Source organism: Halorubellus salinus (assembly GCF_020567525.1).
Lineage (GTDB): Archaea > Halobacteriota > Halobacteria > Halobacteriales > Natrialbaceae > Halorubellus > Halorubellus salinus.
The window spans coordinates 390,248-503,682 of record NZ_JAJCVI010000001.1 but is presented as its reverse complement, the minus strand read 5'-3'; the positions used below and the strand labels follow the sequence as shown (position 1 = coordinate 503,682).

General features: G+C 62.9%; 114 protein-coding genes and 1 tRNA gene (2 of these 115 running past the window's edge). 60 read left to right on the top strand and 55 right to left on the bottom strand.

The annotated features are described in order from the left end of the window. On the bottom strand, positions 1-1,157 hold the 5' portion of the coding sequence (gene purL / locus LI336_RS02545; RefSeq protein WP_227131047.1) for a phosphoribosylformylglycinamidine synthase subunit PurL. 1,024 nt of this gene lie to the left of the window's left edge; the window shows 1,157 of its 2,181 coding nt (coding positions 1-1,157); the start codon lies at positions 1,155-1,157; the stop codon falls past the left edge of the window. Positions 1,158-1,323: 166 nt separating this feature from the next. On the opposite strand from purL, the gene LI336_RS02540 reads away from it, so the two are divergent. The 3 genes from LI336_RS02540 to LI336_RS02530 all read left to right on the top strand — a co-directional run bounded on the left by LI336_RS02540 (position 1,324) and on the right by LI336_RS02530 (position 3,861). Beyond that, complete coding sequence (locus LI336_RS02540; protein WP_227131046.1) at positions 1,324-2,010, top strand: PHP domain-containing protein; 687 nt, start codon at positions 1,324-1,326, stop codon at positions 2,008-2,010. Between the two features lie 44 nt (positions 2,011-2,054). Then, positions 2,055-2,921 (top strand): asparagine synthase C-terminal domain-containing protein, encoded by an 867-nt coding sequence (locus LI336_RS02535; protein WP_227131431.1) that lies wholly within the window; start codon positions 2,055-2,057, stop codon positions 2,919-2,921. Between the two features lie 88 nt (positions 2,922-3,009). Then, positions 3,010-3,861, top strand: a complete 852-nt coding sequence (locus LI336_RS02530) for a hypothetical protein (RefSeq protein WP_227131045.1) — start codon at positions 3,010-3,012, stop codon at positions 3,859-3,861. Positions 3,862-4,123: 262 nt separating this feature from the next. Here the strand turns inward: LI336_RS02530 and LI336_RS02525 are convergent, their stop codons facing one another. Then, the gene (locus tag LI336_RS02525; protein ID WP_227131044.1) at positions 4,124-5,095 is read right to left on the bottom strand and encodes a transcription initiation factor IIB; all 972 of its coding nucleotides are present in this window, start codon (positions 5,093-5,095) and stop codon (positions 4,124-4,126) included. A 344-nt stretch (positions 5,096-5,439) separates the two neighbouring features. Between LI336_RS02525 and gatC the strand changes: the two genes are divergently transcribed. The 5 genes from gatC (at position 5,440) to LI336_RS02500 (ending at position 11,084) form a co-directional block, all read left to right on the top strand. Next, a complete protein-coding gene (gene gatC, locus LI336_RS02520; RefSeq protein WP_227131043.1) occupies positions 5,440-5,718 on the top strand; it encodes an Asp-tRNA(Asn)/Glu-tRNA(Gln) amidotransferase subunit GatC in 279 nt (92 codons plus the stop codon). Then, positions 5,715-6,983, top strand: a complete 1,269-nt coding sequence (gatA, locus tag LI336_RS02515) for an Asp-tRNA(Asn)/Glu-tRNA(Gln) amidotransferase subunit GatA (RefSeq protein ID WP_227131042.1) — start codon at positions 5,715-5,717, stop codon at positions 6,981-6,983. The genes gatC and gatA overlap by 4 nt, the downstream gene beginning before the upstream one ends. Before the next feature lie 272 nt (positions 6,984-7,255). Beyond that, positions 7,256-7,669, top strand: a complete 414-nt coding sequence (locus LI336_RS02510) for a DUF8048 family protein (RefSeq protein WP_227131041.1) — start codon at positions 7,256-7,258, stop codon at positions 7,667-7,669. Between the two features lie 67 nt (positions 7,670-7,736). Next, entirely contained in the window at positions 7,737-9,254 is a 1,518-nt protein-coding gene (locus LI336_RS02505) for an outer membrane protein assembly factor BamB family protein (RefSeq protein WP_227131040.1), read from the top strand. A gap of 63 nt (positions 9,255-9,317) precedes the next feature. After that, positions 9,318-11,084, top strand: a complete 1,767-nt coding sequence (locus tag LI336_RS02500) for a spermidine synthase (protein WP_227131039.1) — start codon at positions 9,318-9,320, stop codon at positions 11,082-11,084. 2 nt (positions 11,085-11,086) lie between these two features. Here LI336_RS02500 and LI336_RS02495 read toward each other — a convergent pair whose 3' ends face one another. Next, entirely contained in the window at positions 11,087-11,434 is a 348-nt protein-coding gene (locus tag LI336_RS02495) for a helix-turn-helix transcriptional regulator (RefSeq protein WP_227131038.1), read from the bottom strand. A 194-nt stretch (positions 11,435-11,628) separates the two neighbouring features. Here LI336_RS02495 and LI336_RS02490 point away from each other — a divergent pair, with 194 nt between their 5' ends. Next, positions 11,629-12,129: an ester cyclase gene (locus LI336_RS02490; RefSeq protein WP_227131037.1), complete on the top strand. Its 501-nt coding sequence runs from the start codon at positions 11,629-11,631 to the stop codon at positions 12,127-12,129. Between the two features lie 79 nt (positions 12,130-12,208). On the opposite strand, the gene LI336_RS02485 is transcribed toward LI336_RS02490, so the two are convergent. The 5 genes from LI336_RS02485 to LI336_RS02465 form a co-directional block, all read right to left on the bottom strand. After that, a complete protein-coding gene (locus LI336_RS02485) occupies positions 12,209-12,955 on the bottom strand; it encodes an NRDE family protein (RefSeq protein ID WP_227131036.1) in 747 nt (248 codons plus the stop codon). Between the two features lie 57 nt (positions 12,956-13,012). Further along, positions 13,013-14,650, bottom strand: coding sequence for a class I adenylate-forming enzyme family protein (locus LI336_RS02480; RefSeq protein WP_227131035.1), 1,638 nt, complete (start codon positions 14,648-14,650; stop codon positions 13,013-13,015). After that, positions 14,643-15,686 carry a mandelate racemase/muconate lactonizing enzyme family protein gene (locus LI336_RS02475; protein WP_227131034.1) on the bottom strand — a complete coding sequence of 348 codons (1,044 nt, stop codon included), beginning with the start codon at positions 15,684-15,686 and terminating at the stop codon, positions 14,643-14,645. The genes LI336_RS02480 and LI336_RS02475 overlap by 8 nt, the downstream gene beginning before the upstream one ends. Next, positions 15,687-16,673 (bottom strand): 1,4-dihydroxy-2-naphthoate polyprenyltransferase, encoded by a 987-nt coding sequence (locus tag LI336_RS02470; RefSeq protein WP_227131033.1) that lies wholly within the window; start codon positions 16,671-16,673, stop codon positions 15,687-15,689. It abuts the gene before it with no gap. A 78-nt stretch (positions 16,674-16,751) separates the two neighbouring features. Continuing rightward, entirely contained in the window at positions 16,752-17,384 is a 633-nt protein-coding gene (locus LI336_RS02465; protein WP_227131032.1) for a DUF2141 domain-containing protein, read from the bottom strand. Between the two features lie 117 nt (positions 17,385-17,501). On the opposite strand from LI336_RS02465, the gene LI336_RS02460 reads away from it, so the two are divergent. Beyond that, positions 17,502-18,116: a helix-turn-helix transcriptional regulator gene (locus LI336_RS02460; RefSeq protein WP_227131031.1), complete on the top strand. Its 615-nt coding sequence runs from the start codon at positions 17,502-17,504 to the stop codon at positions 18,114-18,116. A 105-nt stretch (positions 18,117-18,221) separates the two neighbouring features. Here the strand turns inward: LI336_RS02460 and LI336_RS02455 are convergent, their stop codons facing one another. Both LI336_RS02455 and LI336_RS02450 read right to left on the bottom strand, forming a co-directional pair. After that, positions 18,222-19,547: a PQQ-binding-like beta-propeller repeat protein gene (locus LI336_RS02455; protein WP_227131030.1), complete on the bottom strand. Its 1,326-nt coding sequence runs from the start codon at positions 19,545-19,547 to the stop codon at positions 18,222-18,224. Positions 19,548-19,845: 298 nt separating this feature from the next. After that, complete coding sequence (locus LI336_RS02450; protein ID WP_227131029.1) at positions 19,846-20,745, bottom strand: 1,4-dihydroxy-2-naphthoyl-CoA synthase; 900 nt, start codon at positions 20,743-20,745, stop codon at positions 19,846-19,848. Between the two features lie 165 nt (positions 20,746-20,910). Here LI336_RS02450 and LI336_RS02445 point away from each other — a divergent pair, with 165 nt between their 5' ends. Continuing rightward, entirely contained in the window at positions 20,911-21,993 is a 1,083-nt protein-coding gene (locus LI336_RS02445) for a J domain-containing protein (RefSeq protein ID WP_227131028.1), read from the top strand. A 17-nt stretch (positions 21,994-22,010) separates the two neighbouring features. Here the strand turns inward: LI336_RS02445 and menD are convergent, their stop codons facing one another. Together menD and LI336_RS02435 are read right to left on the bottom strand one after the other, a co-directional pair. Continuing rightward, positions 22,011-23,912: a 2-succinyl-5-enolpyruvyl-6-hydroxy-3-cyclohexene-1-carboxylic-acid synthase gene (gene menD, locus LI336_RS02440; RefSeq protein ID WP_227131027.1), complete on the bottom strand. Its 1,902-nt coding sequence runs from the start codon at positions 23,910-23,912 to the stop codon at positions 22,011-22,013. Next, positions 23,909-25,258: an isochorismate synthase gene (locus tag LI336_RS02435; protein WP_227131026.1), complete on the bottom strand. Its 1,350-nt coding sequence runs from the start codon at positions 25,256-25,258 to the stop codon at positions 23,909-23,911. Before LI336_RS02435 ends, menD begins: the two co-directional genes overlap by 4 nt. Before the next feature lie 92 nt (positions 25,259-25,350). Here LI336_RS02435 and LI336_RS02430 point away from each other — a divergent pair, with 92 nt between their 5' ends. Beyond that, on the top strand, positions 25,351-25,851 hold the full coding sequence (locus tag LI336_RS02430; protein ID WP_227131025.1) for a hypothetical protein: 501 nt from the start codon (positions 25,351-25,353) through the stop codon (positions 25,849-25,851). Between the two features lie 7 nt (positions 25,852-25,858). Here LI336_RS02430 and LI336_RS02425 read toward each other — a convergent pair whose 3' ends face one another. After that, positions 25,859-26,455 (bottom strand): sulfite oxidase-like oxidoreductase, encoded by a 597-nt coding sequence (locus LI336_RS02425; RefSeq protein ID WP_227131024.1) that lies wholly within the window; start codon positions 26,453-26,455, stop codon positions 25,859-25,861. 242 nt (positions 26,456-26,697) lie between these two features. On the opposite strand from LI336_RS02425, the gene LI336_RS02420 reads away from it, so the two are divergent. Beyond that, the gene (locus LI336_RS02420; protein WP_227131023.1) at positions 26,698-26,922 is read left to right on the top strand and encodes a ribbon-helix-helix domain-containing protein; all 225 of its coding nucleotides are present in this window, start codon (positions 26,698-26,700) and stop codon (positions 26,920-26,922) included. Positions 26,923-26,930: 8 nt separating this feature from the next. Here LI336_RS02420 and LI336_RS02415 read toward each other — a convergent pair whose 3' ends face one another. Continuing rightward, positions 26,931-27,737 carry a DUF3179 domain-containing (seleno)protein gene (locus tag LI336_RS02415; protein WP_227131022.1) on the bottom strand — a complete coding sequence of 269 codons (807 nt, stop codon included), beginning with the start codon at positions 27,735-27,737 and terminating at the stop codon, positions 26,931-26,933. Between the two features lie 100 nt (positions 27,738-27,837). Here LI336_RS02415 and LI336_RS02410 point away from each other — a divergent pair, with 100 nt between their 5' ends. The 4 genes from LI336_RS02410 (at position 27,838) to LI336_RS02395 (ending at position 30,049) form a co-directional block, all read left to right on the top strand. After that, complete coding sequence (locus LI336_RS02410; RefSeq protein WP_227131021.1) at positions 27,838-28,380, top strand: TlpA family protein disulfide reductase; 543 nt, start codon at positions 27,838-27,840, stop codon at positions 28,378-28,380. After that, a complete protein-coding gene (locus LI336_RS02405) occupies positions 28,377-29,177 on the top strand; it encodes a cytochrome c biogenesis protein CcdA (RefSeq protein WP_227131020.1) in 801 nt (266 codons plus the stop codon). The genes LI336_RS02410 and LI336_RS02405 overlap by 4 nt, the downstream gene beginning before the upstream one ends. Positions 29,178-29,300: 123 nt before the next feature. Further along, entirely contained in the window at positions 29,301-29,690 is a 390-nt protein-coding gene (locus LI336_RS02400) for a CrcB family protein (RefSeq protein WP_227131019.1), read from the top strand. Then, positions 29,687-30,049: a fluoride efflux transporter FluC gene (locus LI336_RS02395; RefSeq protein ID WP_227131018.1), complete on the top strand. Its 363-nt coding sequence runs from the start codon at positions 29,687-29,689 to the stop codon at positions 30,047-30,049. The genes LI336_RS02400 and LI336_RS02395 overlap by 4 nt, the downstream gene beginning before the upstream one ends. A gap of 54 nt (positions 30,050-30,103) precedes the next feature. On the opposite strand, the gene LI336_RS02390 is transcribed toward LI336_RS02395, so the two are convergent. The 3 genes from LI336_RS02390 to LI336_RS02380 form a co-directional block, all read right to left on the bottom strand. Continuing rightward, positions 30,104-30,262: a DUF7550 family protein gene (locus LI336_RS02390; protein WP_227131017.1), complete on the bottom strand. Its 159-nt coding sequence runs from the start codon at positions 30,260-30,262 to the stop codon at positions 30,104-30,106. 96 nt (positions 30,263-30,358) lie between these two features. Beyond that, positions 30,359-31,417 carry a sodium:calcium antiporter gene (locus LI336_RS02385; RefSeq protein ID WP_438267259.1) on the bottom strand — a complete coding sequence of 353 codons (1,059 nt, stop codon included), beginning with the start codon at positions 31,415-31,417 and terminating at the stop codon, positions 30,359-30,361. A gap of 91 nt (positions 31,418-31,508) precedes the next feature. Then, positions 31,509-32,390 carry a hypothetical protein gene (locus LI336_RS02380; protein ID WP_227131016.1) on the bottom strand — a complete coding sequence of 294 codons (882 nt, stop codon included), beginning with the start codon at positions 32,388-32,390 and terminating at the stop codon, positions 31,509-31,511. A 150-nt stretch (positions 32,391-32,540) separates the two neighbouring features. Between LI336_RS02380 and hisF the strand changes: the two genes are divergently transcribed. After that, the gene (gene hisF / locus LI336_RS02375; RefSeq protein WP_227131015.1) at positions 32,541-33,356 is read left to right on the top strand and encodes an imidazole glycerol phosphate synthase subunit HisF; all 816 of its coding nucleotides are present in this window, start codon (positions 32,541-32,543) and stop codon (positions 33,354-33,356) included. 40 nt (positions 33,357-33,396) lie between these two features. Here the strand turns inward: hisF and LI336_RS02370 are convergent, their stop codons facing one another. After that, entirely contained in the window at positions 33,397-33,684 is a 288-nt protein-coding gene (locus LI336_RS02370) for a DNA-directed RNA polymerase subunit L (protein ID WP_227131014.1), read from the bottom strand. 275 nt (positions 33,685-33,959) lie between these two features. Here LI336_RS02370 and LI336_RS02365 point away from each other — a divergent pair, with 275 nt between their 5' ends. Continuing rightward, positions 33,960-34,766: a helix-turn-helix transcriptional regulator gene (locus tag LI336_RS02365; protein ID WP_227131013.1), complete on the top strand. Its 807-nt coding sequence runs from the start codon at positions 33,960-33,962 to the stop codon at positions 34,764-34,766. A 199-nt stretch (positions 34,767-34,965) separates the two neighbouring features. On the opposite strand, the gene dph2 is transcribed toward LI336_RS02365, so the two are convergent. Together dph2 and LI336_RS02355 are read right to left on the bottom strand one after the other, a co-directional pair. Beyond that, the gene (dph2, locus tag LI336_RS02360) at positions 34,966-36,012 is read right to left on the bottom strand and encodes a diphthamide biosynthesis enzyme Dph2 (protein ID WP_227131012.1); all 1,047 of its coding nucleotides are present in this window, start codon (positions 36,010-36,012) and stop codon (positions 34,966-34,968) included. Between the two features lie 26 nt (positions 36,013-36,038). Further along, positions 36,039-36,605 carry an ANTAR domain-containing protein gene (locus tag LI336_RS02355; protein WP_227131011.1) on the bottom strand — a complete coding sequence of 189 codons (567 nt, stop codon included), beginning with the start codon at positions 36,603-36,605 and terminating at the stop codon, positions 36,039-36,041. Between the two features lie 218 nt (positions 36,606-36,823). On the opposite strand from LI336_RS02355, the gene LI336_RS02350 reads away from it, so the two are divergent. The 4 genes from LI336_RS02350 (at position 36,824) to LI336_RS02335 (ending at position 39,321) form a co-directional block, all read left to right on the top strand. Next, positions 36,824-37,219 carry a YlbF/YmcA family competence regulator gene (locus LI336_RS02350; RefSeq protein ID WP_227131010.1) on the top strand — a complete coding sequence of 132 codons (396 nt, stop codon included), beginning with the start codon at positions 36,824-36,826 and terminating at the stop codon, positions 37,217-37,219. Positions 37,220-37,379: 160 nt separating this feature from the next. Beyond that, positions 37,380-38,027: a triose-phosphate isomerase gene (tpiA, locus tag LI336_RS02345; protein ID WP_227131009.1), complete on the top strand. Its 648-nt coding sequence runs from the start codon at positions 37,380-37,382 to the stop codon at positions 38,025-38,027. A 60-nt stretch (positions 38,028-38,087) separates the two neighbouring features. After that, a complete protein-coding gene (locus LI336_RS02340; RefSeq protein ID WP_227131008.1) occupies positions 38,088-38,603 on the top strand; it encodes an HNH endonuclease in 516 nt (171 codons plus the stop codon). A 94-nt stretch (positions 38,604-38,697) separates the two neighbouring features. Then, positions 38,698-39,321 carry a toll/interleukin-1 receptor domain-containing protein gene (locus LI336_RS02335; protein WP_227131007.1) on the top strand — a complete coding sequence of 208 codons (624 nt, stop codon included), beginning with the start codon at positions 38,698-38,700 and terminating at the stop codon, positions 39,319-39,321. A 15-nt stretch (positions 39,322-39,336) separates the two neighbouring features. On the opposite strand, the gene LI336_RS02330 is transcribed toward LI336_RS02335, so the two are convergent. The 4 genes from LI336_RS02330 to dgoD form a co-directional block, all read right to left on the bottom strand. Next, entirely contained in the window at positions 39,337-40,290 is a 954-nt protein-coding gene (locus LI336_RS02330) for a J domain-containing protein (RefSeq protein WP_227131006.1), read from the bottom strand. A 236-nt stretch (positions 40,291-40,526) separates the two neighbouring features. Then, complete coding sequence (gene corA, locus LI336_RS02325; protein ID WP_227131005.1) at positions 40,527-41,507, bottom strand: magnesium/cobalt transporter CorA; 981 nt, start codon at positions 41,505-41,507, stop codon at positions 40,527-40,529. After that, positions 41,504-41,662, bottom strand: a complete 159-nt coding sequence (locus LI336_RS02320; protein ID WP_227131004.1) for a hypothetical protein — start codon at positions 41,660-41,662, stop codon at positions 41,504-41,506. Before LI336_RS02320 ends, corA begins: the two co-directional genes overlap by 4 nt. An 87-nt stretch (positions 41,663-41,749) precedes the next feature. Continuing rightward, positions 41,750-42,898, bottom strand: coding sequence for a galactonate dehydratase (gene dgoD / locus LI336_RS02315; protein WP_227131003.1), 1,149 nt, complete (start codon positions 42,896-42,898; stop codon positions 41,750-41,752). Between the two features lie 100 nt (positions 42,899-42,998). On the opposite strand from dgoD, the gene LI336_RS02310 reads away from it, so the two are divergent. From LI336_RS02310 to LI336_RS02270, 9 genes are all read left to right on the top strand, one after another. Next, positions 42,999-43,433 (top strand): DUF7988 family protein, encoded by a 435-nt coding sequence (locus tag LI336_RS02310; RefSeq protein WP_227131002.1) that lies wholly within the window; start codon positions 42,999-43,001, stop codon positions 43,431-43,433. A gap of 103 nt (positions 43,434-43,536) precedes the next feature. Continuing rightward, entirely contained in the window at positions 43,537-44,022 is a 486-nt protein-coding gene (locus tag LI336_RS02305) for a YbaK/EbsC family protein (protein ID WP_227131001.1), read from the top strand. A gap of 103 nt (positions 44,023-44,125) precedes the next feature. Further along, entirely contained in the window at positions 44,126-46,222 is a 2,097-nt protein-coding gene (locus tag LI336_RS02300) for an acetate--CoA ligase family protein (RefSeq protein ID WP_227131000.1), read from the top strand. Then, positions 46,219-47,277: a phosphotransacetylase family protein gene (locus tag LI336_RS02295; protein WP_227130999.1), complete on the top strand. Its 1,059-nt coding sequence runs from the start codon at positions 46,219-46,221 to the stop codon at positions 47,275-47,277. Before LI336_RS02300 ends, LI336_RS02295 begins: the two co-directional genes overlap by 4 nt. Positions 47,278-47,448: 171 nt before the next feature. After that, complete coding sequence (locus tag LI336_RS02290; RefSeq protein WP_227130998.1) at positions 47,449-47,766, top strand: hypothetical protein; 318 nt, start codon at positions 47,449-47,451, stop codon at positions 47,764-47,766. After that, entirely contained in the window at positions 47,766-48,155 is a 390-nt protein-coding gene (locus LI336_RS02285) for a hypothetical protein (protein ID WP_227130997.1), read from the top strand. The genes LI336_RS02290 and LI336_RS02285 overlap by 1 nt, the downstream gene beginning before the upstream one ends. Continuing rightward, the gene (locus tag LI336_RS02280) at positions 48,142-48,705 is read left to right on the top strand and encodes a DUF7504 family protein (protein WP_227130996.1); all 564 of its coding nucleotides are present in this window, start codon (positions 48,142-48,144) and stop codon (positions 48,703-48,705) included. Before LI336_RS02285 ends, LI336_RS02280 begins: the two co-directional genes overlap by 14 nt. Before the next feature lie 255 nt (positions 48,706-48,960). After that, complete coding sequence (locus LI336_RS02275; protein ID WP_227130995.1) at positions 48,961-50,379, top strand: S8 family serine peptidase; 1,419 nt, start codon at positions 48,961-48,963, stop codon at positions 50,377-50,379. A gap of 333 nt (positions 50,380-50,712) precedes the next feature. Beyond that, positions 50,713-52,044, top strand: coding sequence for a S8 family peptidase (locus LI336_RS02270; protein WP_227130994.1), 1,332 nt, complete (start codon positions 50,713-50,715; stop codon positions 52,042-52,044). 95 nt (positions 52,045-52,139) lie between these two features. Here the strand turns inward: LI336_RS02270 and LI336_RS02265 are convergent, their stop codons facing one another. Then, a complete protein-coding gene (locus tag LI336_RS02265) occupies positions 52,140-53,417 on the bottom strand; it encodes an MFS transporter (protein WP_227130993.1) in 1,278 nt (425 codons plus the stop codon). A gap of 339 nt (positions 53,418-53,756) precedes the next feature. Here LI336_RS02265 and LI336_RS02260 point away from each other — a divergent pair, with 339 nt between their 5' ends. Both LI336_RS02260 and LI336_RS02255 read left to right on the top strand, forming a co-directional pair. Beyond that, a complete protein-coding gene (locus LI336_RS02260) occupies positions 53,757-54,881 on the top strand; it encodes a pyridoxal phosphate-dependent aminotransferase (RefSeq protein ID WP_227130992.1) in 1,125 nt (374 codons plus the stop codon). 126 nt (positions 54,882-55,007) lie between these two features. Further along, entirely contained in the window at positions 55,008-55,298 is a 291-nt protein-coding gene (locus LI336_RS02255) for a PRC-barrel domain-containing protein (RefSeq protein ID WP_227130991.1), read from the top strand. An 83-nt stretch (positions 55,299-55,381) separates the two neighbouring features. On the opposite strand, the gene LI336_RS02250 is transcribed toward LI336_RS02255, so the two are convergent. Beyond that, positions 55,382-56,833, bottom strand: a complete 1,452-nt coding sequence (locus LI336_RS02250) for a DHH family phosphoesterase (protein WP_227130990.1) — start codon at positions 56,831-56,833, stop codon at positions 55,382-55,384. A gap of 160 nt (positions 56,834-56,993) precedes the next feature. On the opposite strand from LI336_RS02250, the gene LI336_RS02245 reads away from it, so the two are divergent. Then, positions 56,994-57,067, top strand: a tRNA-Lys gene (locus LI336_RS02245). A 172-nt stretch (positions 57,068-57,239) separates the two neighbouring features. Here LI336_RS02245 and LI336_RS02240 read toward each other — a convergent pair. From LI336_RS02240 to LI336_RS02220, 6 genes are all read right to left on the bottom strand, one after another. Further along, positions 57,240-58,070 (bottom strand): hypothetical protein, encoded by an 831-nt coding sequence (locus tag LI336_RS02240; RefSeq protein WP_227130989.1) that lies wholly within the window; start codon positions 58,068-58,070, stop codon positions 57,240-57,242. A 273-nt stretch (positions 58,071-58,343) separates the two neighbouring features. Further along, the gene (locus tag LI336_RS02235) at positions 58,344-58,517 is read right to left on the bottom strand and encodes a hypothetical protein (protein WP_227130988.1); all 174 of its coding nucleotides are present in this window, start codon (positions 58,515-58,517) and stop codon (positions 58,344-58,346) included. Positions 58,518-59,445: 928 nt separating this feature from the next. Beyond that, on the bottom strand, positions 59,446-59,763 hold the full coding sequence (locus LI336_RS02230) for a hypothetical protein (RefSeq protein ID WP_227130987.1): 318 nt from the start codon (positions 59,761-59,763) through the stop codon (positions 59,446-59,448). After that, on the bottom strand, positions 59,760-59,882 hold the full coding sequence (locus tag LI336_RS20070; RefSeq protein ID WP_264475225.1) for a hypothetical protein: 123 nt from the start codon (positions 59,880-59,882) through the stop codon (positions 59,760-59,762). Before LI336_RS20070 ends, LI336_RS02230 begins: the two co-directional genes overlap by 4 nt. Continuing rightward, entirely contained in the window at positions 59,879-60,160 is a 282-nt protein-coding gene (locus LI336_RS02225; protein ID WP_227130986.1) for a hypothetical protein, read from the bottom strand. The genes LI336_RS20070 and LI336_RS02225 overlap by 4 nt, the downstream gene beginning before the upstream one ends. Positions 60,161-60,265: 105 nt before the next feature. Then, positions 60,266-60,463, bottom strand: a complete 198-nt coding sequence (locus tag LI336_RS02220) for a hypothetical protein (protein WP_227130985.1) — start codon at positions 60,461-60,463, stop codon at positions 60,266-60,268. Positions 60,464-60,903: 440 nt separating this feature from the next. On the opposite strand from LI336_RS02220, the gene LI336_RS02215 reads away from it, so the two are divergent. Next, a complete protein-coding gene (locus LI336_RS02215) occupies positions 60,904-61,278 on the top strand; it encodes a hypothetical protein (RefSeq protein ID WP_227130984.1) in 375 nt (124 codons plus the stop codon). Positions 61,279-61,340: 62 nt separating this feature from the next. Here the strand turns inward: LI336_RS02215 and LI336_RS02210 are convergent, their stop codons facing one another. The 4 genes from LI336_RS02210 to LI336_RS02195 form a co-directional block, all read right to left on the bottom strand. Next, positions 61,341-61,877: a hypothetical protein gene (locus tag LI336_RS02210; RefSeq protein ID WP_227130983.1), complete on the bottom strand. Its 537-nt coding sequence runs from the start codon at positions 61,875-61,877 to the stop codon at positions 61,341-61,343. A gap of 471 nt (positions 61,878-62,348) precedes the next feature. Further along, positions 62,349-63,134, bottom strand: a complete 786-nt coding sequence (locus tag LI336_RS02205; RefSeq protein WP_227130982.1) for a hypothetical protein — start codon at positions 63,132-63,134, stop codon at positions 62,349-62,351. A gap of 246 nt (positions 63,135-63,380) precedes the next feature. After that, the gene (locus tag LI336_RS02200) at positions 63,381-64,469 is read right to left on the bottom strand and encodes a DNA-methyltransferase (RefSeq protein ID WP_227130981.1); all 1,089 of its coding nucleotides are present in this window, start codon (positions 64,467-64,469) and stop codon (positions 63,381-63,383) included. A 141-nt stretch (positions 64,470-64,610) separates the two neighbouring features. Then, positions 64,611-65,135, bottom strand: coding sequence for a hypothetical protein (locus LI336_RS02195; protein WP_227130980.1), 525 nt, complete (start codon positions 65,133-65,135; stop codon positions 64,611-64,613). 201 nt (positions 65,136-65,336) lie between these two features. On the opposite strand from LI336_RS02195, the gene LI336_RS02190 reads away from it, so the two are divergent. Both LI336_RS02190 and LI336_RS02185 read left to right on the top strand, forming a co-directional pair. Continuing rightward, a complete protein-coding gene (locus tag LI336_RS02190; protein ID WP_227130979.1) occupies positions 65,337-65,924 on the top strand; it encodes a hypothetical protein in 588 nt (195 codons plus the stop codon). A 635-nt stretch (positions 65,925-66,559) separates the two neighbouring features. Continuing rightward, positions 66,560-67,261 carry a hypothetical protein gene (locus LI336_RS02185; RefSeq protein ID WP_227130978.1) on the top strand — a complete coding sequence of 234 codons (702 nt, stop codon included), beginning with the start codon at positions 66,560-66,562 and terminating at the stop codon, positions 67,259-67,261. A gap of 5 nt (positions 67,262-67,266) precedes the next feature. Here LI336_RS02185 and LI336_RS02180 read toward each other — a convergent pair whose 3' ends face one another. Continuing rightward, on the bottom strand, positions 67,267-68,427 hold the full coding sequence (locus LI336_RS02180; protein WP_227130977.1) for a hypothetical protein: 1,161 nt from the start codon (positions 68,425-68,427) through the stop codon (positions 67,267-67,269). Continuing rightward, complete coding sequence (locus tag LI336_RS02175; RefSeq protein WP_227130976.1) at positions 68,420-70,180, bottom strand: DEAD/DEAH box helicase; 1,761 nt, start codon at positions 70,178-70,180, stop codon at positions 68,420-68,422. The genes LI336_RS02180 and LI336_RS02175 overlap by 8 nt, the downstream gene beginning before the upstream one ends. A gap of 134 nt (positions 70,181-70,314) precedes the next feature. Here LI336_RS02175 and LI336_RS02170 point away from each other — a divergent pair, with 134 nt between their 5' ends. The 6 genes from LI336_RS02170 (at position 70,315) to LI336_RS02145 (ending at position 75,600) form a co-directional block, all read left to right on the top strand. Continuing rightward, positions 70,315-70,740 (top strand): hypothetical protein, encoded by a 426-nt coding sequence (locus LI336_RS02170; protein ID WP_227130975.1) that lies wholly within the window; start codon positions 70,315-70,317, stop codon positions 70,738-70,740. 138 nt (positions 70,741-70,878) lie between these two features. Beyond that, positions 70,879-71,250, top strand: coding sequence for a hypothetical protein (locus LI336_RS02165; protein ID WP_227130974.1), 372 nt, complete (start codon positions 70,879-70,881; stop codon positions 71,248-71,250). 4 nt (positions 71,251-71,254) lie between these two features. Further along, positions 71,255-71,917: a hypothetical protein gene (locus LI336_RS02160; RefSeq protein WP_227130973.1), complete on the top strand. Its 663-nt coding sequence runs from the start codon at positions 71,255-71,257 to the stop codon at positions 71,915-71,917. Positions 71,918-72,037: 120 nt separating this feature from the next. Continuing rightward, positions 72,038-73,069, top strand: coding sequence for a nucleoid-associated protein (locus LI336_RS02155; protein ID WP_227130972.1), 1,032 nt, complete (start codon positions 72,038-72,040; stop codon positions 73,067-73,069). Positions 73,070-73,080: 11 nt separating this feature from the next. Beyond that, a complete protein-coding gene (locus tag LI336_RS02150) occupies positions 73,081-74,766 on the top strand; it encodes a hypothetical protein (protein ID WP_227130971.1) in 1,686 nt (561 codons plus the stop codon). A gap of 111 nt (positions 74,767-74,877) precedes the next feature. Continuing rightward, positions 74,878-75,600: a hypothetical protein gene (locus LI336_RS02145; RefSeq protein ID WP_227130970.1), complete on the top strand. Its 723-nt coding sequence runs from the start codon at positions 74,878-74,880 to the stop codon at positions 75,598-75,600. On the opposite strand, the gene LI336_RS02140 is transcribed toward LI336_RS02145, so the two are convergent. Further along, positions 75,594-78,254, bottom strand: coding sequence for a DUF1156 domain-containing protein (locus tag LI336_RS02140; protein ID WP_227130969.1), 2,661 nt, complete (start codon positions 78,252-78,254; stop codon positions 75,594-75,596). The genes LI336_RS02145 and LI336_RS02140 overlap by 7 nt on opposite strands. A gap of 102 nt (positions 78,255-78,356) precedes the next feature. Between LI336_RS02140 and LI336_RS02135 the strand changes: the two genes are divergently transcribed. Continuing rightward, positions 78,357-78,872 carry a hypothetical protein gene (locus LI336_RS02135; RefSeq protein ID WP_227130968.1) on the top strand — a complete coding sequence of 172 codons (516 nt, stop codon included), beginning with the start codon at positions 78,357-78,359 and terminating at the stop codon, positions 78,870-78,872. Between the two features lie 89 nt (positions 78,873-78,961). Here the strand turns inward: LI336_RS02135 and LI336_RS02130 are convergent, their stop codons facing one another. Next, positions 78,962-81,004, bottom strand: a complete 2,043-nt coding sequence (locus LI336_RS02130; protein ID WP_227130967.1) for a DUF262 domain-containing protein — start codon at positions 81,002-81,004, stop codon at positions 78,962-78,964. A gap of 98 nt (positions 81,005-81,102) precedes the next feature. Further along, positions 81,103-81,681: a hypothetical protein gene (locus tag LI336_RS02125; RefSeq protein ID WP_227130966.1), complete on the bottom strand. Its 579-nt coding sequence runs from the start codon at positions 81,679-81,681 to the stop codon at positions 81,103-81,105. Positions 81,682-81,869: 188 nt separating this feature from the next. Between LI336_RS02125 and LI336_RS02115 the strand changes: the two genes are divergently transcribed. The 4 genes from LI336_RS02115 (at position 81,870) to LI336_RS02100 (ending at position 86,989) form a co-directional block, all read left to right on the top strand. Then, complete coding sequence (locus LI336_RS02115; RefSeq protein ID WP_368408343.1) at positions 81,870-82,535, top strand: helix-turn-helix domain-containing protein; 666 nt, start codon at positions 81,870-81,872, stop codon at positions 82,533-82,535. A 13-nt stretch (positions 82,536-82,548) separates the two neighbouring features. Continuing rightward, on the top strand, positions 82,549-83,238 hold the full coding sequence (locus LI336_RS02110; protein WP_227130965.1) for a hypothetical protein: 690 nt from the start codon (positions 82,549-82,551) through the stop codon (positions 83,236-83,238). A gap of 92 nt (positions 83,239-83,330) precedes the next feature. After that, a complete protein-coding gene (locus LI336_RS02105) occupies positions 83,331-86,600 on the top strand; it encodes a DUF499 family protein (protein ID WP_227130964.1) in 3,270 nt (1,089 codons plus the stop codon). 2 nt (positions 86,601-86,602) lie between these two features. Next, positions 86,603-86,989: a DUF8076 family protein gene (locus LI336_RS02100; RefSeq protein ID WP_227130963.1), complete on the top strand. Its 387-nt coding sequence runs from the start codon at positions 86,603-86,605 to the stop codon at positions 86,987-86,989. An 8-nt stretch (positions 86,990-86,997) separates the two neighbouring features. Here LI336_RS02100 and LI336_RS02095 read toward each other — a convergent pair whose 3' ends face one another. Then, positions 86,998-88,767, bottom strand: a complete 1,770-nt coding sequence (locus tag LI336_RS02095) for an McrC family protein (RefSeq protein WP_438267266.1) — start codon at positions 88,765-88,767, stop codon at positions 86,998-87,000. A gap of 2 nt (positions 88,768-88,769) precedes the next feature. Continuing rightward, positions 88,770-90,017 (bottom strand): AAA family ATPase, encoded by a 1,248-nt coding sequence (locus LI336_RS02090; RefSeq protein WP_227130961.1) that lies wholly within the window; start codon positions 90,015-90,017, stop codon positions 88,770-88,772. Between the two features lie 270 nt (positions 90,018-90,287). On the opposite strand from LI336_RS02090, the gene LI336_RS02085 reads away from it, so the two are divergent. Both LI336_RS02085 and LI336_RS02080 read left to right on the top strand, forming a co-directional pair. After that, entirely contained in the window at positions 90,288-91,715 is a 1,428-nt protein-coding gene (locus LI336_RS02085) for a ParB N-terminal domain-containing protein (RefSeq protein ID WP_227130960.1), read from the top strand. 361 nt (positions 91,716-92,076) lie between these two features. Further along, on the top strand, positions 92,077-93,477 hold the full coding sequence (locus LI336_RS02080; protein ID WP_227130959.1) for a DNA methyltransferase: 1,401 nt from the start codon (positions 92,077-92,079) through the stop codon (positions 93,475-93,477). 61 nt (positions 93,478-93,538) lie between these two features. Here LI336_RS02080 and LI336_RS02075 read toward each other — a convergent pair whose 3' ends face one another. Together LI336_RS02075 and LI336_RS02070 are read right to left on the bottom strand one after the other, a co-directional pair. Further along, positions 93,539-93,979, bottom strand: coding sequence for a hypothetical protein (locus tag LI336_RS02075; RefSeq protein WP_227130958.1), 441 nt, complete (start codon positions 93,977-93,979; stop codon positions 93,539-93,541). Between the two features lie 35 nt (positions 93,980-94,014). After that, entirely contained in the window at positions 94,015-94,977 is a 963-nt protein-coding gene (locus LI336_RS02070) for a DUF6735 family protein (protein WP_227130957.1), read from the bottom strand. Between the two features lie 275 nt (positions 94,978-95,252). Between LI336_RS02070 and rdfA the strand changes: the two genes are divergently transcribed. Both rdfA and LI336_RS02060 read left to right on the top strand, forming a co-directional pair. After that, positions 95,253-95,873: a rod-determining factor RdfA gene (gene rdfA, locus LI336_RS02065; protein WP_227130956.1), complete on the top strand. Its 621-nt coding sequence runs from the start codon at positions 95,253-95,255 to the stop codon at positions 95,871-95,873. A gap of 144 nt (positions 95,874-96,017) precedes the next feature. Continuing rightward, a complete protein-coding gene (locus LI336_RS02060; protein ID WP_227130955.1) occupies positions 96,018-97,979 on the top strand; it encodes an archaea-specific SMC-related protein in 1,962 nt (653 codons plus the stop codon). A gap of 160 nt (positions 97,980-98,139) precedes the next feature. On the opposite strand, the gene LI336_RS02055 is transcribed toward LI336_RS02060, so the two are convergent. Next, positions 98,140-98,544, bottom strand: a complete 405-nt coding sequence (locus LI336_RS02055) for a DUF7979 domain-containing protein (RefSeq protein ID WP_227130954.1) — start codon at positions 98,542-98,544, stop codon at positions 98,140-98,142. Positions 98,545-98,851: 307 nt separating this feature from the next. After that, positions 98,852-99,385 carry a hypothetical protein gene (locus LI336_RS02050; protein WP_227130953.1) on the bottom strand — a complete coding sequence of 178 codons (534 nt, stop codon included), beginning with the start codon at positions 99,383-99,385 and terminating at the stop codon, positions 98,852-98,854. Between the two features lie 560 nt (positions 99,386-99,945). On the opposite strand from LI336_RS02050, the gene LI336_RS02045 reads away from it, so the two are divergent. After that, complete coding sequence (locus LI336_RS02045) at positions 99,946-100,848, top strand: hypothetical protein (RefSeq protein WP_227130952.1); 903 nt, start codon at positions 99,946-99,948, stop codon at positions 100,846-100,848. A gap of 108 nt (positions 100,849-100,956) precedes the next feature. Here LI336_RS02045 and LI336_RS02040 read toward each other — a convergent pair whose 3' ends face one another. Then, entirely contained in the window at positions 100,957-101,136 is a 180-nt protein-coding gene (locus tag LI336_RS02040; protein ID WP_227130951.1) for a hypothetical protein, read from the bottom strand. Between the two features lie 424 nt (positions 101,137-101,560). After that, positions 101,561-102,961, bottom strand: a complete 1,401-nt coding sequence (locus tag LI336_RS02035; RefSeq protein WP_227130950.1) for a J domain-containing protein — start codon at positions 102,959-102,961, stop codon at positions 101,561-101,563. Positions 102,962-103,954: 993 nt separating this feature from the next. Between LI336_RS02035 and LI336_RS02030 the strand changes: the two genes are divergently transcribed. Next, on the top strand, positions 103,955-104,482 hold the full coding sequence (locus LI336_RS02030) for a hypothetical protein (protein ID WP_227130949.1): 528 nt from the start codon (positions 103,955-103,957) through the stop codon (positions 104,480-104,482). Between the two features lie 153 nt (positions 104,483-104,635). On the opposite strand, the gene LI336_RS02025 is transcribed toward LI336_RS02030, so the two are convergent. Together LI336_RS02025 and LI336_RS02020 are read right to left on the bottom strand one after the other, a co-directional pair. After that, positions 104,636-105,532 (bottom strand): hypothetical protein, encoded by an 897-nt coding sequence (locus tag LI336_RS02025; protein ID WP_227130948.1) that lies wholly within the window; start codon positions 105,530-105,532, stop codon positions 104,636-104,638. Continuing rightward, complete coding sequence (locus tag LI336_RS02020) at positions 105,529-106,623, bottom strand: hypothetical protein (RefSeq protein ID WP_227130947.1); 1,095 nt, start codon at positions 106,621-106,623, stop codon at positions 105,529-105,531. Before LI336_RS02020 ends, LI336_RS02025 begins: the two co-directional genes overlap by 4 nt. Positions 106,624-106,990: 367 nt before the next feature. On the opposite strand from LI336_RS02020, the gene LI336_RS02015 reads away from it, so the two are divergent. Further along, positions 106,991-107,401 (top strand): hypothetical protein, encoded by a 411-nt coding sequence (locus LI336_RS02015; protein WP_227130946.1) that lies wholly within the window; start codon positions 106,991-106,993, stop codon positions 107,399-107,401. Between the two features lie 87 nt (positions 107,402-107,488). Here LI336_RS02015 and LI336_RS02010 read toward each other — a convergent pair whose 3' ends face one another. Further along, positions 107,489-108,121: a hypothetical protein gene (locus tag LI336_RS02010; RefSeq protein WP_227130945.1), complete on the bottom strand. Its 633-nt coding sequence runs from the start codon at positions 108,119-108,121 to the stop codon at positions 107,489-107,491. Between the two features lie 158 nt (positions 108,122-108,279). After that, positions 108,280-109,062 carry a recombinase family protein gene (locus LI336_RS02005; protein ID WP_227130944.1) on the bottom strand — a complete coding sequence of 261 codons (783 nt, stop codon included), beginning with the start codon at positions 109,060-109,062 and terminating at the stop codon, positions 108,280-108,282. A gap of 494 nt (positions 109,063-109,556) precedes the next feature. On the opposite strand from LI336_RS02005, the gene LI336_RS02000 reads away from it, so the two are divergent. The 4 genes from LI336_RS02000 to LI336_RS01985 all read left to right on the top strand — a co-directional run bounded on the left by LI336_RS02000 (position 109,557) and on the right by LI336_RS01985 (position 111,837). Next, a complete protein-coding gene (locus tag LI336_RS02000; RefSeq protein ID WP_227130943.1) occupies positions 109,557-110,036 on the top strand; it encodes a hypothetical protein in 480 nt (159 codons plus the stop codon). Then, on the top strand, positions 110,036-110,344 hold the full coding sequence (locus LI336_RS01995) for a hypothetical protein (RefSeq protein WP_227130942.1): 309 nt from the start codon (positions 110,036-110,038) through the stop codon (positions 110,342-110,344). Before LI336_RS02000 ends, LI336_RS01995 begins: the two co-directional genes overlap by 1 nt. Beyond that, positions 110,344-110,676 carry a hypothetical protein gene (locus LI336_RS01990; RefSeq protein WP_227130941.1) on the top strand — a complete coding sequence of 111 codons (333 nt, stop codon included), beginning with the start codon at positions 110,344-110,346 and terminating at the stop codon, positions 110,674-110,676. Before LI336_RS01995 ends, LI336_RS01990 begins: the two co-directional genes overlap by 1 nt. A gap of 807 nt (positions 110,677-111,483) precedes the next feature. Next, a complete protein-coding gene (locus LI336_RS01985) occupies positions 111,484-111,837 on the top strand; it encodes a DUF8216 family protein (RefSeq protein ID WP_227130940.1) in 354 nt (117 codons plus the stop codon). Positions 111,838-112,114: 277 nt separating this feature from the next. Here the strand turns inward: LI336_RS01985 and LI336_RS01980 are convergent, their stop codons facing one another. Together LI336_RS01980 and LI336_RS01975 are read right to left on the bottom strand one after the other, a co-directional pair. Further along, the gene (locus LI336_RS01980; protein WP_227130939.1) at positions 112,115-112,549 is read right to left on the bottom strand and encodes a hypothetical protein; all 435 of its coding nucleotides are present in this window, start codon (positions 112,547-112,549) and stop codon (positions 112,115-112,117) included. A gap of 599 nt (positions 112,550-113,148) precedes the next feature. After that, positions 113,149-113,435, bottom strand: the 3' portion of a protein-coding gene (locus LI336_RS01975; RefSeq protein ID WP_227130938.1) for a hypothetical protein. It continues 517 nt past the right edge of the window; the window shows 287 of its 804 coding nt (coding positions 518-804); its start codon lies off the right edge, out of view; the stop codon is at positions 113,149-113,151.

Genomic DNA, 113,435 nt, shown 5'->3' with positions numbered 1-113,435 from the left:
TCCACGGTCGGCAGGTCGCGCTCCGGTTCGGTCGGTTCCTCCCAGTCGAGGTCGTTCATCGGTGCGCCCTCGCCGAGGAACTCGGCGTCGACGTCCACGACCGTCTCGCCCTGGAACGTCGCGACGTAGTTCCCCTCGGTGACCTCGCCGATCACCGAACAGCCGACGTCGAAGCGCTCGCAGACCTCGCGAACGCGCTCGACGTTCTCCGGCGCGACCTCGTAGCACATCCGCTCCTGGGATTCCGCGAGCAGGATCTCGAGCGCGTTCATGTTCGGCTCGCGCTGGTGGACGTCCTCCAGGCGGAGGTCCGCGCCGAGCCCACCCTTCGCGACGAGTTCGCTCGACGCGCCACCGAGGCCCGCCGCACCGAGGTCGCGCGCGGACTCGACGAGGTTCTCCTCGACGAGCACCTCGTTCGTCTCGATGAGGAGCTTCTCGGCGTACGGGTCCCCGACCTGCACAGCGGGCCGGTCCTCGGTCTCCGCGTCCTCGCTCAGGTCCTCGCTCGCGAACGACGCCCCACCGAGGCCGTCCCGGCCCGTGGCGTTCCCGACGAGCATGACCTTGTTCCCCGGTTCCTGCGCGACCGCCGTTATCATGCGGTCCTCGTCGGTCAGACCGACGCACGCGACGTTCACGAGCGGATTCCCCTCGTAGTCGGCGTGGAAGTCGACGCTCCCCGCGACCGTCGGGACGCCGATGCAGTTCCCGTAGTGACTGATGCCCTCGACGACGCCCTCGAAGAGGTACTTCGAGTGCTCGCGCTCGAACGCCCCGAAATAGAGGGAATCGGCGAGCGCGATGGGGTACGCGCCCATCGACATCGTGTCCCGGACGATGCCGCCGACGCCGGTCGCGGCACCGTCGAACGGATCGACGTAACTCGGGTGGTTGTGGCTCTCGATACCGAGCGTGACGTACGTATCCGAGTACCCGTCGGTATTGGGGTTCGGGAGCGCGACGACGGCCGCGTCGTCGCCGGGGCCGACGACGACCTGTTCGCCCTCGCTGTCGAACGCCGACAGCAGGGGTCGCGAGGAACGGTACGCGCAGTGCTCGCTCCAGAGGTTCTCGAACAGCGCCGCCTCCGCGGGCGTCGCCTCCCGGCCGAGCTCCTCCTCGACGAGTTCGCGGTCCGAATCGGCGAGACTCATTCACTTCGCTGTACATCGACCCCCAGTAAAGGCGTTTCCATGTCCACGAACGTGCCCATCCGGGCGGTGGCGTTCGGGTGCACGACGTCGCTCGCGTACCAGTCGGGGACCGCGAAGCCAGCCGGTAACCGAGTTGTTTTTTACCGACCCCAAGTAACGGAGAGGCGTGCTCTCGGTCGAGCTCCACTGTCATTCGGCGCTGAGTTACGACGGGCGAGACCCCGTCGAGCTCCTCTTAGAGCAAGCCGCCGCCGTGGGGCTCGACGCCATCGCCGTCACGGACCACGACGAGATAGACGCGAGCCTGGACGCTGCCGCGAAGGCCGGCGGGTACGGCCTCGTCGGTATCCCGGGGATGGAGGTGACGTCCGCGGCCGGGCACGTGCTCGCGCTCGGCGTGGAGGAGCAGGTCCCGAAGGGGATGGGGTTCGAGGAGACGTTGACGTACATCCGCGAGCTCGGCGGTATCGCGGTCGTCCCGCATCCGTTCCAGGAGTCCCGGTCGGGCGTGATGGCGAACATCGACCGCGAGACGCTCGCGACCGCGGACGCCATCGAGGTCTACAACTCGCGACTGCTCACGGGTCGCGCGAACCGGCAGGCCGAGCGGTTCGCGGTGGACTACAACCTGCCGCGGACCGCGGGGAGCGACGCGCACATCTCGGAGATGGTCGGGCAGGCGGTGACGAAGGTCGAGACGAACGGCGAGGAGACCGTGGACGCGATACTCGACGCCATCCGCCGCGGTGACACGACCGTCGAGGGGAAGCGGACGCCGTGGCACATCAGCTTCCGGCAGGCCGCCGGTGGCGCGAAACGCCGCGTGAAGAACCGGTTCGCGGAGTTCCTGTGACTGGCGACGAGTCGGGAGAGGAACGCTCGGACGTCCTGCCGGCGGTGGCGGCCGTCGAGCGCGCGCTCGCTCGCCCCGCGCCCGACCTGGCGACGAGTCGCGAGGCTGCGGTCGAGCGCGTCCGCGAAGCGATCCGCGCAGCCGGCGACGACGTGGACGCACCCACCGGTGACGTCGCGGTCGGGTTCTCGGGTGGCGTCGACAGCGCGCTCGTCGCCGCGCTCGTGGACGCACCGTGCTACGTGGTCGGGTTCCCGGGGAGTCACGACGTCGCCGCCGCCCGGTCGGCGGCGCGCGCGATGGACCGCGACCTGACCGTCGTCGAACTCGACCACGACGCGCTCGCCGCGGCCGTCCCGCGGGTCGCTCGCGCCATCGACCGGACGGACGCGATGAGCGTCCAGATCGCGCTCCCGCTCTTCCTGGTCGCCGAGCGCGTCGCCGCGGACGGCTACGGTCACCTCGCGGTCGGCCAGGGCGCGGACGAGCTCTTCGGCGGGTACGCGAAGGTCGCGAAGGCGCCGACGGACCCGCGCGTCGACGCGGACACCGTCCTCGGCGCGCGCGACGAGATGACGCGCACGCTCCCCGACCAGCTCGACCGGGACGTCCGCGCGCTCGCCGCCGCCGGCGTCGACCCCGTCGCGCCGCTGCTTTACGAGCGCGTCGTCGACGCCGCTCGCGCGCTCCCCGCGGACTGCCTCGTGAGCGACCGCGGGGAACGGAAGTACGCGCTCCGACTCGCCGCGCGCGAGTGGGTCCCGGACTCGGTCGCGTTCCGCGAGAAGAAGGCGGTGCAGTACGGGAGTCTCGCCGGCCGGGAACTCGACCGGCTCGCGCGCCAGGCGGGCTTCAAACGCCGCGAGGACGACCACGTCACGAAGTACGTCCGGTCGCGCGTCGCCGAGTAGCGACCCGGTTCGACTGGCGTCGCCAGCGCTCGCGGCGGTCCCGACCGCTGACGAAACGCAAATGTGACTCCCGCCCCCGGTTCCGGTCGTGAACCGACTCTCCGCCGCCGCCGGCGTCCTCCTCGTCGGCGTCCTCCTGCTCGGTGCCGGCCTCGCACCGTCGTTCGGCTGCGACCGCACGTACGCGCTCGAGACGACGCCCGCGCCGGACGGCGACGCGCCGGTCGCCAACGCGAGCGCGCTCCCCGACGACGTCCGCGAGACGTTCGTCAGCGCAGTCGAGAGCGACGACCAGGTGAACGTCACGCAAGCCACGTACCTGACGCACCTCGAGGACCGCCGCGTGCGCTACGACGGGACCACGTACGCGACGAGCATCCGCGCGGTCGAGACGTGCGGCGGCGGCCTCGAGGACGCACTCGTCGTCGCCGGGAGCACGCTCTCCGCGCTCGGCGGTATCGCGCTCGTCCTGTTCGCGCTCTACCGCGACGACCTCGGGCCGCCGCTGGGCGTCCTGCACGCCAGTGCCGCCATCGCGCTCGTCCTCGGCGTCGCGCTGTTCTCGGGCGGCATCGCCGCACCCGCCGGGTGCGTGGACAACTACGCGCTCGACACCACCGAGATACCGGGCGGCGAGAACGCGACCACCGAACGCATCGTCGACGCGAGCGCACTCCCCTTGGACCTCGCGAACGCCACCGAGAAGTCCGTCACGACGAACCAGACCGCGTTCGTCGACCGCGAGGCGTTCCGCGAGCACCTGGAGAACCGGAGCGTCCGCTTCGGCGGCACCATCTACGACGCCGACGTCGTCCTCGTCCAGGACTGCGGCGGCGGCATCGACGACGCCCTGCTCGTCGTCGGCCTCGCGTTCGCGACCCTCGGCGCGGTCGCACTATCGCTCCTCGTCACGTTCGACCACGGCGAGAAAGTCCTCTGACCCACCACCTTTTTACTGCGGAGGGTGCCCTCGCGCCCTGCGGGCGCTCCGGGCACCCTCCTTGTAAAAACGTGGGCGAAAAACACCCGAGCGCTCACTCCGTTCGCGCTCGGTACGACGACGCTGGAGCCGACCGCAGCCGCGACCGCGACCGCAACCGCGACCGCATCCGCCACCGCACAGCGATAGCGACCGCGACCGCATCCGCCACCGCACAGCGACCGCGACCGCATCCGCCACCGCGCTCGTCGTCGCCGACCGCTCAGACCGGCTGCGCGGCTTCGAGGAGCTCGTGATAGCGGTTCCGGATGGTGACCTCGCTGATGTTCGCGACCGAACTGACCTCCTTCTGGGTGACCTTCTCGTTCGCGAGCAGGCTCGCGGCGTAGACGGCAGCGGCGGCGAGCCCGACCGGGGATTTCCCGGAGTGGATGCCCTTCTCCTTCGCGGCGTCGAGGAGTTCACGGGCGCGGCGTTCGCCCTCGTCGCTCATCTCCAGTTCGCTCGCGAACCGCGGGACGTACTGGACGGGGTCGGCGGGCTCGATCTCGAGGTTGAGTTCGCGCACGACGTACCGGTACGTGCGAGCGATCTCGTCCTTCTCGACGCGCGAGACGTTCGTCACCTCGTCGAGACTCCGCGGCGTGTTCGCCTGCCGAGCGGCGGCGTACAGCGACGCAGTCCCGACGCCCTCGATGCTACGGCCCGGCAGCAGGTCCTCGGCGAGCGCGCGACGGTAGATGACGCTCGCGGTCTCCCGGACGTTCTTCGGGAGGCCCAGCGCCGACGCCATGCGGTCGATCTCGCCGAGCGCCTGCTTCAGGTTCCGTTCCTTCGAGTCGCGGGTGCGGAAGCGCTCGTTCCAGGTGCGCAACCGCTGCATCTTCTGGCGCTGGTTCGACGACAGGCTGTTCCCGTAGGCGTCCTTGTTCTGCCAGCCGATGTTCGTCGACAGCCCCTGGTCGTGCATCATGTTCGTCGTCGGGGCGCCGACGCGGGACTTCTGGTCCTTCTCCTTGGAGTTGAACGCGCGCCACTCGGGGCCGCGGTCGACCTCGTCCTCGTCGACGACGAGCCCGCAGTCCTCGCAGACGGTCTCGCCCTGGGATTCGTCGCTGACGACCTGCCCGTCGCACTCCGGGCAGGACAGCGTCTCCGCGCCCGGGTCGGTCTTCGTCTCTGTCTTCGTTCTCGCTGTGTCCGTCTCTCGTCGCCGGATGCTGGTGTCTGTCATCGTGGTGGGGGAGGGTGAGCCGTGTGGAAAGAGGGGGCTCTCCCTATCGCGTTGCATCCACGGCGACTTAAACGCATTGGCCAGATGCCTTGGTCCCTTCATGATTCTTCGACTGAAAATCGGTATCGTCGATGAACCCTCGACATTACCACCGGTTCAGGTGACGGGACGACGACGCCGGGGCGACACTCGACGTCCGCGATTCCTCCGAAACACGCCACCGACGCCACCCCCGTCGCACGGCCAACGCTGCCTCGTCGCGCCACCGACGCCACCCCCGTCGCACGGGCGATGGCGGGCCCGGTATCGAAACCCTTACTCATGCCAGTGGAGTGCTTTCGACCATGAGCGACGACGCCGCCACCGCCGAGGACGTCCGGCACGTCGCGGACCTGGCTCGCGTCGACCTCGACGACGACGAGGTCGACGACTTCGCCGAGCAGTTCGCGGACATCCTCGAGTACTTCGACGCGCTCGACGACGTTCCGACGGTCGACACCGACGCCGACCTCGTGAACGTCATGCGTCCGGACGAGGAACACGACTGTCTCGACCGCGAGGACGCCCTCGGGAACGCAGAAGGCACCGAGGACGGCTACTTCAAGGGGCCGAACGTCTCATGAGCGACGACATCTTCATCACGCGAGAGACCGTCGAGGGCGCGGACGACGGGCCGCTCGCGGACACCACGGTCGCGGTGAAGGACAACATCTCCACCGAGGGCGTGCGGACGACCTGCGGGTCGGAGATGCTCGCCGACTACGTGCCGCCCTACGACGCCACGGTCGTCTCCCGACTGAAGGAGGCGGGCGCGACCATCGTCGGGAAGACGAACATGGACGAGTTCGGGATGGGGACGACCACCGAGACGAGCGCGTTCGGCGCGACCGAGAACCCGGTCGCACCCGGGCACGTCCCCGGCGGTTCCTCGGGCGGGTCCGCGGCCGCGGTCGCCGCGGGCGAGGCGGACGTCGCACTCGGCAGCGACACCGGCGGCTCCATCCGATGCCCGGCCGCGTTCTGTGGCGTCGCCGGCATCAAGCCGACGTACGGGGTCGTCTCCCGGTACGGGCTGGTCGCGTACGCGAACTCGCTCGAACAGATCGGGCCGCTCGCGCCGACCGTCGAGGAGGCCGCGGCGCTGCTCGACGTCATCGCCGGCCCGGACCCGAAGGACGCGACGACGCGCGACCCCGAGCGGTCGGCGCCGTACGTGGACGCGGCGGACGGCGACGTGGACGGGATGACCGTCGGCGTCCCCACGGAGCTCGTCGACGGCGCGGACGAGGGCGTCCTCGAGACGTTCGAGGACGCGCTCGACGACCTGCGCGCGCAGGGCGTCGAGGTCGTCGACGTGAGCCTCGAGTCCGTCGAGTACGCGGTGCAGGCGTACTACGTCATCGCGATGAGCGAGGCGTCCTCGAACCTGGCGCGGTTCGACGGCGTCCGCTACGGGAACTCCGGCGGGTACGACGGGAACTGGAACGAGGTCTTCGGCGAGGCGCGCGAGGAGGGCTTCGGTGCGGAGGTCAAACGCCGCGTCCTCCTTGGGACGTACGCGCTCTCGGCGGGCTACCACGACAAGTACTACAAGCAGGCCCAGAACGCTCGTGCGTGGGTGAAGCAGGACTTCGACGAGGCGTTCGCGGACGTGGACGTCCTCGCCAGTCCGACGATGCCGGTGCCGCCGATGGCGCTCGGCGAGAGCCTCTCGGACCCGCTCACGATGTACCTCGCGGACGCGAACACGGTGCCGGTGAACCTCGCGGACCTGCCGGCGGTGTCGGTGCCGGCGGGCGAGACCGACGGCCTCCCGGTGGGGATGCAGTTCGTCGCGCCGGCGTTCGACGAGGCGACGGCGATCCGCGCGGCGAGCGCGCTCGACTGACGACCGCGCCCACGACGACACCATGGCATACCATGCCATATCAGGCGGCGGTCACTTCCACGGGCGGCGGCGTGGGCGTCGACCGGCCGCGAACGTTATGTACGCGGTCGAGGCGCGGTCCAACTACCGGCAATCGGACCAGAACCACACCAGAACGCCTCTCGCGGTTGAAATCTGACGACTCACTTCTCGAAACGAGACTGAGGATTATATACGTGCCCGATAGAGAGGTGGACAGGAGTCGACCCCTCCACCCAAGAGGTGACACAAGTATGAAACTCTCTCAGGATACCGACGTCGAATTCGGCGAGTTCTCGCGCGCTTGCGACCTCGTCGAGGACTACTACGGCGACCTGGTCGACGACGTGGCCCTCCACGCACCCGTCTCGCGTCGACAGCTCGTCGCCGTCCTCGCTCGTGCACAGCTCTCCGGACGCGACCTCGGCCCGGACGACCTCGCCGACCTCGGCGAGGAGATCTACCAGTCGAACGACGAGACCCTCTACTGGCTCGACGGCGAGTTCTGGTCGCGCCTCCGCCGCGAACACAACCTCCACCCCGACGAGGGCCGCGCCGCCCGCGAGGTCCACCGGCGACTCATCGAGGCCATCGACGGCGACGTCTCGTACTACAACCGCGACCGCGACCCGTTCGTGCTCGTCGAACGCGTCACGCCGGTCAGCTGACCGCGGCCGCCGCGCTCTCGGCCGACGGTACGTTTATGCACCTGTCGCGTATCATCCAGGTTATACTATGGGTGGGGGAGACGAACGGGACGACGACGAATCGACGATCCGACGACGACGGTTCCTCGCGGCGACCGGGACCGGGATGGCCGCCGCGGTCGCGGGGTGTACCGGCGACGGCACCGACGACGCCGACTCGACGGACCCATCGAGCACGCGAGCCACGACGGCCGTCGAGAGCGAAGCGACGTTCGCGTCGACGACCACCGAGGACCAGTCGACCACGACCGACGAACCGACCGAGACCGAAGACACGGAGGAACCCGACGAACCCGACATCGGGACCGGAGACGCCTGGCCGACGTTCCAGTACGACGACGCCAACTCCGGGTACGCGTCCGACAACACCGGGCCCGACGAGGACCTCGCAGTCCAGTGGGCGGTCCCGTTCGGGAACGCGTCACGAGCGACGAAGAACGGGCAACCCGTCGTCGCGAACGACGTCGTCTACGTCGGCTACCCGGCGAAACAGGAATCCGAAGACCGGTACAACCTCCTGTCCTTCGGTGCGTACGACGCCCAGACCGGCGACGAGCTGTGGCAGACCGTCGTCGATCCGTTCCCGAACGAACCCAACTTCGGTACCGAGCTGATGGCCACCCCGACGTACGCCGACGGGTCCGTGTACGCGATCAGCGAGGCGAGCAACCTCTTCGCGCTGAACGCGGAGACGGGCGCGGTCGAGTGGCGGCGGTCGTGGGACGCCGTGGACCGTAGCACGAACACCTCACCGATCGTGCGGGACGGCGTCGTCTACGTCGCGCTCGGGAACCCGAAGGAGAAGAACACCGACGGCGGTGTGCGAGCGCTCGAAGCGGGCACGGGCGACACCATCTGGACCTATACCGACGCCGGCGGATACACCGCGGACGCCGACCCCGACGACAGCACCGACGAGAACGACAACGGGTACTTCGAGGGGATGGCGATGGGCGACGAGTCGCTGTACCTCGCCGGCGGCTACAGTGGCTTCGTCGCACTCGACCCGGAGACGGGCGCGGAACGCTGGGAGCGCCACGACGTGGGTGGCGAGGACGTGACGTTCGCGAACGGCCGCATCTACGGGTACACGGGCGAGTACGTCGTCTGCGTGACCCCTGGCGGGACCATCGACTGGAAGGTCCAGATCGGGTCGTACGCGGACAACACCGGCAGCCAACGGGGCTACGCGGTCCTGAACGGACTCCTCTACCTCGTCTCGTCCGGCGGCGAGGTGATCGCGCTGGACGTGAACACCGGGGCCGAAGTCTGGCGAAGCAATCCCGGCGACAACCAACTTGGCGACGTCCGCGGGTCGCCGAAACTCGTCGGCGACGGCGACGTGGTCTACGCCGCCACGGGCGTCGGCACCGTCTACGCGCTCGACGCGAGGACGGGAGCCGTTCGCTGGCACTGGACCCCGACGTACCGGCGCATCAAATCGGCGTCCACCGTCGTCGCGAACGGCGCAATCTACATGCAACCGGCGAACTTCACGACCGAGGACCGCGAAGATCACGAGGGCGGGCTGGTCGTCCTCGCCTGACGCTGGCCCGAGCGGCCTGCTCCGTGTCGAACAGTTAACCGCCTCGGGTGCTACCCTCCGGATATGCGTTCCAGCCGTCTCATCGACTCGCTGCGGCTGTCGAAACCCGAGCTCGCGGTGTTCGTCTCGGGCGTGGCGAGCATGGGCCTCGAGATCCTCGCCGGCCGGATGATAGCCCCCCAGTTCGGGAGCAGTATCTACACGTGGGGGAGCATCATCGGCGTGTTCCTCGCCGCCCTCAGCTACGGGTACTGGCGTGGGGGCAAGCAGGCGGCGCGGATGGCGACGAACGGTCGGATGGCGCGCGTGTTCCTCCTGACCGCGGGCTACGTCGCGGTCCTCATCGTCCTCGGCGACCTCCTCGTGCGCGGGCTCGCGACCGTCCCGCTCCCGAGCCGGTTCGCGTCACTGCCCGCGATAACGCTCCTGTTCGGGCCACCGACGTACCTCCTCGGGTACGTCAGTCCGTACGCCGCGGAACTCTCCGAGAAGGAGGGTCTCGGCGAAGCGTCCGGGCACGTGTACGCGCTCGGGACCATCGGGAGCATCGTCGGCGCGTTCGCGACGACGTTCTTCCTCATCCCGTCCCTTGGCGTGGAGGAGATCGCGTTCGTCTTCGGCGTCCTGTCCGTCGGCACCGCCGCGGCGCTCCTGCGGCCGGGGTGGACGCGCGAGAACGTCGCCGTCACCGCGTTCCTCCTCGTCGTCCTCGTCGGCGCGCTCGCCGGTCCCGCGCTCGGGCTCTCCGTCGAGGGCCAGGTCGTCTACGAGACCCAGACGCCGTACCAGGAACTCCAGGTCGTCGACCGCGGCGACACGCGCGTGCTCTTCCTCGACGGCCAGAAGCACAGCGCGATGGACCGGTCGGACCCGAACCGGCACGTCTTCGATTACACGCGGTACTTCCACCTCCCACTGCTCCTGACCGACCGCGACGACGACGTCGATAGCGTCCTGTTCGTCGGCGGCGGCGGGTTCACGGGCCCGAAGCGGTTCGCGAACGACTACGACGCACGAGTGGACGCCGTCGAGATCGACCCGGAGGTCATCCGCGTCGCGAAGGCGTACTTCCGCCTGGAGGAGTCCGACCAGTTGAACGTGTACAACGCGGACGGCCGCGAGTTCCTCCGGCAGACGAACCGCACGTACGACGTCATCGTCCTCGACGCGTACAAGAAGGACAAGGTCCCGTTCCAGCTGACCACCAAGGAGTTCATGGAGCTCGCGAAGCAGCGTCTCGACGACGACGGCGTGCTCCTCACGAACCTCATCAGCGCCCCGAGCGGGCCGGCGTCGAAGTTCTACCGCGCCGAGTACAAGACCCTCGACAGCACGTTCGAGACCGTGTACACGTTCCCGACCGTCGGTGGCGCGGTCGTCCAGAACGTCGAGGTGATCGCGACGAAGAACGCGACGCGGGTCAGCGAGGAGACGCTGCTCGCGCGCAACGACCGCCGCGACATCGGTATCGACCTCGAAAGCGAGATACGGAACTACCGCGACCCGCCCGAGACGAGCGACGTCCCCGTGCTCACCGACGACTACGCGCCCGTCGACAGCTTGCTCGACCCGATGGTCGGCCAGCAGTACGTCCTCCAGGAGACCAACGACAGCGACGACGCGGCGACGAACGCAACCGACGACGCGGCGACGAACGCAACCGACGACGCGGCGACCGCCTCGGAGCGGAACGAGCCGGTCGCTGCGGGTGCGACCGCGTTAGACGCGAGGGAACCGGCCGTCGGCGTCGCCGCGCTGGCGCATCCAGCCGTCGCTCCTCGGGTGGCGACGGAACCGAGAACGGACGGCGTCGTGGACGTGCGGGGCTGAGACTACTCCTCGTACGCGAGGTTCATGATCCACTGCGAGAACGCGTCGGAGTTCCCGTCGACCTCCTCCTCGCCGATGAACGGCGACAGCATGTCGCCCGCCATCAGCAGCGAGAACTCGAGGTCGCGAGCGGTCGGCGAGACGTAGTACGTGTTGTGTCCGTTGTAGATGGTGTCCTCGCGGTCGACGAGTCCCTTCTCGACGAGGCTCTCGACGATGCGCGAGCCCTTCCGCGAGGAGACACCGAGTTCCTTCCAGAAGTCGCTCTGGTGGATGCCGCCCGTCTCGCGGACGAGTTCGAGCCCCGCGTGCTCGTCCTCGGTAAGTTCCTCCTCTGCGGCGACGCTCACGCGGACCACCTCGGCGACGAATGTCCGGACATGGATTCGTTGGAACGAAGCACCGGGGGCGGCATAAATGTCACCGTCTCGCCCCGGCACGCACACCTGCATCGACGACCGGCCGCCGGTCCGACTCGTCGACCCGGACCGTGAGGGTTCGCCCACTCCGTAAGGGAACGGCACTGGGCGTCGAACGCGAACGTATGCCAGGAGAATCAGGGCGAGCTACGACGCAGGCACCGCACGACCTCGACCCGCGCGTCGAACGCGGCATCGAGGCGTTCAACGACCACGACGTCGAGCGAGTACTGGACGCGTTCGCCGACGACGGGACGTTCTACGACCCGCTCCTCGACGACCCCGTCTCGGGCCGCGAGCTCCGCGAGTACACCGCCGAGGTCTTCGAGGCGTTCCCGGACCTCACGATCTCCGTTCGGCGCGTCGTCGCGGCGACCGACGACGACGTGGCGCTCGAACTGCGGTACGTCGGGACGCACGAGGGCTCGATGGACGGCATCCCGGCGACCGGGCGTCGCGCCACGACCGAGACGGTCGCGGTCCTCGAACTCGGCGAGGACGGCATCGAGTCCTGGCGGGACTACTTCGACCAGGTCGCGTTCCGCGAGCAGCTCGGACTGACGTTCCCGGCGGTGCTCTCGCTCGCGCCGAAGCTGGCGGTCCGGAAACTGAAGGCGGTCGTCTGACCCGACGCGGACGCAGTCGACGCGGTCCGGTCGACGACCGTCCGAACCGTCGCGTCGGCGTCGCTTGGTCGACGCTCGTTCAGAACGTCGCGTCGACGCGTTCGTACTCGGTTTCGCAGGGTGCGCCATCGGCGTACCAGTACGCGAACTCGCTGCCGGTCTGGACGAGCGACGAGGAGCGCGTGCCGTAACCGTCGCCGTGGATGCAGACGCCGTAGTCGTGGTCGCGGAGCACCGCGGCGGCGCGCTCGCGCCACTCCTCGGGCGTCTCGCCGGGTTCGACCTGGAGGGCGTCGTGGACGGCGCGCGCGTTCTCGGCCTGCCGTTCGCCGAACTCGCGCCTGACCTCGGGTATCTCGAAGTCGTCGACGGCGCCGACGTTCACGACGACGTGCACGCCCGGGTCGAGGCCGTGGACGGCGAGCTCGCCGTCCCACTCGAGGTAGTGGCAGTCGTCGGCGTCAGCTATGACGAGGTTGAACCCGTCGTACTCGTGCGCGGCGACGGCGTCCTCCACGACCGCGGTCGCGTCGGCGGCGCTCGCCTGGGCGAGCGCGTCGCGGACGAGCAGCCCCCTGGAGCGTTCGGCGGCGAGGTCGGCGTCCGTCCAGCGGTTCGTGATGCCGACGAACACGCCGTGTTCGTTCGTCCCGATCCACGTGCCACCGGCTTCCTCGTCGCGTGGCGCGACGACGACCGGGTCGCCGTCCGCGCCCTCGATGCGGGCGGGACCGACGGCTGGTCTGTCGAGCGCCTCGTCGCGGTTCGCCGCGACCACGAGCGGCGCGTCGGCGAACGCGCGCCACGCGAACGTCAACGTACACACGTCGACGAGTAGGCACGCTGGCAACTTAAGGAGTGCTTCGGTGGCGCGCGAGACGAGTCAGTCGTCGCCGAGGCGCGCCCGGACGGCTGGCCGGTCGACCGTCCCGGAGGCGGTGCGTGGGATGGCGTCCGCGAACGCGACGGTCTTCGGGACCTCGTGCGCGGCGAGTCGGTCGCGGACCGCGTCGCGGACCGCATCCGCATCCACGTCCGCGTCACCGGTCGCGTTCTCTCCGATGGCGTCGGCGTCGCGGACGACGAGTGCGGCGACGCGCTCGCCCCATTCTGGGTCCGGGAGGCCGACGACGGCAGCGTCCGCGACCGCGTCGAGCGCGCGGAGGGCGTCCTCGACGACCGCGGGCTGGACGTTCTCGCCGCCGGTGACGAGCATGTCGTCCACGCGCCCCGTGACGTACACCTTGCCGTCGGCGTCGCGGTACCCGCGGTCGCCCGTGTGGAACCCGCGCTCGCCGAACCGACCCGCGACGTCGCTCCCGGGAGCGTCGGCACCGGCCGTCGCGTCCTCGTCCCGGGCGGGCGCGTCGAGGTACCCTGGCGTGACCGTCGGCCCGGAGACGACGAGTTCGCCGACCTCGCCGGGCGGCACGGGCTCGTCGTCGGCGTCGACGACCGCGACGGTGGTGTTCACGAGCGGCTGCCCGACGGTGTCCGGGTCCGCGAACGCCTGCTCGGGGGTCGCGGTCGCGATCTGGGAGGCGGTCTCGGTCATCCCGTACGTCGGGTAGACGGGGACGTCGGCGCGCTCGCAGCGCGCGAGCAGCGCCGGGTCCGCGGCGGCGCCACCGAGGAGGACGAACCGGAGCGACTCCGGGGGCATCCAGTCCGCGTCGAGCAGTCGCGCGAGCGCGGTCGGGACGAGCGAGACGCCCGTCGCGTCGCGTTCGGCGAGCGCGCTCGCGGTCGCCTCGGCGTCGAACCCGCGCTGGAGGACGACCGTCGACCCGTAGAGCGCGCAGCGGACGACCGGCGCGAGCCCGCCCATGTGGTAGGTCGGGAGCGGCGACAGCCAGCGGTCCTCCCGGGTGACGCCGAGCCGGAACGCGCTCGCGGTGGCCGACGACAGCAGGTTCCCGACGGTCACCCGCACCGCCTTCGGGTCGCCCGTCGACCCGGAGGTGAACATCGTCACCGGGACGTCGCTCGGCGTCACCCGATGCGATGGCTCCGTCGCTCCGGTCGCGTCGCGTTCGGGGTTCGCGGCGTCGGGCTCGCCCGCGAGGGCCGCGAGCGCGTCGACCGCGACGGACGCGGGCGAGTCGAGCGCGTCGACGGCGCTCGCCGCGAGGTCGCGAGCGGTCGCGTCCGCGAGCAGGGTCCCGACGCTCGCGTGCTCGAGCTGCGCGGCGAGTTCGCTCGCTGCGAGGTCGACGTTCAGGAGGACGAGTTCGCGGCCCGCACGCCACGCCGCGTGCACGAGCACCACCACCTCGGGGCGCGGGGCCGCGAGCACGCCGATACGTCCGGGTACACCGCCGCCGTCTCCGTTGCCGTCGCCATCGCCGGAACCGAGCTCGCTCGCGACCGCGGCGACCCACGCGTCGAGCTCCCGGTACGTCCACGACTCGCCCGTCGGGTGGTCGACGAGCGCCTCGCGCTCCGGCGTCGCCGCCGCGCGCGCAGCGACGAGGTCCGTCGTCGGCCAGTCGCGCCCTTCCCCAGCCACGCGGTCAGGCATCGTCGTCCTCCCAGACGCCGTGAACGCCGAGGCCGGCGTCCTGCGGGACGCGGACCGCGCCGTCGTCGACGAAGCACGGGTCCGGGCCGAGGTCCGTCGACAGCCAGTCGCCGGTCGCGAGCCCACACGGGAGGACGCCCGGGAGCGACGCGGCGACGTGCACGGCACCGGCGCGTGCGACGACCGCGTCGATGGTCGTCGTCACCACGCTCGCCACTCCCTCGCTCCGGGCTTCCACGGCGGCGCGGCGCGCGCGCTCGACGCCACCGAGCGCCATCGGCTTCAGGACGAGGACGTCCGCCGCGTCCGCGTCCAGGACGCCCTCGACAGCGTGCGTCGCGAGCGTCTCGTCGACCGCGACGCCGACGCGACCGCCGCGGAGGTCGGCGAGCCCCGCGAGGTCGTCCGCGGGCAGCGGCTGTTCGACGTACCGGACGCGAGCGTCCGCGAACCCCTCGAACGCTCGCGCCGCTTGCTCGCGAGACCACGCGCCGTTCGCGTCCGCGCGAAGCGCGATGTCCTCGCCGACCGCGTCGCGAACGGCACGCATGCGTTCGACGTCCCGCTCGACGTCGCCCGCGCCGACCTTCACCTTCACCGTCTCGTAGCCCTCCGCGACCGCCCGCGTCGCGGCGTCGGCGGTCTCGTCGGGGTCGGCGTCGCCGACGGTCGCGTTCACCGGCACCCAGCGTCGCTCGCTCTGCCGTCCGAGCAAGCGATAGAGCGGGCGGTCGTGTTGCTTCGCGCGGAGGTCCGCGAGCGCGAGCGCGACGCCGTGGCGCGCCGCCGGATTCCGGTCCAGGTCCGCGCGCAATGCCGCCTCGTCGTCGCGGAGTCGCGACACCGCGTCCGAGAGCGCCCCCCGGCACTCCGCGGTCGACTCCGTCCACGGCGCCAGCGGCGTCGCCTCGCCGAACCCCTCGTGCTCGCCGTCGCTCACGCGAACGAGGAACCCCTCGCGGTCCGTGACCTCGCCCTTCGCCGTCGCGAGCGGTTTCGAGAGCGACACCGAGAACTCCCGGACTAGTGCGTCCATCTACGCCACCCCCGCGAACGCGAAAGCACCGAGCACGTCCTGGCTCGCCGCGGCGAGCCCGAGTGCGAACAGGACGGCGTACAGCGCGAGCAACTGCCCGACCCGCTCCAGCGCCGGGTTCAGCGCCGCCCCACCGGTCTCCGTCAGGACGGTACGAGCGACGGACACGGCGAGCGGGAGCGACAGCACGGGCGCCAGGACCGTCGCCGAGAGGCCGTCCGCGAGCCAGAGGTACAGCGGCGTGCCGTACGCGAGCGCGAGCAGGGCGACGAACTCGGCGCGAGCGAACCCGTACCCGAACGCGACCGCGAGCGTCGTCTTCCCGGTCCGGGCGTCCTCCTCCTTGTCGCGGACGTTGTTCACGACGAGGATGTTCGTCGAGATCGCGGCTATCGGGAGGCTCGCGACGACCGCCAGCCCGAGCGCGTCCATCGGCGCCAGGCCGAACGCGAGCGGGCCGTAGTCGACCGCTGCCGCAGCCGCCTGCACGTAGTACGTCCCCGTCACCGCGACCAGCCCGAAGAACACGAACACGAACAGGTCGCCGAGACCGTTGTACCCGAGCGGATACGGTCCGCCCGTGTACGCGACGCCGCAGACGACGCTCACGACCCCCACGACGAGGATGGGGACGCCACCGACGTAGACGAGGTACGTCCCGGAGACGACGGCGAGCGCGAACGTCAGTATCATCGCGCGCTTGACCTCCGCGGGCTCGATGAGACCGCCGGCGGTCACGCGCGTGAACCCCTCGCGGTCCGCGGTGTCCGCACCCTGGACGGCGTCGTAGTAGTCGTTCGCGAAGTTCGTCCCCACCTGGATGAGGGCCGCACCGACGAACGCCGCGACCGCAGGGAGCACCTGGAACACGCCAGCCCACGCCGCGACCGCCGACCCCACCAGGACCGGCGCCGCGGCCGCCGGGAGCGTCTGCGGGCGCGCCGCCATCACCCACGCCTTCCGTCGCGAGACCGCTTCCGTACTCATTACCAGCGACTCCGGCCCGCTCGTACCAAAACGTTCGGCTTCGCGCGTGGGTCGCGCTCGAGAGAGGGTCCTGCGCCGTCAGTCGTCGGCGTCCCAGTCCACCCACAGCCACCCCGTCCACGAGATACCGGCGTCGCCGTCGTTCGCGCACGGCCGGTCCGTCCCGGGGTCGTACTCGCCGTTCCCGTTCACGTCGTGCATCATCACGACCGCGTACCGGCCGGTGTCCGAGTCACCTGCGGGCACGCCGGCGCCGTCGGCGGTGACGGCGTTCTCGTACTCGACGTGGTCGACGCCGACCGCGGTCGCGTTCTCGAACCCGACGAACAGCGTCGACTGGTTCCCGGGCACGGTCCAGCCGACGCGGAGCGTGCCGTCGTCGCGCCAGAGCCGCTCCGCGTCCCCGGTCCCCCAGTAGCTCACCCAGCCGCCGTCGCACGCGACGGGGTCGCGGAGGGACGCGGCGAGGTCGGGCGCTTCGCTCCCGTCGGCGTCCCACACGCGGACGTCGTTCGGTTCGCTGGTACCGTCGGTCGACCCGGTATGGCTCGACTCGCGCTGCTCGGTCGCGGGACCGTCGGTCGTCGTGCGCTCCGTGTCGACCGTCGTCGTCCCGTCGGTACCGTCGCCGATCGGGTCGGCGAGGCACCCGGCGGTCGCGGCGAGCGCGACCACGACGACGGCCACGAGGAGCCGCTTGGAGGGCTGCATACCACGACGTTCCGTCGATTACCTCAAGTGCTTTCGGCAAGCTGAAACGCGGATAGTACCACGCCCGGGGTTTACACAAAACGTAAACCTCAAGCGCTCGGGGGGCGTAGCTCCGGTATGCCAACCGTCTCGCTGGACGCCCCCATCCCCGCGACGACCATCGAGCGCGTCGCCGCTCGAAGCGACGCGGACGCGAGAACGCTCTCGAAGGCGGTCGACGACCTACACGCCTCGCTCGTCGACGGGAGCGACGCCATCCTCGAACGCTACGAGACCACGGACGCACCCGAGTCGGTCGCGGTCGCCGACGGCCTCGCGGCCGTCGTCTTCGTCGACGACCAGACGTGGCTGCAGACGCTCGACGCGCACGACGTCCCCGACGCGCTCCGAGCGAGCGTCCGGGCGGTCCACGCCGCGTTCGCCGCCGAGGTGACCGACGCTGACGCCCGCGGGACCGACGGCGACGCTCGCGGGACCGACGCCAACGCCCGAGGAGCCGACGCCGTCCACCGCGACCCGCTCGTCCTGCCGTCGCGGACGGTCGGCGAACTCGTCCGCGTCGGCCTCTCCACGCGTCAGGCCGAGGTCCAGGTGCTCCACGACGCAGGCCTCGACTACGCGACCATCGCGGAGCGTCTCGACGTCGCCGAGAGCACCGTCAAGGTCCACCGCCACCGCATCCAGGAGAAGGTCGCGAACGCGAAGCGACTCCTCGACGTCGTCGAGGACTGACCGCGAACCACCGAACGGGCCTCTCGACGGGCGATGCGACGAGCGGGCTCGCCCGGACGGCCCGGCCGGTCACCGCGCGGCGACCCTCATCGCGCGGCGACTGCCTCACCAGGCGGCGACCGACACCGCGTTCCCGCTCGGGCGAGCGACCGCGACGATGGAGCCGTCCGCGACGACGACGTGAACGAGCTCGGTGACGTCGAGGCCCTGGCGGTCGCGAACCGAACCGTCGTCGAGCGCGTGCACGGAGAGCGCCGGTGCCGTTCGCTCGACGTCCTCGCCGTTGTCGCCGGCGGCGTCGTCGTCGACCGGGACGTACAGTGCGTCGCCGCAGACGAACGGGAGCGCGCTCGGCGCGACCGAGAGGTCCTCGTCGCCGACAGTCCACGTCACGTCGCCCGTCGCAGCGTCCCGCGCAACCACCCGGTTCGGAGCGCGGCCGTGGAAGTCCTGGCTGGCGACGACGACGTCCGCGGTCGCCGCCGCGACCGTCTCCTCGCCCGTAACCGTCCCGTCGTCGGTCTCGCGCTCCACGGCCCGCGAGCGCGACCACCCCGGCTCGTCGTCGGCGGTGTCGAGCGCGAGGAACTCGCTACCCTCAGATGCGTCGATAGCCGAGAATGCCCGACCACCGGCGACGACCAGGGATCGCGGTGCGACCCCTGCGGCCGACCACGCGATCTCGCCCGTCCGATGGTCGAGCGCGAGGAGCGCGCCGGCGCTCGACCCATCGTTCGTCCGCGTGACGTAGAACCGGTCGTCGTCGGCCGCGTGCGGAAGCCAGCCGCGGTCGGCCTCCCGGCGCGTCCACGCGGCGTCGCCGTCGCGGACGTCGACCGCGACCAGTTCCTCCCCGTCCCCGTCGTCCTCGGCGGGCACCGTCACGAGCGCGAGGCCGTGCGCTGCGACCGGGTCGACGTGGTTCCGGACGCGCCACGTCCATCGCTCGCTCCCGTCCGCAGCGTGGAACGCGTACAGCGTATCCGCGCCACCGCGCCACAGCACCGTCTCGCCGGCGACCCGTGGCGCACCCGCGTACGCCGTTCCCGAGACCTCGACCACCCATCGGACCGCCCCGGTGTCGAGGTCGAGGGCGACGAGCCGCGCGAACTCCGTCCCGCGGTCCACGCCGACGAACGCGACGTACGCGACGCCGTCCGCGACCACGGGCTGTGCGACCGAATCGACCGTGGACGCCGACAGCTCCCGACGCCACGTCGCCCCGTCCGGGGCGTGCCGCGGCGCGGCGTCACCCCGTGCCCGCCGCGCATTCCCAGGCCCGTGCCCGGGGTGCGCCCAGTCCTCGGGTTCCGCGAGGAACGGCGGCGGCACCGACCGCTCGCCGTCGCTCTGGACCCCATCGAACGTGCTACAACCAGCGAGGAGGGCGGTCCCGGCGGCCGCCAGGACCCCGCGTCGCGTCGACCGCATCACCCGATGTTTCCAGTGCCCGACGTAAGTGTCTCGTGGTCCCACGAACCCCAGCTAGAGGCGGTCGCGGCTGTGGGGCGGTGTGGTCGCTGCGCGGTGTGGTCGCTGCGCGGTGTGGTCGCTGCGCGGTGTGGTCGCTGCGCGGTGTGCTCGCTGCGTGGTCGCTGTCGCTGTGCGGTCCAGTGCAGCGAAACCGCGAGCGCTCGGAGAGCGCGAGCGGGAGGTTTTTCGCCCACGTTTTTCCAAGTGGGGGTGCGCGAGCGCAGCGAGCGCACCCTCCGCAGGAAAAAGGTGGTTGCTAGTAGTGGTAGTCGTAGTCGTCGAAGTCGGGGTTGCGGCCTTCGTTGAAGGCGTCGCGGCCTTCTTGGGCTTCGTCGGTCTGGTAGGCGAGGCGGGTGGCTTCGCCGGCGAAGACTTGTTGGCCGATCATGCCGTCGTCGGTGGCGTTGAATGCGTATTTGAGCATGCGCATGGCGGTTGGGGATTTGCCGAGCATCTCGTCGGCCCAGTCGAGGGCGACGTCTTCGAGGTCGTCGTGGGGGACGGTTTCGTTCACCATGCCCATGTCGGCGGCTTCGTCGGCGTCGTAGGTCTTGCCGAGGAAGAAGATCTCGCGGGCTTTCTTCTGGCCGACCTGTTTGGCGAGGTATGCGCTCCCGAAGCCGCCGTCGAAGCTGGCGACGTCGGGGTCGGTCTGTTTGAACTTCGCGTGTTCTTTGGAGGCGAGGGTCATGTCGCAGACGACGTGGAGGCTGTGGCCGCCGCCGACGGCCCAGCCGGGGGCGACGCAGACGACGGGTTTGGGGATGTGGCGGATGAGCCGTTGGACTTCGAGGATGTGGAGGCGGCCGGCGCTGCTCGCGTCTTCGCGGTCGGCGTCGTCGCCCTGGTACTCGTAGCCGTCGGCGCCGCGGACGCGCTGGTCGCCGCCCGAGCAGAACGCCCAGCCGCCGTCTTTGGGGCTCGGGCCGTTCCCGGTGAGGAGGACGCATCCGATGTCTGTCTGGCGTTTCGCGTGGTCGAGTGCGCGGTAGAGTTCGTCGACGGTGCCGGGCCGGAACGCGTTCCGGACTTCGGGGCGGTCGAACGCGATGCGGACCGCGCCGACGTCGGTGCCGCGATGGTACGTGATATCTCGGAAGTCGTCGTTCAACTCGGTCGCCTCCCAGCGGTCTGGGTCGAAGAGCTCGCTGACCATAGAGGGGACTCGCCGCGGCGCGCACTTGGAGGTTCGCGTATCGGCGGCCCGGCCGCGAGGCGGGGGACTGGGCGAGCGTGTGGCTCGCGGGTCGCGGCGACGGGTTGCGTGCCGGTTCGTTGCCGGGAACGTTTTTCTCCGCTCGGTTACAACTAGGGTCGAGGCATGGGTGAGACGTTCTACGACGTCCTCGGGGTGGACGTGGACGCGAGCCAGGACGAAATCGAGGCCGCGTACCGCGAACGTGTCAAGGAGACGCATCCGGACCTGAACGACGCGCCGGACGCGAGCGACGCGTTCCAGCGCGTGCAGGCGGCCGAGGAGGTCCTCGGCGACCCCGACGAGCGCGCGCGCTACGACCGGCTCGGGCACGGGTCGTACACGAGTCACTTCGGTGCGGGCGCGGGCGACGGTGGTGGTCGCTGGGACGTCGGCACGGACCCGACCGCGGACGCGGACGCGCACGCCGACGCGTCCGGGAGTCGCTGGGGGACTGGCGTTCGCGACGATGGGAGCGATGGCCGCGGGGGCGCTGGCGGGGCGAGCGACGATGGCGTTGGCGCCGACGGCGGGTTCGGGTTCGACCCGGGCGCGTACGACCGGACGCGGCGCGGCGACGGCTCGAACCCGAGCGAGCGGAGCTACGACGTCGGCGGGTCGAGCGGCGACGCGGGGTCGGCGTCCGCGAGCGCCAGCGGCGCCAGCGCGAACGCGACCGATGGCGCCAGCGGTGGGGCGAGCGCGGCGAGCGCGACCGGCGCGGGCGGTGCGACCGTCGGCGACCCGACCGACGACCGACACTGGCGGGAGCGCGAACGCTCCAAGCACGCCCAACGCGAGGGCCGCGGGACCGTGGACGACGCCACCGACGGCGGGTACTCGGTGCGCGACTGGGACGACGAGGAACTCGATACCGCGCGGACGCCGTACCGCCTCCAGGGGAGCGAGGTCGTCGTCGTCGGCATCATGTTCGTCCTCTACCCGTTCATGGCGTACTCCGCGATAACGCCACAGTTCTCGCTCGTCGTGAACGTCACCGTCGCCGCGTGCGCGCTCCTCCTCACCGGCTACCTCCTCACGATGCCCCGCATCGCGATCTACGTCTTCGGCGCGTGGAGCGTCATCGCGCCGGTCGCACTCCTCCTGTTCCCCGCGCTCGACCCCGTCTCGCTGCTCGGCGTCGTCGTCCTCGGGAGCACGTGGATACCCTTCGGGTACAGCGTGCTGTTCATGCAGGTGCTTCGCTGACGAGTGCACTCGACCGTCTACCGCGTCCCGTCCGTCGAGCGCGCGCGTTCGCGGGCGCGCTCGGTGACGACGTCGCGAGCGTCGTGGCTCGCGGCCGCGTCGAACCTGACCTCGAGGACGTGCGAGCCGTCGGCGTCGACGGCGTCGCGGAACGCGCTCGCGAACGCCTCCACCGGGACGCGCTCGAACGCGAACCCGTAGAGTTCGCCCGTCGGCTCGAAGTCGATGCCGTGAGGCGTCTGGAACTGCTCGGTGAACGGCGGGTCGAACTCGCTGATGGGGAGTTCCTGGAAGATGCCGCCGCCGTCGTTGTTCACGACCACGACCGTCGCGTCGACGTCACAGCGCGAGAGCGACAGGAGGCCGTTCATGTCGTGGTAGAACCCGACGTCGCCCGTGACGTACACGAGCGCGTCGTCGGTGGCGCTCCCGGCGCCGAGCGCGGTCGAGGTGACGCCGTCGATACCGCTCGCGCCGCGGTTCGCGAGCACCGTCACGTCGCGCTCGCTCGCGGTCGCGAACCGGTCCGCGTCCCGGACCGGCATCGAGTTCCCGACGACGACCGTCGCCGGGTCCGGGGCGTGCGCGACCGCGTCCGCGAGCACCGCGCCCTCGAACGAGCCAACCGATCCGTCGTCGCGGTTCTCTGCGACCGCTGCCGCGAACGCGTCGTCCATCGCGAGCGCCCGGTCGACGACCCCGTCGCGGTCGGTCTCCGTCGCTCGCTCGTGGTCCGCAAGCCGGTCCGCGACGCCGCGGGCGACGTGGACGGGGTCGGCGGCGAGGAGGGTGTCGGCGACGAACTCGGCGTCCCGCCACTCGCCCGCTGGGTCCACGAGCACCTGCCGGACGTCGCGTGCCGCGAGGGCCTTCCGGAGCGGTTTCGACGTCGGCGACGCTCCGAACCGCATGACGACCTCGGGGTCGACGGCGTCAAGGAGCGCGTCGACGTACCCGTCGTAGGACCCGAGGACCGGTGCGTCCGCGACGTGCGAGCCGTAGCGGACGGTCGACAGCGCGTCCGCGAGCACCGGGAACCCCGCAGCGTCACCCAGCGCCGCGAGCGCCGGCGCGTACCCCTCGCGTGCGACGTCGACGGGGTCCGCGGGACCGGCGACGACCAGCCCCGAATCCGCGGCCTCGACCGTCGCGGCGAGGTCGTCCAGGCGCGCGTCCGCGAGCGTCGGCCGTCCCTGGGTCGTCTCGACGTAGGCTCGCCCCGGCCGTCCCTCGCTCGCTCGCACGTCGCCCTCGTCCCAGTCCGCGGGGACGTCCCCCTCGACCTCGAGGGGCTCCAGGGGCTTCCGGAACGGACAGTTCAGGTGCACCGGGCCGGCGGGCGTGCCCGTCGTCTCGGCGAGCGCTCGCGCCGCGTCCGTCCGCAACCGCCGGAGCTTCCGCGGCGTCGCCTCCGGCTCCGGGAGGTCGCGATACCAGCGCACGGCCGACCCGTAGAGCTTCTCCTGGTCGACCGTCTGGTTCGCGCCCGAATCCCGCAGTTCCGGGGGTCGGTCCGCCGTGAGCGCGAGCAAGGGAACGCGAGCCTGGCTCGCCTCGATCATCGCGGGATGATAGTTCGCCGCCGCCGTCCCCGAGGTGCAGACGACCGCCGTCGGCTCGCCGGTCCGGCGGGCGCGACCGAGCGCGAAGAACGCCGCCGCCCGCTCGTCGAGTATCGAGAACACGGAGACGTCGTCGTGGGCCGCGAACGCCATCGTCAGCGGCGTCGACCGACTCCCCGGCGACACGCAGACCGCGTCCAGGCCACCGGCCGCGAGCTCGTCGACGAGCGTCTCCGCCCACAGGACGTTCCGGTTCGGGTACGAACCGCCCGAAGCAGGCGAATCCTCGCCGTCGGCCTGGTCGTCTGCCGCGTCCTCGTCGCGGCCCGCGTCGCGGCCCGCGTCGTCGTCCGTCATCGGAACTCTTCGAGCAACGGCCGGTACTTGAGCTGTATCTCGTCCCACTCCTCCTGCGGGTCCGAGTCCCGAACGATGCCGTTCCCCGCGAACAGCGTCGCGCCGTCGCCACCCGCGACGCCCGAGCGGATGGCGACGAGGAACTCCCCGTCACCGGTCGCGTCGAACCACCCGATCGGTGCCGCGTACCAGCCGCGCTCGAACGTCTCGACGTCCCGGATGGTGCGCGCCGCCGCCGCCGGCGGCAGCCCGCCGACCGCGGGCGTCGGATGCAACGCCTCGACGATGTCGAGCACGTGCACGTCCGACGCCAGCTCGGTCGTGATCGGCGTCTGGAGGTGCTGGATGTTGTCGAGCTTCCGGACGCGCTGCTCGCCCTCGGTCACCTCGCCGAACCCGGCGAGCTGCTCGCAGATCGTGTCGACGACGAGGCGCTGCTCGTGCTGGATCTTCGCCGAGTCGACGAGCGACTGCGCGAGCTCGGCGTCCGCCTCCGGCGTCCCGCCACGGCCGACCGACCCGGCGAGCGCCTCCGTCTCCACGCGCCGACCGGTGCGCTTCACGAGGCGCTCCGGGGGCGCACCCAGGAACCCGGCGTCCTCCGTCGGCTGGACGAGGAACCGGTAACAGTTCGGGTACGTCCGCCGCAACCGTTCAAGTACGTCGGGGAGGTCGACGGGACCGTTCAGGTCGACCTCCAGCGCGCACGCCAGGACGACCTTCTCCAGGTCGCCGGCGCGGATGCGCTCGGTCGCGTCCGCGACCTGCGTCGTCCACGCCTCCTTCGGCGTCGTCCGTCGCGTCGCCCGCACGCCCGGTGGCGTCCCCACCGGTCGCATCTTCGGGAGGTCCGCGACCGCCTCGACCGCGTCGTCGAGCGCGCGCTCCACGACCTCCGGGTCCGCGTCGGGCCCGTACGCGTTCACCGTCACCCACGTCCCGTCGTCGGTCCGCGTCAACTGGACCGCCGGCAGGACGAACGACGCCGCCGGGAACCCACTCCAGGTCCCTTCGGGCGCGTGGTCGTCGCGGAACGCGAACCCGCCGACGAACCGCGGCCGCGGCGCCTTCCCGTTCGCACCGTTCGCATCGACGTCCGCGAACGCGGTAGCCGCGGCCGACCGCACCACATCGAAGCGCCCCGGGCCGTCCGCGGTCACCTCGGCAGCGACCCCCGCACCGGCCAGTTCCAGACCACCGGGGCTCGCCCACTGGAGCCGCGGCGGTTCTCGCGACGCCAGGAACGCCTGGAAGGACACGTCGCCGACCTCGCGGCTGCGACTCACCAGGCGTCCCGCGTCGAGCACGACGTCTCCCGACGCCCCGCCGCTCTCCGCTCGTTCCATCGCACGCAACTCAGGGGCCGGCCGTATAAAGGGTGTTCATATCCGAGAACCTAAGCAGAAAGCACTTCGCGAGACCGTTCGATGCCCCGCGCATGCGACGCCGCCGCGCCCTCCACGCGCTCGCCGCAACCGCCGTCCCCGCAGCGTTCGCCGGCTGTCTCGGCGGCGGCGCCATCGGCGAATCCAACACCGATTCCTCGACGTGGACGACCGCCGCGACGACCACGGTCTCGTGCGACGCACCGTCGTCGCTCGAACTCTCCGACCCCGAGTACGACCTCGAGCCGTCGAACGAGACCCCGCCCGTGTCGACGAGCGAACTCCCCGACCGCGAACGGCAGGTCGTCGAGGCGGCGCTCCCGCCCGAGCCCTACGCGACCTGCGGCGACGCGAGCGCGCTCCGGTCGCTCGCCGACCGCATCGAGGACCGCCACGAACTGCGCGCCGAACGCCACGTGGACCGCTGGACGGAGCGCAACGCGACCGTCACCCCGCCCGCGTACCTCCCACGTTACTACCTCGAACACGACGGCCGGCACTACCAGGTCGAGGCCGTCGTCGACGGCGACGTTCGACTCGGCGGCCCCGGGTGACGCGACCTCAGGCGTAGCGTTCCTCGTTCCAGGGGTTCGCGGTGTTCGAGTATCCCCGCTTCTCCCAGTAGCCGCGCTCGGGTTCGGTGAGGAACTCGACGCCGTCCACCCACTTCGCGCCCTTGTACGCGTACCGGTGGGGCGTGACGACCCGGAGCGGGCCGCCGTGCTCGCGCGGCAGGTCGTCGCCGTCGAACGCCCACGTGAGCATGACCTCCTCGCGCATGCACTCCTCGAGGGGGAGGTTCGTCGTGTAGCCGTCGAGCGCGTGGAACATGACGTGGACGGCGTCGTCGTGGACGCCCGCGAGCTCCGCCAAGGTGGGGAAGGTGACGCCCTCGAACTCGCAGTCGAGCTTCGACCAGCCCGTGACGCAGTGGAAGTCCTGGCGCTGGGTCTCGCTGTCGACGGCCCTGAACTCCTCGAGGGAGAACGAGCGTTCGTCGTCGACCGCGCCCCAGACGTCGAGCGAGTACGTCTCGGGGTCGTAGTTCGGCGTGCCGCTCTTGGAGAGCACGGGGAACTTCGACGTCTCGCGCTGCCCGGGCGGTACGCGCTCGCCGTCGAACTCCTCGTGGAGGTCCGTGACGTCCCTGACTGTCATCGCGGACCCGTAGCGCGCGGACGACCGTAGTCGTGACGGACCCGGGCTCGGGTCGCGGGCCGAGACCACTCGGTGACGACGGGGACCTTGTCAATACAGGGTGGCAGAGCGTGTACGGACTCGTGCATCGTCGGACACGAACGGCCCCGAAAGTCCGACGAGGGGGCTTGAGCCGGCCTCCCACGGCGGATTCGCGTCCCCAACAGGCTTAAATACCCCCTTACCGATAGCCCCAATTACTGATGCCCAAGGTCGAGATAAACATCCCCGAGCATCTCGAGATGCAGATCACGCAGATGGTGGAGCAGGGCGAGTTCGTCAACCGCGACGAAGCCATCGAGGACCTCCTGGCGGCCGGACTCAAGGCGTACAAGACGAGCGGCCCGATGGACGACGAGGACGAGCGCCTCGACTCCGGCTTCGAGGACGACGGCATGATGGGTCACGACGACGAGTACGTCTTCTAACCTGGATTTCACCGTCTCTCCGCACCGGTCTCGTCGACGCCGGAGTACGGCGGTGGCAGCAACACGTCCGTATCCGGGTGTTCGCGACGCCACGCGCCCCACGTGGCGACGCGCGACGGTCGAATCGTGAGCGCCTCGTTCTCCAGTGGCCCGCAGATGGCGCGCGCGAGCAACTGACTCCAGTAGCTCCCGCTCTCGCGGTCGACCAGCACGAGGTTCCCCGCGTTCCGGACGCCGACGTCGGTGTCCCGCACCGTCGCGCCGAACGACCGGTCGTCCTCCTCGGCGGCCGCGGCGAACACGTCCTCGGGCCGCCAGAGGAGGCCGGTCGCGCGGAACGACCGCGTCTCGCCCGCGACGACCCGTGACGCCACCATCCCGCTCCGGCACAGCGAACAGTACGTCACCAGCAGCGGTTCGCCAGCGTACGCGTCCTCGACGACCTCGTGGCGCCACAGGACCGTCACGGGGTACGCGCGCGGTCGGTCGCCGCCCGTGAGGCCGACGACGACCTGCGTGTCGTCGAGCCGGCCGTCGTCCGCGTACCGCTCGTCGACGTCGGGCGGCCAGTCGCTCGCGAACTGCGGGTCGTCGATCTCGAGGAGCGCCCACGGCTGCGTCGACTCCTCGCAGACCGTCGGCGGGAACCCCGTCTGGGCGAGCGACGGATAGCCGTCCTCGCCGCCCGTTCCCGGTCCGTCGCGCCCGCTCGCCGTGTCGCGGTCCGCGCCGAACGAACTCGCGACGTCGAGGCAGCCCGCGAGTCCACCAAGGCCGACCCCCGCCGTCGCTCGCAGGAGGGCACGCCGATTCATGCAACGCGGTACGCGCCGTCGACGCATGAACGCAGGGCGGTAGTGCGTGAGTCACTCACACCCCCGCTAGCCCGATACCTCCAGTCGTCGTAGGACTCGTATGGAACCGCTCTCCCGTCGACGACTCCTCCGAAGTGGCGCGGTCGCCGCGAGCGTCGGGCTCGCCGGCTGCCTGGGGCGTCTCGGCGGCGGTGGCGACGCCGTCGACGCCATCGAACTGGAGCGCGCCGCCGGTCCGGGCCCCGACCGCGTCCCGCTCGCGGTCGCCGACCGCCCCATCGTCCTCGACTTCTTCGCGACGTGGTGCGCGCCCTGCATCCCGCAACTCGACACCATCTGGGCGGCCGCACAGGAGCGCCCGGACGCGTACGTCGTCTCCGTGACGAACGAACGGAGCCAGGACGGCATCAGGCAGTGGTGGGACGACTACGGCGGGGACTGGCCCGCGGTCATGGACCCAGAGGCGCGCGCGACGAGCACGTACAGCGCACCGCGGCTCCCGACGACGCTCGTCCTCCCACCCGGCGGCGGTCCCGGGAGCGAGGTCTGGCGGCACGTCGGCGTCGCCCGCAAAGAAGCGGTGGTCGCCGCCATCGACGAGGCCGCGGCCGCCGGTGACCTCGAGGAGCCGAGCCCGCGATGATAGACCCGCTGTTCGTGCTGGCGTTCTCCGCCGGCGCGCTCGCGTTCGCCGCCCCCTGCGCGTTCCCGCTCCTGCCGGGGTACGTCGCGTTCTTCGTCGGCGCGAACACCGACGCGTCGAGCAGTGGCGGACCTGAGGGGACGGTCGCTGACGGTGGTGCGACGGCTGACGGCGGTGCGACGGCTGACGGTGGTGCGACGGCTGACGGTGGTGCGACGGCTGACGGCGGTGCGACGCCGACGGCGGCGAGACCGTCGCTGCGGCGTGCGGGATTCGTCGCGGGCGTCACGGGCCTCGGCGCGACCGTCGTCTTCGTCGCGTTCGCCGCGGTCGTCGCCGCCCTCGGCGCGGGCGTGGCGTCGTTCGCGGGCGAACTGGAGCTCGTCGTCGGCGCCGTCGTCGTCCTCGTCGGCGTCGCGTTCGCGAGCGGCCGGACGTTCGGCGACGTCTCCGTCCACCTGGCCGAACGCTCGCGCTCCCCCGCCGGATTCTTCGCGTTCGGCGTCACGTACGGCGTCGCCGCCGCCGGCTGCAGCGCGCCCGTGTTCGTCGGCGTCGCACTCGCCGGCGTCTCCCGCGGTCCACTCGTCGCCGCGTCCGTCGTCGGCCTGTACGCGCTCGGACTCGTCCTCGCGCTCGGCGCCGTGACGCTCGCCGCCGCGCTCGGCCACACCGCCGTCGTCGACCGCCTGCGCGCCAGCACCGGCCGCATCACGCGCATCGCCGGCGTCCTCCTCGTCGTCGCCGGCATCGCACAGATCCACTACGCAATCACCGTCGCGAACGCACTCGGCTGACCGCTCCACGGTCGCCCCACCGAACCGACCGGTCGGGACTTGCGTGGTCAGGACTCACCTGGTCGGGATTCGCCTGGTCGTGACTCGCCGGGTTTTTGCCGTCCGGTCGCGGACTCGTTTCCGATGACCGACGGCCACCCGCTCGCGACCGTGGAGACGTACGCGCTCGTCGCACTCGGCGGGTTCGCCGGCGCGAACGCCCGGTACGTCGTCGACGGCGCGTTCGGCGCACTCCCCGCGACGCTCGCCGTGAACGCGCTCGGGAGCGCACTCCTCGGGTTCCTGCTCTACGAGCAAGCGTACCTCGGCGTGTTCTCCGGCCCGATGCGGACCGCCGTCGGCACCGGCTTCCTCTCCTCGCTCACGACGTACTCGACGTTCGCCGTCCAGACCTATCAGGCCGCACCGCTCGTCGCCGCCGGGAACGTCGCCGGGAACTACGCGCTCGGCATCATCGGCGTCCTCGTCGGCCGCCACGTCGCGCTCGCACTCGCAGCGAGGGTCGAGGCGTGAACCCCGCGTACCTCGTCGGGCTCGGCGGTGCACTCGGCGCCGTCGCCCGCCACGCCGTCTACGAGCGCGTCGACAACACCACCGCGATTCCGCGCGCGACGCTCGGCGTGAACGTCCTCGGGAGCCTCGTCCTCGGGTTCGCGACCGGCCTCGGCGCCGCCGGCGTCCTCGGCGGCGACGCCCTCCTGTTCGTCGGCACCGGCGCCTGCGGCGCGTTCACCACGTTCTCCACGTTCGCGTTCGAGACCGTCGACCGCCAGACTCGCAGCACGCGCATCGCCGCCGCGAACGCGTTCGGCACCCTCGCACTCGCACTCGCCGCCGCCGCACTCGGCTTCGCCCTCGCCACGCTCGCCTGACAGCGCCGACGCTACCGAAGCCAACGAACGCTGGAGAACGCCTCTGTCGTCCGGTCAGAGCGCGAAGCCGATACCGAACGTCAACAGCAAGCCGACGACGAGCACGACCGCGCCGCGCGCGACCTGCCCCGTCGTGTAGTCCTGCATCGGCGAGGTGACGCGGCCCTCGGTTCCGCCTTCGTGGTGGTCCTCGTGGTGAGAGTCGTCGCTCATACGCCGACGTTCCGCACGCCCGCACTTGACGATTGTCATCCCCGAGCGCTCCGGATCGACGGGACGTCGGCTGCGGCCGGTCGTCGGGCCCGGCGGTCAGGACGACCTCGGGACCGGTATCGGCGACAGGTCGAAGATGCCGAGGAACAGCCACGCGATGAACGTCGCGTACGCGAGCAAGAGGAAGTACGCCTCGTTGTTCGTCAGGTGGAGGTCCGTGCGGAGGAGCGTGAACAGGAACACCGTCGCGACCGTGAGCGCGGTCATCATCGGGACCGCGACCGCGAAGTCGACGACGACCGCGTTCCCGACGAGGCCAGCGACCACGATGCCCGCGGGCACCGCGATGAGGAGGTCGAACACGTTGCTCCCGAGGACGTTCGCGAGACTCGTCGCGGACTCGCCGGCCTTGGCCGCCCGGACGGAGACGAGCGTGTCCGGGAGGCTCGTGCCGGCCGCGATGATGGTCAGCCCCCACACCCAGACGAGGTCCGGCGAAATCTGGTACGCGGCGAACGTGATACCGGAGACGAGCGCCTCGACGGCGATGCCGATGGTCGCCAGGCTGAGCGCGAGGAACCCCCACTGCTTGACGACGTCGAGGTCCGCGGGCGGGTCCTCCGCGTCGTACTCGCTCGTGTCCTGGTACTGGATGAAGAGGTACAGGCCGTAGAGTGAGATGGGGAGCAGGGCGAGCGTCGGCGTGACGACGCCCGTCAGGTCGCCGTCGGGCGTCGCGTTGTAGATGACCGCGAGCGAGAACGTGATCAGGACGACCGCGACCGAGAGCATGTAGAACTGCGCCTCCTTGAACACGATGTCGCGGTTCGCCTGGACGCGGTGCTCGACCGCGAGCGAGGAGAGCGCGGGAATGACGAGGATGTTGAAGATCGCGGACCCGACGATGGCGCCGACGCCCAGTCCGAACTCGCCGTGCAGCCACGTCGCGATGACCGCCGAGGAGAGCTCGGGGAACGACGACCCGACGGCGACGACCAGCGCGCCGTGTACGACCGGCGGCAGCCCGTAGTACAGCGAGAGGTTCGCCGCCGAGTGTTCCAGCCATTCGCTGCCTTTCCAGATGACCGCGAGCGACCCGAGCACGAACGCGGCGGCGACGGGCATCGAGTTCACGAACGGACTCAGCAGCGACATCGTCGCAATCGAGGGGCGACCGTCGCAAGAACCTTGCCGTTCGAGTCGAGGGGACCGCCGCGTCGGAAGTGGATTCGCGGCCGGCGACGCCTCACGCGCCGTCGACGTTTCGGAGCAGTTCGCTCGTGCGCTGTGCGACCGCGTCCCGGAACGCGCCGAGGTCGAACCCGCGGCCCGTTGCCGTCCCACCACCCGAGGGTTCGTCCAGCAGCCAGTCGTGTTCCTCGCGGTAGATCGCAGCCAGGAACCGGTCGTAGACGCTGTCGAACGACAGCGGGAACCCGCGGTCGCGGACGGTCGCCGCGACGCGCTCGAACCGCGCCGCGGTCGCCGTCGCCGCGGCGGCCACCGCAGCGTCCGCCACCTCGCGGTCGCGGTCGAGGCCCTGCTCGGGCGCTGAACCGTCCGCATCCCGGATGGCGAGGCGTTCGCCGGTCTTCTTCCGGACGACCACGCCCGCAGCCGGGCCGTCGTACCACGCCGAATCCGGCCGCGGTTCGTCCGCGAACCCGTAGTCGCGGACGTGCACCTCCTTCCGGAGGACGTTCACCGGGTCGAGGCCGAACGCCTCGAACGCGCGCTCGGTCGCGTCGACGCGCAGGAGCGCCTCGCGGTCCGCGTCCCAGACGTCGACGCCGAGGACCGATGGCGCCCGCCCCCAGTCGTAGGGATACCCCGCGTACTGGGTGGCGACGCCGAAGAACGTCACCGACTCGACGTCCGCGACCGCGTCGCGGAGTGCGCTCGCGTCGAGCGAATCGCGGACGTACTGGACCGCGTGCCGGAATCGGAGCGGCGCCTCGGCCGCCGGGAACTCGCGACGGCGCGTCCCGAACCGGAGCGCGCCCGACGCCTCGAGCTGGAACCGGAACAACTCGCCCGCGACCAGCTCCTGCACCCAGAGGTGCCCGCCGTCGTCCGCGAACCCCGGCAGGACCTCGGTCGCGTCCGGAACCCCAGGATAACGCTTCATCGAACTGCGCGAACCGACGCACCCCGGGTACTTGTAGGTTCCACGCCAGCGGCCCGCCGACGCCCGACGTGCCCTACCGACCACCGCTCGCGTGCCCTGTCGCGAGCGGACTCCTTTTGTCCGACCGCCTCGCACGTGGAGGTAGTAACCGTGACTCTCACGAAGCGCGTCATCCCCTGCATCGACGTCGACCTCGACGACGACGGCAACCCCGCCGTATACACGGGCGTGAACTTCGAGGACCTCGAGTACACCGGCGACCCCGTCGAGATGGCAAAGCGGTACAACGAAGCCGGCGCCGACGAGTTCGTGTTCCTCGACATCACCGCGAGCGCCGACGGCCGCGAGACTATGCTCGACACCGTCTCCGCGGTCGCCGACGAGGTGTTCATCCCGCTCACCGTCGGCGGCGGCATCCGAACGAAAGCCGACGTCAAGGAGACGCTGCGAGCGGGCGCGGACAAGGTCTCCATCAACTCCGGCGCCATCGCGAACCCCGACCTCATCGACGAGGGCGCGCGGGCGTTCGGCAACCAGTGCATCGTCATCAGCGTCGACGCACGCCGCCGGTTCGACGAGAACGGCGAGCACTACGTCGACGTCGACGGGGAATCCTGCTGGTTCGAATGCACCGTCAAGGGCGGGCGCGAAGGCACCGGGCTCGACGTCGTCGAGTGGGCGCGCGAGGCCGAGTCCCGCGGCGCCGGCGAGCTGTTCGTGAACTCCATCGACGCCGACGGCACCAAGGACGGCTACGACATCCCGCTCACGAAGGCCGTCTGCGACAACGTCACCACGCCCGTCATCGCGTCCTCCGGGTGCGGGAGCCCCGACGACATGTACGACGTGTTCACGGACGCTGGCGCCGACGCCGCGCTCGCCGCGAGCATCTTCCACTTCGACGAGTACAGCGTCGAGGAGTGCAAGCGCCGCCTCGACGAACGCGGCATCCCGATGCGTCGCTGACGACCCGGAAGATCGTAGAAGAATCCGCGAGGACGTCGATTCAGGCTGCCGCGTCGTCGAACGCGTCCGTCAGCGCCGCGGTCTTCGACCGGATCTCCGCTGCCGCCGCTTCGAGTTCCTCGAGCGGGTCCGCGCCGTTCTCGGTCTTGATGGTCAGGATCGGTTCGGTCTGCCCACCGGACTGCTCGGGGTTCATGTCGTACGTCGCCGCGCCGACGTTCTCCGCCTCCAGGAGCGTCCCCTTCAGGACGTTCATGAACGTGTGGTCCTCGCCCGCGATCTCGATGGAGAGTTCGTCCTCCGTGTTCTCGATGACCCGCAGTTCCATACGACCCAGTACCCGGGACGTGCGTTTACAGGTTTCGGAACGCCCCGAGAGCAGCGTCCCGGTCTCACCGGCCCTGCATCGTCGACGCCGTCGTCCCTCGCCGTCGCCACATTCGAAGCTTCGCCCCCGGTGGAAGCTTCGCCACCGGTCGAACGCATCGCGCTCGCTCCAGCGAGTTCGTCGACGCCGCGCCCGAGTGCGTCGCCTCGCTGTCCGTCGATATTCGGCCGGACCGCAGCCGAACGTTTTTGCCCCTCGCGCGGATACCTTTGACGATGACCAACGACGCGCTTACGTTCCTCGCGGACTCACAGGTCCGCTCGCGCGTGCTGGGGGCACTGCAGTCGCTCGGGCCCGCTCGGCCGAGCGACCTTCGCGACGAACTCGACGTCTCCCGCGCCACCGTCCACCGGAACCTCTCCGCGCTCACCGACCGCGGGTGGGTTCGCCAGGACGCCGACGGCTACCACGTCACGACCGCCGGCGTCCTCGTCCACGACCGCTTCGAGGACTTCCGGACCGGCATGGAGACCGTCGACCGCTTCGAGCGACTGCTCGAGACCATTCCACCCGAGGGCGTCCCACCGCTCGACGTCCTCGCGACCGCCGAACTCGTCACGACCGCCCAGGACAAACCTCACGCACCAGTGATGCAGTACGTCGAAGAACTCACCGCCGGCGACACCGACCGCGTGCACGGACTCTCGCCCGTCCGCAGCGAGATGTTCGACTTCGGCCACGACCAGCTTCTCGAAGCGGGCGTCGACACCGAACTCGTCATCCCGAGAGACGTCCTGCAGGCAGAGCGCGAGGACGCCGGCGACGAGTTCGGCGAAACGCTCGCCACCGACGGGCTCTCGCTGTACGTCCTCGACGACGACCCCGGGTTCGGGCTGACGGTACTGGACGATAGAGCGTTCGTCGGTGGGTACGGACCGGACAATCAGTTGGTGGCGCTCGCGTACGCCGCGGACGACTCGTTCGTGTCGTGGGCAACCGACACGTTCGAGTCACTACGGTCGAGGGCTACTCGCGTCCCGGGCGAGCAGGCCGAAGCGGATGAATCCGCTCGGCCCGATTGAAAGGGCAATCAGGGCAGTTTCCAGCGTGGGGACCCCGGCCACGGGGCGGGGGCAATGCACCGCGGCCGGCGGCATCTACACGTAACGGGTGATACTAGAAGTATGTACGCCACGAGACGTGTTGCAACCCCTGAAACACCGGTGGTGTCGGGCGATTCCGCCCCGACAACCCGAGGATACCGGTCGCCGAGCGGTGGCGCTACCAGGTACCGTGGAACGTGTCGAACGAGAGGTCCTCGAGCGGTTTGTTCCCGACCGCGATCTCGTACTCGCCGGGCGTCAGCATCGGCTTGTGGAACTGCGGGCCGTCGTCGGTCGTGATGCGCGGACAGCCCGTGTTCACGAACGCGTCCATGTCGAAGTTCCGGAGGCGGTCCGGCGTCACCTCGTCCATCGTGATGAGGTACGCGTCGTCGTTCTCGTCGATTATCTCCTGGGCCTGGTCGAACCGCCCCTGCCCGATCTTCGTACAGAAGATGACGCCCCACTTCTCGGCGTCCATCGCGCGATGCACGGCACCGTACCGTTGCTTCATGAACTTCTCCGTGTCCGCGACCGTCACGACGTTGTTCACGGGGTCCGCGATGACGACCTTCTTCTCGGGGTGCTCCATCGCCAATCCGAGCGGGTGGAACTTCCCACCGCCGACGTAGAGGATGTGGTCCGCGTCGACGTCCGCACTCGCGTAGTTACAGCCGAGCACCTGCCCCTCGTGCGTGAGCCGGTCGTCGCCACGACGCGTGTGGACCTCGTACCCGCGGTCCTCGAGCCACTCGCGCATGTCGCCGAACAGGTTCATGTGCTGGGCGGTCGTCACGAGGCCGACCTCGTCGTCGACGTCGGGGTCCGGGAGCTCGTCGAGGGACTCCTCCATGATGGGTTCGACGTCCACGTTCGAGAACAACGGGACGTAGATGATCTTGTCCGATTCCTTCATCGGCGAATGCCCGAAGTGCACGAACACGTCCGTGCGTCGCATCAGGAACGTGTCGAGGTCGCACGCACCGTAGCACGGCTGCCCGGATAGCATGATCGTGACGTCGTCGGGAACGAGTTCGCGGAGGTCGTCGGCGACGGCCGGGCCACGGCGCTTCAGGCCCTCGGGGAACTGGAGGCCGACCTTCTTCGCGTCCCGGTCGTGGACCGCGTCGACGATGCGGTCCAGCTCGTAGTCCCACTCGCGGTCGTGCTTGAGGGACATACCGGTATTGCGGAGGTCGCCTTCGGAGTACGACTCTTGACTCATTGACCCGTCGTAGCCGGCACGGACGGTTAACTCGTACGGTTCCCGGACTTCGACGTGAACGGACGGGCGTCGGTGCGGACGACCGAGCGGAACGCCGCAGTCCAGTCCGCGGGCGAGAAGTCGGTCTGGACGCTGCGGGCGTCGCTGGCGAGGCCGGCGACCCGGTCGGCGAGCGCGCGCGACGGCCGGTCGCTCTTCGCGGCTTCGGCGGCGGCCTCGGAGAACGCAGCGACGCGACGCGTGTAGTTCGCTCGGCCGACCGCCGCCTCGACGGCGTCGGCGACCGCCGGCGCGGTCGCGTCCGCTGGCAGCTGGTCGCCGGGGACGGAATCGAACGCGTCGGCGTCGTCCGCGACGAGCACGTTCGGTCGGACGACGCCGGGTGGCGTGGTCGCGTCGAGGACGACGCCCGCGACCTGGGGCGGGTAGTCGCCGACGAGGACGACGTCGGCGTGCCGGATGCGGTCGACCGCTCGAACGCCGTCGTCGGCCGTCCGGACGTCGTGACCGTGTTCGGCGAGGAGCTCGACGATCCGTCCGCGCCGGTCCGTCGGGGGCATCGCCACCAGTACTATCGCGTCGTTCTCGCCCATCGTATCTCTCACTCGTCGCCCCCACGTATTGAAGGGGGTCTTCCGTTCAGTCGGTTCACGCACTGTTCAAATCGTTCAAACGTTCGTTCAAGCCACTCTAGCCGCCGAAACTGGGTCCATCCGTGCGGTTTGCTGTCGCGCGCCTCACTGGTGTCGAGCCGTGACCGGGCGTTCGCAGGTTTCGGCAGGTTGAAACGCGTCCGGTCCAAGGTTCGGACATGAGCGTTGAGACCGACCGCGAGTCGACGACGACGGAGAGCGTGGAGGCGCTCGGACGGGAACTCGGTGCCGCCATCACGGAACTGGACGAGTACCAGCGGTTCGAGGACGCGAAGGCGGCGGTCGAGGCGAGCGAGGACGCGCAGGCGAAGATCGACGAGTTCGAGCAGATCCGCCAGGAGTTCATGCTCGCGCGCCAGACCGGCGAGGCGACCCAGGCGGACCTCCAGAAGGTCCAGGACGCGCAGGCCGAACTCCACGAGATGCCGGTCATGGCGGAGTACCTCGAGGCACAGAACGTGCTCGACGCGCGCCTGGAGGCGGTGAACGAGGCAATCAGCGACCAGCTCATCGTGGACTTCGGCGAGGAAGCGGGCGGCTGCTGTCAGGACTAGCCCCGAGTCGCTCGACGTCGAACGGTCGACCGTCAGAACCAGGGGACGGGCGACTGTCAGACCCGACGGATGGACGACGGTCGAGTTCTACGGCTGGGAGTTCGCGCGAGGCTTCGCCGGACTCCAAAGGTACTTTTCGCTCGCCACCGGCGGTTCTCGTATGTTCGTTCTCGTGAACCTGAAGGCGTATCCGTGCGATCACCTGGAAGTAGCGCGTGCTGCGGCGGACGTCGCGGACGATACGGGCGTTCGCGTCGGCGTGGCGCCCCAGGCCGCGCACCTGTCCGCGGTCGCTGACACGGGCGTGGAGACGTGGGCGCAGCACGTGTCGCCGAACGACTACGGGAGTCACACCGGGAGCACGCTCGCGGAAGCGGCCGCCGACGCCGGGGCGACCGGGACGCTCCTGAATCACTCCGAGAACCGCCTGAAGCTCGCGGACGTCGACGGGTCGGTCCAGGCGGCCGAGCGCGCTGGGTTGGAGACGTGCGTCTGCGCGAACAACCCGGCCCAGATCGGGGCGGCGGCGGCGCTCGGCCCGGACGCCGTCGCGGTCGAACCGCCGGAACTCATCGGAACGGGGACGCCCGTCAGTCAGGCGGACCCGGACGTCGTGACGGGCGCGGTGGACGCGGCGGCGGCGGTCGACGAGTCCGTCGACGTGTACTGTGGCGCCGGCATCTCGACCGGTGACGACGTGACGGCCGCGAGCGACCTCGGCGCGACCGGCGTCCTGCTCGCGAGCGGTGTCGCGAAGGCCGACGACCCGGAGGCGGCACTCCGCGACCTCGTCTCCGGCGCGAAGTAGCTTAATTACACAGAATCGAGAGAGCAATAATTAAGGCGGGTGGGGTCGTTCGTGCAGTCGATGCGGACCCAGGAGGTCCTCGCTCGACTGAAGCGAGCCACCACCGACCGCGTCCCCGCAACTCGCGACGGCCGCAGCGTCGGCGCCGGTCGCGAGTTCGTCCTCGGCGACACCTGCCAGAACTGTGCGCGCGACACCCTCGCCGCCGCCGTCGAGGACCGGGCGCTCGTCCCCGGCGAGCCCGCCGACGACCGGAACCAGGTGACGCTCTGCGACGACTGTCACGCGGCCGCCAGGGGCGCGGCCGCCCCGAGCGGCGACTCGACCACGGCGGACGCCGCAAGTGTCGGCGACCGGCCCTTCGACCGTTGCGCACACCACGCCCACGCCGTGGACGTCGATGCCGTCCGTGCCCGCGACGACCATCGGTGCCGCGGGTGTGGCGTCCGCGAACACATCGTCGTCGGCGACACTCTCCACGTCCACCCCGTCGTTCCCATCGACGCGACCGGCTACCGGCACGCGCACAACTACGTCAGCCTCTGCCCGACCTGCCACCGACGCCTCCACGACTGACTGCGACCAGTGGCACCCGCTACGTCACGACCGACAGCGGCCTGAGGCCCAGGGCGAGAACAGACATATTAGGGACCGCCACGATTCGGACAGCATGATAGACGAGACGGTCTACGTGACCCACGGTCCTGCGGACCTCTCGCTCGCCCAGGACCTCTTCTCGACCATCCGGAACTTCCCGTTCACCGTGCACGTCGCGATGGAGGAGCTCGAATCCGGTCGCTCCCGGAGCGAACTCGGTGGTCGCATCGCGAACGCGGACCTCGTCGTGGCGCTGTTCACCGAAGCGGGCGCGACCGACGCGTGGCTCAACCAGGAGGTCGGGTACGCGGTCGCGAAGGGCGTTCCCGTCCTCCCCGTCTACGAATCCCCCGACGACCGCGGCGGGTACGTCGCCGACACCGAAGGCGTCGAACTCGAGCGCGACGACCTCACCGTCACCGTCTTCAACCTCGTCTGTCGGCTCCGTGCCGCACTCGCGCCACTCGGCGCGCTCTCCGTTCCGAACTGGTTCCTCCGGTTCCCGTGCAGTCTCGACGGCTGCAACGGCACCGTCACCATCGAGATCGAACGCAGCCAGAAGGACCTCTGGCGGATGCACGAACACAACCAGCCCGTCCGCCAGGACTGCCAGACCTGCCAGTCGTCGTACTTCTTCGACGCCGGCACGTTCGGGTTCCTGCACCGCGAGGACGGCGCGCTTCCAGAAGACACCTAACCGCGATACCCTTGCTCACTCGGTGAGTCGTTCGTACGCGCGCTGGACGCGTCGGAACGCCTCGCGACTCCCGTTCTCGCGGTCAGGATGCACCTCCTTGATCTGCGAGAGGTACGCGTCCCGCACCACGGCCTCGGCGCGACCCAGGTCGACGTCCAATACCGCGTACGCTTCGGACCGCCGCATCCGTACCTCGCGGACGACGCCGTTCCGACGTGCTCGGTCCTTGCACGGCGGACAGAACTCCTCGACGCGGTCCGCCGCGGTCACCACCTCGAACAACTCGACGTCCACCCAGTCACCGCACTGGTCGCAGATCGACGGCGTCTCCGCGAGCGCCATCGCCTCGTCGTCGGCGGGCGCCGTGGCGTCCTCGCCGGTCGCGCGGTCGTCGTCCGCGCGGTCGTCGTCCGCGTGGCCGTCCTCCCGGTCGGCGTCGACTCGTTCGGCGTCGGACCTGCCGTCGTCGACCTCGGAACTCGCGTCGTCGGCGGCGGCGTCCCCGAACGCGTCGGCGTCGCTAGTCGTGCGAGCGGCGGCGCGAGCGTACGACGCGCACTCCTCGCAGCACGCGACGGTCGTCCCGTCGTCCAGCTCCACTGCGGTCATGTCGTTCACGTCGAAGCGGTCGCCGCAGCCCGAACACGTCCCGCGATGCCCGTCGACGCTCGTCCGACGGGACATCGACTCCGCGTGCTCGCGGCAGTCCTCGCAGACCGCGACCGTCTCCGCGTCGGTCACGTTCACCGTCTCGAACTCGTCGACCGGACGGGTCGTCCCACAGCCCTCGCACTCGCCGCGCTGGCGTCCGACCGCGGTCGATTCGTCGTCGACCACCGACTCCGCGTGCTCGCGGCACTCCGGACAGCACACGGCGTGCTCGTCGCCCGGGAGGGACACCGCGACGAGGTCCTCGACGGGGAGGGAGCGACCACAGCCGTCACAGCCGCGTCGGTCGACGACAGCCATCGCGTACACCTTGCCGTTCGAACCATATTAGTTTTCAGTATTCTACACCGAGGATTAAGCCGCAAGAAGCGACCTGGAGTGCTCGCGGCCGACGCCCGCGTCGCAGGCCAGTGCTCGCTTTCGACGGCGTGGCGGCCCTACAGCCAGCTTCCGCGTCGAACGTTGCGGCCCTACAGCCAGTTTCCGCGTCGGACGTTGCGGCCCCACAGCCAGTTTCCGCGTCGGACGTTGTGGCCTTACAGCCAGCCTTCGCGCTGGAAGTACGCGACGAGCACCACGGACACGCCCGCCATCCCGAGCATGACCGCGGGATACCCGAACTGCCACGCGAGCTCGGGCATGTTGTACGGGGAGTCGCCGCCGAAGTTCATGCCGTACACGCCGACGACGAACGTCAACGGGAGGATGATGGTCGCGACGACCGTGAGCCGCTTCATCACCTCGTTCGTCGACATCGACAGCGAGTTCAGGTAGATGTCGCGGGCACCGGTGACGAGGTCGCGGTACGTCTCCACGAGCTCGACGAGCTGGACGACGTGGTCCTGGACGTCCCGATAGTACTTCTCGGTCTCGTCGGCGACGACGTCGACGTCCCCTCGCGCGAACGTCGACAGGGCGTCGCGCGTCGGCCACAGGAGGCGTCGCGTCGCGAGCAGCTCCCGGCGGAGGCTGTTGATGCGTTCGAGCGTGTCGATGCCGGTCGCGCCCACGACCGCGTCCTCGACGGCTTCGATGTCGGTCTCGATCTCGTCGAGGACGTCGAAGTACTCGTCGACGAGCGCGTCCAGGACGCGGTACGCGAGGAAGTCCGGGCCGCGAGAGAGGAGTCGTCGTTCTTCGCGCGTCACCGCATCCCAGACGCGTCCGACGGCGGGTAGCGTCGCCGTCGAGAGCGTCACGAGCCAGTCGTCCCCGAGGAACACGCCGACTGGTTGGTCGGATAACTCCTCCTCGAACGTGGTGTCGCCACCACGGAGGCGCGCGCTCTTGAGGAGCACGAACACGTGGTCGTCGAACTCCTCGACCTTCGGGCGGACGCCCTGGCGGACGTCCTCCAGTTCGAGGTCGTGGATGCCGAACGTCTCGCAGACCGACCGCATCTCCTCGGCGGTACCGTCCGACACCCGTACCCACGTCGTCCCTGACGCCGCCTTCCCCTCGACGACGTCGTCGTGCGGTTCGACGCCCTCGGGCGTCAGGACGTGCGTCTGTATCACGCGCCCTCACCCGCCGAGACCGCGACGACCGTGATGCCGACCATGAGTCCGGAGAGCGCGAACGCGCGCCCCGGGTAGGCCGCGAGCACGCCGACGACGTACCCGAGGACGCTGGCGGCAGTGAGCGCGACTCCCGCAGCGAACGTGCGATTCATGCCACGGTCGTCGACTGCCTGCGGGAAAAGCGTTCGCGCGTCACCTCGCGAATCGCTACGCGTCGCCGTCGCGGTCGAGTGCTGCGGTCACCATTCCGCCACGCTCCCGTCCTCCAGTCGCCAGACCGGGTTGTGCCAGTCGACGGCGCCTGCGCGGTCCTCGACGACGTCGCGGTCGATCTCGACGCCCAACCCGGGGCCGTCCGGGAGCGGGAGGTAGCCGTCCTCGAACGCGAACACGCTCGGGTCCGCGAGGTAGTCGAGCACGTCCGCGTCCTCGTTGTAGTGGATGTCGAGGCTCTGTTCCTGGATGAGCGCGTTCTGCGCGATAGCGTCGACCTGCACGCACGCCGCGAGCGCGATGGGGCCGAGCGGACAGTGCGGGGCGAGCGCGACGTCGTACGTCTCCGCCATCGCCGCGATCTTCGCGACCTCCGTGATGCCCCCGGCGTGACTCAGGTCCGGTTGGACGACGTCCACCGCGCCGGATTCGAGGACGTCCCGGAAGTCGCCACGGGTGTAGAGGCGTTCGCCGGTCGCGATGGGCGTCGACGTCTGGGCCTGTATCGCGGGGAGCGCGTCGAGGTGCTCGGGGAGGACGGGTTCCTCGACGAAGAACGGCTTGTAGGGTTCGAGTTCGGCGACGAGGCGTTTCGCCATCGGTTTCGAGACGCGGCCGTGGAAGTCCACGGCGACGTCGACGTCGCGGCCGACGGCCTCGCGGACGGTTCGAAGGCGCTCGACGGCGTCGTCGACAGCGCTCGGCGAGTCCACGCGCCGTAGTTCGGCGGTCGCGTTCATCTTCAGCGCGTCGTAGCCGGCGTCGACCTTCTCGCGTGCGGCGTCGGCGACGTCGTCCGGTCGGTCGCCGCCGACCCACTGGTAGACCTGTACCTTCTCGCGGACCGGGCCGCCGAGCAGTTCGTACGCCGGCGCGTCGAAGTGCTTGCCTCTGATGTCCCAGAGCGCCTGGTCGATGCCCGCGATGGCGCTCATGAGGACGGGGCCGCCCCGGTAGAACCCGCCGCGGTACATCGTCTGCCAGTGGTCCTCCACGGGCAGTGGGTCCTCCCCGACGAGGTAGGCGTCCATGAGCTCCTCGACGGCGGCGCGGACGGTGTGTGCGCGTCCCTCGACGACGGGTTCGCCCCAGCCGACGAGCCCGGTGTCGGTCTCGACGCGGAGGAACAGCCACCGCGGCGGGACCTCGTACAGGTCGTAGTCGACGATCTCCATACCGCCGCGTTCGCCAATGCAGCACTTGACACTGCCGACGCCGGCACGACTCCCGCTGGCGGTCGCCAGCTTGAAGCGCTCCAGGACGCGAGTCAGGGGCGTGACCGACGCCGACACGACCGCGAGCGCGGTCCGCGACCGCGTTCGCGACGCCCACCTGGACTTCCTCGACGCGGTCGCGGCCGCGGGCCGCGTCACCGCGGCGTCGTGGGACGCCCCGCACACCCCGGACCGCGACGTGGTCGTCGACCGGTTCGAGCGCGTTCTCCGGGAGACCGGGACGCTCGACGCCACTCCCGGGGTGCTCGCAACCGCCGTCGACGCGGCAGGCGGCCACCTCCAGGCGGACCCGGTGCCGTCGCCGCCGTACGTCGCCGTCACCGCCGAAGGCGTCGTCCTTCGCGCGACCACGGACGTCGGCCGCGTCGTCGTCACGGTCGCCCCGTTCGCGGTCGAACGTGACCCCGTGCGGTACGTCCACCGCGACCTCGACGGCGACGACCCTGGACTGGTCGACGTCGCGGTCCACGGCTGACAGCCCCGCGTCCAGCATCCGCTGGCGTCGGGCGAACGGACGGAACCCGGCAGCACCCGCGTCGACGCCCACGTTTAAGCGCCGGCGGGTAGTCGAGGCTCGCATGCACGAGCGCGCCGCCGACTTCACGAAGCGAGCTCGCGACGAGTACGACCTGGACCTGGAGACGACGGAGTTCCCCGAGGGGACGAAGACCGCGGAGGACGCCGCCGACGCCGTCGGCTGCGACGTCGCGCAGATAGCGAGCAGCATCGTCCTGATGGCGGGCGACGACCCGGTCGTCGTCGTCACGAGCGGTGCGAACCGCGTGTCGATGGCGAAGCTCGCTGCCGAGCGCGGCGTCGACGAGAGCGACGTCCGGATGGCGGACGCGGACGAGGTCCGCGAGGCGACCGGGTACGCCATCGGCGGCGTCCCGCCGTTCTGTCACCACGGCGACCACGGGCCGGTGCCGACGTACCTCGACGAGACCCTCACCGACTACGAGGTCGTCTGGGCCGCCGCCGGCACCCCCGAAGCCGTCTTCCCCGTCACGCCGGAGACCATCGAAGCGACCGCCGAAGCGACCGTGCTCGACGTCGCGGAGTGAGGCGCGACCGCCGTCGCGGAACCGGTCTGGTCGTCGCCGCGTGATTCTCACCCGATGGCAGCGACGCCCACCTTTATCGGGGCGCCGGCCGTCGGTTCGAGTGATGGGACGCTTATCAGCTGTGTTCGCACCTGACCGCGTGGCCGTGGTCGGGGCGACGGACCGCGAGGGGTCCGTGGGTCGCGCCATCCTCGAGAACCTCGCCGCGGGGTTCGTCGGGGACGTCATCGCGGTGAACCCGAACCGCGATTCGGTGCTCGGGTACGAGTGCTACGACGCGCTCACCGACGCGCCCGCGACGGACCTCGCCGTGGTCGTCGTCCCGCCGCAGGTCGCGGTACCGGTGGTTCGGGACGCGGGCGAGGCCGACGTCGACGCGGCGGTCGTCATCACGGCCGGGTTCGGCGAATCCGGCGGTGAGGGCGCGACGCGGGAGCGCGAGCTCGCGGACGTCGCCGCCGAGTACGACATCGACCTCGTCGGCCCGAACTGTCTCGGCGTGATGAACACCGGCGTCGACATGAACGCGACGTTCGGCCCCGAGATGGCCCAGCCCGGGAACATCTCGTTCATGAGTCAGTCCGGGGCGTTCATCACCGCCGTCCTGGACTGGGCGAACGACGAAGGCATCGGGTTCCGCGACGTCGTCTCGCTCGGGAACAAGGCGGTGCTCGACGAGACGGACTTCGTCGACCACTGGGGCGCGGACGACGACACGGACGTCGTCATCGGGTACCTCGAGAGCATCAAGCGCGGCCGAGAGTTCGTCGACACCGCGCGGGAGGTCACCGACGACACGCCGGTGGTGCTCGTGAAGTCCGGGCGGACGGACGCCGGTGCGCACGCCGCGTCCAGTCACACGGGCGCCATCGCCGGCAGTGAAGCGGCGTACGAGGCCGGCCTGGAGCAAGCGGGCGTGCTGCGCGCCGATAGCGTCGAGGAGCTGTTCGACTGGTCGCGCGTCCTCGCCGACCAGCCGCTGCCCGACGCGGACGGCGTCGCGGTCGTCACGAACGCCGGCGGGCCGGGCGTGCTCGCGACCGACGCCATCGGCGACGCCGACCTCGAGCTCGCGGACTTCGCGGACGACACCGTCGAGGAACTGCAGTCGTTCCTCCCGGACAACGCGAACGTCTTCAATCCCGTCGACATCATCGGGGACGCGAACGTCGAGCGGTTCGCGCGGACGCTCGACACCGTCCTCGGCGACCCGAACGTCGGCTCCGCGGTCGTCGTGTCCGCACCGACCGCGATACTGAGCTTCGACGACCTCGCCGAGGAGATCGTCGCGACGCAGGCCGAGCACGACCTCCCGGTCGTCTCGTGTCTCATGGGCGGCGAGCGCTCCGAGGCGCCCGCGGCCGCGATGAGCGAGCACGGCATCCCGAACTACTTCGACCCGGCTCGCGCCGTCTCCGGGCTGGACGCTTTGAGCGACTACCGCGACATCCGCGACCGCGAGTACGACCAGCCCCGCGACTTCGACGTCGACCGCGACCGCGTCCGCGAGATACTCGCCGAGGCTGCGGACCGCGGCGAGAACCGCGTCGGCGTGGAGGCGATGGAGATACTGGACGCGTACGGTATCGACACGCCCACTGGGGAGGTCGCGACGAGCCCGCACGAGGCGCTCGACGTCGCCCGCGGCATCGACGGTCCGGTCGCGATGAAGATCGTGAGCCCGGACATCCTCCACAAGTCCGACATCGGTGGCGTGAAGGTCGGCGTGGAGTTCAACGACGTCTACGACGCCTACGAGGACCTCGTCACGCGAGCGCGGAACTACCAGCCGGACGCGGACGTCCTCGGCGTCCAGGTCCAGGAGCTGCTGGACCTCGACGACGCCGTCGAGACCATCGTGGGCGTGAACCGCGACCCGCAGTTCGGGCCGCTCGTGCTGTTCGGCCTCGGCGGCATCTTCGTCGAGGTGATGGAGGACACGAGCCTCCGCGTCGCCCCGGTCGGCCAGTCGGAGGCACGGGAGATGACCGAGGAGATACAGTCCGCGCCGCTCCTGCGGGGAGCGCGCGGCCGCGAGCCGGTGGACGTCGACGCGGTCGTCGAGACCGTGCAGCGACTCAGCCAGCTCGCGACGGACTTCCCCGCGATACTCGAACTGGACGTGAACCCGCTCGTCGTGAAACCCGACGGCGCGACCGCCGTCGACCTGCGACTCACCACGGACCTGGAGGAACTATGACCGACTCGTTACTCGTCACCGGCACGGAGGATAGCATCGGGAAGACCGGCATCGCGCTCGCGCTCGCACGGCTCGCTCGCGACGACGGCGCGACCGTCGGGTACATGAAACCGAAGGGCACGCGATTGGAGTCGAACGTCGGGAAGACCCTCGACGCCGACCCCATGCTCGCCCGCGAACTCCTGGACCTCGACGAGGAGATGCACGAACTCGAACCGGTCGTGTACTCGCCGACGTTCGTCCAGCAAGCGATCCGTGGCCGCGAGAACGCCGAGGACGTCGCCGACCGCGTCGCGGAGGCGTACGACGCCATCGCCGCCGACCGCGACTTCGTCGTTCTCGAGGGCGGTGGGGGACCGGAGACGGGGAGCGTCATCTCGCTCACCGACCGGGACGTCGCCGACCTCGTCGACGCGCGCGTACTGGTCGTCGCGAGCTACGAGGAGCCGTGGGACGTCGACGCGGCGCTCGCGTACGCCGAGAGCTTCGGCGACCGGCTCGCGGGCGTCGTGTTCAACGGCGTCCCGGATCAGGCGTACGACGAACTGGAGACGGACGTGCTGCCGTTCCTCGAAGGCCGCGGCGTCCCCGTGCACGGGGTCGTGCCGCGCGTGCAGGACCTCGCTGGTGTCACCGTCGGCGACCTCGCGGACGAACTCGGCGCGACCACGTTGACGGACGTGCCGACGGACGCGTACGTCGAGCGGTTCTCCGTGGGTGCGATGAGTGCCGACGAGGCGCTCCGGCAGTTCCGTCGGACGAAGGACGCCGCGGTCATCACTGGCGGTGACCGGAGCGAGATACACACCGCGGCGCTGGAGGCGCCGGGCGTGAAGTGCCTCATCCTCACCGGCGGTCATCGACCACCGGGCGCGGTCCTCGGGAAGGCCACCGAGAAGGGCGTGCCCGTGCTCTCGGTGCAATCGGATACGCTCACGACGGTCGAGCGCGCTGACGCCGTCGTCCGCTCGGGCCGCGCGCGCGACGAACGCACCGTCGACCGCGTGCAGGAACTCGTCACCGGGCACGTCGACGTCGACGCCATCCTTCCCTGAGACGCCCTCGGTGGTCGTCGCGCGCGGCACGGAAGCGTTCGACCGCTGCTTTCGGCGTCGACGCGAACCCATCTCAGCGAGCTGTGGAATTCTCCACGCCCAAAGAGTTTTCCACACCCGCACCGAGGTTCCGGGAGTGACAGCGACGACCAGCGGGGGTGGCGGGTAGTGGTGGAGTTCGCGGACTCCTACTGGCTCCTCGTCCAGTTGCTCTCGATCCTGAACGTCGTCGTGCAAGCCGTCGCCGTCGTCCTCTCCGTCATCGCCGTCAAGGGCTTCCAGGGCGCACCTATCAATCGCGTCCTGAAACCCATCCCGGTCGTGATGGCGTGCATGCTCGTCGTGAACATGCCGTGGGCGGCGTTCTACCTCTTCGATATCCCCTACGCCGAGGTCCTGTACACGATCGTGTTCAGCGTCGGCGTCCTCGCGGCGGTCGTCGCGGCGTTCCAGGCGACGATGCTCCTCACCGAACGGAGGGACCTCTGATGAGCGTCGTCGACGCCCTCCTCTCGAACCCCTACCAGGTCGTTGCCGCGCTCCAGATCGCGGCGTTGCTCGCAGCGAGTCTCCTCCTCGTCTACCCGACGGTCGCGTACGCCCAGAACGTCGCGTACACCGAGGGTCTCGTCGGCCTCACCACCGGGTTCGTGCTCTTGACCGTCTCGAACACGGTCGGGCTCCTCATCGAGAACGACCTGATCGCGCCCGCCGTCGACAGTTCCGCGGGCATCACCAGCATCCTCAATCTCGGCGCGTCGGTCGCGGCGACCATCGGCATCTACTACTTCGCCCGCCAGTTCATCCAGACGAACGCGGCGTCGTTCGAGGCGACCGAACCGGAGGGTTCGGGGGGGTTCGACGATGCCGACGACTAGCGACCCGGCGCGACGGGAGTCCGACGAGGAACTGCTCGAGGTTCCGTTCGGCACGCAGGCGCTCGTGTTGACGCCGTCGCTCCGGTCGCCGCTCTCGTTCGTACCGCCCGAGGCGTTCGAGAACATGCTCGTCGTCTCCACGACGCGGCCACCGCGGAAGGTCGAGCAGCTCGTGCGCGACCGCGGCGCCGACCCGGACACGGTCGGCCTCGTCCCCGTCTCGGGGTCGCCCGTCGACTACGACGGCCCGCTCTGGACGACCAGCGTCGTTCACCCGAACGACCTGTCGGGGATCTACGAGCGCTTCGACCGCGGCATGAACCACGTCAAGCCCGGCGAGGGCTGGGTGGTGTTCGACAACGTGAACGTCCTCCTGATGTACGCCGAGCGGTCGAGCGTCGGGAACTTCGTCGAGAGCGTCGCGGGGAACGTCCGCCGACGGAACGCCGCTGGTGCGTACGCGCTCGTCCGGGACGCGGTCACCGACGACACCTACGCCGACGTCGCCGGCGTCTTCGACGTGGAACGGGACCGACGCAACGACGACTGACCTCGACGACACGGTCGCCGCCGTCGCGTCGCGGAGCGACCTCGGCTAGATAGTCGAGACGGTCGCGTCGCGGAGGCCCCTCGTCCGGCTCGAACGTGCCGTGACCTCGGCGCCACCGGCGAGAGTTCAGATATCATCCCGAATGTTCCAGAATGGCTACGTTCTCTAACGTAATCACGAACAAATCCTAACGTTATTCGGCTTTCGTGGTAACTGACCAGAACAGCTTACCGGTACCGGTCGCATGGTGTCCGCATGGGTAGGTATAGCAGACGGTCGGTGCTGCGAGTGGCGGGTGCGATGCTGGGTGGCGTCGCACTCGGGTCGACTGTGACCGCTGCCGAACGAACGGACCGGTTCATCGTCCGGACGAGAGGAGCGACGAGCGCGTCGGCGCTCGAAGCGGAAGGGCTCTCGGTGATACACGAGCTCCCCGAGGTCGGGTACTACGTCGTCGAAGGCGCGGAACGCGACGTCGAGGCGGCGCCCGGCGAGTTCGAGCCGGACATCCAGCTGACGTTCGAGGAGCCCGTCGCCGACGTGCTCACCGAGGCGACGAGGGCCGTCGACGGTGCCTCGCCGGCCGGCGAGTCCGCGACCGACGAACCGTTCTACGGGTACCAGTGGGACAAACAGACCCAGGGCGTCCCGGAAGCCCACGAGACGACGCGCGGCGAGGGCGCACGCGTCGCCGTCATCGACACCGGCGTCGCGGCCGCCCACCCCGACCTCGCCCACGCCGTGAACGAGGAGCTCTCGGCGAACTTCACGGGCGACGGGCAGGGCGCCGCGAACGCCGCCGGCGGCTACCACGGCACGCACGTCGCCGGCATCGTCGCCGCGAACGACCGGAACGAGGCGGGCGTCGTCGGCTCCGCACCCGGCGCGGAGGTCGTCGACTGTCGCGTGTTCGCCGACGACGGCAGTTCGTCGTTCGGTGCCATCGTCGCCGCGATACACTACAGCGCGACCGCCGGCTGCGACGTCGCGAACCTCAGCCTCGGGAACTATCCGGTACCGCGGTCGGCGTACGCGCGGTACTACGCTCGATTCCTGCATCGCGTCACGACGTACGCGACCCGGACGGGGACGACGGTCGTCGCGGCGACCGGGAACGACGGCGTCGACCTCGACACCGACGGCTCGGTCGTCGCCGTCCCGGCGGAGGCGCCGGGCGTCGTCGCCGTGTCGGCGACCGGCCCAATCGGGTTCGGGTACGGCGACCCGGGGCTCGAGGAGCCCGTCGATTCGCCCGCACCGTACGCGAACTACGGCGAGAGCGTCGTCGACCTGAGCGCGCCCGGTGGGAACGTCGATCCCGAACGGCCCGCGGGCTGGGAGCAGGACCTCGTCCTGAGCAGCGCGTCGCTCCCGCAGTTCGACGACGCGGGAGCCTACGTCGGCGCGGTCCACACGTACTTCTGGGTCGCGGGCACGTCGATGGCCGCACCGCAGGTCGCGGGTGCCGCCGCGCTCGTCGCCTCCCAGCGCTCCCGGCAGCGTGGACGGTTCGTCGAACGAGTCCTGCGTCGCACTGCCGCAGACGCGCCAGGTGGCCGCGAGTACCACGGCCACGGCCACCTCGACACGCTCGCGGCGGTACGGCACGCTGCCCGTTCCGGCCGCGGTCGCGACGACGAGAACGAAGGGAGCGACCGCGGTCGCGGTCGCTGAGACCGGGGAGGGTCTCCGCGGGTCACGTCGTGGGCGGATACTCGTTCGCTGGCCGTCTCGTCCCGACGGTGGCTGGCAGGCGTGCCAGTCCGGCGGGCTCGTGGTCGGGCCGCGGCGTCGAACCGGCACAGCGACGTCGCGAGCACATAAATGAGCGGACCTCGACAGGAAACAGTCAGATAGCGAACGGTGCGAACCGATAGGTGCACCGACACTTCGGGCCACCAGTCCGGCAATCGAACCGAGGCCCATTATTGACCACCCGGACGGTAGATTAGGAAAAGTCGTCACAAATCAGTAAATATTAAAACCCGAAGTTCGCTACTTTCTCCCATGGTAGACAGGTCCAGGCGAGACGTGCTGAAGTTCAGTGGCGCAGCACTCGGCGGTATCGCCGTCGGGTCCACCGTGACCGTCGCCGAACGAACCGACCGATTCATCGTCGACGCGAAGGGGAAGACCGACGCGGACGACCTCTCCAAACGCGGCCTCGACGTCGTCCACGACCTCTCCCAGCTCGGGTACTTCGTCGTCGAGGGCGCCGAGAAGGACGTCGAGCGCGCGAAGGGCAAGTACGCCCCGGACATGGTCATCTCGCTCGACCTCCCGACGGACCGCGTCGACGTCGACGCCGGCGACCAGTCCGCCACGGACGAACCGTTCTACGGCTTCCAGTGGGACAAACAGGTCCAGGACATCCCCGAGGCGCACGAGACGACGCGGGGCGAGGGCGCGCGCGTCGCCATCATCGACAGCGGCGTGAACGCTGGACATCCCGACCTCGCACACGCCGTGAACGAGGAGCTCTCGGCGAACTTCACGGGCGACGGACAGGGTGCGGCGAACGCCGCCGGCGGCTACCACGGCACGCACGTCGCCGGCATCGTCGCCGCGAACGACCGGAACGAGGCCGGCGTCGTCGGCACCGCACCCGGCGCGGAGGTCGTCGACTGCCGCGTGTTCTCCGCGACCACGAACGCCGCGTTCGGCGACATCCTCGCCGCGGTCGCGTACAGCGCCGACATCGGCTGCGACGTCGCGAACCTCTCGCTCGGCGCCTACCCCGTCTCCCGGAAGGGCAACGGGAAGTTCTACGGGAAGTTCCTGAACAGCACGATGACGTACGCGAACAGTAAGGGTACGCTCCTCACCATCTCCACGGGGAACGACGGCGCCGACCTCCAGCACGACGGCCCCGTCTACGCGCTCCCCGTCGAGGGCGCGCAGGGCTGTGGCGTCTCCGCGACCGGCCCCGTCGGGTTCGGGTACGGCGGCCCAGATCTCGAGGAGGCGTTCGACTCGCCGTCGAACTACACGAACTACGGGACCAACGCGGTCACCGTCAGCGCCCCCGGCGGCGATTACGACCCGGCCCAGCCCGCTGGCTGGTACTACGACATGGTGCTGAGCACCATCTCCGAACCGGCCTACGACGACGACGGCGACTACCTCGGCGCGGTGAACTCCTACTCGTGGATCGCGGGCACGTCGATGGCCGCGCCGCAGGTCGCGGGCGCCGCCGCGCTCGTCAAGTCCGAGGCGCCAGACATGAACGCGAACCAGGTCGAGAGTCTCCTGAAGCGCACCGCCACCGACGGTACCGGCGGGAAGGAGTACCACGGCAGTGGATTCGTGAACCCGGTCGGCGCCCTCGAGGAACTGTAGCCCGTCGCTCGACCGGACTGACGGAACTCGAAGCGAGCGTTCGACCGACGTTTCTTCCGTACCGTGTCGCGACGAGCGGCCGTGCCGGCTGCTCGCTACGCTGCCTGGTCGACGCCCGTAGTCTCGAACCCGACGGTGCGCGCGAGCGCGACCGCAATCGGGACGAACAGGATGGCTGCGGCGACGAACGGCGCCCAGGCCGCAACGCCGGTGTAGAGTGCGCCCGCGACCGCCGGCCCGAAGGTTCGTGCGAGACTTCCCGCGCTCTGCGTGAGTCCGAACGCCCCGCCCTGGGCGTCCTCGCTCGCACTCCGCGAGACGAGCGCCGTCAGCGACACGTTCGTGATCGCGTTCCCGAACGACAACGGAGTCATCACGACCGCGAGCGCGATCAACCCCGCGTCCACGGGCAGCGGGACTCCCTCGAGCGCTGACGCGAGCCAGGGCGTCGTGGGGAGCGCGAAGAGCGTCACCGCCTGAATGCTCGCGCCGACGATGGCGAGCGTCGATTCACCGAACCGGTTCGTGAGCGGGCCGACGAGCCCGCCCTGGACGATCGCGATGACGACTCCGACGTACGCGAGCAGGATACCGTTCAGTGTCGTCCCGTACTGGAATACGTCGTTCGTGAAGAACACGAACTGGCTCTCGAGTGCGGAGAACGCGAACGATGCGAGGAAGAACGACACCACGAGTGCTGACAGCACGGGCGTCGAGAGCGCCGCCCGGAACTGCTCGAGCCTGGACTCCTCCAGTCGCGCGGAGACGTCCGGGTCGCGCGTCTCCGGGAGGACCGCGAGCGCGAGCACGAGGTTCGCGAGCGAGATACCTGCAGCGAGGAGGCTCGGGAGCGCGTACTGGCCGACGACCGTCGCCGGCAGGTAGTCGCCGGCGACGGCGATTGCAGCGTCCGACGAGGCGAGCGCGCCCAGCGCTGGCCCGAACACGAACCCGAGTCCGAACGCGGCGCCGACGATTCCGAGGCCCTTCGCACGGTCTTCGGGTGGAGTGACGTCCGCGATCGCAGCCTGCGCCGCCGCGATGTTCCCACCCATCGCGCCCGCGACCAGTCGCGCGACGAACAACTGCCAGAGAGCGCCCGCTAGCCCGAACGTCGTCCACGCGAGCACGCTCCCGACGAGCGACAGCAACAGGACTGGGCGTCGGCCACGTTCGTCACTCAACCGGCCGAGAACGGGCGCAGCCAGGAACTGCATCGCGGAGTACGACGCGATGAGGAGGCTGCCGACGAACTCGGTCGCACCGAACGAACGCGCGTACAGCGGAATGACGGGAATGAGGATACCGAACCCCAGGAGATCCACGAACACCACAACGAACACCACAAGTAACGTCCGTCGCCGTCGGTCCATACGCGCTCCAGTTGCAGTCGACCGTCTCAAAACCACCGGAAACGTCAACCCGGGAGGACGGCTCGGCTGTCGCTCTCGGGGCGATCCTATCGCAGAAAGCGGGATATCCCGCACGACGCCGGGCTCGGGCAAAGCCCCGCGTCGTCGTGCCGGCTTGTCAGAGGCACCCGGCATCAGTACGATGCGGGCGGGGATGCTTAACCCTACGGGCTTCCCCGGACGTCGCCGTCCGGTACACGTACTTGAACGTGATGGCCGTTTAAGTTATCTCGTGGTCGCGGTGAGTGCAAGCACCGGTCGAGGGATGGATTCTTGCGATGGGAGCGCGCACGGTCGGTCGTGTTCCCGGCAATCGAGTACCTGGAGTGGATCGACGGACGACCCGAGGCGGTCACGCACGACCTCGCGTCCAGCGACCTGCGGCCAGCGACGCACGCCGACGGCCCGATACCCGACCGCCTCGCTGGTCGCTCGGACCCACCAGGCCAGCCGCGCGTCGACGCGCTCGTCGCCGACCAGTACGACGTCGCACCCGAGAACGTCCTCGTCACCGCGGGGGCGTCGAGCGCGAACGCGCTCGCGTTCGCCGTCGCCGCACAACGCCTCGCCCGCGACCCCGAAACCGCCGCCGTGGACGACGGCGACCGCGACGACACCGGACGCTCGCGCGTCCTCGTCGAGAAACCCGGGTACGAGCCCCTGACTGCCACTCCGCAAGGGTTCGGCGCGCGCGTCGACCGGTTCATGCGACCGCAGGGCATCCTCGACCCGGCTCGCGTCGACGGCGCACTCACCGACGCCACCGAACTCGTCGCCGTCACCGACCGCCACAACCCGACCGGACGACGCGCCGACCGCGACGCGCTCGCAGCCACCGCCGACCTCGTCGCCGACGCCGGCGCCCGCTTGCTCGTCGACGAGGTGTACGCGCCGTTCACGACCACACCGACCGACGAGCCCTTCGGCGCCCCCTCGATGGCCGGCGCCGACGGCGTCGTCGCGACCGGGTCACTCACGAAGTTCCTCGGACTGGGCGGCCTCCGCATCGGCTGGCTCGTCGCCGACCCAGCGTTCGTCGCCGCCGCCGAACGCGTCCGTCACCACCTCCCGAGCGTCGCCCAGCCCTCCGTCGCGCTCGCCCGCCGCGCCTTCCACCACCTCGACGACCTCGCCGCCGACAGCCGGCGACGCATCCAGCGCAACCACGACCTGCTCGCGGAGTTCGCCGCCGACCGCACGGACCTCGCCGGACACGTCCACGACGGCGCCACGTACGCTGTCCTCGAGCACGACGACGTCGACGGCACCACCCTCGCCGAGCACGCACTCGCCGCCGGCGTCCTCGTCGTCCCAGGACGTTTCTTCGACCGGCCCGACGTGGTCCGCATCAGTCTCGGTCGCCCCCCGCAACAGGTCACCGCCGCACTCGACGCCCTCGACGACGCCCTCGACGACCTCGCGTGACCCCCGAGGGGCGACCAGCCCGAGTCTTCGAGCGGCGACTCACTCACGGTCTCGAGCAGCGGGCGACCGGGTTCTCGCGACCCCCGACGACCAACTTATAAGACCCGCCATCCCGACGGACGACGTATGGACGGCACCCCACAGGAGATCACGTCGGTCGTCGGACGGGAGGTGTACTCGAACAACGGCGTCTACGTCGGCGAGATCGAGGACGTCAGGCTCGACATCGAACGCGAGACCGTGACCGGGCTCGCCCTCTCGACGCTCAACTCGGACATCTTCGGGAACTCGATGCAGGATTCGCGCGGCATCATCATCCCGTACCGCTGGGTTCGCGCGGTCGGCGACGTCGTCCTCGTGAACGACATCATCGAGCGGTACCGGGGCGCCAGCGACGAGGAAGAAGCCGCTGCCTGAACGACCACCGACGCACTTCTCGACGCACACGCGTCACGAAAACGAGCGTTCCAGCGACCGCACCGATAGGCCTGGGGGCTCGACTACGAGCCGTTCCCGGACTCGCCGCTCTCGACGCCCATCGCCTCGAAGAGCTTGCGCTTCACGGCCTCCTCGGTCAACTGGAGGAGCGTGTCGCGGTTGTCGTCGTTCGTCTCGATACCCGTGAAGATACCGAGCGGGATCTCCGCGCTCGCCTGCGTCGAATGCCCGGCAGCCTCGCCGATGTCGCCGTACGCGTCGCTCAGCATCTTCCCGATGTTCATCCGGATGTCCTTCGAGCGCGCAGCGAGATAGATGCGGTCCTCGCCGATACCGAACACCGCGGTCGTCGTGATGCCTTCGAGGTTCAGGAGGTGCTGGGCGGCCTGCGCCAACGCGTCGCGGTCGCGCACGAATCCCGCGTTCGACACGAGGTGACTCCCCTGGACCTCGCGACTCTGGATGGCTTCCGCGAGCACGTCCAGCGTCTCCGGGCTCATGCTCGGCGACTCCACCTGCTCGAGGAGGTCGTGGTTCGCGAACGGATACAGGTACGCCGCCGCCGTCAGGTCCGCGGGCGTCGTATCCCGCTTGAAGTCCAGGGTCTCCTCCCGGATCCCGTACAGGAGGGCGGTGGCGACCGCCTCGTCGACGTTCATGTCGAACTCCTGGATGTACTTCGTGAGGATGGTCGACGTGGAACTCATCGCCGGGCGGATGTCGACGAACGCCGCGTCGTACTCCTCCTCTGGCTCGTGGTGGTCGATGAGGACGTCGACGTCGAGGTCGATCGCTTCGCCGGACTTCGCGTGATCGACGAGCGCGATGGTGTCGTACTCGTCGTGGTCCTCGACGTCCGCCCAGTTCAGGAGCTCGATACCGAGGAGGTTCACGAACGCTCGGTTCTCCTGGTGGCCGATATCGCCGAGATAACAGATGTCAGCGTCGACGCCGAGCGACTCCGCGATCGCCTGTAGCGCGGCGGCGCTCGCGATGGCGTCCGGGTCGGGGCTGTCGTGCGTGAGGATGGCGACGCGGTCCTTCGTCGCGGACAACACCTCGCCGAGCTTCGACGCCTTGAACTCGAGCTCGCCGGATTCCAGGCTCCGCATCGCGGCGTCCGCGATGACCGCAGACGGATTGATGACGACGTCCGCGCCGAGTTCGGTCAGCTCGTCGCCGCTCACGGGGTCGCTCGCGCGCACGACCACGAACTGCTCCTGGTCGCGCTCGCGGATGTGTTCGACAGCGCGCTTGTTCGCCTCCACGTCCGAGGACATGATGAGGACGACGTCCTGGCCACTCACCTCTTCCGCGACGTGCTCGTCGCTGATGTCCGCGACCTGCGCGTTCAGGTCCTGGTCGCGTAACGCCTCCACGCGACCCTCGTCCTTGTCGACGATGAGGACGTCCTTGCCCTGCTCGACGAGCTCCTCGGCGACCGCGTGCCCAACGCTCCCACACCCGAGGATCGCGTACTTCGACATCGAGGAGATCGTGACCCCGGTACTCATGTATGCCCCAACTAACTCCCACGTCACTTAACCCTCCCGAACATTCTCGCAGCACTCGACGGGACCGAGACCACCCGCCAGCGACCGTGCAACCACACCACGCACCCTCACCGAATGAAAACCCTTTTTAACACGACCCCGTAACGAACGAGTGCACTCAGGGCCGGTAGCTCAGTTAGGCAGAGCGTCTGACTCTTAATCAGACGGTCAGGGGTTCAATTCCCTTCCGGCCCGCTTCTCTCGCGGTCATTTCTGATTGTCCAGACAGCGTCGGGTTCCTTTTAAACTCATTGCTCCTGATCGATGTGAGTTCGACCCGTCGTGGGTTGCGGGTGTCCGCCGTCCTGCGACGAGTTGAGTGTGGAATCTCTTGTAATAAAAAAGCCGGCCGGCAGATACTGCGAATTTACGTCGACTTGCTCGCGCGCGCACCACCCTCCAAAGCAACGTCCGTAATCTGATAGATGTCTGTCGGCGAGCACGCGACTTGCAGCGGCGTGCCATCGTACCTCGCCGCGCGCGGATTCGACCTCTGGTGTACGAGTGCGACAGCCTCTCTCGTCTCGTCACTGTAACCTGCCAACGCGTTCTCTATCAGGCCGTCTTCATCCTCGATGACGAGGTGGTCTGCCCTACACCTCTCGACGCCGTACTCGGCCACCAGCTCGCGAAGCCGCCCCCGCAGACTCGACTGTAGGTCGTCGACAGCGGGATAGAGGAGGTACTCGTCGACTCCCGAAACGCGTGCGGTGCTGTCGAGGATTGACTTCGGTAAGAGATCGACAATCTCGGGCGCGCTCATTTCCTCGCGCGGAGCCGTATCGTCACCCTCCATCTCCATTCGGTCTCGCCGGACGCGTTTTGGTACCGCCTCGCGTCCGAACGCGATGACATCCGTGGGCCATTCCAAGGCGCCACGAAGGATTTCGGGAACGCGTCCCCGGTAGACCGCCATCCGGTCACTATCCTCGATGACTGCGAGGCGCGACTCAGATCGAACGTGTCCGTTGCGAATCTCTTCGACCTTGCGGACGCGGTATCGATCGAGTTCCCCAAGGTATTCGTCGCGCTCTTGGTAGAACCTTTCCTCTGTCCCCGACGGACTCAGCGGCCGATAGATCGGTTCGGTGCGGACGGGTTCGGCTAGCTTGCGAACCTGTGCCGGTTTCTCTTGCCTCCATCGAGCGAGGATTGTCTCATGCGCTGTTACGAGCGTCTTGGCTGCCAGATTTGTCATCCACCCCGCCCTGAGGTCGTCGATTGTTTAACTGCACTGCCTCGGGGAGTGATTCGGAATGGCAATAGTCGTAGCAATTCCCAATTTGCACCACCACTCGGGGCCATCTTTGAGTTTTCAACGAGAGGACTGCACTCTCGAAACGCTTGAGGCGACGAGATCGACCGGCCGAAGCAGTTGGAGCACGGTGAAATGGTAATCCCGGAACCTTCCTACTCAAAATAAAGCCTCTAAGATGCCTGATTTCCGGCGTCTAAACAAGGCCCAGTCGGTCTATCCAGAGTCCTCTTCGCTCACTTCCACGATAGAGCCTTCTGGTACCGTGAATTCGGGTTCTTCGCCTTCCTCTATTCGAAATACACGCAATTGCTCCCCTTCATCGATGATCTTTGAAACGCCCTCGTATTCCCGTGTCTTCCCGCGGTCATTGTGGATTAACGCTCTCATGAGCCGAATATCTGGTTCCTTTGCCTAATACCTGTGTACCAAAGGCGAGCCCTCGGCGAAAAGGTTGCAGAACTCTTTTGCTGGATACCCAAGTCGACCTCCCGGATATTTATATCAACATAGTTTAAAATAACTTCCGTAGTAAGAGTCCGATTACCCTCTCCTGAGTGACCTAATCCTCCGAAATCCAACTCTGTGTACGCTCGCGACGAATACGAGTCCTGATGAACTTCCGCTCAATTCCATTTGGCGACTCAGGGCCAAAGAACGGGTTGATCCATAGCTCACGACGGAGGTCATCAGGACGCTCGTCGTCGTGCTTCGTCCAATCCTCAACGACAGACGCGTGCGCTTGTACACGGTTGTCTCGGTCAGGTACTCCGAGGCGCCGGTCTCGTTTCCGAGCCCACTCGCGCCGCATCGATTCGATTCGGTCGGCCATCATCGTCTCTCACCTCCACTCGGGTGTCGGTCGTTAGTTGTACTTCTCGACTCAGACGCATCACAATTCGCCTGTTCTCGATTCACTCTGCATCAAGATTTCACCTACTAAAGGGTATAAGTCCGTCGTCTGTCGGGGTTTGAGTTCGGTGGCGTTTACACTGAACGAGAGGGATAAATGGAAAACAGAGAAGTTCAGTCGCAAGCCGCGACAGTCGAACCTCCGTTCTGCACGCTACCACCATCGTCTGCGAAGTCATCCAACCTCGTCTGCTCTTCACTGATTGCCCGCCCAACTACTCCGTCCGAGAGCCGTTCGCGAGCGTAATCAAGGACGTGCCCCGTAGGTTCTCTCTCCCCGCGCCACGGCACCCACGCGTCCCCTTCACTATCCCTGTGGAGGTAGTATTCGAGATTACCCTCCAATTGTTTTGGATGAGTCCGCACGAGTCGAACGTGCTCGTCGAGTTCGACGGGGAATGTGCGCTCAAACATCTCTAGGGCTTCTCAAAGGCTCGAAATCATCTCGCTCTACCTCACAATCCACGCGGTAGCTGAGACGAATAAGCGCCTTGTGCGCGTCAGAAAGGTCTCCGGTGAAGGCGGTGTCAGAGAACGCAACGCCAGCAGCGTAGCCGATGTGGACGATACCAGAATCTCCTGCACTGTACAGGCTGACGATGACCTCACCATCACGGACATCAATCAGTACCTTCGCTCTACGGTGATTTGACTCCTTTATGAAGTCGCTCACCGGCTGGCACTCGTCGAGCCTCCCGTCAAGAATCGAAGCCACGTCACTCATCGCGAATCACCAGTCTGCTCGGCCTCCTCGGCGAACTCGAACCAATCATCCACCGCGTCAAGATACGTCTCGTGTACTGCATGCACGGACTCGTGTGCGTCCTCTGGCGATTCAGTCACGACGCTCGTATCGACTGCCGCACATTGTCATCACCTTCGCGTCTGACCGAGACTCGGTGACCACCGTGGTCGCTGTAGTCGCTGAACGTGACTTTTGCCATCAGGTAGTACACCTCGCCGCCGTCGCGTGCCGAGAATCTCATCAAGACCGCCATCCGACGTTCTCCATCGGGAGCGTCCATCGGTCGAATTCTGTAGTCCTCGACGTGCGCCTTTGCCTGTCCGTAGATGTTCCTCGTCCGATCCTCCTCTATCGATTTCGAATCTTCGTCGTACATTGTGTCACTTTCTTAGTTGGCATCATCACCTCCTGCATACGCCCAAGGTCTTCGAGGCCCGCTCCCGCCTATGAGGCGAGTCTACATTCAGCGGGTAGGGTTGGTTCAGAACCAGTCAGAGTCTTCGAGTGCCTCCCAAGTCTCCGCGGAGACGAACAACTCTTTCATGGACGTGGCCCGTCGCAAATCCACCTTGCGATTCCAGCCGTCGATGGACGGCGGCACCTTCTCTCCCGTCCTGCCGGCGCGGCGGTAGTCTTCTTCCTGTACGAGTTCTCTGATTGTGTCGAGGTCAGCGGTCATAGTGTCGTGTTGTGGTGTTGGTTGGCGTCATCGGCTCCATCAGGCGCCCAAGTTCATCTCAAACCCCGTCCCGCTACGATGCGAGTCCGACGGGTACGCGGTCTGCTGGTTGTTGAACCGATGCGATCGGATAAGGATTCGTGGTCAAGGCTGCCGGGTCAGTCGTTGTAGTACCCCTCATCGCCGAGGACGACACACTCGTAGGGATCGCCCGTCCAGACCGCCTCAACATCCATCTCTGACGAGCAGCACGCGTACCTACCCTTTTGTGGATAATCGCATTACGAATATTTGCGGAGAGCGAGCCCCCTTGGGAAGGGTTCGCCGGGAATCACGGTTGGTCAGCGAGGGACACAGACCCGCTTGGGACGGGTCTCAGGACTCCATTTTTCACGCGGCCACACAGACGCTTATCCGATAGCACGGATGTCGAAGAAAGTATGCGAGGCCCCGAGTTCGACGACAGTGATGAAGGATTGAACGTACTCGTACACGAGCACGGGATTGACCGCGATCTGCTGGACGAGTTGTTCTCCGAGGCCGAGGACAAAACCCAAGAACTCGAGGACGAGGCTGGACTCGCCGACGGGCTCGACATCGACATCGTGCAAGGTTACGTGAAGATCGCGTTCTGCGAGTACCTCTCTTGGGCGGACGAGGAGGGAGATCGAGATGTAGGATTCTACTGCAGGCGCACGATGACAGAGATGACCGTCGATACTTGCAGAAACACACAGATGCTCATTGACCGAGTCGCAGACCGCCACCCTGAGGTCACACTGCTACACGACTCGATTACGGACGGCAGAGAGTAGGTCAGTACCCGACTTCGATAACAAAGTGTTCAGGCGTCTACCCCCTCACTCACCAACTTCCGCTATCCTATCGATGAGGTGACGAACCACCGAGTGTCCGGATATGTGCGAGGAACTGGACAAGGAGGAGCGCGGACGGCGAGGCCTCGAAGAACTGCGAGACCTTCTCGAAGAGATCGTCGAGGAGGGAAACAGCCGCCACCCCGGAATCGGCGCCACCATCGACGCAGCGCGTGGGCTGGAAGGCCTTGACCGCGCAGAAGACGCTTTGGACAAGTGGCAGGAGCGGGACATCCACGGCGAGTGGCACTCCGGGCGAGGTCGTCGTTGTACTTGCGAATGGTGTCGTCGGTGAGGGACTCGATGTCGTCGATTTCGTCTCTGGGGTCGATATGGGTGGGAGGTTCGTCTGTGTTGGAGATGCGACTGTTAGCTTCGACGGCGACTGCGGCGGGGCCGACGACGTCGTTGGTGTCATCACTGGTAGCCTCCTCGAGTAGGCTGTCGCGGATGGTGACGAGGCTCTCGTCGGCGACATCACTGATGTTGTCTTCGGCGCGGAACGTGATTTTGGCGAGCTGCGGGTTTTCGTTGTACATAGATTTGTCTCTGCGGTGTTTCGGCATCTCAATTGCTTAGTTGCCTGTTCGTATGTCGTCCGGCTGTCTGGCGTGCTCTAGCTCACTGTAGCGGCCCCATCATACCAAATCAGTTATGCACTCGGCCGATTGCTAATTAATAGTTCTCCTTTTTGAGAAACAACACAATACTTTACTGATAGTATGGCTATTTGCGTTGCACTGCGCTAGCAGCATTATCTACATGAAAAAGGGCATTGTGGCTGATTTTCCACGAAGTCAGGGACTCATGGTTTCTCGAACCAACCCAATGGATGGGTGAATGTATTCGTGGATACGGATTCATAGTTTTAGGACGCTCTCCTGTAGGAGACCGTAGACACGGTTCGGTTCCTAACCCACTGAGGAGAGGGGAGTACGTAGACTAGTTCAGACAGTTAAGCTCCCTACGAAGTTCTTGCGATGCTGAAAATCCAAGTTAGAGGCAGAGCGTCAGCGGTTCGCTGGCGGCTCCAACTCTCGCAGTGAGTCGGCGGCTTTTGCTCGTGCGAGCAGATTTCGTCCTGTCTCACATCCGTCTTCGACCGACACCGGTTCAAGTCCTCTGACGGTGTCACTGACGTACAGTGCCGTCCAGTCCGGCGTGGAGCCGTACGGGCCGTCCAGTGTCAGCGTCGTGTGGAGTTGGTAAGTTTCCCCGCCGAACTTGACTGCATCGACAGGGCCGACGATGGGTTGTGCGTCCGCCGGCGTCACCGGAATCCGGAGGTCAACTGTCGGCTCCCCCCTCACGAGGAACTGGTGGGCCATCTCAACCGATGCCGCGCCGGCCTCGGCCAGTTCTTCGACCACGTCTTTGAGCGCGACTGTCTCGGCCGGCCGCGACTCGTAGACGGGTTGGGTCTCCACGATCTCCCGGACGGTAGTGACGCCATCCTCGATTGCGACGGGGTCGAGTCCCGCCATCCGCTCGGGTACGTACACCGGTACCCGGCGGTAAAGGTGCAGGCCGCCCCGAAGGACGTGATAGACACAGACGGGCGTCGGTTCGCCAGCGATGCAGATGTCGCCAATCTGTTGTTCGTAGGGCCGATGACCGACCTTCTCATTCAGGTACGTGGCGATGGTTTCCTGCTGGTCATTAGGGGTGCCAGCGGGAAGATGGTAGTAGAGCTGTGCGGGCTCATCGACGAGCGACGGCGCACTCGCGGCGACGTATGTGGCGCCGTTGTCGACGAGCGTTTCTGCGACCTCGCTGAGGTCAGGTGTGGTTGCCATAACGGCGCCGGTACCTTACCGACCCCTACTTATATGGTTCAAACCCGGCAGCCTCTCTACCGTCAATAGTGTGGTAAGATGAGCCGCCCGTTTTCGCCTTCACACTCACCCGGAGGGTAGTTTCTCGACGTCTGAAGTAGGGGATGTGAGGGCTTTCTCAACGGTCGTTTAATGTCATCAGTAACCGCGATAGCGGGAAGGAAAACATCTCACCGAGACAGTTGATCCTCCGTCTTAACCACGATTTTAAAACTCGACTGCTCCAAGATACTCAGTCTTCACGCTCCCTCCATCGCGGTAGACCCGGTACTTGTACGGGCCGTGTGGACACGACGAACAATTCTCCTTTCCACATGGCACCTCCTTCATCACGATTGTGCCGTTGTGAGTTCGTCTTACCCCTAAAATCTGGTCTTCCTCGCCCACGACTTGGTCTACCTCCTCGTCGGGGACAAACTCACGGTGTGTGGCCAGCCCATCCGCGTAGTCAGCAATCAATCGGAGCGTGGTCGGATCCTGTCTATCGAGGGCATCGCGAATGTACTGAGCGACCTCGTCCGGCGGTGACGGTGCGGCCGGTTCTTGTTCTTCTCTCTCATCGGTTGAGGTATCGAGGCGTTGCCTCCCTGTGGTCACATAGGACTGGTTCTGATCGATGCCGACGTAATCCCGCCCTGCCTGCTTTGCGGCGACCGCGGTAGTTCCTGTCCCGACGAACGGGTCGAGAACGAGGTCGCCGGCGAAAGAGTACAATGCGATTAGCCGATGAGGGAGTTCCAGTGGAAAAACCGCGGGGTGGTCGATCTCAACATCTGGGTTCGGACGTGGAAGCTCCCAAACACTCTGTGCATACTCGCGCCACTCCTCAGTGGTGAGTTTGGAGACTTCACGCCGTTCACTCCCCACGAGTGGGAGATTGCGCCGATCATGGTAGTCCTCGGAGACGTACTTGCGGAAGACGAGAACGTACTCATGGCGCTGATTCACAGGTACGTTCGTCGGATATGGGTGCGAGCCAAGGAGAGCGCCATCGCCGTGAGTTGCATACTGCTCTTTGACCCAGACGAACTCGTCGAAGAAATCGAAGCCAGCGTCTCGACATATCTCCATTACGTGGCTCCGTAGCGGGACGCGTCGGTATCGGCCCTCACCCTCGGAGTCGAAGGACGCTGCTATGTTGATGCAGACTTTCCCATCGGGTGCCGTCACGCGGAACAATTCGGAGACGACGTCGCTCATCAACTCCCGCCACTCGGCGACAGGACGCCGGTCGTCGCTATCGTCCTCGTAGTCTTTTCCGAGGTTGTAGGGCGGACTGGTGACTGTCAACTGCACGCTCTCATTAGGAACCTCCGACAGTTGATCGCGTGCATCCCCAACGAGGAGACGATTGCGTGACGACACTATACCCTCACCTCTCAATCGACGGTGATGAAAGTGCCTGAATGAGGGAAAACAATTCGACACAGAGCCGTCTCACGACCGCGAAGTTTCGTACACTTCCTTGTGGTAGGCGAGAACGTCGCGGACTTCACCCGCCGGCAAGAGGAGCGGAAGCGAGTTATGAGATCGCCAGTCGCTTCCAGTGATGTCGCTCATGACCTTTATTACGACGCGTGCGATGTAGTCTCGCTTCTCCTCGTCATCGATTCCCCGTCTGATGACCTCAAAGAGGGCGTGCCAGTCCGCCCCGTTGAGTCCAAAGGCAACGTAGTTCTCACCGTGACCGACGACCGGACGTCGTTCTGCACCCTCGAATGCGTCGTAGTTCTCCTGCACGCGTTCGAGGGCACGGTACACCTCATAGGGGTCGAATTCCATCGCCTCTGCCTCACGATGGAGCCAATCCTGACCGCGTTGGGTGTCTGCGAGTAATTCGCGAACGCTAGGCCTATGGCTATTCTCACGCGCTGCGTCGTGGAGTGTTTCGGCTTCGATTTCGTCATCAGTTGTTGTCGTTGCGAACTCAGAGTTACTCTGGTTCTCACTACGGTTGTCCATTCAGTCCAGTCACACGTCGAGGCAGTTCAAGTGATAAGGATGTTGTCCAAGGGGTGAGTCATCTCCCACACAGCCGTCTTGTCGAGCTCTTCAGATGAGAAAACAGTCAAAAAGTCGACTCAGAGGCCGTCTAATGTTACTCTGGCCTGAGCAGGCTACCGTGTCTGCCTTCTTAAGTATTCCATCGTAGCATAGAGTGCGATGTCAACTGAAAGCGACTCCGTCGACGCTGACCGGCTGAATAGTATCGAACGCCGCCTCGAAGAGATGGTCGAACGAAAGTGGACGCCGCTGGTTGAGGAGCACGACTACGAGCCGATGGAAGTGGAGCGACGGGAAGAGGGCGTTCTCGTCGGTTCCCTCGACAAATACGGCGTCAACCTTCTGAGGGACGATGTCATTCGACAATTCAACAGCGGCTACTATGACATCGACATCTGGTTTACTGACCGAGGGCGGGGTGTTATGGTGCGTCCGATCAGTGAGTTGGAGTTCTCTTCCGTGCCTGACGGGATGGACGTCCACAAGGCAGCTGCCATCAAGGGTATCTCGGATGCTAACGTCCACGTTCCGCAAGTTGTCGGTTCTAGCCGTGCGGCATGGCTGAAACATTTCGAGACCGAAGCAGAAGCCGAAGAAGCTGCCGAGGTGTTGAAGACTCCCATCGAAACTGCGTACAAGGGAATGTGGGGAGATGGAGTTGACGAACTCGAAGTCCGAGAGTTTGAGGAGACCCGTGAGTGGCTCGCGCCCGACTCGTGGTATTCGGTTCTCGTCCACTACAAGTGACCGGCTGCCCAATCACGTCAAGGGACGCTTTCGTTCGATTCCCTCACTGAGGAGAGTCTCTACGGTCACTTTGCTCGCTGAAAGCTCTGCTGCGTCGATGTGCCCGGGTCTGCTTCGAAGTCATACGAACCCTAATCACAGCGCCACTCCTAGTCGACTCTCGCCAGTTCGTGCTTGACGGTTCGGTTGACGACCTACAATAGCTGCTTCGAAACCAGCTGCTCTGGGATGTCGCATCCAACGTAGGGGCAGGTTTTCCACGAAGTAGACGACTGGTCTGGAGAGACAGAAGTGAATCGACTTGAGCCGGGCGAAGTCCTTGGTTTCGAGGCAAGAGAAGTCAATGATGACCTCGGGGTGTGTGTTGAACATCAGTCCATGGACGCGGAAGGTATGAACCTCTGAACCTACTCGCTCATGGCCAATACCCCTACGGAGCGGCCTCATTCGAGCATTCTGCAGTTCTACTCTTCGACATCCTTCGCACTCTCCTCCGCATTGAGAACCATTACCCGTAGATAGTAGACTCGGCCTTGATTGTCCTCTCAGTCAGGTCGAAATGAGTAGGAGTAACGACCGATGTGCCATCTCCTGGTAGTGGTGTTTAACAGGGTTGGTACTAAAACGAGACTCAAATGAGTGCCGGCAACGACCAGCTCCGAAACGAGTTGGAGCGAAAATTCGAACCGCCTATCGACGTGTTGCTCGATCCGTCGCTTCTCGTCGCAAGTCGGTCTCTCGACCGATTGACCGACTCTAACGTCTTCTCTTCACAGACCCAGGCCACACTAGGGGGCACGCCGACACAACCTCGGCTTGGCGAACTCTACGTTCCCGCGGCGTTCTACAGACTGCTCACGGACGAAACGGAATCGACCGTCCAGAAGTCGAACTTGTGGGACTTCTACCGTGGACAGGCTGAACCAGCTTTTCCCGAGGATGTCGGTGAACTGCTTGATCAGAACGGCGTGGAGGGCTTCTCTGGTAAAGTCCATGCCGACTTGCAGTGGGGGAACGCGATTAACGACCCTGACCGGCGTGAGAGACTGTTGATGGCCCTCCAGGAGGAACTCTCGTTTCTCACGAATGGTGGCGTTCTTCTTTCGAGGTCGCCGGCGGCTCTCACCGCTCTACGAGATGCTGGTCTACCAACTGTCGATGTGGGTAAGGCAGAACTGACCCCGGAACTGCGAGAGACGTTGACTGGTATTGGCTACAGAACCCCGGCTGACGTCTGTTCGTTCGCCGTTTCCTCAGCCCAATCGACGGTTGACGCACTCACGGGAAGCATACTCAGAACTACTCCAGATACCATTCTGTACCACCTGGGCGACTGACGTCCTCAGTTCCCACAACAGGTGTCACCGATAACGCGGTTCCTCTCAAGAGCAAGCGGGTTCTCCTCCGTCAGTTGCCGCCCGCAGCGATCACAACTCGGCTCTTCCATCACTCCCGCTCCAATGGCATACGAGTACGATTTCTCGACAGTCGCATCACCCGTGGTGAGTTCGAGGATGAGATCGCCTCGCTCGTACGAAACCGACGTTGCTGCTACCGGTCGCATTCGGACGGTCAGGTCATGTCGTTCCCGAACTTCTCGCCGTTTCTCTGGAAAATTCCTATCTATCTGTTCCGTGAGATCATCGAGTTCGGCTCGTCGGTCATCCAGTTCCGACTGGAGTTCCTTTCGCTTCCGGAGAGCTTCGACACGTTCCGCCTGTTCGGTGGCGGCGTCGATTGCTTCGGTCTCGTCTTCGATTCGATCGTTTAGGCGACTGATCTCTTCGTCTATCTCTTCTCGGCGCTGCTGTACGAACTGCCGATACTCGTCTAGCTCCACCTCTGCAGCACGCGTCGCACGTTCCCGTGTGTCTCGAACCATCGGTGCAATCTCGCGTTCCAGAACTTCGTTGGTAGTCTCGATCGCGTCACTCAACGTCTGCTCATCGAATTGCCTTCCCTCAGAGGGGTCTTGCTGGTCGTCTTCAGCCAGATCCAAGTACGTCTCCGCGAGTCGAGGGCGCTCCTCGTGATCGTTGAGGTCGACCGCTACTGCGTGCAGCTCCTCCGTCTGGTACTCGCTGACGGTTTCGATGCCGACGTGGAAGAGCGCACAGAGCGCACGTCTATCGTAGTATGGAGTGAACGATCGATCCACGACTTCGACTGTTCCACCAGTGATCCACGGGGGCAGTTGCAACTCGAACTGGTCTTGTGTCAGTGAGAGCACCCCAAGGGGTGTTTTGTCAGCCGATTCGTCGAGCATTCGCTCTACGAATGGCGCTTCCGGTGAAATGGCGATAACTCCCTCGTCGACCTCGTCCGGATCGCTTACAATCTCCAGTACGTCGCCATCCAATTCCAGAGCGGTGTCAGCGTCGCCGGGGAGCGTGACTGTCCACCGACGTCCCCGCTTTTCGATTTGGGCCCCCAGCGACCGCAAGTACGCCTCAGTAAAACGCTCGACTGCCCGCTCGGTGACTGGGAGGGCTGCGTCAGTCATCACTGTCCCCCAAGTCGAATCCCTCGAAGACGCCCTTGTTGAAGTCCTCGAGCTTGTCGGCGAGGTCGCGCTGTTCCTGCAGGTCGATCGCCATTGCGTCGAAGTCGTTCTCCAGTTCAACCTCCGAATCTGCAGAGACCAGCCGTTCGAACACTTCGTCCTCGAAGTTGCGCCCCGTCTCTTCCAGTCGAGTCAGAATCTCGCTCAGCTCGCCGACCGACTGTTGGAACAGGTCGATCTTGTGGTAGAGTCGCTCAAGGACGTACTCCTCGATGGTATCTTCCAGCGCGATATTGAACACGTAGACCTCTCGTTCCTGCCCAATGCGATGGATACGACCGATGCGTTGCTCGACCTTCATCGGATTCCAGGGCAGATCGTAGTTGACCATCACATTGCAGAACTGGAGATTCCGACCCTCGTTCATGGCGTCTGTCGAGACGAGAACCCCACCCTCCTCCTCGAACCGTTCGACGATTTCCTCCTTCTCGTCGCTGCTGTGCCCGCCGTGGAAGGGATGAGTTGTGTAGCCCTGATCAGCGAATGTCTCAATCAGCTTCTGTTGAGTCGCCCGGAACTGGGTGAACACGATCACTCGTCCTTTGTCCACGCGTTCCCGTGCCTCACTGGTAATGCGCTGGACGCTCTCCAACTTCGTCGGTGTCTTCACCGCGTCGACGCAGTCGAGAATTCGATTGAGCTGGTCGGCGTGAGCGACGACCTTCCCGTCTTCAACGTCGAGTTGCCGCTCCACGGTCTGTTTGAGTGCTTCGGGGCTACTGACTACCTCCTTCTGAAGAGTCATCAGAACGAGCTTCTGGCCTTGATCTTCGCCGTAGGCCGTGCGAACGTAGTCAGTCACGGACTGGTAGAGGTCTTTTTCTGCCGGCGAGGGTTCGAAGGTACGCGTCGTCACATTGCGAGGCGTGAAGTCGATGTCCGTCTCGTCACGGCGGTTGCGGATCATCACCTTCCGTAGACGGTTTTGGAGTTCGTTACGGTTGACCAGCGTCTCCTGTGACTTGTTGACGAAGTAGTTGTGGAACGCCTCACGCGTCCCGAACAGTCCCGGTCGAAGCAGCGAGATGATGTTGTAGAGGTCGGTGACGTCGTTCTGGATCGGTGTTGCGGTGAGGAAGAACGCGTAGTCGTAGGAGAGCTTCTCTAAGAGTTCGTACCGGTCGGTGTCTTCGTTCTTCACGTAATGAGCTTCGTCCAGCACGAGGACGTCCCAGTCGCGGGCGAGGACGGTCGAGCGGTGGCGGTCGCTCTTGGCGGTGTCGATGCTGGCGATTACGTGATCGTGGGCGTCAAAGCCAGCGAAGTCATCGTCGTAGTTGCAAGTGAAGTCGAGACCGAACTTCTCCAGCATCTCTCCCTGCCACTGCTGTGCGAGTTGTGCCGGCGTGAGAATTAGCACCGCGTCGTCAGTGCCGCGGTAGTGCATTTCCTTGAGAATCATCCCGACTTCGATGGTCTTCCCGAGACCGACCTCGTCGGCGAGGAGTGCCTTGCCGTCCATCTCGAAGAGGGCGCGGTGTGCGGCGTCAACCTGGTGTTCGAGGAGTTTGACGTTCTCCTCGTCGAGGTGTGAGAGCGAACGGAGTTCGGAGTCGGGCTGGCCAGCTTGGAGTCGATTCGCCTGAACGGTAAGGAGATGCTCAACAAGGGAAGAGGACTCTCCAGCGTCAGCCAGTAACGTATCCTCGTCCTCGTGGCGGAAATCGACCTCCACGAGATTCTCTCTCGACATCTGCTTCCATCATTTCATCGGAGGTGTTTCTGTGTTTCCCCTGGCCGAAGCCAGTCCATTGCGGCGGGTTGAACGAGTAGACTCGTTCTCGTTACTGCCAAATTATATTATCAGTGGGTCATTTATTTGACTTCATGACCGGGGACAGCACTCCAGAGGATGGGGCTGACGAGGACGATCTCGACGGATCGGTCGAGATGGACGACTTCGAGTTGTATGGGTCGCCGGCGCCGACGTCGAACGGTGTCTCGAATGCCATCGAGAAGCTCGACCGGAGCGAACCGGAACGGTACCTGATCGAGTGGGCTGGCGAGACGATGGATTACGAGGCTGCCTACGAGGTGACGACAATCGGGTTCGGTCGTGGTGGACGTCCGATTCTGGAGATCGAGGGACGCCGAGGAGGGGAGTACCTGATCGACTCCAATCCTGCAGGGAAGCCGCGCGTGGAGTATCATCCACCGAACGGTAGTCCACAAGAGGAACGGCTGACGATGATCCAGATATACGATACCAAGTTCGAGTGGAAGAATTGGGTCAAGCAGCGGCTCGGCCTCTGAGGTGCTTACAAGTCTACATGGTCGAGAACATCGAAACTCGGTGTCCCGAGTGCGGCAAGCAACTGAAGGTGAGTACGCACAATCAAGCGACCGGGTACGACTGCCCGAACTGCGGCTACAGCATCTACTGATTCGAGTATGGTCGAATATCCACCGGAAGAACCACAGGAAGTATGCGCCATCTGCGGCGAACCGTTCGAGAGCTACGACCCCAACTTCGCAGCGAACTACGCGAACCTCGTCTGCGAAGCGTGCGACGAACGTGCAGTGACAGAGGAGGCTGCTCGCCCAAAACACGGGAACGAATATCTCGACCGAGATTCCATCGTCGAGAAGGAAGACGGGACGAATGCGATACGACTCGACCCAGACGTTGGCGATAATCCCGTCTTCATCGATGGCGAGAAGTGCTGGCGACGATACCGATTCGGCGGATGGATCACGCGTCGCGACGACCACGACTGCAGTTCGATCGAAGAGTTCCACGAGAAGCACAGGGACGACTTCTGAATCGATGACCCCTGAAAAGACTACCTCGACCAGCATCACCGATCACTCCGGGCTTGCGGAGCAGTTCCTTCGTGTATACGAGAACTTCGTCGACGAGTTCTCTCGCCGTGACGTCCCGGTTCATCTCTCTAATGTCGCTAGAGAAGGGAAATACCTGAAGGGGAAGAAGCTCGGACAGCATCCAGAGCGGTTCGTCGAGCAGTATCTCATCTGGCCGACGCTGGAACTCCTCGACTACGAGTTCTGGGCACAACCGTATGGCTACCCGAAATGGGACAAGACACGTCCAGACTTCGCGATCAAGAACTTCGACTGTGGCCTGGACTGTGCCGTCATCGGCGAGGTGAAGACTCCGAACAAATTCGAATACGGCAAAGAGCAGATGGAAGACTACCTGAAGAGCGACTTGGGGGAAGCCACGGTCGGGATTACTACCGATGGAGTGCGGTGGAATATCGAAGCAAGGCCCGAGAAGTCTCCTGAAATCCTGGAAGTCGTCGACGTGAACTTCCACGACGTCGTCCGGAAACTCCCCAGCCGACACGAAGAACGGGAGTCGTACCCGAGTCACCGTACACGACAGGAGATGGAGATGGTTGAGTCGCTTGAACGGGACACAGTTGAGGCGGGCGTCTCTGAGGCACTCACGATGGCTACTGAGAATTAGATCTCATGGGGCCTGAAATTTTGTTCATTCCGAGCTGATGCTTGGCATTTGGGCTCCTGAGTGCCCGACAAGGAACCAAGGGAAAACCTATTACCAATCGCGTTAGTTGCCCTTTTCAACATGAATTCGGAGATACATTCGATGACCTATTCACCTGTCTCTCCTGATCTCGACAATGCAAATCAATGGAAGGAATCCGTTGGCGGGGACGTCGACGAGGACTTGGAACTCTTCGAACGGTACATCCAACAGGTCGTGGTGAAAACCGACATAGCTGACGTTACGCGTGGCGACTTCGTCACTTCAGATACGGATTCAGAAGAGTGGCTAGAAACGGCGAGAACGACCGATTTTGATGATTCTCCTGACGACTTTGAGGCAGCATCGAAGGCGCTAGCCGAAGAGTTGAATTCACAGATACACCCTCGAGCAAACGATGGCGTCTTGTTTATCATCCAAGCCACGATTTCTGGAGAGACTCTTCTCGACGATGACGAACACCAGATTGTCTCGATTCTCAAGCTGGATCTAGTTGAGGAACAACGACTGAAACTGGCAGACGATCGAGGTATCGAAGAACTGGACTTGGAGGACATATTCCCTGAACCGAAAGAGCTGCAGAAGGGCCTCATCTATCCGATTGTGCAGTCGGAAGGCTATCGACTTCCTGGCGATGTCAAATTCTATCAGTCCGGCTCTGTCTCTGACTATTTCCACGAGTTCCTCCAATGTGATATAGAGGAGGGCTCTCTGGAGCAGGCGAAGAACGTGTTCGAGGTAGTGAGTGAATTAAAGAAGGAGCATACAGGGCAGAGTGCTGACGGGGCTGATACTTCACGCTTTAGAGACCTGAAAGACCGCACAGACTCGGGTATCGTCGGAATCGATGAAGTGACCGAGGTGGCGAGCGACATCGTCGGTCGGGAAGTTTCACGGGATGAGTTGGCAGATCGCCTCGGGGTCGACAATCCAGATTCTCTCGCCATTGATACAGAGAACCTGCCAAGTACAGTGAAGTACGAGGTCGACAAACAGATACGCGTCCGCTTCCCGTCGACTGCGGAGGACATGGTTGAAAAGGAAGAGAGCGACGATGGGGTAACCGTGACAATACGCGGAACTGAACTCGACACGGAAGTACTAGACAGCTAATGTTGTCTGGCTTGGAATCGTCTATCGACCGACTTCAGGATGACTGGGCAACCGAGGTCGTTGGCCGTCGTCTGAAAATCGAAGACGACATCTCCGCCGAGGCAGTCGGCTCAGTCTTCGATACTGTCGAGAATATACGCGAGTTTATTGATGGTCGTAACCTGATTTTTGAACTTGCGCATCAGGCCGATTCGTTCGACTATCAAGTTCTCTGGGAAACTTCGGGCGACGTAACGATTACCGACGTATCCGACAATGGCGCAGATGCGGATCGGTTATTTGCTCAAGATGAGGCTCAGGCTGCTATCCAATCGCTTCGGAATGGGTCGGTATCCTCCAGAGCTGACCTCGAGGAAGGTATCCGTTCGTTGGTAGAGACTAGTTCCGTCGACTGCCAATTTCAATACATGGTCGACGGATCGCACATCGACGAGTACGTTCAGAGCCAACTTGACCAAAGTTGTTGCGCGAGCTACTACTTCGAGAAGTCCGACCTAATCAGTGACATTCAGGATGCCACGTTCGCGGAACTAAAGGCTGTCTTCTATTGTGATGAGGGCAAGCGGTTATTCATTATCCGGAATTTGGATCAGGCGGTTTCAGGCCCCGAAGTGGGGTACTTCCCCCCGGGGCGTCTTGGCGAACCCGATCTGGAGTCCTTCTTCCAGCGGGACTCGTACATCAGCGACCAGCATCAGCGAATTCGCCGGGAATGCGCCATCGACCACTTTGACGACCAGTACCTCCCCCCAGATTACACGAAACTTGACTCCTCTTCCCAGTCCGAGTTCGCAGCCCAACTTCGCTCCCTCTTACGTCCCTATCGACTAGCTTCTGGGATTCTGGGCGTCTCGAACGTTAGCCGAGTAACGGATGACGGATGGCAAGTTCGAATCAACGGTCGCCGAGTCATAGAATCGGATCTCATTCTGAATAGTGAGGAGGAGGGACTGACGCTCGAGGAAAGTGCTGTAGATGATGGATTAGCAGATGCTGACCAGGAGACTGTTGAGACCTTCACCGAACTTTTCAATTGGATATACAGCTCGCGAACGACCGATCGAATCTCTGTCTTCCGGAATATCGCCACTCTCTACTCGACGACTGTCTCCGGGATGATCACGGAGATCGGTGACATTGGAGAGAGCGTCAGGTCGAACTTCGAGTTCTACATCCGTGACAGCATCGAGGAATTCGTCGAAGTCCAGCAGGACGTCACGGAATACGTCTTCAACACGCATCGAGAGCTTTCTGACATTCGGAGAGGGCTGGCAAACAATCTGAATCGAGACCTGTTTCGAATGGTCGCATACGTGGCAATCACTTGGGCAGGGATAATCTCACAGCTGTCGAGTATCACAGCGATTCAAACCGCCCTGACTGCTTCTCTGATCCCTGTAATCGTGTATATCGCCCTGGGACTTCGAACGGCTTATAGTCTGAGTCAACAGTTCCAGGCCACGGAAGACGGTCGGGAACAATATTATTCGATGTACGAAAACCGAATTGACGAGAACACCTTCAACGGCATCAAAGAGGGCGACGGCAGCGAAGACATGAAGCGGCAGTTCAAGATCGACCTGTGGATTTACTACGTACTGTTCACGGTCATGCTCGGTCTCTGCGCATACGCCATCATAGACCTGACGTGGCTGGAGGGCCCCCTCACTGGAGTTATTGAATCCATCGTGAATTGAGAACCGTCTGCCGGCGCCACCAATCGACCACCATAGCAAACATCTGCGATCCCATACTCGAAATCCGCCTACTATATCTGCCACCGTAGAGGCTGTTGTGAACAGCTGGAAATGAGCATCGTAACAACGTTACTCTCTGGCGCTGTCGGCGGTCTCGTCGCCACTCTCGGTGCGAAGGGAATTTGGCGGTTCATTTCTCGTCCCGAACTTGAATTCACATCGGGTGTTCTCAAGGAAGGAGAGTCGCATCCAGAGGAGTCGATGGCGTGGGGTCAATACCGAGTGGAAATCTCGAATACAGGGCGGTCGGTCGCCTCTAATTGCAAACCCCGGATTCGGCTCGTTGGCCTTCGTGAGACGACCGAGAAAGAGCCTGACTTCGGCCCAGATGGGCACGAGTTCCACGATGTCACTGTCCAGGAGAGATACGTCATCGATTTGGTTCCGACTTGGAATGAGTCGGAGTCACCAACGAGGATTGACTTGAACCGTGGAGAATCCGCCCAGTTTGACCTGTTCTACGTACATTCCGAGGCTGCCCCACCAAACGGAAGTGATACTGATATTCGGTTCGGGGATCGGAAGCCATCCGATGAGATCGAAGAGACAGGAGAGATCTGGGAAACGGAGCCAATTCGGGTTGAAACGTCTCATCAGGGAGATTTCTCTCGTCCCGTCGTAGAGACGAATCCGGAACTGAAGAAAGAGGTCTTCGACGAGATCGAGTGGACTGAACAGAGCGTCGACGTCACTTCGGCAGATACCAAGAAATTAGAAGGTGAGTTGGATTTCGTCTGGGATGACGTCATCCCAGAGGTGAGCGTTCGTCAGTAGTCGCTCAGGCGGGATTCCAGAATATTCCTGTAGGTGTCGTCACCGGTGGCGTCGGCCAGCCCTTCACACAGCTCGCGGAGGTCGTCGGTGATCTCCCACTCGCTGAGATATTCAGAGACGGACTTGCCGTGTTCCCAGCGGTAGCGGAGGAATTGGGCTTTGTCGAGGTCGGTGAGTTCCTCGTCGCCGTCGACGCGTGACTGGATGTAGGCGGTGCGCTTCTCGTCGTCCCAGGTTCCGAGTTTAAAGCCATCGTCCATCCGATAGAGACGCATATCTTCCATCCGCTCGGGCGTAGCGTTCGTCCCGCGACAGAGCTTGTTGAGGTCGTCGTAGGATGCGTCAGGGGTCTCCAGCAGGTCAAGGAATACGTCGATCTCGCCGATGTCGCTACCATGCTGGATGACACCGTAGATCTCGTCAACGACCTCCTTGGCAGTCATCGTCTCGCCCGCGCGTTCAACTTCGCCATGATGCTTCGAGTATTCGTGGAAACATCGCCCCATCTCAACGACACCTATGTCGCCACGTGAGAGGTCACGGTTCTCTTCGAGACGCTGCCGTGTCTTTTGAGCCGTCCGATAGATATTCCGGCGAAGTCTATTCCACGAAATCTGTTGACGGGTCTTGGCTGGACGAGCCACGATAATTATGTCGAACGATACTGCGTCTCCTTCTGTGAGCTTATACGTCGCCCTGTTTGTGTCCGCTGTTACTGGATATGTGGCAGTGACCTCAAACCCTACGTCACATAGTGCTTCAAGCAATTCGCCCCATGATTCCACATTACTGTGATGGTATGTGAACGCGAGAACACCATCCTGTTTGAGGGCATCGTGAACTACCGAGAAGGATTGGCGCAATTCCTCCTCAAAGTCTTCTTCTGTTTTCCCTTCTGCTGGATTAGTTACAATGCTCTCTGCTCTTGGCGTGGATTCCTGCTCAAAGCCATCATATTGTAATAGCTGCCGTTGCCATACATAAAAGAAGTTAGATAATTCAGAATATATGACGTTGTTGTAGTATGGTGGGTCGGTTAAAACCGCATCAAATTCATCTTCGAAGTCAAGGTCACGAGCATCGCCGCGGTGAAGTTCAAAGTTCTCACCTACCGGCTGACTGAACGGCTCTGTTTTCTCTGTAGAACCATCTACAATATGACGCTCAACAGGCTCCTTTGCCCATTCAACACCAGCAATGATTTTGTCCCACGATTTTTTGAAGGTACCTCTACCGAATTTTGTCCCCCACGCGTGGTTCTCTACGAATTCTTTAGAGGGTTTGAAATAATTCCCTCTGAATATCCCCTCTATCTTGTGACCTTGGAGATTGTAGATGGTGAAAGTGTTATTGAACATCAATGAATCAGAGAACGCTAAGAGAAGATACTCACGAGCGTTTTCATCTTCGACACCGTCAATGGCCTCCAATAATTTCGAAAGACAGAGAAGCTGACGGTCATTGAATAAGTCAGACCACTTCTCGTACCCGTATCGAAGTAGATTATGCCCGCCACCTACACTTTCCTCGAATGCCGCACTATCTGTTTTAATTCCCAGTGGTATCTCGGATGATGGAACATATGACTTAAGCTCAGGACTTTCGTCCCATTCGTCCGAGGCTTCTTTATATCGCTCAATATCCATCTCTTCAGCTTGCTTATAGCCTTTCACCTCGCTACGATCCAACCCACGGTCATCGCAGTGACCGCAATAGTACTCTAACGCGTAAATGCGAGGTTTCAGTCCGTCTTGTTCATTTACTGCATCCATCACCGCATAACGCTGACCGCATTCATCACAAGAGTAATCAGCTCCATCAACGTTCCCTTGGGCAGGGGTAAACTCAAACTTGCAGTCCGGACATGTACAAGGATCTCGCCATTCATCTACTAAGAATATGGACTCACAGTCTGGACAGAGTACATTATATTTATCACTATTGTCATATCTCCCCTTGGCAACCCGGTAGTCTTTGAATAGAGAAACGGTTTCTCCGCATGATGTACAATCAAGTTCGTTCACCCACATATAATACATCACATCTGCTGACTTTTCACACCCCGGGCAGCTAGTGCTATAATAGTAGTCCATCGACTCATGGACTTCTTGTTTAACCTCCTCATAGGCAGAATTCAAATCTTCAAGATCAGTGCTACCTGCCTCCAGTTCTTTCTTTGTCACAAACCAAGCGACTGGGTTTAGGTCGTTACCGACGACAGAGGCACCGAACCGCGATGCTTCCATGAGTGATGTGCCGCCACCCATGAACGGGTCTAAGACTTTCTTATCATCTACACGAACGTCCTTATGATAGAGTTCCCACAGACTTGTCGAGTCAGACAAGTCAACTTGGTTTAAAATCTCTTCAACTTCATCACGACCCGCACCAAAATCAGCAAGTGTTCCGTTTTTCCCTGTATCAACGATTGATATTGCATCTGAATCATCCAGAAGGGAATATAAGCAGATCGTACGAAAGACGCTCCCGAGTCTACGAGCCCACCACTTATGCATCGTCGAGAGGGGCCGATAGTAACGCTTGGCTCTATTTTCCCGGTCAACTATCTCGTTAACTTGTTCAATCGGGTACCCACGCTCAATTGGCAGCGTCTTCCGTTCTCTCCCCTCACCCTGCCCGATTTCCTTAGACATTGATTGTCTCCTACGTGTTCTCGGGAGGGTTGTATAGCTTTCCGCTCCCGGCTGGTGGGGACGCGTCCACAATCTGAAGAGCCATCTTCGAGAAGACTCCCTATGAGCAAGGTCGAAATCACGGAGGAGTGGTTCAGTAGCCTGTCGTCTAACAGGAAGGGAGAGATGGGTGAGGGAATTGCGAAGACGCACCTCCGTTCGGTCGTCGAAGAGCGCCCGCAGGTATTGTTCCCCGCTTTCGAGTCGGTAAGCCTGTCGTCGATCTACACGCAGGTTCGTCATCGCCGGCACTTAACGTACGAGGACGTCCACCAGGACGGGTCGACCGAGCGCATCCAGTGGCAGGCCGACTTGACGATTCGACTCAGCAACCTCTACTCGGATTCCGACCGCGAGGTCTCGCGGACGATCGCACTCGAAGTGAAGACCGGACAGTACGCCCAGTTGGAACGCGACCAGCAGAAGGTGATGGGGATAGTCAACGAGAACGACGACTATCTCGTCCTCAGGGCGAACGTTCGATTCGACGCGGACTCGGTCGCCGAGATTCAGTATGCCACGCTGGAACCCGCTCCGTCGACGAAAGCAGGGTATCGGTTGAGTTCCTACGACCTCTAAGTTCGAGACGAGAAGCTTACCACCCGCTCACACAGAATCGAATTCCTGGTCGCTATACGGAGGCATCGGTGTTGGGTATCCCCGAGTCTTCAGTCAGGTGTTGCGGGCCTGATTTCGGACAGTGGCTGTCTTTCAGCGGTTTCTAGACTCCATCGTCGCTTCGCAAAATCAACGATGTCGTCTAACTGTTCCCCGATTTGATCTTCTCCCCACTCCTTGTTCTCTCGGGCAATCTCTCTGGTTATCGTGAAGTCGGAGTTCAAGTAGTCGGAATCGTTCTCTTCGTCATCGTCCATCCGGCTCCGCTTCTTCGGGTACGGCAGGTTCTTCCAGCCGGAATTTCGCGGCCCCGTCGTCAGCGTGAGATTGCCGAGGCTGTGCTTTACCTCTTCGTGGACTTCTTCCTCCTCTTCGCTCAGTTCGAGTTTCTGAGTATCGTTCGGCCAGATGTGGTCGAGCGTGTACTCGTTTCCAGCGTTGTCTGCTGCCTTCTCGATACTCGACACGTCGCCACCCTTTGCCTCATCCCTCCGATAGAGTTCGTACGAATACAGGAGGTATCTAAGATCCTTGTACCGGAGCGAATTGTACGCGTTCTGGTTCCGGAGCGTCCCCTCGAAGTCGTTTTCCTTCGACCGAATGCAGTCTTTCAACTCCTCAATTATCCACGTGGCATCTTTATCCCCTGTTCCAATATCGTTAGCAACGGAATAGAAGCGATTCCGACCGGTATCGGAACGGCTGACAGTCGTGTAAATCCGGAAAGACGCCACCTCGATCAGTTGAAGCATCTCGTAGAGTTCGTCTTCCGAGATGCTGCCGCTATCGTACTCATCCCAAATCGCCAATAGAATTGGATAGAAGTTCCCGAGTCTGTCGAGAGCGAAGATTTTCCGCAGTTCCCAGTCAATGTCGGGATTGTACTCTCCGTCCTGCCCGTACGATCCGATTGTCTCCATATGCGAATAATAGTCGCGGAGACTCTTGGTGTACGAGTCAATTTCATCCGGGCAGTCCCGTGGGTACGAGTCGTAGATCGAGAGGTCGTTCTCCTCGTGAAGATTGGTGAAATGCCATTTCAATGCCCCCAGATAGACTGTCGCCCCCGAGCGGAGGGTTTTGTTCCGACGGTTCGTCTCCTGACGAAGATAGCTGCTGTTCACCGTCGAGTTGATAGTCGAGATGTAGTGGTACCGCTGGATTTGATCCTCACCAATATCGGAGACACGGTCGGTTTCGAGGATGTCTTGCATCCACCGATAAATGCGTCCAAACCGCTTTTGGACACCGTTGACGCTGACTCCTGAATGAGGATTCTCTCCCTGAGTGAGGTACACCTTGTGCATCAGAAAACTCTTCGTCTTATCCAGATTGCTCAGACCGATCCCGCGGTCGTTTATCGACTCGAATATCAGGGTGGCTTGCTCGGAATTGTCGACGGTGTACACAATGAAATTGAGCGATCGGATAGCGGAAAGCAGCTCATCGAGGTGGCTGATGAACTGTCCGTGCGAAAGCTCCTCTTGCCGTTCCTTCAACTCCTCTCGATAGAACCTATAGGCTTGTATCAATCTGTCCTGGGATGGGGTCTCAGTCGCCGTCTCGTCAATATCTTCTTCCAAAATGCCTTCAAGCGTATCGTTGTCGTCGTCTTGGAGTCGCAGCTTGCACCGACTCTCCCTATTAGCCAGCCTGATTTTCCAATCTCTCAAAAACCTCTTCCTGCTCAATTCGACGCTTTCCTCTGTATGGTTCCCACTCTCCTCCTCCGGTGCCTCTTCTGAGCTGATTGTTGTGTAGACCGAGTCTATTGCCTTTGTCAGTATAATGAGGGTTGTGAATCGCTGTTGTCCATCGACGATTGCATAATTCCGGTACTGATTGGTACCCTCTTCAGTCAAGATCGGGGTTGGCTCTTCCTTGCAGATGACCGTACCCATGTAGTGTTCCCGATCATTCTTAGCCATGTTAGACAGGTCGTTCCAAAGATCGGCCCATTCCGATCTCTCCCAAGAATAGAACCGCTGATACCGAGGAACGTGAAATACATTCTCGTCGAATAATTCATCAAACGTATAATCGGTGTTGCCGAGTTCTTCGACTATGTTTTTCCCCGAACTCGTGGCGTCCATGTCACCAACAAAACCTCTTCCGCAACTTAACGTTTGGTAGCACATGAAGGCAAAATAGGTGGCGAACGCTATCTGTTGTTCTGCAATCTAGTGAGGTCTTAGAACCGTTCCTGGGGATACCCATTCCACTCCCCCTTGTAGACAATCACTCGACCTTGATTCCCCATCTCGTGAAGAGTCATCTCTTGTTCTCTGTCGTGCCCGACCTCCACTTGGAACGTATCGTCGTTACCGTACGTCTCTGCGCTATCCGTGTGTACTTCGGCGAGATACAGACCACTGTATTCCCCAACAACAACGCGTTCGCTCCCGTTTACCCAACCCAGATCTGGAATTTGTAACACGCTCCCCGGCTCGGTGATATGATCGACGAAGGTCTGACCCTGGGCATCAAGTCCGGCCACCCTCCCTGTGTACCCGTAGGCGTCCGTGTGAATCGCTTTGAGTTGACGACTGTCGATCGACTGCGCCTCGGCCACGTCTATACGGAGTCCGGCATGACTTCGCGTCGACGTCGAAGCCGAGTATCCATGAAGCTCCAACGCTCGTGCGATGTGTTCCTGCATCGAAAACGAATAGCTATCCAAATCTGGAAGCCATACTCCGCTATCGTCTACTGAAAACAGATCGTCGCTCTGGAGCATGGATGCGACGACGGTCGCGATCTCTTGAGTCATTGCCTATACTCTCGAAGAACACTAGTAACAGTCTTTCTCCGCCAAGAACAACTCTTTCCGATATTCTATGCATCTCCTGCATCTAGCCGATCTAGGCGGAAGTTCTATGTACTGCTATCTCCTTAGCGATAGCTAGAAGCTAGACTGCCGGCGCGGACTAGGAGGCAATACCAACAATGATCGAATTAATGGACGCCACGGCTGCGAAGATCGTCTTGGCAGTGCAGCGTGGTGATTCTATCAATCGCGTTGCGAACAAAATCGGGGTCTCGTACTCGTGGGTGTACGACTGGATCGAGCGGTTAGAAGATACTGAAGTTATCGCTACCACCGATAGTGGAATCCAGATCGTCGACCACGAGATGCGCCAGCAGTACGCCGAGATGATGGCTGCGTTGTACAGCCGCGACGCCATCTCCCAGGAGGACGCGTACGTCATCCCGCACTTCGCCGGCATGGAGTTCGCGTACACGGAGATCGACGCTGCGTACGTCTGGACGCACGGGGGCTACCAGATCGCCCGGGGTCACGACGACTACCCGGTGTTCATCGAAGTCCACGACCGTGACGTCGAACGCTGGATCGCGTTCTTCCAGCAGTTCGGCGTCGACACGACGATCAACGAGCGCCCAGACGCCAGCGATGTCGACGGGAACGTCCACTACGTGTTGTTTCCGAAGACCGACGGCATCGACGCCGAATGGGTCGACGGCAATCCCGTGATTCAGTTGGACGACGCCGTCGACCAGATGATGGAGAACCGCCCGTCATACGAGCCCGCCTTGGAGATCATCGCCGACGAGTACGACAGGGACATCGACGCGTCGCACCACAGCGCGATGAGCGCGGACTAACGGAGCCGATGGAATGAGTCTCCCCGAGCGTCAATCCGAACTCGTCGACACACATCGCGCGGTACGGGACGCCGAACTGCCGTACGTTCTCGTCGGTGGCTGGGCGGTCTCGGCGTTCCAGACGCGGTTCACGACGGACATCGACACCGTGATTCCGGACACGGCACTCGATGAGTACGACTCGCTCCTTCGCGACCTCGGATACGAGAAGCAGTTCGAGAAGGACGTCTCGAACGAGTACGAAGGCCGGATGATCCAGTACACGAAGCAGGTCGGGGATAACGAAGTCAAGTTCGAGGCACTCGTCGACGCGATGGGTTGCCGACAGACGGACGCCGAGTGGTCGTATCGCTATCTCCACGAACACAGCACCGTCGAATCGCTCGACGTCGCCGAAGACCTCGATGGTCGAATCCCGGAGCCAGCCCTCCTCTTCGCGATGAAACTCCATAGCGGCCGGAAAGCCGACACCCGCGACCTCGTCGTCATCAGCACGCGTGCGGAGTTCGACCGTATCGAACGGCACGTCCATCGGGGCGACCCGGAGAAGCTCGATGGTCAGATCGAGATGGTGCTGGATCGACTCCAGCAGGACGGCTTCGAAGACTCGTTCAAGGGAGTCTTCCGGCAGGAAGAGCTGCCAGCGGATGCGGTCGACGACCTCGTCTCGTTCTTGTCCGAGCAGCGAGACCAACTTCGGTAAGATTCCTGGCGCCGTCTCGCGAAACAACTGAATGTTCGACGATTGCTGACCACAGTACTTAAGCGAATAACATACGGTGTCTATGACATCAAATGGCCAGCACGGAATCTCTCTCGCGAACAATCGCGGACACCGTCACGATAAGCCGCGAACTCCGAGAGGAAGGCGAGATCGACGGCCAAGTCAAGCTCTACAACGTTGAAGACGAGGACGAGTTCGAGGCCGACGCGTCCACGTTCTTCGACCGGACGCTGATGACGCAGGGGCTCCGCGAGGGGTTCGTCGACCTCCGAGACACGCTCCGCGGGGACGAGAACTACGGCACGCACATTCTCTATGGGCCGTACGGGAGCGGGAAGTCCCACCAGATGGTTGCGATGTATCACTGCTTCGCCTCTCCCGACGCCGCCGGCGAATTCGGCGACCGCCATGTCGACGGCTTCGCCGACGCATTGCCCGAGGCGGAGAACTCTGACGCAGTCACCGTCTCACTCCAGCAGCGCCAGCCGGACTTCCTCTGGGAGCCGTTCTTCGATGTCCTCGACTACGAGCCAACGGAGAGCGACCTCGACCCGTACCCGGATATGGAGACGATTCAGGAGGCAGTCGGCGATCGAACGATTGCGTACCTGATGGACGAACTCGAGGACTGGTTCGAGCCACTCAGCGGTGACCGCAAGAAGCGCAACCGCGGGTTCCTGCAGGCGCTTCTCGAAACTGCCGACCTCGACGACAGCGACGTCTTCGCCATCGTCTCCGTCCTCCGAAAGGGCTCGCAGGTTCACAATATTCTCGACCGCGAAAGCGCCTCCGAGGTTAACATGAGTAGCAAAGTGAGCAAGCAGGAGGTCATCCGCCACCGTCTCATCGACGACATCGATGAGAGTGCGGTCGAGGAGATTGTCTCGGGGTACGTGGACGCGTACGCCGACAACGACCACGTTCCCGACTCCGACATCCCGAGCGACCTCGCGGGAAAGATGCGCGATACCTACCCGTTCCATCCAGTCCTCCTGAATGCGCTCGAAACTCGCTACTACGCGGACGAGGGCAACCAGAACACGCGGGGGATGATCTATCTTTTCTCGAAGATTCTGACGACGGCTGCTGACCCCGAAGCCGAACCTGATGACGAGGACGCAGCACGGCTCATCGAAGAGACCGACCTCGTCACACACGGTGACATCGACGCCGTCCTGTTCGACGACGAGCTGACGCGGATCAACATCGACCGGCCGAGCGTCTGTATCGACGACATTCGGAACCGGGTTGACCCGGAGAAGCTCCCGTACGGCCGACGTATCCTCAACACGATCCTGCTCTACAGCCTGAAACCCGACGAGAGTGAGGGTGCAAGCGACTCCGACATCGTGATGGGCACGTACCAGACGGGCGACCTCGTCTCGGACATCATCCTCAACCGCGAGCAGCTCTACGGCGTCGCGTGGTACCTCCACAAACTCAACGGCAAGTACGCAATCCGGGATCGACAGAACCCGAACGCACTCATCCAGAACAAGGCAGAGGACGTCGACGAGAAGATCGCTCTCGGACAGATCGCCGATACCGTCGAGCAGGTATTCGGGAACGACGCGTACCCGGTCGGATTCACCGACGGCGACCTCAAGCAGGTACCCGACAGCCGGGAGGTCAAGGTCGTTGTCAAAGCGAACGAGTGGACACAGGACGAGGTCAAGACCGTCATCAAGAACGCCGACGGGAGTCCAGGACGCGAGTGGCGAAACACTCTCGTGTTCATCCAACCCAGCGGCGACAAGAAGATCGAATCGGGGACGGGATTCATCGAGAAGGCTCGGTACATCGAAGGAGCCGAACGCGTCCTCGACGACGAATCCCTCGACGACGAAATCCGTTCTTCGGTCAAGCGACAGCGCGAGGACGAGCGGCGCGAACTCCGCGACCGGATCGAACTCGCGTACGGGGAGATTCTCGATGGCGATGATCTCCTCAATGAGTTCGACTTGGCCGCCGAGATGGATCTCGACGTGTTCGTCTCTGAGGGTGAACCCCTCAACGCCGGCGACATAGGAGACAGCGTTTCCGCTGAAGGCATCGACCTCCAGCGCCACGTCTGGGACATCGTCGAAGACCTCCTCGACCGGCGGGGGGAGGCCAGTATCGAGGACATTTACGAGCAGTTCCTCCGCCACCCCACCTACCCCATCCCGGGCAGCCCGACAGACGTATTGGATGCAGCAGTCGATGCACTCGAAGACAAGCCCGTGGTCACACATGGCTCGAACGGGTTCTCCGACTCGCTTGCGGGGAGTTCGCTTGACACGATGATACTCCACGAGCGTGACGTCCAGCGGTGGACTGCCGAGGACGTCGAACAGGAACTCCGCAAACGATTCGGTAGCGGTACCAAGTCCATCGACATCGGGAACTTCGAACTCGAACTCCTCGAGGATACGGAGATTTGGCTCGAGGGCGATGGGCACGACACAGTGATGACGGCCGCAGGTCGACTCGCCCAAGACGACCAGTACGTCCTCTACAGCGGCACCGACATCGTGACGAAGGCTCAATCCGACGCAACGATACGCGACATCTCGGAGGCCGAGCGTATCGGCACGTCGGAAGTCCGAGATCGAATCCGGCAGACGCTAGAGGAAAACGGTCGAGCCATCACCCACCGAATACTCGAAGAAGTCCGGCAGGACGAAACGGTCTACCTCTCCGAAGACGACACCGATCGATCGTTCCGTGAAGCGGTCACGGACTTCCTCGTCGACGAGTATCTCATCGATGCAGATCGTGAGTACAAGGACGGCCTTGGTGACCGCGACCCGACTGATGTTACGCTCGTGCCAACTGTGCCGTCCGATGTCGGTGACGAGATTCTCGAGTACATCGCTGGACTCGACGGCGACGACAAATTCACGGTTGGGAGTGTCGCAGAGCGGTTCGACTCGTCTGTGTCCGAAGATGCCGTCCAGACGTTCCTCCTCCAGAACCTTGGTCGTGAAGCCGATCCCGAGTACGTTGTCGGTTCTGGGGCCTCAGATGGTGCGGGCGATCCGTCGCGCTGGTCACCGGGATACGAGTTCCGCGTCCCGAGTGGAGGCTGGCGATTCAAGTTCGACGGCGACGACGTTGCGGGGTTGCGTCGCAAGTGGCGTAAAGACGAGCAGACGGGCGAAGTCACCTACGGTGAAGTCAGGTTCGTCCTGAGCAACCGAATGGGAATCCCGGGCCCGCTGCAAGGCACAGCGAATGTTAAGGAGACTATGACCAAGCTGACGCTCGAATCCGGTGAAGACTACACGAAGATTCGCGACCTGTTCGAGAGAATGCCCGAGGAGGCATCGAACATCTCCGTTGAAATCAACTTCGAGTAACGATGGTCGAACACGGAAAACTATCTGGCGAGTACAACATTGTCGACGAGGACGAGTACGATCTCTTCGACCACCAAGTCCCAATTGAGGAGTTCCAAAACATGCTCCGCGAAGATGACGTGCCCGATGAGGTATGCGTCGTTGGACTCGACGGCATCTTTGGTGATGACGACGCCGTGAGTGAGCTGTCGAAGCTGATGGATCGGCAGGCGAATACCCTCGAAAACCGCCGTCCGCTTCCGGCGATTCAGTTCGCAGTCGAAGGAACGTTCCAGCGCCGGCAACGGGACTTCGAGTTACAGACCGGCGGCGACCTCTACCGGTTGAGCCGTATTTTCGGGCCACAAATCGAGCGTCGAAGCAGTGGTTGGCTCACAGCTCCCTTCTAAAGGGTCGCTTACAACAGCCGGAAGTCGTCCGCGACCGAAACGTCGACAGGAACGCCGTCTTCTCCACGCGTTACGAAGTACAGGTCGATACGTTCCTTGTGTTCTTCTCGGCGGAAAACCGGCACGCAGGTCGTTTTCTCGGGTGGATAATCCTTGCATTGTGTCTCGATCTGCCGACGCGTCCACTTGCCTCCCTGTTCGAGATCAGACCGCGACCGATACTGGTTCGACAAGGTGTCTGCCGCAGCGTTGACGACGCGTAGCGAAAACTCGTGGACATTGCTGAAGTCGAATGGGCCGTCGGGTTCGGTCAAACGACTCAGATCGGCTATTTCGTGCTGGTCGAGACATAGTGCGTGTTCCCCGACAGCTTTGAACAGTTCGAGGGCGGGATATACCTCTCCGAGTGCCTCGTACAGGTAGTCCCGGATACTGCCGTGGTACTCTTCGAGAGAGAATGCATCGGTCGCTGGGGAGACAACCTGTAAGTTTGCTCCTGTTTGCGAGACCGTCCGAGTCCGGGGTTCACCGAGTGGCGTCAGGAATCCCATCTGGGCAGTGTCCAGAAGATACGCGTAGCTGAAGAGGCGTGACCGTGACCCGCCGCTCTTCACCGGATCTTTGCCCTCGGCGTAGTACTTCGAGTCGAGGACAGCGAGCGTCTGGTCGCCTTCCTCAACGGCGTGATCCGGCTGATGGTACACCTGTGACTCCCTGTCGAATGGTTTGAGCGTCGGGGAACGAACCGCGGAGACGTTCTCGGTCTGATCGATGTAGTCGTTCGCTTTGATTGCGTCAAGTTCGTCCTCGATAGCGACCTGCGAGTATTGCTCGAACAGCGACTCCATATTGAGAACGTAGTCGACGACCAGTTCGCGGTCACCCTCCATTGCTGGCGTTCCCAGTGATGATGCAACCACCGCCTTTGCGACCTCGGTAGCCTGACGATAGTAGTGGCGCTGCTTCGGGAGGTCGTGCAACGAAAACCGCCTATACTCCGGAATTCGCCGGCGACCACTTGTCACGTCTAACTGCTCCAGGTGCCGTACCTCCTCATGTACCTGCGAGAAGATGTGGTAGTACGCCTGATGGTCGTACTTGTCCTCGTACTGCCGAAAGAGTCGCAGAAGGTGCGTGCCGGCGTAGTGGAGGAGCGAGTTGGCTGGGTTGTCGTAGTTGACCTCCTTCAGCAGGCAGTGCTGCTTTGCACGGCCCTCGGCCTGATTGAGGAGCGACTGCTCGATGTCGATGACGCCTCTGGGCTGTTCGAGATCGGCCCGCCGAGTCTCCAGTTGTCGAACGAACCCGTTTCGGTGGATGTTCTCTAGTCCGTTGAGGTAGTTGATCGCAAGTATCAGGAAGACGTCCTCTAAATCGACGTCCTCTGTTCGAAACTCGTCGAGTGGGATGCCGTGATACTCGATCGAGCGTTTACGACCGTGAACTGCCAGCAGCATATCGAAGATGTCGTCCCAATCGATCTTCGGCTCGATCCGGAGTTTCGACTGGGGGGTGAGGGTGACGATACCCACGTTGTCCCGCGCAGTCACGTGCATCACTGGGCCGTCGACTCGAACTTTGACGACCCGGTACTCCTTGTCTCGGTCGTCGAGCGACTCCTGAGTCTTCACGAAGACGTTGGCGGCCTCCTGCTCGAAGGAGGCGCGACGGAGCTGTTCGTCGATCGAGGGAGGACAGCCTTCGATCCGTATCTCACCTCGCTCCGGGACACTGAACGTGCCGGGCTTGTAGGTGTACGATTCGTCAGGGTCGGAGATGCTCATTGCTCGTAGGAACCCATCCGACGGCGCTCGGCCTCGAGTTCTCGGCTGGCGAGGTCGGCCGCCGGCGCGAGGTCGAACATCTCGAAGGACTTGTTGAGCGCCCGGTAATGCTCCTCGATCTGCTCGATTTGCGGGAACGCCGCCGAATTCAGTAGCCGGGGGACGATGAACGTGCGGAACGCCTGTCCGACGGCTTCCTCGGGTGCATCCATGTACAGACTCTCGTCCTGGAGGGCTTCGCGGAGGAATATGGTCACGTCACGGTAGTGCATCGGCCCGAAGCGCATGATCGGGCCGCGCGAGGCCTGCTCGGAGCCGTTGTTGATACCGTCGTAGTCGGCCTCGAAGAGTTCCAGCAGGTCGTCGTTGCCGAGGAGGGGGATGTCGCCGAGATTGCTCTCGAGCCAGCCTTCGAACAGAGACCGGCGGTCGTCGTCCTCGTACTCGTCGAGTTCGACCATCGCAAATCGACGCGTGATGGCATTGTCCAGCTCGTTGACCGTCCGGTCGGACATGTTCATCGTGCAGATGATGCTCACGTCCTCGTCCAGCTCGATGGTCTCGCCGTCGTCCGTTTCGATCAGCGTCTGATTGCGGTTTTCGATGGCGGTATAGAGCGGCCCGAAGATCTGTGAGATGTCGGCTCGCGTTATCTCGTCGAGGATGACTGCATAGGGGATATTGAAATCACGAGCGCGCTTGACACCCTCCGAGACGGCACCGAGTTCGGTCTCGTAGTTCAGAGACCGATAGCCCGAAGAACCGGTGAGGCTCGGCCCGATTCCGCCGATGATGTCCTTGGCTGTCCACGATGGCGTTGCCGTATGTAGTGAGTAGCCGACGCAGTGACGTAGTGCAAGTTGCTTCGCGAAGGTGGTCTTCCCAGTACCAGTCGGGCCGTAGAGGACGACTGGCTTGCCAGTCCGCAATGCGGTCTTGGCATTCCGTTCCACCTCATCGGGAACGAGGATACTCCCAGGGGTATCGTCGCCACGCGTGATGACGGTTCGCTTCAAGTCCTGTGAGGCCTTCCCCGACTCGAGGACTGCTCTGCGTATTTGTCCCACACCCTGATCGCCTTCGTGGTGGAGATCGAGTTGTTGCTCCCTAATGAGGTACTCCAAGACCTCGGCACTGTTGGCTCCCTCGATGGCTTCGACGACCCGATCATCTACGGCGCGGAGGACGTCGAGGTCGCCCTTCACGTCTTCGAGAGAATAGGATTCTTCCGATGAGCTACTCATTTGATAACTCTCTTTTCAGACTGAGGCATTAAAAACGTGCCTTCGGATTGATGCATGAAGACGGAACACCGGAACACCTCCGATTACATCACTATTGGGGACGACGCTACCGTCGGCGTGGGAACTTGGTCTTCGCTAATGGTTGGATAGAGAATGGCTCTTCAGCTACTGGGCTACGATTCAGGATTGTCTCTGTATTCTCAGCCGGTGTGTATGGACTCTCTCCACGCCCGAAGAAACTATTTGATACCCCTCAGACCATGGTGAATAATGGCAAAGACGGGGACTTTTGAACGAGAATATCGCTCCATTGACGACCTTGAGCCGCATCCTGTAAACGACACCGTCTACGGCGACCGTACGGAACCCGATGAGGGCTTCCTCGCGAGTATTGAGAAACACGGTATCATAGAACCAGTCGTAATCGACCCGAAGCCTAATCCTAGAGAAGATGACGACCGTGCGACCATTATTTCTGGCCACAGAAGAGTTGAGGCTGCCAAGCAACTCGGACTGGAGCGAGTCCCTGTTCGAACGAAGCAATACGAAACCGATCTTGACCGGCGCGAGCATCTGATTGAGTTCAACCGAGATCGGGACAAGACGTTCAGCCAGAAGATGCGCGAAGCAGAAGAGTTGGAACGAATCGAAAAGAGGCGGGCACAGCGTCGTCAAGGGACGCGTACCGACCTCGTGGAAAATCCATCACAAAGTGGCGAAGAGCCGCAGTGTTACTCTAGTGAGGACTACGGGAAGACCCGTGACAGAGTAGGTGAAAAGGCAGGGATTGGATCTGGTCGAACCTATGACAAGGCGAAAGAAGTGTGGGAAGCCGCAAGGGCGGGAGATACCGTCGCTCAGCACGAGATCGACAGACTCGATCGTGACGAACAGTCTATACACGGTGCGTATCAGAAGGTTCGCGGGCGGCTTGAACACGAAGAGACTGAAGATGTCGGAGACGACGGCGAACCGGGTGGAGCCGATGAGAAGTCGGACTCCTCCTCTGATAAGAACGAGGATAATCGAGAACAGGTTTCGACTGAGGACGTAGTTCTCTCCGCTCACGTTGGAGGTAATGACGAGGTCTTCCCAGAGATACTGGACTTGCACGTTGATACTGGAGCAACTGTGGCGGATGTCACCTACGGAAAGGGGGTGTTCTGGCGACAAGTCCGAACAGGAAAGTACGATTTTACTGCGACGGACATCGACCCTTCCAGATCGCCGAACTCCACGGAGGGTATCGACTGCCGTGACCTCCCGTACGACGACGCGTCGTTTGACTGCGTGGTGCTAGACCCGCCATATGCCGAGGGATTCTACGAGACACGTGACAAGCCTTCGGACAACGATTTCTGGATCAAAGACAGGTATGTCGGCGATCACGGAGAGCAGTCCGCAACGTATCACGAGGCAGTATTGGAGATGTATGCTACCGCTGGAAAGGAAGCGCACCGCGTATTGCGCGAAGGAGGCATCCTCATCACGAAACTGCAGGACGAAGTTAGTCGAAACGAGCAACGGCTCACACACATCGAGGTCACGGACATCTACGAAGAGATGGGGTTCCACACGAAGGACTTGTTTGTGGTCGTTCGACAGGATACCCCGACTGTAGGTAAAATGTATGAGCAACGCCGAGCGCGAAAGAACCACTCGTACTTTTTGATCTACGAGAAACGCACCGACGATTAAGTTCGGATGGACAACGCGTTTGTGTGTTCTCCCGGTAGAGGCCATATGCCGGAGTTCAGTCCTCTCCAGTGACCCCTGTTCACGGAGGGTTGAGACGACGAGGAGGAACGCTCCAAGTGCCATGCGGGGATATGAGGAACGGCTATGTTGTCCAGCCAGTAGCCCTATCATTTCGAATGGGTTATCAACAGTCTCAGAGGGGATGACGATTGTCGACTCGGTGGTTTGGGTACTGTAAGCGTGATGCCTGCGTCCCCACCAGAACCAATGTGGACTCAAACTGCGAGCACTCGCTCTTCACGGCCCGCCGTTTCTGAGATTGCGCAAACAATTTGGCAAATGAGAGAAATGTGTCTCTCAGATGGCGAGCGAGGACGACGACATCGAGCGACGGTCTCCCCATTCACTCTCACCACACCCCCAAAACGAAGAAATCTACGGTGATCGTAATCTCGAGAACGAGGAAGACACACCGTTTCTCGAGTCGATCCGCGAGAACGGCGTGTTGACCCCCGTCATCGTAGACGGGGCCAATCAAATCATCTCTGGTCACCGTCGCGTCGAGGCCTCCAAGCAGGTGGGGCTGGAAACCATCCCAATCACTGCTCGGGAGTTCGACTCCGACTTTGAACGTACCGAGCTGCTCGTCCATTCCAACCGACAGCGATCGAAGACTGTCTCCCAGAAACTCCGCGAGGCCGAAGCCCTCGAACGCGTCGAGCGCGAACGGGCACGGGAACGTCAAGGGGCACGAACTGACACCTCCTGTTCAGATGAACGGGAAGTGGACGACGGACTGACTCGAGATAGAGTCGCGGAGAAGGTCGGTTTCGGCTCAGGTTCGACGTACCACCGGGCGAAGACCGTCTGGGAGGCCCGCGAATCCGACGAAAAGACAGTGGCAGCGGTCGCCGAGGAACAACTCGGGCAATTGGACGAGGAGAAGCAGTCGATCAGCGCGGCCTACTCCGAGGTGAAAAACGCTCAAAACAGGGTGAACGAGTCCTCAAACGAAGACGAGTCCGAGCCGGCATCGAATGACCCAACCCGCTCGTCAGACCCACGCATAACGTTGTTACAGGGCGATGCGGGATCGCTTCCCATTGATGACGAGACAGTCGACGTTATCGTCACTTCCCCACCCTACAACCTTGGACACGAACGGTGGACAATGGGCTGGCGCTCGCTTCGCGAGGAGGGCGTCGGCTATTACGACGACCGTCCTGAAGACGAGTATCAGGACTGGCAGCAGCAAATCCTCTCCGAGTGCTACAGAGTGGCCCGCGAGGGCGCGTCTCTGTTCTACGTACACAAGGTACGGATCGATGGAGGCGAGGTAATCCACCCTGTGGAATGGCTCCGATCGCCGGCGAACCCCTGGTCGGTTCGACAGGAAATCGTCTGGAATCGCAAATCGACCCATAACCACGAACCGACGCTTTTCCGGCCACAGGATGCTCGCATCTACTGGCTGACGAAGGGTACGCCGGCAGTCCCCGACGAGGGTATTGATATGGATTCTGTGTGGGACATCTACGGGCCGCGGCCCGACACAGATCACCCAGCGCCGTTCCCCGAAGAGATTCCAGAGGCCTGTCTCGAAGCAGTGGCATCTGATGGCGACGTCGTGTTAGATCCGATGGGCGGGTCTATGACGACCTGTCGAGCCGCTTCCGATCTCGGATACCAGAGTATTGGTGTGGACACAAATCGTGACTACATCGTTGACGCCCAGCAGAAACAGAGCGATGGTTCGACCTGATAATTGGGTCTGCAGGCACCCGATCGAAACTTGAGTTAGGAGGCGCCGACTTGCTGGCGTCTTACGACGCGTCGGCCGGCTGACCACTCTCGGTCGGCAGTTCGAGTTTGGCTGCAGTGGCTTGATTGATGGTCTCTGCCACCTCTCTGAGGTCGTCTTCTTCGAGGGTCTCGACGGCCTGGCGAATGCTTCGCCGCAACACTTCTTGCTGGCTACGCTCCTCAAGAAGCCGCTCTGCATCGGCAATACCGTCGAGTTGCACGAGTTCATCGCTATCGACGCGGTAGTATCGGCGACCCTTCTCGTTGCCGCTGTGGCTAAACCATACTTCCTCGACGATAGTTCCGTCAGATACCTGTGTGGTCTGCGCCCGGTTTCGCTTGGTATGCTGGGCGATGACGAAGTCTCGATCAAACCGGTACTCGGGGTGCGTGTCCGTCAGGACTGCAACCCACTGCTTGTTGCCTGCACTCTTGCTAGCTTCGAGACTGTACTCATTCAAGTTTAGATCTGGACTCGCCATTGTTGATAGTTTGATCAGGGCGACGTCTCCGTCTCGCGGTGTTCTTCGACCGCTCTTTGCAATCGTTCCGGGAGGAATTCCGAGGCCACCCGTTCGATGTATTCGTCTACCACTTCGGATAGCGACTCAGAACAGGCCTGGAGAACCCGGTCTCGAGTGACGTTCTCGGCGGCGTTTAATTCTGCGCCGATATTGAAACGCGTCTCGGCAACGCTCTGTTGTATTCTCATACTCGATGCGTTCGCTGGCGACTCGATTCGAATGGGGACGGTGAACCTCCCCGACGGTGGGACGAGCGGTTCGTGACCGTCGGCTCGGAAGACCAACGTAGACTCTGGCAGTGGGAGAACCTTCGATAGGTATCCGTCACCACTCTCTTTGGCTTTCTGACGGGTGAGCGACTGCAGTTCATAGAGATACCGGTGATAGTCCCGTGCAATCCTCCGTACTGTACCGTCCGCTAGCCAGCCCGGGTTAAATTCTGAGATCGTCCGCAGCGGCTCTGCTTCGTCGACGAACTTCTGTAACCGTTCTGCGTCGGTCGGGACTCTCCTCGAGCGGTACACGTCGACCTCGATGTGGTCGGCCCACGGTCGAATCACGTCCGCGTACGTCCACGCGAGCCAGTATGCCTCTACGTCGCCGTTATCGACGACGTACAGTACTTCATACTCGAGGAGGTCGTTCCCGGCCAGCAACTCGTGTTCAGGCACGTTCACTGCAGTCGGGCGCGGCTCGACGACGTTCCCGGTGTCCGTCGTTTCGAACCCGTATTCTGAACCCGGGCTCTCTGTGAACTGCTGTGCAATTGCTGGCGTGGTCGTTCCATTCAATTCCTCCCAGTCGACGCGTCCGTGGACGTTCAGGGAGTCGCGAAGTTCATCGAGGAGTTGGATGTTCTCTGCGCCATTCTGCGAACTGTAGATGTTGAACCGGTCGTTTCGTTGTCGCTCCGCGATGAGTGCTCGGTGACTCATTTTGCACCACCTGCTTATCGAGTGCCACTTTTGTACGCGTTGCCTGACGGCCCTCCGAGGGTCTGAGACGACGGATTTATCAACTTCCCGTATCGGTCTGGATTGCTTCTCGTCCCCCTGTCCCCTCCTTGCTCTGCGATCCACCCTCTCGTAAGTAAGGAATGGAATCGATTGGTGCCCAGTCTACAACGAAGACGAGGATCACGTATAACTGGTCAATTTGCAGCACGCGGTGCAGCCTTTACTTCCCGCGAACTCTTTCGATGGGCCCGACAATGTCCACGCAATGTAAGGTCGATCGTGTCCGTGACGCGTACGGCCTTTCCAATCTCGAGGCACGCATCAGGCGCCGCCGTGAAAACGAAGATGCGAGCCTTCGAAGTCTGGAAGAGTTCCTGAATCAGTTGATCCTGCTTCGAGCGATGGAGAGTGTAGGGATGGCCGTCTTGGATGGGGAAGCCGAGAACTACTATCGGTTGTTGACCGACGAGGAGGTGACGGAGTCCGCTCGTCGAGAGGCCGAATCAGAACTCCAACAGGAGGGTCTTGACATCGAGCAAGTGACCGAAGACTTCGTTAGTTACCGCACGATCAAGAAGCATCTGAACGAGTGTCTCTGCATTTCGACAAGTCGCGAGTACGAACCCGATGTCGATAGCGAGCGAAAGCGGTTGTCGAAACTCGCCGCTCGAGTCAAGACGGTCGCCAGCAAGATATTGGATCGCTTGGAAGCGCACGAGGCCATCCACATAGAAGATCCACGTTTCAGCATCGACATCCACGTTCGATGTGGGAATTGCAACCGTCGTCACGACCTGCTCGAGTTCCTTCATGGGACTGGAGTTTGCCCATGTGTGGAAGGAGCAGTGCCCGGTCAAGAGAAGGAAGAACTGTAGTCAGTCAAAGCTAGATTTTGGATTGATTCTCCAGCCAGAACGCATGGAACAGTTCCTTCGCATTTAGACAGTGTCGTCGATTGTAATTCTGCAGCGGAGGCGGGTGAGCACTTATGTTTGTGAACGAGCAACGGCGGGCCCGCAATGACCACGGAGAGACCAGCAGATGGCAATCACGCATCCCTCACGGTGAGCGACATCGGCGGGATCCAGCAAGCCGCAATCGAGATGACACCAGGGTTGACGACGCTCGCTGGAGCAAACGCGACCAATCGCACTTCGCTCCTCCAGGCCCTGAACGAGACTCTCGGTGGGACTATGGGCTCGGTCAGACGGGGCGCTGGGGACGAACAGGCTCACGCCGAATTGACGGTGAACGACGAAACGTGCCGTCGAACACTCGCTCAGTGGGAGGGTTCCATCACACGGGGCGGGAGTCCGTATACGACCAACTCCACCATCGTCGATCTGTACGCGTCGTTGCTGGAGCGAAACGAGATTCGCCGACTGATTGAGAGCGGGGATTCGGCGTCGATCGACCGCAAGTTGCCGGATCTCTTGATGGCGCCGATCGACGTGGACGCTATTCAGGCCGAGATCGAGGAACGACAACAGCGTAAACGCACGATCGAGAACCAACTTGAGAAGATCGAGGCGAAAAAGGCGGAGCTTCCCGGCCTCGAAGAACGCCGGCGAGAAGAGGAACGCACTATCGAAGAACTCGAGAGTGAAATTGCGGCCAAACGGGAGCAGATCACCGATCTCGACATCGATCGCGGAGCGGCGGAAGCGGCTGAATCGCAACTCGACGAGTTGGAAACCGCTCAAGAGGAATACCGTAGCATCGAGGCGACCATCGAGCGCAAGGGACGTTCCCTCGAAGAAAGCCAGCAACGGCTCGGTGACAAGCGCGACGAGCTGACGGAGGTTGAACAGAGAATCGAGGAAACGTCTGCACCAGACGAGGAGACGATCCAGACACTCGAAGAGAGACGCGATAAGGTGGCGCACGTTGCTTCCCTGCTCGACAGTTTGGCCGAGGCGAGCCGGTCACTGACGACGACCGAACAGACACTTGCTCTCCCTGATGCACTCAGACTCGATGAGGACGTCACTGGGGCTCTCGATCCAGGAGCGCAGACCATCGCATGCCCCACCTGTGGAAGCACCGTCGAGCGCGAGACGGTTCACGATCGTATCGACGTCATTCGGTCGAGCGCGACGAAACACCACGAGAAAGCCGACGAGATCGAAGAGCAACAGTCGAAACTCCGCTCGAAGCGCCAGCAACTGGAGCAACTGCAGCGAGAGCAACAGGGTCTCGAAAACGACATTCAACGTCTCGAACACCGTATCGACGAGGCCGAGGAGCGGATTAGCGAGCTCAAACACGACCTCGAAGAGAAGCAGGAGGACATCGACGATCTGTACGATCGGGTCGAAGAGATGAGAGAGCACCGTAATCGGGAACTGGAGACGCTATACGACGAAATCGCTGACTTGCAGGGAGAGCGCGCAGATGCGGAAGCGAACCTCGACCGACTCGAATCCCAAATCCTGGAGCATGAGTCCACCGTTGACGAGGAAGACGCACTGCGTGAGGAGAAGGCCGAACTGGAGGAGGCGATCGAGGAACGGCGTGGTCGCATCAGCTCACTCGAGAAGCGCGTGCAAGAGGAAGCCTCGAACCACATGAGTGCGCTGGTCGAACGCCTCCAGTACGACCGAATCGAAGGGATTCGACTCGACCGCAAGCCATCGGAGGCACCGGCTTCGTTCTCAGAGTTCGAACTCGTGGTCGCGCGACGCCGCGAGGATGGGGTGGTGATTGAGGAACGCGATTTGGCAACGCTCTCTGAGTCCGAAAGATCGCTGATTGGCCTCGTGGTCGCGCTCGCGGGATACATCGCACATGAAGCCGCTGACGAAGTGCCATTCCTGTTGCTCGACTCGATCGAGCAGTTCGACTCGGGTCGAATCAACAGGCTGCTGCAGTATGTTCGTGAGGAGGTCGACGTGACGTACGTCATCGCTGCCCTGCTGCCAGAAGACGCGAGTGGAATTACCGTGGGGCACACAGAGATCGAAGCCGATAGCCTGACCTAGATTCATCGGAGCGTAAGCGTCCAAGACGCACGCGTGGGATTCACCATCAAAACCACGGCAGGGAGGGAGCTGATGAAGGTCTAGAGTGTCATAAGATGGGTTTCATGTCGGTTGATTTCGAGAGTCCTGGCACGAATCGCCTGTTCAGTGAGGATGCGAATTATACGATGGAGACACGGAGGAAGTACCATTGGCCTTCGTATCGGACGTACTCAAATCGGTCTTTATCATTGAAGCGGAATACGTCTTGGTTGACGTTACAGTCGCACTCGTGAGCTTCCAGAAAGACCTCCTGTTGGGTTTCGTTGAGCTCGGAAAAGTTGGCTTTCGCGCTTGCGTTGACCGCTTCGACGGTGTCGTTATCTACTGCCGAGACAGACAGGAGGTTATCACCCTTCTGTGGCTCACCGGTTGTATCCGGTGTCGTCTTGGTCGTCGTGATCGTCTTGGTTGGGGGTTCGGTGGTCGTCGTCTCAGCCGTAGTTCCCCCGGGGAGATTCGTACACCCCGCGAGCGCAATATTCACAACAAGGAACACGGTCAGAAGGCCCGTTCGGGCACGCATACCAGTTTGACCCCACGACAACGGTAAATGTTTTCTCACGGCTCTTGGTTAGTATCGTCCCTGTATCTCTCGCGAACGAAATAACAGAATAAATTTACATAACTTGGCGCGTGCTGAAAACAGAGCGAGGATCTTGCAGATCGGCACGTCCGAAATCGGCGCTAACCAACGATGCGTACTCATCAGTGCGCTGGTCAACACAAGGAGAAAGCAATTTTCACCACTTCCATCTGAGACCGAATTATACGGGAGAAGCCACCGGATCCCAGTAGTGGTGTGTCACCCGGAGGCTCCTGGTCAGAATCTGCTATTCTTCTGATATGCTGGCGATTTGATCCTGAATAGCAACGGTGGGCTCCGGCTTAAAAAAATCTCCACCCCAGAGCGTGTCCTCTCCCGAACAAACCTCATCTGCCCCATCCGGGATAAGCCGAATCTCAATAGGCCCCACCTCGATATGAAGCGTGATTATTTCGATGACGAAGTGCATTCCGTACTCGCGACTCTTTTCAACTTCACGCGTCTTCTCGAGCCAGCTCTCGTCGACTCGCGAATCCTCCTTCAGTGCATCCTCCCAGTGGTTGATAAGGCGATAGCCCAGTTCTTGCTTGGGTAGGAGGTTCGGAGGGTGGAAGGTATGCGGAAGGTCTACTTCTGACATCCCACCTGCTGACTGGATTTTGGCTTCAAACTCATCTCGAAGCTCAAGGAGCAAACTGATAACTCTCTCCAGTGGGTCTGCCCTCGTTTCTTTTTCCGTCACGAGAAACTTATCGACTTCTTCGTCGTCTTCGGGTAACTCGTCGGTGTAGTTCGATAGCCTCACTTGATACGTCGCCATTATCAGTGACTTCGTGGTGACGAATATAGCCCCGTCGTCTGCGGGGGTGGCTTCGATGGCTCTCTCAACCTCCCGAGACGACGTATTTTTGTTCTGGACTAGCTGACCGATATCTAGACTGTGAAGGATATCGCATGCCCGACCTGTAACGCCAGTAGGTACCCGACGAACTCCCCGCACGAACACACTGTAAATATTGTGACAAAGCGGCCAAGCCTTCGACGTGGAAGTGCCCTTGGTGTAATACGAACGAGGATGTGACTCAGAATCCGCACGATGATCCAGCCCGCTACTATTGCTACGAATGCAATCTGGTCTTCGACCCACGATGATCGTGGGGCAACTTGACCGATAGGGAGTATATGTCGTGGATAGACCAGACTTATTCTCACTAGAATTTACCATCAAGATGCGACCGGTGGCTGCTGACCTGTGATTGTCGATGGGGAACCTGTATCTAACGGTTCGATCTATCGCTGCTGGTAGAGGACGGCTTTGAGCTCCCAGTTCCATCTCACCCGGGCAGCCTTCAAAAGGATGGATACCGACGATCGCAGCCAATGGACTCACCCGATAGGATTCCCAAGCGTAACCGGCTCAAGTCCCAATTTCGTCGCCAGTGGGCAGATCGAGGAAGCAACGACGATGAAGAGCGATACTACGAGGACGATGCGGAACGGCGTTATCCGAGTGCCACGACCATCATAGAGCGAATCGACTTCGAGGACTATCCCGAGGACTCTCCACTACACGAGAGTCAAAATCAACGGCGAACGCGGCGACGACACACGTCGAAGTGGTGGGTGAAAACCTGGTACAAGCAACAGCTCGGTATCCTCGCCCACCACCAAATCACGAACCAGATGGACGTCACCACGCCGGATGGCAGAGTCGATGCGCGGGAGGAATTGATCGAACCCTCGGACGAACGCGTGCGGAAGCTCTCGAAAAAGGAACTGTTCGACACGCTGAGCGGGTATAATGACGTTGGACTGGTTGCGGACAACTGGGAGTACAATCGCTATCCCGCACCACATCCCCTCCTCGATATTGCCAAGAAGGATGCCGAAGAGATCGCACATCTATGGCGAACCATCATCCGACCGGACGTGGGACTTGAGTACGAGGAGGTATGGCGTGGGGAATTGATGTTCGTCCACCTGCTCGAGGATAGCGGCTGGCCTCCGCTCGGTTACGGCGGACAGATCGACCTCGTTGCCGATCTTCGTGACAAGATTCGAGCCGTCGATCTAAAAACTGGAAGGATACGGATGGCTCATCGGATGCAGGCTGTGGCCCAACAGCACGCCTTTTCTGAGATTGAAGGGGCAGCTCTCGTCCACGTAACACCTACCGGAGACTGGGAGATAGAGTGGTCGGAGGACTGGCCACAAGAATCACTCTGGCAGCAGTTTCAGGCCGAACTCGTCCTCGCAGAACAGGATGACGCGTTCGACTTCTGACCGGGTTCTCAACAGCGCCTGCTACGCTGCACGCAGGCCGGCATTTATCAGATACTCTGAACAACTCTACCAGTACACCGTATGGCCCAAATGAACCCGGACTCGCTCTCAGATGTCGATGTGAAGCACGTTGAACGGCACGGGAACACCGACCATTTTGCAGCGGAGTTGCGTAGCGATGCCCGCCTGCACGTGACCGTCTCCGACAATAACCAGATCTGTGCGACGCTTCACGATGGAGATCAGCAAGCAGCCATCGTCGTTGATGACGATGGAGAGTTGAGTCATGTCTACCGAGATGCAAGTGTCGAGGATGAAGCACGGGAATGTACCGGGGCTTCGGCGCTTGGAACCCACCGAGATTGAATTACATGCGGGAGAGAATCTGCAACTCTACGACGACGCGGAACATCAACTATACCGCAGTCATGGTACAATGAGTTCCTAATGATGATGGCAGACAGTAGGGTCAGTCCCGAACGCGAACAGATCGGGACTCGTAGCGACGGTGCCACGCACTCGGAACGTTCTCGTGTTCGAGTCGCACTCTACACGAACACCCCACCTCCCCTTCCATATCCTCGCCGAGCGGTTCGACGTCCGCCCCACACATCCCGCACACAAACGAATTTGAACCCGACATCAGGATTACTTGATGATAGATTTTCAACACGTATAAACGAATCGCAGCACCGGCCCGCAGTCCAGCGGTTCAGTCGAGGAGAGTCCTCTTCGCCTTGAGGACTCGCTGGTACCGCTCCACGTCAACATCCTCCTGTTCACCATCGCGTCCAGAGTCAGGGTGAACGTCCAACACGATGTCCTCGTAAGCGTCCCTGACCTGTTCCTCGGTCACGTCACCATCGAGACCAAGCACTTCGTAGGCCTCGTCCTCATCCATCACTGACCTCTCGCTACCGGAACCATAGGTCTCCTCAATCAACTCGTCAAGTTCGACGCGAACACGCCCATAATCACCGAGCCACGCCTCCAGCTCCTCGCTGCTGGACACGTCTGGAGCGGACGAGATGAGATTCCTCAACTCGCCGAGAGTGCGGTTGATGCCGGCGCGCGATTCGAGCGCAGCAATCGTCTTGATGAGTGCCCGTGAAGTCGCCAACATCTCCTCCCTTTCGGTGCGCTCACCTCTATCAACACGGTGTGTACTCGGAGACGACTGTGCCAACCTACACGCCGCGTCCAGCACTTGGCCAACCACCTTCTTAACGTAGGCCGACTCGTTCGTATAGTACCGCTTCCGCCCCCAGTCCATATACGCGGACACGTACTCTTCGACGGTCGTCTTGTATCGACACTCGACTCGATCGTCCATCATCGAAAAATCAACGCCCGCCGAAGCTCTGACATCCGCATATTCGAGCGCGGCTGCTCGCTGAACCGTCTCAGTCGCGTCGTCACCCACAACCAGTTCATCTTCCTCGGGATGTGGATACAGAACGCCTTCCTGCACCATTTTGTCGCGGTAATTGTACACCGATCCCCGGCTGACGTCCAGTCGCCGAAGCAGCTCCCGGACATCGCGCCAACCGACGGTGCCGTGCATTTTGCCCTCCTCGATCTGATGGTTAATCATTCCAGTCGTGGCGGGGACTAGATACCGCTTTGTCGCGGAGACCACCTCGGACTCAACGGCGTCGAGACTCTCCACCTCGCCCGGGGAGAGACACTCGTCGTGCGTGTACTCTCCAGCCAACGCATCGATTCGATGTTCGGTGTCGCTCGTGTTGTCCTCGGTGGGAACGAGCTCCTCGCTCGTCTCGTCGGAGTTGTCGTAATCAGTCCCCTCCTCAGAATTTTTATTTGGATTGCTACTCGCGGAGAATGAGGAGGGGTCAGAGAGCATCGCCATCATCTTCTCCTGGTTGTCGAGAACCTCTTCTATGCCCTTGGAGCCGTCTGACGTGGTCGAGAAGCCGGTTTCGTCTTCTACGAGGAACTGGCCGTCGTCGGTGATCGTCGAGCGGTCGCGGAGTCGCCGGAGAGCCTCGTCGATAACGCCCGCTTTGCCGAGATTTGTCGCGTCAGAGACTCGCTGGACGAAATCTTGGAGGTCTTCGTCGACTCGTTGCGTGTACGGTGTTCGCTTTCCCATCTACATTCGCATATTTACTATCAGTATACAAAAACGACTTGTCTGACACCCCACGACCCCCGTTAAACAACAAAATGTATACTTTATACAGTAGTAGTAGTAGTTGTACGACCTGCTTCGAGGCGAGAGAAGAGATGGCTGGAGTCCAAGGCAAAACGTGAACGGGAGAGTGAGGGTATCTACCGTGGAATCCGGGCTCTCGTCTCGCTCGGCCAACCACATTCTCTGAGCGGGCCGTTCCAAATAAAAATTCTCGCGGAGTTGTCAAAGTAGACAGCCAGCCCTTTGAACAGACCGCGACATTCGGACGCGGTTCCCAGCAAGAGTCGGGAGGAATCGATGCTGTCGGACGAGGGGCTTGACGATGTGGACGTTGTTCGTGTGAGGACACGCGACTCTTCGTGGTTCTGCGCTCTTTGCCCACCCCTAGGTTCCGATGAACGTGGAGACCCCAGGCTCGTCACAAAGGGTTCCTGCGAGGCTGGCTCTGCGAGACTTGAGGGGGGTTCCTCGTTGTGGCGATGTACTGGGTGTTTCTCCTCATCGATAATGTTCTGGGGCCTGTGTGCGTGCCCTGTGTGGATGTGGTGTCCTTCTCACACGCGTGGGTATCGCGACGCGCACGTGATTGGAGCTAGATATCTCCTCGTGATGTGGAGGGTTCCCTTGTTCGGCGACGGTGCTGGACTGTCCACACTGATCGATGAACCTATACTCTCCCTGGACGCCCCTCTGGGCTCGGGCCACGATGTCACTGAGTAGTCCCCTCTACGTCGGTCGTACCTGCCTTCTCCTTTCTCCCTTCGATGATGCGCCTCGCGATGCACGCGCCTCAACACGAGACGGGATTACCGCCCAGGTGGGGGTGTGTTGTACTGTCGGCGTGGGTGTCTGCTTTGGATTGAAGGGGGGATTTGAAGTATGATCCGACGGTGGGGAATTAGTCTAATTTTTTGTCAGGGGTTTTACTACTCGGTCGCGTACCTTCTACTGATGGGCGACAGGGCTCTGGACGACATCGGTTTGGAGAAACGTGATGTACAGGTGTTGCGTCGGGTGCAAGAGTACGGGAAGCCACTGACATCGACGTTGAAGGAGTCAGTTTGGTGGGCGGACGAGAACCAGCACATCCACTACCGACTCGACAAACTCGAAAAGTCCGGGTTCGTCGAGTCGTGGGGCGACGAGTATGTCGATTCACGCGGCCCACTTGACCCGAGGCGGGCGACGACGACTGATATGGGCGACTCAATTCTGGACGAGCTTGACCGAGACGATGAGAGGCCGGATGGTGTCGAGGAACGGTTGACTCGTGTTGAGAAGTCGTTGGATGCTATGGGTGACACGTATGGGAAAGTGAAGCAGCGTATCGTCGAACTTGAGGAGGCCGTTGACGAGTTGGAGGACGAGTTCGGCAGTGATCTCGAAGAACTCAACAACAGCATCGAGAACCTGAAGCGGTCGGTAGATGATGGCGGCGAGTCGCTCGCCGACGAACTGGTTTTCGGCGACGGAGAGTGATCTTTCACTGAACTATCCGTGTTTGAAGGCTTATGCCGACTCTTCGCGGGGTGAGGGGTTGTTGGACGTGGGAGTTGATTCCCCACGTGTCCGATAAAGTGTCTCAGGAGAGAAACCAGGTCAATTGATTGTTCCGTTACAGACGGGTCTGGGTCATTCGAAGTCGTCAAGCGACGTTTGCTCCAACTTCTCCTGAACGCCATCCACGAACTCGTCTACCTTCCGTTGAAGCGCCTGCAGGGACTTTGAGACCACCTTCCACTCGTCCTTGTTCCCCGCTTGCACATTCTCGATATGTTCGTCCAACCCTCGTCGCTGGTACTCCGTGAGGATGGTCTCGGTGTGCGCCCGCAGTTCGTTCTTCAGGTTGGTGTCGAGGTCAACCCACAACGGATGTGCGTCCTCGAGGAGATCGTCAGCGTCGAACCTGTCCTGCTCGAGTGCGATGTGAACGGTGGACTGGAGGATGGAGATGGTGAACTGGCGGTAGTCATCATCACCAGTCCCCACGTCGAATGGGTAGTAGTCTGTCGGCAGTCGGCGTGTGTCGGTGAAGATGGGGAACTCGTCTTGGAGATCGTCGAGGTTGAATTCGTAGTCCTCCAGTGTTCGGACGATATACTGGTTCGCATCCTCATCGAACTGAACGACCGCGAAGTCGTTGTCAGGTAGATGTGGGTTCTCGGCGAGGTCTTCGAAGGATGAGTACGCGAACTCGGCGTCGAAGTCCTCTGTGGCATCGGCAGCCGAGACGATACCGCGGGTCAGAAGCACTTCGGGCGATTGGTGGATTGACTCGTACTTCTCGTTCTGTTCTTCCTTGATGAAGTACGATTTGCAGTCGATGACGATGGAGTGGTTGTAAGCGCGGCTGGTGAGTATCAAATCCGGGTTCGCCGAGTCGCCCTCGTGGACGAAGCTCGGATCGATGATGTCGACGGTGTAGCCGAGGTTTCGGAGTGTGTCGGGGAACGTCCTGTCGAGTTGGCACAGACCGATCCACGCATTTATTTGCAGGGTGTGATCGGAGAGATTCTCCATCGCGCTCATTCTTCCACCTCCATCGTCGCGTTGGAGTCGTAGTGCCGTTGGATGTTCGAGTAGATTCGAAGGGCTGTATTCCCACACGCCTCATCGCCGAGGTAGAGTCGGAGCCACTCTGGACAGATTTCGATGGTGTATTTGTCGTTGTTGTGAAGATCTACTCCCTTGACCTTCCAATACTGGTCATCGAGCTTGGTTTTCGCACCCCAGAGACGGAGCGGGTTCTTCGCTGTAACGACGTTCTCAACGAACTCACGTACGTCCTCAATTTCGTTGTCCAGCTCGATGACTACGGGTGTGCCGTCCATCCCTGTACCGTGTTCTCTGGACTCGTAGGAGAGACGGTGGTTCTCTTCGATTTTCCGCAGAAGGGTTGCGTACCGCTCCTTGATTTCGGCGACGGTATCCAGGTGTAGTTGGATGGAGTCGCCACCGCTTGTGGTGAAGCGGCCGTTGTGGGTCACTCGCTCCAAGATGAACGAGCCGTTCACGTTTCGTTTGATGCCGACGCTGGAGAGGCTGAGGAAGCTGGATAGTTCGTCGTGACTGTCGAGTATGTCGAATAGAGTGCCTGTCCCCCGACCGCTGCTACGCACGGAGAGATCGCCGAAGGCCAGTTTGTCCTCGATGTAGTCCTCGGAGAAGACGTCGTCCGCGTCATAATTGACTCCTACGTCACGGAACTCCCCCATATCCATGATCTCACGCTGCTGTTCGATGGGCATCCACGTGTAGTCGAGTCCGTTCCGGACGCCGCTGACCATATCGGCGACGACGTTCTTTGCGTCCTCGGACTCCTCAAGCGTGTATAGCGTCCAGAATCTGGAGTCTTTGTGATCCAGGAAGAAGGTGTGGTTGGTACCGTTCCGCCGGATAACGAGTTCTTGTAAATCGAAGTCCACCTCGCGAGTCTCAGTGATGTCTACCTGTTCGCGGAGTTCGTCCGGGGTGACGTTGGACTCGATGAGGAAGGTTTTGAGCATCGTCTGCCCGGGTTTGAGTTCTTGGTCTTCCACCAACTCATCGTAGGTGCCTTCGATGGTGTGTTGGAAGACGTCGAAGAGGTCTCGTCTACTCTGGATTGACGTGGTGGACATCGTTGTTTTCGTTGGTGTCGTCTCGTGGCTGACTCTTGTTCACCGTCTGTGTTAATGATTATCAAACCACGGTGAAAGTGGAGTCATTACCTCACGTCGGAACATCTTCTGTTGTTCTGCGAAACGGATGTTTAAATCCGTGGTGGTGTCTCCCTGCCGTTTAACTTATTAGTAGACATATGTATTAGTGTGAACGTGAGACGTAGAGTGCGGAGAATCGCATCGTCTGTCGCTGGAGTTCCTTTCGTCCTCGGTGGCGTTCTCGGCGTGGTTTAGCATCGCGATCCCGAGATGGAGTCTTGCACCGAAGTTGTACTTGGGGCGACGGTACCCCGTGTTCTATTACCCCCCGTTCAAATGATGGATTATGGTATCTCTCCTCGCTATTATCGGCGGTCTCTTCGCAGCCGGCGGTCTCGGTACGTATGCAGCAAAGGTGTTCATCGTAGACCCGATACGCGAATATCGGCAGGTTCGCCGAGATGTTTCACAGGACTTGGTGGACTACGCGAACGTGATCGCGAACCCGGGAAGTGGTGAGTCGAATCGAATTGACGAGGCGGAGGACGCCTTCAGGGGCCACGCGTCGAAGCTGAAGGCGGCTATTGACGACATCCCGATGTATGGCCTCTGGGCGCGGCTGAGACTCGTTCCGCCGAGGGGTGACGTGCTGGAGGCGAAGCGGCAATTGATTGGTCTGTCGAACTCGCTTCAACGTGGCCGCGTGGAGTGGAACGACGAGATGCGGAACAAACTCGAGAATTTGCTTGGGTTGTAGGAGGTGGCGAGTCCACAGTTTGATTTGTGGGTCGGGGTGTCCGCGATCCCCGCGTTTGAGGACGTCAACTGATGCCAGTGTACAGACCTACTCTTCTGACTCAGCATTGATAGGACGAACTCGTCCTTCTATTGTGATCATCAAGTTCTCATAACCGAGAATCTTGTTCATCTCCTCGATTATCTCCCTCCGACGTTCTTCGGCGTCAATATGCCGTCTCCTATCGACGAGTGATTCCATCACCACCACTACGTTCTCGTAGTCGTCCTCGTTGAGATCGCGGAGGTGTTGATGGATGATCTTGTCGCGGTTGGCGAGGGTGTACTTGTCGGGGTAGTTTGGAGATGGGATGTCTGCGGACTCGAAGATACGATTTATTTCCTCCCGTTCTGGTGTCTGACTTGCCTTGGTATTCCTGCCATCGAACTCTTTACGCAACCCGTCAAGCGACTTGTGGTAGGCGATGCACTTAGCCAGTCTTGCGAGCGTCTCGTCGCCGAACTTTTGAACTGCTTTGAGCCGTTCGAGGTGCTCGCCACCTTCGGTGTTGAGTTCCTCAACCTGTTCGGCACTCACGTACACCTTCTGTAGTTCCTCCCATTTAGGAGTCCAGACGTACTCCCTGCCGCGGCTGTCGGTGAAGATCACGTCCATCTTGATTCGCCCATCGGGGAACGTACCGATGGAGTCGATCTCATCGAACTTCAGCCGGTCAGACATATCCGCGTGTTTCGCTCACTCCGTTAAAATTCCAACCGGTACCGACCGCACTCTCGGCAGCGCGGACGTCCGACCGAAGATGCTATTCCAGTAGTCGGGAGCTTGTGACCGCCCCGTTAGTGCAAGAAGTAGTTCTGGCCGGTGTGCAAGCGGTTGCGCTACTTGCCGAATTCTTGTTCTTCGAGTGCTTTGAGGTCATTTCTGGTTCTCTCGGCGAGTCCGTCGACGGCTTCGTGGGCCCTGTCCTCGTTCAGCTGCTCGCCGAGGTAGATGTCACGACGTTCGACGACGCTCGGAACCGTTCGGCGAGGAACGCCAATCTGTCGCTGAATGCGTCGGTCTGACCAGCCGAGCTCTTCCTTGGCGATGATTGCTTGGACGGCCTTCTCGTACTCCTCGTCGTCGGGCCGGAGGTTACCGTCCTCGCTGGTGAATCCGTAGATGGGACGACCGATCCTCTTACCGGCCTCTTCGGCTGCTCGTAGGCCGTCGAGGGTTCGCTGTTTGATCATCTCGTGTTCGATATCGGCAGCGAAGGAGAGGCCGTAGAGGATGGCCTTCTGTTCGAGGTTGAGTTCCTGGGTTTCGGGTTCGATGTGGAGGCCGTCGTTGACGACGACGAGTCCACATCCGTTGTCCTCGACGATTTGGTGGACGGCATCGTTGAGGTCACGCATGTTGCGGCCGAGGCGGGTGATGGAGCGGACGATGACGCGTCTGGTCTCGCCTTCGCGGACACGGCGCATCATCTCTTGGTATCCGTTGCGGTCTGTGTTGCCTCCGGTGGCCTCGTCTTCGAGGACGTCGATGTTGGAGGGTTGCAGTCCGATTTCTTCGGTGGCGTGTTTCCACAACTTGGTCTTCTGCTGGGCGATGTTCTGGTTGGGAGTCGAGACTCGTGCGTAGATCGTTGTGTCGCAAATCGTGTTATTCTCTGGCATAGTTGGCGGGGATTGTGAGGGGTGTTGGGCTGCCCGGCTGCCCACCTATGTGGTTGTAATAACGAACGCCACTTCTCGCCCTTGAGAAGGACTCTCGGGCGAGAACCATCCGGTTCTGACCCATCACGCACTTGATGGTAGTCGATCATGACGAATAAACGCCGGGCAGTCAAGTACTGCGTTGACTGGGTGACGCGTGGTGTAGCCCACCCCAGATTTCACGAGAGTTGACTGACCCCCTCGTACAGATTTACATCGGAACCCATGGGGGTGAGTAACGCTGCTAGTGCAGTGCAGCGCAACTATGGCTTAACCTATCCGCCTGAAATTATGTTGTTTCTCAAAAAGGAGAACTATTAATTAGCAATCGGCCGAATACTTAATCACAGTGATATGATGGCGCCGCGAAAATGAGCTAGACCACGCAAACGGCCGAACCACGGACGAACAGATCGCGAAGCAATCGAGAAATTCAACCCCCTAAAGAGACATCCATGACCGAAGCAAACCCGCAGTTCGCCAAGATCACGTTCAGTAACGAAGCTATCGCCAGCGACATCGTTGACACGATTCTCGGTATCATCCACGACAGCCTCCTCAAGGAGGCCACCGGCGATGACACCGACCATGTCCTCGGCTCCGCTGCTGTCGAAGTCCATAGTCGCATCACACACGCGGACGAACTGACATATCTCTCCATCGAGACCGCCAGTCGCGACGAGAATCTCAAATCCATCGCGCTCGCTACCGAACTCCACAGCAGGCTCGCCTTGGAAGTCGGTGAGATTTCGCCGGAGTACGACGCGCGCCAACACATTGAAACTAACCGTGCCGCTGAGGCCGCCGACAACCTGATTCGCGGAGTGACTGACGAACTCGCGACACAAGCGCACAAAGCCGTTGATAAGGAACAGCGCGAACTCGTGGTGAACATCATCGAAGAACTCGGTACTCGCGTTGGGGGTGGGGCCTGATGGCGGTCTTCTTCGCCACCGAGGAAGTCGACCTCATCGGCGCACACTTCGAAGACGACCGAGAGAACCCCCACGAGTCGGCAATGTACGTCTGGTATGCACCCATCGAAGAGGAGATGAAGAATGAGTCTCCCAACAGTTCCGACCGAGGCGTCCATACGACCGTGATTGAAAAGCTCCACGCCGATGACGGGCTTGACGAGATCTTGAACGCCCTCGGCGAAGTCCCCAATAGCCGTATTCGCGGGGGTCACCGATGGGCAGAGGAGGCTCGTGCCGAAGACAGCGAAAAAGGGGGTGACAACTGATGCTGTCCCAGAAAGACGTCGAGAACGTCCTCGGCCGCATCAATGGCGACGTGGAGTGGGAGTACTGGCGAGACAGCGGCCGCTTCAACTGCTGGTTCCTCTCCGGCGGCAACTGGCTGTTGCAGGTCTCCCACACAGACAATACTCTCGCCATCAGCGACCTGCGAGATGATGACGGCTGCGAGATGGCTATTGCGGAGTACAATGGCGACCGCCTCGCCGTCGCGTTCGTCGCACTTACCGGAGCCAACCCACAGGAAGCCTTCGAACATCTCCGCGAACATTCGGCGTCAACCGTCGTCTACGGAAATATTACTCTCGTTCAACATTAGGGCCGCATCAGTACTGGGTATTCTCGAGAAGTTCGCAAGGTCGTAGATTCTATACCTGCTAGGATGAATAGTCCGTTCAGTCGAGCCTGCAAGTCACACACTGAATTACCGTGACGATGATTAGTCGGCTTGAGTGTCTTGGTTACGGGTATGAGACACAACGGAGATTGTGAAAACGGCGAAAACTTATATTCTACTTCCCGGTTTGGCAGATATGGAGAACAAACGATTGTCGATGTTGCTGGCGGTGGTGAGTTCCACTGTGCTGTTTCTCTTGGTGTCCGGTGTTGGGCCAGTAGTCCTATGGGATCTTTATCTAATCGCCGGTCTGGCAGCCGTTCTCGCAATTGCGTCTTGTGTGATCTACCCTCAGATTAGGGCTGCTATCATCGTTTGCTCTGCCGCCCTGTACCCTTACTTCTTGAGTCACTGTTCGGACGTGCTCCAGAGTGGGAGCGACTCTGCCGCGTTGGGTAGCCTTGCCGCTGGTTTCCCGTGCCTATTCCCCCCTCAGGGGGGTATAGTTTCGATGCTACTCGTTGGGGTACCCGGGACACTCAGCTATGCTCTGCCGCTGGCTGTTTTAAGCTATTTAGGAGCCAGTCAAATCGTGAATCGATTCTTGGATAGGGAATACGCCCACTCACACTACCAATAAGTTCTTCCGAGTGTTGGCGAATCCGGTTATGATTTCTGCTGAATTCTTCGGCTGTATCTATCGATTCGTCACCACCGCACCACCAGTGTGTGAACTGTCCTACGACATCCTCATCATATACTAAAGCAGCGAGATACTACTGCTGCTGAATGGCCCCAGGTGACGCGTTCGACCAGTTCGGAGAATATCTTTTACGCTTCATTGCCCCACCGATGGCCATCATCATACCGGTGATCTTTAGTCTATCACTCTGGGGAGCGGTTGCGGCCGGGATTGTCGCTGTAATACTGAACGCGCTCGTGTTGGCGTATCTCGTGTTCGTTGCTCGTACCTGGAACGTAGCCTCTATAATGGGCGTCGTCGGAGCATTCGTGTTTCAGTATCTGTTCGTTCCAAGTGTCCTGCAGGAACTCGTCTCACCAGCGTTCGAAGCCCTCCTGTATGTCCTCGGCGCCGCATTCATCGTTGCACTCGGGTATCTGGTAATTAAGAACTGGAGTTAGATACCTCGGTCGGTTGAAAGATTCTGGAAAGCACCCTCACCGGCTTCCAGTCAAGTGTATGGGACACAGGTCGAGGTTCAAAGCTCGCGAAGAGTATCGCTAGGAACAGCGTGAAGAACGCGAGGAAACCTAGAGCCTCACCCGGAAACCGGTCAGATACGCTCGCACACTGGCGGCGTTTCTGCGTGCATTCGGCGGCACGCTCGCGAACAAAGCCAGCGCCCACGTCTAAGGTACCGCCCACCGCTGCAGACGTCGCGAATAGCCACGCCCGCACTCAGACTAGGTTCGGGATCGAGTGTGCCGACTCCACGGTCACATCGTCGACGTTCTCGACCTTGCTGGTGTTCGCCTTCAGCCAGTCCTCCGCCTCGCTGGTCTGCCGCTTCGGAACGAGGAGCACTCGCTTATACCCAGCTTGTCTGAAGTCGTTCAGCTGCTTGATCGCGTGATGCTGGTCGTTCTTGATGCCCTCTATGGTCTCTGCCTCGACGAGGAGGGACTGGTAGTCGAAGTCCTTCAGGATGAGGTCGGGTTTTCCGTCGATTCCGTCGACGACGTTCAATGTGTCGCCGTCCTCGGTTCCTCTCGGATCGACGTGGTCGGTATGGATGGTGGCTTCGCCGTTCGTCTCCCGGTGGAGCTTCTCTGCGGCTCGCTTGATGACGTATTCTTCTTCGGTAAGGTCTCCCAGGTGATGGAGTATCGCCATACAGTTCCAATGACTCTACAATGATATGAAGGCGATCCATCCGGAGTGAAAGTGAAACTGGAGTCCAACCGGGAAAGACAAGCAAGCACCGGGTCGAAATACTTCCGACTCGCTACTCAAAATAGCCGTATTCGGTCTCTCGCATCACACGCAGGAAGTCCTCCCCTATAATTCCTAGCAGACGCTGATAATACACTCATAGGAATGGTCACTGAGATAACTTTAACTAACGATACCATCTGTAGCTGTTGGTGGGTGAGAACGATTCTATGACACCTTCACCCCAACGCTGACCGTCTGCCCATCCATCGTCATGTTCAATCATATGAACGAACCGGGCCAGTACTCCCCCGGTAATTCGCGTTATTCCGGTAGGCGCTTCGTGGTTGATTTTCCACAAGGTGTAGAGCCGTCAAATGGCGTTAATACTCGCCTCTCCTTGCAATTGAGAACCGCCCACCTACGGGTGATACGACGTCTAAACGAGAATGTTGGTTTCGTCAAGTCAACTTGCTTCTCTGGATAGATCCACGAGCTGGCTTCCGTATCGACACGGATGTGGACTTATGTGGAAGAGAGAGGACTGTGCGTTCGACGAGTTAGTTCTGACTCCCACCGCGCCCGGTTCCCTCCGCGCGGAACGCAGGATTCTCGGGGGACTCGGCCTCGACGGCCTCAACGATCTGGGCCATCTCGTCCGAGACGTGCTCCTGGGGGAGGTGAGGCCAGACATGGCAGACCTCCCATGCTACCGCCTGCGCCTTTGCAGTGTAGTTGTTCACTGACTGCCAGACCGACTGGTAGGTCACGTCGTCGCCCAGCAGGCGGTTGATGCGCTGGTAGTCGTCGATGCCGTCGACCCAGCAGGCGGCGATGTCGGCCTCGC

Bases quoted from the DNA above. Each gene is read 5' to 3' on its own strand.
- LI336_RS02005 (WP_227130944.1), bottom strand. From the start codon at position 109,062: ATGCCAGAGAATAACACGATTTGCGACACAACGATCTACGCACGAGTC.
- LI336_RS02070 (WP_227130957.1), bottom strand. From the start codon at position 94,977: ATGAGTCACCGAGCACTCATCGCGGAGCGACAACGAAACGACCGGTTC.
- LI336_RS02355 (WP_227131011.1), bottom strand. From the start codon at position 36,605: ATGGGCGAGAACGACGCGATAGTACTGGTGGCGATGCCCCCGACGGAC.
- LI336_RS02400 (WP_227131019.1), top strand. From the start codon at position 29,301: ATGACCGACGGCCACCCGCTCGCGACCGTGGAGACGTACGCGCTCGTC.
- LI336_RS02125 (WP_227130966.1), bottom strand. From the start codon at position 81,681: ATGACTCAAGAGATCGCGACCGTCGTCGCATCCATGCTCCAGAGCGAC.
- LI336_RS02020 (WP_227130947.1), bottom strand. From the start codon at position 106,623: ATGTCCACCACGTCAATCCAGAGTAGACGAGACCTCTTCGACGTCTTC.
- LI336_RS02235 (WP_227130988.1), bottom strand. From the start codon at position 58,517: ATGAGAGCGTTAATCCACAATGACCGCGGGAAGACACGGGAATACGAG.
- LI336_RS02000 (WP_227130943.1), top strand. From the start codon at position 109,557: ATGACCGAAGCAAACCCGCAGTTCGCCAAGATCACGTTCAGTAACGAA.
- LI336_RS02330 (WP_227131006.1), bottom strand. From the start codon at position 40,290: ATGGCTGTCGTCGACCGACGCGGCTGTGACGGCTGTGGTCGCTCCCTC.
- LI336_RS02295 (WP_227130999.1), top strand. From the start codon at position 46,219: ATGACCGACTCGTTACTCGTCACCGGCACGGAGGATAGCATCGGGAAG.
- LI336_RS02455 (WP_227131030.1), bottom strand. From the start codon at position 19,547: ATGCGGTCGACGCGACGCGGGGTCCTGGCGGCCGCCGGGACCGCCCTC.
- LI336_RS02175 (WP_227130976.1), bottom strand. From the start codon at position 70,180: ATGTCGAGAGAGAATCTCGTGGAGGTCGATTTCCGCCACGAGGACGAG.
- LI336_RS02185 (WP_227130978.1), top strand. From the start codon at position 66,560: ATGAGTGCCGGCAACGACCAGCTCCGAAACGAGTTGGAGCGAAAATTC.
- LI336_RS02250 (WP_227130990.1), bottom strand. From the start codon at position 56,833: ATGAGTACCGGGGTCACGATCTCCTCGATGTCGAAGTACGCGATCCTC.
- LI336_RS02510 (WP_227131041.1), top strand. From the start codon at position 7,256: ATGAAACTCTCTCAGGATACCGACGTCGAATTCGGCGAGTTCTCGCGC.
- LI336_RS02385 (WP_438267259.1), bottom strand. From the start codon at position 31,417: ATGTCGCTGCTGAGTCCGTTCGTGAACTCGATGCCCGTCGCCGCCGCG.
- LI336_RS02015 (WP_227130946.1), top strand. From the start codon at position 106,991: ATGGTATCTCTCCTCGCTATTATCGGCGGTCTCTTCGCAGCCGGCGGT.
- LI336_RS02255 (WP_227130991.1), top strand. From the start codon at position 55,008: ATGGACGGCACCCCACAGGAGATCACGTCGGTCGTCGGACGGGAGGTG.
- LI336_RS02415 (WP_227131022.1), bottom strand. From the start codon at position 27,737: ATGAATCGGCGTGCCCTCCTGCGAGCGACGGCGGGGGTCGGCCTTGGT.
- LI336_RS02135 (WP_227130968.1), top strand. From the start codon at position 78,357: ATGAGCAAGGTCGAAATCACGGAGGAGTGGTTCAGTAGCCTGTCGTCT.
- LI336_RS02320 (WP_227131004.1), bottom strand. From the start codon at position 41,662: ATGAATCGCACGTTCGCTGCGGGAGTCGCGCTCACTGCCGCCAGCGTC.
- LI336_RS02380 (WP_227131016.1), bottom strand. From the start codon at position 32,390: ATGAAGCGTTATCCTGGGGTTCCGGACGCGACCGAGGTCCTGCCGGGG.
- LI336_RS02480 (WP_227131035.1), bottom strand. From the start codon at position 14,650: ATGCCTGACCGCGTGGCTGGGGAAGGGCGCGACTGGCCGACGACGGAC.
- LI336_RS02430 (WP_227131025.1), top strand. From the start codon at position 25,351: ATGCGACGCCGCCGCGCCCTCCACGCGCTCGCCGCAACCGCCGTCCCC.
- LI336_RS02505 (WP_227131040.1), top strand. From the start codon at position 7,737: ATGGGTGGGGGAGACGAACGGGACGACGACGAATCGACGATCCGACGA.
- LI336_RS02435 (WP_227131026.1), bottom strand. From the start codon at position 25,258: ATGGAACGAGCGGAGAGCGGCGGGGCGTCGGGAGACGTCGTGCTCGAC.
- LI336_RS02410 (WP_227131021.1), top strand. From the start codon at position 27,838: ATGGAACCGCTCTCCCGTCGACGACTCCTCCGAAGTGGCGCGGTCGCC.
- rdfA (WP_227130956.1), top strand. From the start codon at position 95,253: ATGTCCACGCAATGTAAGGTCGATCGTGTCCGTGACGCGTACGGCCTT.
- LI336_RS02475 (WP_227131034.1), bottom strand. From the start codon at position 15,686: ATGGACGCACTAGTCCGGGAGTTCTCGGTGTCGCTCTCGAAACCGCTC.
- LI336_RS02370 (WP_227131014.1), bottom strand. From the start codon at position 33,684: ATGGAACTGCGGGTCATCGAGAACACGGAGGACGAACTCTCCATCGAG.
- LI336_RS02335 (WP_227131007.1), top strand. From the start codon at position 38,698: ATGATAGACGAGACGGTCTACGTGACCCACGGTCCTGCGGACCTCTCG.
- LI336_RS02130 (WP_227130967.1), bottom strand. From the start codon at position 81,004: ATGGACGCCACGAGTTCGGGGAAAAACATAGTCGAAGAACTCGGCAAC.
- LI336_RS02460 (WP_227131031.1), top strand. From the start codon at position 17,502: ATGCCAACCGTCTCGCTGGACGCCCCCATCCCCGCGACGACCATCGAG.
- LI336_RS02225 (WP_227130986.1), bottom strand. From the start codon at position 60,160: ATGTACGACGAAGATTCGAAATCGATAGAGGAGGATCGGACGAGGAAC.
- LI336_RS02450 (WP_227131029.1), bottom strand. From the start codon at position 20,745: ATGGTCAGCGAGCTCTTCGACCCAGACCGCTGGGAGGCGACCGAGTTG.
- LI336_RS02145 (WP_227130970.1), top strand. From the start codon at position 74,878: ATGAGCATCGTAACAACGTTACTCTCTGGCGCTGTCGGCGGTCTCGTC.
- LI336_RS02350 (WP_227131010.1), top strand. From the start codon at position 36,824: ATGAGCGTTGAGACCGACCGCGAGTCGACGACGACGGAGAGCGTGGAG.
- gatA (WP_227131042.1), top strand. From the start codon at position 5,715: ATGAGCGACGACATCTTCATCACGCGAGAGACCGTCGAGGGCGCGGAC.
- LI336_RS02230 (WP_227130987.1), bottom strand. From the start codon at position 59,763: ATGAGTGACGTGGCTTCGATTCTTGACGGGAGGCTCGACGAGTGCCAG.
- LI336_RS02525 (WP_227131044.1), bottom strand. From the start codon at position 5,095: ATGACAGACACCAGCATCCGGCGACGAGAGACGGACACAGCGAGAACG.
- LI336_RS02300 (WP_227131000.1), top strand. From the start codon at position 44,126: ATGGGACGCTTATCAGCTGTGTTCGCACCTGACCGCGTGGCCGTGGTC.
- LI336_RS02160 (WP_227130973.1), top strand. From the start codon at position 71,255: ATGACCCCTGAAAAGACTACCTCGACCAGCATCACCGATCACTCCGGG.
- LI336_RS02170 (WP_227130975.1), top strand. From the start codon at position 70,315: ATGACCGGGGACAGCACTCCAGAGGATGGGGCTGACGAGGACGATCTC.
- LI336_RS02445 (WP_227131028.1), top strand. From the start codon at position 20,911: ATGGGTGAGACGTTCTACGACGTCCTCGGGGTGGACGTGGACGCGAGC.
- LI336_RS02165 (WP_227130974.1), top strand. From the start codon at position 70,879: ATGGTCGAATATCCACCGGAAGAACCACAGGAAGTATGCGCCATCTGC.
- dph2 (WP_227131012.1), bottom strand. From the start codon at position 36,012: ATGAGTCAAGAGTCGTACTCCGAAGGCGACCTCCGCAATACCGGTATG.
- LI336_RS01985 (WP_227130940.1), top strand. From the start codon at position 111,484: ATGGCCCCAGGTGACGCGTTCGACCAGTTCGGAGAATATCTTTTACGC.
- LI336_RS01995 (WP_227130942.1), top strand. From the start codon at position 110,036: ATGGCGGTCTTCTTCGCCACCGAGGAAGTCGACCTCATCGGCGCACAC.
- LI336_RS02425 (WP_227131024.1), bottom strand. From the start codon at position 26,455: ATGACAGTCAGGGACGTCACGGACCTCCACGAGGAGTTCGACGGCGAG.
- LI336_RS02340 (WP_227131008.1), top strand. From the start codon at position 38,088: ATGCGGACCCAGGAGGTCCTCGCTCGACTGAAGCGAGCCACCACCGAC.
- LI336_RS02025 (WP_227130948.1), bottom strand. From the start codon at position 105,532: ATGAGCGCGATGGAGAATCTCTCCGATCACACCCTGCAAATAAATGCG.
- LI336_RS02390 (WP_227131017.1), bottom strand. From the start codon at position 30,262: ATGAGCGACGACTCTCACCACGAGGACCACCACGAAGGCGGAACCGAG.
- LI336_RS02100 (WP_227130963.1), top strand. From the start codon at position 86,603: ATGGTCGAACACGGAAAACTATCTGGCGAGTACAACATTGTCGACGAG.
- LI336_RS02265 (WP_227130993.1), bottom strand. From the start codon at position 53,417: ATGGACCGACGGCGACGGACGTTACTTGTGGTGTTCGTTGTGGTGTTC.
- LI336_RS02205 (WP_227130982.1), bottom strand. From the start codon at position 63,134: ATGGCAACCACACCTGACCTCAGCGAGGTCGCAGAAACGCTCGTCGAC.
- LI336_RS02280 (WP_227130996.1), top strand. From the start codon at position 48,142: ATGCCGACGACTAGCGACCCGGCGCGACGGGAGTCCGACGAGGAACTG.
- gatC (WP_227131043.1), top strand. From the start codon at position 5,440: ATGAGCGACGACGCCGCCACCGCCGAGGACGTCCGGCACGTCGCGGAC.
- LI336_RS02470 (WP_227131033.1), bottom strand. From the start codon at position 16,673: ATGAGTACGGAAGCGGTCTCGCGACGGAAGGCGTGGGTGATGGCGGCG.
- LI336_RS02140 (WP_227130969.1), bottom strand. From the start codon at position 78,254: ATGTCTAAGGAAATCGGGCAGGGTGAGGGGAGAGAACGGAAGACGCTG.
- LI336_RS02270 (WP_227130994.1), top strand. From the start codon at position 50,713: ATGGTAGACAGGTCCAGGCGAGACGTGCTGAAGTTCAGTGGCGCAGCA.
- LI336_RS02240 (WP_227130989.1), bottom strand. From the start codon at position 58,070: ATGACAAATCTGGCAGCCAAGACGCTCGTAACAGCGCATGAGACAATC.
- LI336_RS02105 (WP_227130964.1), top strand. From the start codon at position 83,331: ATGGCCAGCACGGAATCTCTCTCGCGAACAATCGCGGACACCGTCACG.
- LI336_RS02080 (WP_227130959.1), top strand. From the start codon at position 92,077: ATGGCGAGCGAGGACGACGACATCGAGCGACGGTCTCCCCATTCACTC.
- LI336_RS02010 (WP_227130945.1), bottom strand. From the start codon at position 108,121: ATGTCTGACCGGCTGAAGTTCGATGAGATCGACTCCATCGGTACGTTC.
- LI336_RS02090 (WP_227130961.1), bottom strand. From the start codon at position 90,017: ATGAGTAGCTCATCGGAAGAATCCTATTCTCTCGAAGACGTGAAGGGC.
- LI336_RS02190 (WP_227130979.1), top strand. From the start codon at position 65,337: ATGTCAACTGAAAGCGACTCCGTCGACGCTGACCGGCTGAATAGTATC.
- LI336_RS02115 (WP_368408343.1), top strand. From the start codon at position 81,870: ATGGACGCCACGGCTGCGAAGATCGTCTTGGCAGTGCAGCGTGGTGAT.
- LI336_RS02420 (WP_227131023.1), top strand. From the start codon at position 26,698: ATGCCCAAGGTCGAGATAAACATCCCCGAGCATCTCGAGATGCAGATC.
- LI336_RS02110 (WP_227130965.1), top strand. From the start codon at position 82,549: ATGAGTCTCCCCGAGCGTCAATCCGAACTCGTCGACACACATCGCGCG.
- LI336_RS02305 (WP_227131001.1), top strand. From the start codon at position 43,537: ATGCACGAGCGCGCCGCCGACTTCACGAAGCGAGCTCGCGACGAGTAC.
- menD (WP_227131027.1), bottom strand. From the start codon at position 23,912: ATGACGGACGACGACGCGGGCCGCGACGCGGGCCGCGACGAGGACGCG.
- LI336_RS02285 (WP_227130997.1), top strand. From the start codon at position 47,766: ATGAGCGTCGTCGACGCCCTCCTCTCGAACCCCTACCAGGTCGTTGCC.
- LI336_RS01990 (WP_227130941.1), top strand. From the start codon at position 110,344: ATGCTGTCCCAGAAAGACGTCGAGAACGTCCTCGGCCGCATCAATGGC.
- LI336_RS02045 (WP_227130952.1), top strand. From the start codon at position 99,946: ATGGACTCACCCGATAGGATTCCCAAGCGTAACCGGCTCAAGTCCCAA.
- LI336_RS02215 (WP_227130984.1), top strand. From the start codon at position 60,904: ATGCGAGGCCCCGAGTTCGACGACAGTGATGAAGGATTGAACGTACTC.
- tpiA (WP_227131009.1), top strand. From the start codon at position 37,380: ATGTTCGTTCTCGTGAACCTGAAGGCGTATCCGTGCGATCACCTGGAA.
- LI336_RS02195 (WP_227130980.1), bottom strand. From the start codon at position 65,135: ATGGACAACCGTAGTGAGAACCAGAGTAACTCTGAGTTCGCAACGACA.
- LI336_RS02055 (WP_227130954.1), bottom strand. From the start codon at position 98,544: ATGCGTGCCCGAACGGGCCTTCTGACCGTGTTCCTTGTTGTGAATATT.
- LI336_RS02035 (WP_227130950.1), bottom strand. From the start codon at position 102,961: ATGGGAAAGCGAACACCGTACACGCAACGAGTCGACGAAGACCTCCAA.
- LI336_RS02500 (WP_227131039.1), top strand. From the start codon at position 9,318: ATGCGTTCCAGCCGTCTCATCGACTCGCTGCGGCTGTCGAAACCCGAG.
- LI336_RS02040 (WP_227130951.1), bottom strand. From the start codon at position 101,136: ATGACTCAACTCTCCATCGTCATCAACGACGATGGCTGCTTGCTGATC.
- dgoD (WP_227131003.1), bottom strand. From the start codon at position 42,898: ATGGAGATCGTCGACTACGACCTGTACGAGGTCCCGCCGCGGTGGCTG.
- LI336_RS02085 (WP_227130960.1), top strand. From the start codon at position 90,288: ATGGCAAAGACGGGGACTTTTGAACGAGAATATCGCTCCATTGACGAC.
- LI336_RS02030 (WP_227130949.1), top strand. From the start codon at position 103,955: ATGGGCGACAGGGCTCTGGACGACATCGGTTTGGAGAAACGTGATGTA.
- LI336_RS02275 (WP_227130995.1), top strand. From the start codon at position 48,961: ATGGGTAGGTATAGCAGACGGTCGGTGCTGCGAGTGGCGGGTGCGATG.
- LI336_RS02155 (WP_227130972.1), top strand. From the start codon at position 72,038: ATGAATTCGGAGATACATTCGATGACCTATTCACCTGTCTCTCCTGAT.
- LI336_RS02050 (WP_227130953.1), bottom strand. From the start codon at position 99,385: ATGGCGACGTATCAAGTGAGGCTATCGAACTACACCGACGAGTTACCC.
- LI336_RS02060 (WP_227130955.1), top strand. From the start codon at position 96,018: ATGACCACGGAGAGACCAGCAGATGGCAATCACGCATCCCTCACGGTG.
- LI336_RS02405 (WP_227131020.1), top strand. From the start codon at position 28,377: ATGATAGACCCGCTGTTCGTGCTGGCGTTCTCCGCCGGCGCGCTCGCG.
- LI336_RS02180 (WP_227130977.1), bottom strand. From the start codon at position 68,427: ATGACTGACGCAGCCCTCCCAGTCACCGAGCGGGCAGTCGAGCGTTTT.
- LI336_RS02210 (WP_227130983.1), bottom strand. From the start codon at position 61,877: ATGTACAACGAAAACCCGCAGCTCGCCAAAATCACGTTCCGCGCCGAA.
- LI336_RS02465 (WP_227131032.1), bottom strand. From the start codon at position 17,384: ATGCAGCCCTCCAAGCGGCTCCTCGTGGCCGTCGTCGTGGTCGCGCTC.
- LI336_RS02365 (WP_227131013.1), top strand. From the start codon at position 33,960: ATGACCAACGACGCGCTTACGTTCCTCGCGGACTCACAGGTCCGCTCG.
- LI336_RS01980 (WP_227130939.1), bottom strand. From the start codon at position 112,549: ATGGCGATACTCCATCACCTGGGAGACCTTACCGAAGAAGAATACGTC.
- LI336_RS02220 (WP_227130985.1), bottom strand. From the start codon at position 60,463: ATGACCGCTGACCTCGACACAATCAGAGAACTCGTACAGGAAGAAGAC.
- LI336_RS02490 (WP_227131037.1), top strand. From the start codon at position 11,629: ATGCCAGGAGAATCAGGGCGAGCTACGACGCAGGCACCGCACGACCTC.